This window comes from Streptomyces sp. NPDC008137 (assembly GCF_042957035.1).
Lineage (GTDB): Bacteria > Actinomycetota > Actinomycetes > Streptomycetales > Streptomycetaceae > Streptomyces.
Map to the genome: position 1 here is coordinate 57,444 of NZ_JBIBHN010000003.1, position 114,052 is coordinate 171,495.

The following is a 114,052-nucleotide window of genomic DNA, read 5'->3' on the forward strand; positions in this document are numbered from 1 at the left end:
CCTAGGTGCGCTAAGTGCGCTAGGTGCGCTTTACGGTGCGCAGGGGGTTGCCGGGCGTCCAGACCTGGACGACGAGGTACGTCTGGTCCTCGACGTAGGTCCGCACGACCTCCGTCAGCTCGGTGCGGAAGAGGTGGAACGGCTCCGGCGGTTCCACCTCTTCGACGTATCCGGCCTTGGTCTCCGCGTCGTCGACCTCGACCGCCCGGCCGCTGATCCGGATGTCGCCGCCGCCCATGCCCGTGCCCTCCCCGGGGTTCGCCTGGAGCGCGAAGCGCGGGTCGCGGCGCAGGTCGAGCGCCTTGACCGAGCCCGGCATCATGCCGAGCCACAGCTCGCCGTTCAGGAACCGCACCTCCAGGCCGCTGGTGCGGGGCGAACCGTCCTTGCGAAGGGTGGCGAGGACGTGGTGGGTATAGGCGCCGAAGCGCTTCTCGACCGTGTCGGCCAGGTCCGGTTCGGCGGTGGCGAAAGCCGCCCAGTTCGCTGTCATGGGGAGAGTGTGGCGCCGAAATCCGACATCTTCTGTCGGCTATTCGTGGGGTGGGGGAGACCGGGGGCACAAGGGTGCGCACAGGGTGCTCGCAGGGGCGCTCGCCGCATCTTTACGAATCGGTTCTGTTCTTCCCGGCCTCACCGACGGTAACTTCCGCCTCGTACGAGGAAACAGCGCTGGAGGACCTATGCACGGGCCCACCCCGCCCCTGCCGCTGCCCACCGACCGGCTGCGGTTCGCGATGCCGCCCATGCACGAGTCGGTCGAGGACGAACGGCTGCACCGCAAGGAACGCCTCGCGGGCGCCCTGAGGATCTTCGGGCGGCTCGGCTTCGAGGACGGTGTGTCGGGGCACATCACCGCGCGCGACCCGGAGTACACCGACTGCTTCTGGGTCAACCCGTTCGGGCTGCCCTTCCGGCACGTCACCGTGAGCGATCTGGTGCTCGCCAACCAGGACGGCCAGGTCGTCGAGGGCCGCTACCACGTCAACCAGGCCGCGTTCACCGTGCACGCCCAGGTGCACGCCGCCCGCCCCGACGTGGTCGCCGTCGCCCATTGCCACTCGGTGCACGGCCGGGCGCTCGCCGCCCTCGGCGAGCTGCTGGAGCCCATCACCCAGGAGAGCTGCGCCTTCTACGAGGACCACGTCCTCTACGACGCCTACACGGGTGTCTCCGTCGACGCCGAGGAGGGACGGCGCATCGCGGACGCGCTCGGCTCACGCAAGGCACTCGTGCTGCGCAACCACGGCCTGCTGACCGTCGGCGACTCGGTGGACGCGGCGGCCTGGTGGTTCGTGTCCATGGAGCGGTCCTGTCAGGTGCAGCTGACGGCGCAGGCCGCCGGGCGGCCGGTCCGCATCGACCACCGGATGGCGGTGGCGACACGGGAGCAGCTGGGCGGCGACCTGGTGGCGTGGATCAACTACCAGCCGATGTGGCAGGACGTCAGCCGGAGCGAGCCGGATCTGCTGAGCTAGTCATCAGCAGCCGCTGAGCACCACCGTTCGCGTCACGCGGCGGGGGTGATGAGCCGCGGGCCGGTGGCGCGTTTGACCCGCTCGGAGGTGTCGGCCCCGAATTCCCCCCGCCAGGTCAACACGGCACGCCTGAATTCACCCGTGTTGACCAGACCGAGCGGACGTGAACCGGCTGGTGTAGGGGACAATTCGCTGTCGTCGCAGGGGAGTTGTACAGCGGTGCTTCCGGTGTCCGGAAGGCCGACGGTGGTTGGGTCGCGGGAAGGCGGGCGTCGGACGTGGCGGTGCGCGAGACGGGGCAGGGCGGCGTGGACGCGGGTGGGTACGCGGACGCGGGAGCGTATGCGGGCCGGTACTCCGGTGGGCCCGTGAGCGGGTACGCGGGCGGCCACGGCCGTGCTCAGGGTAGTGATTATGGGATTGCTCATGGCGGCGCTCAGGGCACTGCCCACGGCGCCGCCCATGAAGGCGGGTGCGCCTGCGGGGACTGTCCGCACGGGGCGCGTGAGGGGCACCGGAGGGCCGTAGCCGCGTTCCTGCGCAGGCGCGACGAGTTCGCGGCCGGGCAGGGGCTGCCGGCGGCGGTGGCCCACTCCGCCTCGGCGTCCCGGCAGTGGGTCTCGGAAGAACTGGCGCAGTCCGCGGAACTCGTCGCCGAGCGCGGCAGGGCCGAGGGCCAGGCCTGGCTGACGGGCCTGTGGCGCCGCACGGCGGGGGTGGTGTGGGCGGCCGTCGTGCTGTTGCTGCTCGGCCAGTGCCTCACCGCGGTCGGCGCGGGCTGGACGACGGCGCGCACGGCCGGGCTGGCCGCGGCGCTGGTGGTGGCCGGCGCGATGACCGCGGCGTCGTGGTTCCACCGGTCGAAAGGTGGTGCGCTGGCCCCCGTGATCGGCGAGGACAACCGTCTGTCCACTTCCCGTACGGTCGCCGCGGCGTGGGTCCTCTTCGTCGCCTACGCGGTGCTCGTCCTGGCGGGGCAGTTGGCGGCCGCCTCCCGGCACCGGGAGCGGGACGCGCTGATCTCCGGGCTGGAACTCGCCCGCGGCGCCGGGGTCGTGACCGTGCTCGCCGTGGTGTGCGGGATCGCCGTGCTCGTGCGGCGGGTGGTCGGGCTGCGGGTACTGGGGCAACGGCTGCAGAAGGTCCGCGCCGACCGTCCACGCGCCGCCGACCTGCTGACCGACGACGCGGGCCGGGGCACCTTCGCCGACATCCAGTACGTCGTCATCAGCGGTGTCGCCCTGGTCTTCGCGGCGGTGCGGCTCGCCAGGCGCCCGGATCAGTTGCCGGACCTGCCGTGGGGGCTGGCGGTGGTGGCCCTGGTGTCGGCCGCGACCTATCTGGCCGGCAAGTACGCGGAGGGCGGCCGGCCGGTCATCCTCTCCGTGGTCCGGGCCCGGGAGGCGGGCGACCTCGACGGGCCGATCCGCACGGGCGACGACATCGAGATCCGGGGCGCCGGGTTCGTGCCGCCGGGTGCGCAGGGGGCCGACCGGCTGGCCCGGATGGTCGTCCGGGTGGGTGCCGTGCACGTCCACGTTCCGCTGGTACCGGTACCCGGCGGCTTCAGCAACCCGGCGGACACGCTGCTGACGGTGCCGGTGCCGGCCGATGTCGAACCGGGGCGGGTGGACGTGCAGGTGGTCACGGCGGCGGGGGTGGAGACGAATCGGTACGCGGTTGAGGTGACGGAGTGACGGCTGTCTGCGGACTCCGGCGGTCGGGCAACAACGGGCAACAATTGGGGACAGACAGGGTTGAGCGCGGTTTGTTTGTCGTACGTATGGTCTGTTGAGGGGGTCTCGGCACCGGCGGCGAGAGGCGGCTTGCAGCGATGACTCACAGTATGCGAACGGACACGGGTTCCCCCCACTTCCGCGGCGACGGAGGCCGGCGGGACACCCTCGGCCGCTACGCCCTTCTTCCTCTGCGCATCTTCCTCGGCGTCACCTTCATCTACGCCGGCCTGGACAAACTCACCGACAGCGCCTTCATGAAGGACTCGGGCGCCGGGTCGATCGGCGACATGATGCGCGCCGTCCGCGACTCCTCCGCCATCCCCGCCCTGGTCGACCTCTCCCTGAAGAGCCCGGTCGGCTTCGGCTACGCCATCGCCTTCGGAGAACTGGCCGTCGGCATCGGCACCCTGCTCGGTGTGCTCGCCCGTCTGGCGGCACTCGGCGGCGCGCTGATCTCCCTCAGCCTGTGGCTGACCGTGAGCTGGGCCTCCGATCCCTACTACTACGGCAACGACCTCGCCTACCTCATGGCCTGGACCCCCCTCGTCCTGGCGGGAGCGCCCCTGCTGTCCGTGGACGCCGCGCTGAGGTCGCGACGACGACAGAGGCGGGAGTACCGGTAGCCCGGGAGCCCGGGAGCCCGGGAGCCCGGGAGCCCGGGAGCCCGGGAGCATGGGTGGCTGACTGGCTGACTGGCTGGCTGGTGGCTAGTGGGTGGCGGTACGGCCCGCCGTGCGGCGTCGGTGCAGGCGGCCCGTCAGGAACGCCACCGCGCCGGCCAGGCACAGTCCGCCCGTGACGAGCGGGATCGCCACGAACCAGGGGATCTCCCAGGCGCCGCCCGCGTCACCGGCGTAGAGGACGCCCGTCAGGACGAGGACCACACCGGCGACCAGCTTTCCTGGCCGGGGCTCATGACGCAGCACGGGTCACCTCCGCCTGTCCCATGCCGACCTGGAGGTCCAGGTCGATGGTGCCGGACCTCTCGACGCCCCTGGCGGGAGAGAGGGTGATCTCCTTCTGCTGTCCCGGTTTCACATCCACGTCCTTCGTGTCGTCGCCCGGCAGCTGGAGATCGCCCAGCCCCACGTCGACGCTCAGCCGCACGGTCACGTCCTCGGGCACGAGCACCTTCACCCGGCCGATGCCCACGTCGGCGCTTGTCGTCACGGTCTGTCTCCCGGCCACGTCCAGCCCGGTCAGGTCGAGGGTGCCGACGCCGGCGCCCAGTTCGTACCGCTCCCGTACATCCGCCACGGTGGCGGGCCGCCAGGTGGTGCGGGCCCACTGGGTGCCGATGTCCTTGGGCAGTGCCGCCGAGGCGGCGAGCAGCCCGGCCGTGATGATCGCCAGGAGGATCGAGCCCGCCCCGGTCCGTCCCAGGAAGGCGCTGACGGCTATGCCCAGGCCCAGGACGGCGAGCGCGCAGGACAGACCCGTCTGCAGGCTGGTGCCCAGCGGGTGCTCGTCCCAGGTCAGGTCGGTGCCCAGGGCACCGGCGAGCAGGGCCAGCAGGAAGACCCAGCCGCCGATCCACCGGGGGCCGCGCGGCTCGGGCGGCCGGTTGCGTGGCACGGGTATGTGCTCGCGGCCGCCGCCCCGGGTGCCGAGCCCGATGTTGACGGCTGCCGCGACGTCCGGGTCGCGGGCGTCGCGGGGGCCCCACAGGTAGCCCGTGCCGCCGATGTGGGTGCCGTCCTTGACGATGGGGTCGCGCCACCAGGAGGGGGAGGTGGCGAGGACCGGCGGCGCCTGGGGTTCGGGCGGGGCGTCGGCGGCGGCATGGGCGGCCAGGGGGTCGGGGCTGGGGGCGCCGCGCTGGCGTGACCAGTAACCGGCGCCGGCCAGCAGTATGGAGAGGACGAAGGCGAAGGTCAGCACTCCGCCGTTGTTCAGCAAAGTCAGGAACACTCCGCAGCCGACCAGCGCGAACAGCACGGCCGTCAGGGCCTGGCCGTCGACGCGTCCGGTCAGCAGCTTGCGCACCTCGTTCTCGTCCTCGTCCTCGTACGGGACGAGGAGCCAGACGAAGCCGTAGAAGAGCAGACCGATGCCGCCGGTGACGGAGAGCACCGCGAGCGTGATCCGGAAGATCACCGGGTCCAGGTCGCACTGCCGCCCGAGCCCGGAGCAGACGCCGGCCAGGGTCTTGTGGCGGCGGTCCCGGCGGAACGCGCGGGGTGGGCCGGGCGCGTCGCGTGCGCCGGGTGTTTCGGGAGCGCCGGGCCGGCCGGGAGGGGCTGCTTCCCCTGCCGGGTCGGCCGCCTCGGCCGCGGCGGGGGCTCCTCCCTGTTCTCCCGGTTCTCCCGCGCCCGCACGCCCGTGCGCGGGGGAGTCGGCGGGCGCGGCGTCGTGCGGCCCGGCGCCCGGTGCGGGGCGCGGGCCGGAGCCGGGTCCCGGACCCGTCGCGGCGTGCTCGTGATCGGTCATGGCTCCATGGTGACGGGCGCGGCGCCGCGGCGGCAGTCGGAACGACCCTGGCCGGACCCTGATATCGGCCCCGAGGAACGGCTCGGGATGCGTTCGACGGGCCGGCTCCGGAGATCAGGGGAGTCTCCGGGGTCGACCCTGATGCTCCGGCCTTCCGGCCGTGTGACCATCAATGGCATGTCGGAAGCCGCAGCAGCGCCACTCGCCGAACCGCGGCCGCCGCGCAAGCTCTACCGCAGCAGTGACGGACGCTGGCTCGGTGGCGTGGCGCGAGGCCTCGCCGGGCACCTCGGGCTGCCCGTCGTGTGGGTGCGGCTCGTGTTCGTCGGCCTGTTCATGGCCGACGGCCTCGGTGCGCTGCTGTACGCCGCGTTCTGGTTCTTCGTCCCGCTCGGCGTCGGCGGAGTCGACGCGCAGAAGCCGCCCGCCGCCTCGGAGACCTCGCCCGACGGCCGCCGCAGGCTCGTCGCCCGCAAACCCGACAAGGGCCAGATAGTGGCCCTGCTGCTCATGGTCGCCGTGGCCCTGGTGTTCGTGGGCAATGTGAACCTCAGCGGCGGGGCCCGGGTGTATCTCTGGCCGGCGGTGCTCGTGGGCGCGGGCGTCGCCCTGGTCTGGCGGCAGGCGGACAACGCCCGCCGGGCCCGCTGGGTCGAGGTCGGCCGCCGCCGGCGCACGGTCACGCTGCTGCGCGCGGTCGGCGGGGTGCTGCTGGTGACGGCCGGTGTCTCCGGCATCTTCGTCCTCCAGGGCTCCGCCGCCCATCTGGGGTCCGTCCTGCAAGCGGCCCTCGCGGTCCTCGTCGGGATAACGCTCCTCGCCGGGCCGTATCTGGTGCGGATGACGCAGGACCTCTCCGAGGAGCGCCTGATGCGCATCCGTGCCCAGGAGCGCGCGGAGGTCGCCGCCCATGTGCACGACTCGGTGCTGCACACCCTCACCCTGATCCAGCGCAACGCGGAGAACGCGAACGAGGTGCGCCGCCTCGCCCGCGCCCAGGAGCGCGACCTGCGCACCTGGCTCTACAGGCCCGAGGGCACCGGCAAGGAGGAGGCCGACGAACCCGCCACGCTCGCCGACGCCGTGCGGCGCAGCGCGGCCGAGGTGGAGGACAAGCACGGAGTGCCCATCGAGGTCGTGGTGGTGGGGGACTGCCCGCTCGACGAGGGGACCGGCGCACAGATGCAGGCCGCACGGGAAGCGATGGTGAACGCCGCCAAGTACGGTGGCGAGGGCGGAGCCGTACAGGTCTACGCCGAGGTCGAGGGGAAGACGGTCTTCGTGTCCGTCCGGGATCGCGGCCCCGGCTTCGACCTCGACTCGATACCCGCCGACCGCATGGGTGTCAGAGAATCGATCATCGGCCGCATGGAGCGCCACGGCGGCACGGCGCGGCTGCGCGCGGTGCCGGACGGTGGCACGGAGGTCGAGCTGGAGATGGAGAGGGCGGAGAAGACGTCATGAGCGACCCGACCGAGGCGAACGGTACGGCGGGAGCGGCGGAGGCGGCCGGGCCCACGGAGTCGGGCGGCGGCACCGGAGGGCGCCGGGTGCGCGTGGTCCTCGTCGACGACCATCGCATGTTCCGTACGGGGGTCCAGGCCGAGATCGGGCAGACCGAGCAGACCGGTGTCGAGGTCGTCGGCGAGGCCGCGGACGTCGACCAGGCGGTCACGGTCATCACCGCGACCCGGCCCGAGGTGGTCCTCCTCGACGTGCATCTCCCGGGCGGGGGCGGGGTGGAAGTGCTGCGCCGCTGTGCCCCCTTGATGGCCGACCCAGAGCAGCCGGTCCGCTTCCTGGCGCTGTCCGTGTCGGACGCGGCGGAGGACGTGATCGGCGTGATCCGCGGCGGGGCCCGCGGGTACGTCACCAAGACGATCACCGGTACGGACCTCGTCGACTCCGTCTTCCGCGTCCAGGAGGGCGACGCGGTGTTCTCCCCGCGCTTGGCCGGGTTCGTCCTCGATGCCTTCGCCTCCACCGACGCGCCTCCGGTCGACGAGGACCTGGACCGGCTGACCCAGCGCGAGCGCGAGGTGCTGCGGCTCATCGCCCGGGGATACGCGTACAAGGAGATAGCCAAGCAGCTGTTCATCTCCGTGAAGACGGTCGAGTCGCATGTCTCGGCGGTGCTCCGCAAGCTCCAGCTCTCGAACCGGCACGAGCTGACGCGGTGGGCCACGGCTCGACGGCTGGTGTGACGCGGCGGCCGGTCCGGCTCGCCCCGTCGGACCACCGAACCACCGGACCACCTGACCGCTTGTCAGCCACCCGTCAGACCACCCGTGTCGCCCCCGCGTACGGCATCTCGTCCAGCGGTGCGACCCGTACCGGGGCCGATGAGTTCGGGGCGTGGATCATCTGCCCGTTGCCCACGTAGATGCCGACGTGACTGATACCGGCGTAGTAGAAGACCAGGTCACCGGGGAGGAGTTCGGAGCGGGAGACGCGGCGGCCGGCGGCGATCTGGGAGTACGTCGTGCGGGGCAGCGAGACGCCCGCGGAGCGGTACGCGGCCTGCACGAGGCCCGAGCAGTCGAAGGCGTTCGGGCCGGTCGCGCCCCAGACGTAGGGACTGCCGAGCTTCTGATAGGCGTAGGAGACGGCGGCGGCCGCGCGGGCGTTGGGCGCTTGGGAGGCGGCGGAACCGGGGGCCGTCAGGGTGTCCCGGAGGCCCGTCGAGGAGCGTGAGGCGCGGTCCGCGCCCGGCCCTTGCCCCAGGGCGGCACGTTCCTGCGCGCTGAGCCGGGACAGCAGCTGACGAGCGGAGCCCAGCTTGCCGGTGATCGTCTTCTTGTGCCGCTTCAGCTCCGTCTGCCGTGACTTCAGGGACGTCAGCTCGATGTGGGCGGCACCACGCAGCTGCTCGATCTCCCGGAGCTGCTTGCGCACGCCCGCGACGGCGGACTTCTGCCGGTTGCCGGCCCGCTCCACGAACTCGGCGTTCTCGAGGTACCGGTCGGGGTCGTCGGACAGGGCGAGCCGGAGGGCGGGGTCGATGCCGCCGTCCCGGTACTGCGCGGCGGCGACCGAGCCCAGGGCGTCGCGGGCCGAGGCGAGCCGTTCCTCCTTGCGAGCCGCCTGGTCCTGGAGCTTCCTGAACCGCTCTCCGGCGGCGTCGGCCTTCTCCTTCGCGCCGTTGTACTTCTCGGTGGCGACCTCCGCTTCCTGGTACAGCTCGTCCACCTTGGCCTTGACCTGGCCGGGGGTGAGCTGCGGTTCGGCGTGCCCGGTTCCGTCGAAACCCGTCGCGGTCGCCGCGCCGGCGAGCGCGATCGTGGCGGCCGTACGGGCCGTGTTGCCGCTCGCGGTGCGCTGTCGGGGCTTGCGGTGCGCTGCCACCTGGGGAGCCACGTCCTTTCCTGCGGCCGCCAGGGCGTGCGACGGCCGCCGTGGGGAGCGGACGGGCGGCCTGCGCGTCCGGCGACGGCCCGCACAGGGGAAGCGGGCCGCCGCCGGACCTTCTGGCGGTGGTGCCCGACTGCCGCCCCTGGCCCGGGCGGCGGTGGGGAGCCGGTCACCTGGAGCAGGACGCTAAACCTCGCCCTGGCGGGCCCGTGGCCGGTGCGCGGAACTGTCCCGAGAGGACCGACGGTGACCGTATGCGACCGCGATCCCGTCCTGGCGCCGTCGCCTTAACTCAGCGTGATGACCGATGTGTCGATTTCCTGGGCGAGTGTCGGTGATCAGGTGCTATGGGGCGCATATATGCATCGGTGGGCCGGTGCCGGGCGGATCGGACCCCCTGATTAGGCTCCGGCCTCATGGACGTTCTCATCCACCTCTTCGTCGGCCTCCACATCATCGGCATCGCCTCGCTCCTGGGCGGCTTCCTCACCCAGATGAAGGCGATGGGCGAGGGCACCGCCCGCTACACCCCGGCGATGCTGCACGGCGCGCTGACGATGCTGGTCACCGGTGTGATCCTGGTCGGCCTCAACCAGGCCGACGACCAGTCCGTGAACAACATCAAGATCGGCGTGAAGCTGGCCCTGCTGATCGTGATCCTCGGCCTGGTCTACGTGAAACGGGACGACGAGAAGGTGGACAAGGGCCTGTTCGGCCTGGTGGGGCTGCTGACCACGGCGAACATCTTCATCGCCGTGCTCTGGACCTGACCCGTCGCCCGGGCCGGGCACCGGACCCGGCACCGGACCAGGCCGAGGCCGCCGTCCACACGGCGGCCACGAGCCACGCGGCCACCGCGATCCACAACAGCGCCTCCCCGAACCCGTCGAGCCAGGAGACGTCGAGGGCGACGGCCACGGCCAGCGCCGCCGTCCCCGTCTTGGCCCAGGTGAACACGGTCGCCCAGCGGCGGACGTCATGGCGGGGCCGGGGCCACAGGAACTCGGCGGCGAGCAGAACGGCGTAGCAGACCAGCGCGAGCACGAGCAGCGCGACGGTCACGGTGCGCAGGACGTCCCGGTCGTCCTCGTTCCACAGGTACAGACGCGCGCTGTCGGCGCTGATCAGCCGCGCCCCGGCGAGCGCCGAAAGGGCGAGCGCCCCGCCCGCGAGCCAGTGATCGCCGACCCCCTCGGCCACCTGGCGCACATCGAAACGGACCAGGGCGAGGACGTACAGCACCAGCCCCAGCCAGAACAGCACCAGCGCCGCGTGCGCGAGCCACGCCTCCGACTCGGCCGCGGCCAGCGTGGCACCCAGCACGGCGAGCCCCTGCGTGGCCATGCAGCGCGCGAACACCGTCCCGGGCCCGCGCGGCTCCCCGCCCTGCGGGACGAGGACCAGCGGCACCGGCCAGAGCAGTACGGCGAGCACCAGCAGCGTCACGGCCAGAGCCTCTGAGCCGGCCGCCGACAAGGCGGTGCCCAGGACAGCCGTCGCCGCCACGGTGGTGAGGGCGGTCGTCGTCACGCTCTCGAGGACGCCCGGCCTGCGCGTGTACGCCCGCCACCTGGTCCCGGCCCGCAGCAGCCGCACTGTGAAGTCCGCGGCGAACAGCAGCCAGACCGCGCAGGCCAGACCCAGGGTGATGCGTGAGAGGACCTCGTACCCCGCCAGATCAAGACCGACCGACAGGGTGCCGGTCGCCAGCACGGCAGCGCTGGCCGCCGGAGCACGCTGCGCCCACCAGGCGACGGAGGGGGAGGGGCCGGGCATGGGGCCGATGCTAGGAGGCCCCGCGCGCGTTACGGGCAGGCCACGCGCGCGGGGTCCCAAAAACCTGCGAGACCCGTCAGGCCGGCCGCACCACGCTGTGGATCGACGACTCGCCGTCGTAGTAGATCGACTCCTCGCGCACGTACGTGCCGGGCTTCGGAGCGTGGATCATCATGCCGTTGCCGATGTAGATGCCGACGTGGGTGACATCGTCGTAGAAGAAGACCAGGTCACCGGGCCGGGCGTCGGCCAGCGGGACCGTGGTGCCGGCGTTGACCTGGTCGTACGTCGTGCGTGGCAGGGTCACCCCGGCGGCCTTCCAGGCGGCCTGGGTGATGCCGGAGCAGTCGTAGGAGCCGGGGCCGGTGGCGCCCCAGACATACGGCTTGCCGATCTGGGCGCGGGCGAAGGCGAGCGCCTTGTCGGCCTTGGTGGCGTACGAGGAGTCGGGCGCGGTGGACGACGAACCCGCGGACGAGGAGGAGCCGCTGTCGTGCTGCTGGGCGGCCTCCTGCTGGGCGGCTTCCTGCTCCTTCTGCTGCTCGGCCTGCTGCCGGGCCAGCTCGGCGGCCTTGCGGGCGGCCTCCTGCTGCTTCTCCTTCTCGATCGCCGCGAGCCGTGCCTTCTCCTCGGCGGTCAGCTTCGACAGCAGCTCGCGCGCGTCAGCGAGCTTCCTCTGGACGGTCGCCTTGGCCGTCTTCAGGTCGCCCTGCGACTCGGTGAGCGTCTCGAGGCTCTGGGCGGCCTCCTGACGCTTCTCCATCGTCTCTGACTGCTGAGTGATGTAGTCGTCGACGGCCACCTTCTGACGGCCGGTCATCCGGTCCATCAGCTGGGTCTGGTCGAAGTAGTCCTGCGGGGTGTCCGCGAGCAGGAACGTCGCCGTGTCCGGGGTGGAGGCGCCGGTGCGGTACTGGGCTGCGGCGAAGGTGCCCAGCTCCTCCCGCGCCTCGTTGAGCTTCTGGGTGCGCTGGGCGACGTCGTCGAGGAGGGTGTCGACGCGCTTGCGCTGCTTCGCGGTCTTCTCCTTGGCCCCGTTGTACTTCTCGGTCGCGGACCCGGCCTGACGGTAGAGGTCGTCGACCTTCTTCTCGACTTCCTCCAGGCTGGGCTTGTCGTCGGCCTCGGGGGCGGCGTTGGCCGACTGGGACAGCAGGGCCACGGAGGTGAGGGCCGCCGTCGCGAGGGCGGGGGTCCGTATGCCTGCAACGCGCGAACCCGTAGGACGCGACTTGCGGTGCGACGCCAAGGGAGGCGACTCCTTCCATGCTCCGCCTACCGGGTTAGCTGTCGGGTTCGGGCGGGTGCTTCGGAAGGGTTGCCCTACGGCCTTCTCCGGAAAAGGAGTCGGGCCGATTCACCCCGGGGTCTCGGTTGGGTCCCCGGCTCTGGCTGCCGTGCGGCACGCCTGACTCGGCGGAGGCCACGCGGCCCGGCGACGTTCGCCGGTGGGGGTCGTGTGACCTCCTCGCACGGTAGCCAACTCGTGTGGCCCTTGTGAAGGTTGATGGGTGATATGCCCGATACATTTCCGTGACCTTGCTCATGAGCGTCGCCGAGAGTGATCGTTCGAGGGGGGTTGGGCACTGTTCATACGCAATTGTGAAGCCGTAGCGGCCTGTGGTCACGTGCTCCTGGAGGGTGACAGGGGGGTCCTTTCGGCGATGTTCTCAGGGCGGGGGCGGGCTGTCAGTGGGGCGCCCTAGACTCGGAGAGCGATGAGCAGCCTCTTTGACGACAGCTTCCTGGCGGACCTCCAGGCCCAGCGGGGCCCCGCGGACGAGCCCCCGCCGCCGCCCGAGGACGATCATGTGCCGGAGTCCGTTCCGGACGATCTGTTCGGCGGGAAGTTCGACGCGCCGCCGGACCGCGACGCCTACTACCGGGACGGCGCCGCGCGCCCGCCGGTGGACGCCGCCGCGCTCCTGGAGGGTCTGAACGACAACCAGCGCGCCGCCGTCACGCACTCCGGCTCCCCGCTGCTCATCGTGGCCGGCGCCGGCTCCGGCAAGACCCGCGTGCTCACACACCGCATCGCCCACCTGCTCGCCGAGCGGGACGTCCACCCGGGCCAGATCCTCGCCATCACCTTCACCAACAAGGCCGCCGGCGAGATGAAGGAGCGCGTCGAGCAGCTCGTCGGCCCGCGCGTGAACGCCATGTGGGTGATGACGTTCCACAGCGCCTGCGTGCGCATCCTGCGCCGGGAGAGCAAGAAGCTCGGCTTCACATCCAGCTTCTCGATCTACGACGCCGCCGACTCCAAGCGCCTGATGGCCCTGGTCTGCCGCGACCTGGACCTCGACCCCAAGCGCTTCCCGCCGAAGTCCTTCAGCGCCAAGATCAGCAATCTGAAGAACGAGCTGATCGACGAGGAGGACTTCGCCGCCCAGGCAGGCGACGGCTTCGAGAAGACCCTCGCCCAGGCCTACGCGATGTACCAGTCACGGCTGCGCGAGGCGAACGCCCTCGACTTCGACGACCTGATCATGACGACGGTCAACCTGCTGCGCGCCTTCCCGGACGTCGCCGAGCACTACCGCCGCCGCTTCCGCCACGTCCTCGTGGACGAGTACCAGGACACCAACCACGCCCAGTACGCCCTCGTCCGGGAGCTCGTGGGCACCTCCGAGCACCCCGTCGACGTACCGCCCAGCGCGGACGACCTGCCGCCCGCCGAGCTGTGCGTGGTGGGTGACGCCGACCAGTCGATCTACGCCTTCCGCGGCGCGACGATCCGCAACATCCTCCAGTTCGAGGAGGACTACCCGGACGCGACGACGATCCTGCTGGAGCAGAACTACCGCTCCACGCAGACGATCCTGAGCGCGGCCAACGCGGTCATCGAGCGCAACGAGTCCCGCCGCCCCAAGAACCTGTGGACCAACGCGGGCACGGGCGCGCAGATCACCGGCTATGTCGCCGACACCGAGCACGACGAGGCGCAGTTCGTCGCCGACGAGATAGACCGTCTCACCGACGCGGGCGAGGCGAAGGCGGGCGACGTCGCCGTCTTCTACCGCACCAACGCCCAGTCCCGTGTCTTCGAAGAGATCTTCATCCGCGTCGGCCTGCCCTACAAGGTCGTCGGCGGCGTCCGCTTCTACGAGCGCAAGGAGGTCCGGGACGTCCTGGCCTACCTGCGCGTGCTGGCCAACCCGGAGGACTCGGTGCCGCTGCGCCGGATCCTCAACGTGCCCAAGCGGGGCATCGGCGACCGCGCCGAGGCGATGATCGACGCCCTCTCCCAGCGCGAGAAGATCAGCTTCCCGCAGGCGCTGAAGCGCGTCGACGAGGCGTACGGCATGGCCGCGCGCTCCACCAACGCCGTCAAGCGGTTCAACACGCTGATGGAGGACCTCCGTACGGTCGTCGAGTCCGGCGCCGGCCCCGCCACCGTGCTGGAGGCGATCCTGGACCGCACCGGGTACCTCGCCGAACTGCAGGCCTCCACCGACCCGCAGGACGAGACCCGGATCGAGAACCTCCAGGAACTCGCCGCCGTCGCCATGGAGTTCGAGCAGGAGCGCGGCGAGGACGAGCAGGGAACGCTTGCCGACTTCCTGGAGAAGGTCGCGCTGGTCGCCGACTCCGACCAGATCCCCGACGAGGAGGACGGCGACGGCGTCATCACGCTGATGACCCTGCACACCGCCAAGGGCCTGGAGTTCCCGGTCGTCTTCCTGACCGGCATGGAGGACGGCGTCTTCCCGCACATGCGCGCCCTCGGCCAGACCAAGGAGCTGGAGGAGGAGCGGCGCCTGGCGTACGTGGGCATCACGCGCGCGAGGGAACGGCTCTATCTGACCCGCTCCACCCTGCGCAGCGCCTGGGGCCAGCCGTCGTACAACCCGCCCTCCCGCTTCCTGGAGGAGATCCCGCCGACCCACCTGGAGTGGAAGCGGACCGGTGCGACCGCGCCCGTGTCCTCCGGGCCGGTCTCCGCCGTGGCGGCCTCGCTGTCGTCGTCCCGTTCGCGTTCGTCGGCGTCGGGCGCGTCCGGTTTCGCCACGCGCCGGACCGCCGAGAAGCCGGTCGTGTCACTGGCGGTCGGGGACCGGGTCACACACGACCAGTTCGGCCTCGGAACCGTCGTGGCGGTCAAGGGAACGGGCGCGAACGCCGAGGCGACGATCGACTTCGGGGACAAGCCGAAGCGGCTGCTGCTGCGGTACGCACCGGTGGAGAAGCTGTAGCCCTGTAAGGCTGTAGCCCTGTGAGGTGAGCCCCGCCGGACAGACCGGCTGGGGCTGCCGGGACGTTACGTCGGGTCGACGCCGTGGCTGCGCAGCCACGGGAGCGGGTCGATCGGCGAGCCGCCGCCCGGACGCACCTCGAAGTGCAGATGCGGGCCGGTCGAGTTGCCGGAGTTGCCCGAGCGCGCGATCGAATCGCCGGCCTTCACGGTCGTACCGGAGGGGACCGTGTAGGTGGAGAGGTGGCAGTACCACGTCTCCGTGCCGTCCTTCGCGGTCAGGATCAGCATGTTGCCGTAGGCGCTGTTCCACTGGGTGCGGACGGTGCCGTCGGTCGCGGCCATCACGGTCGTGCCGTACGAGACGGGGAAGTCGATGCCGGTGTGCAGGGACATCCAGTTGATGCCGGACTGGCCGTACTGGGCGCTGAGTCCGTGGCGGGCGACCGGCATGGCGAACTTCGGGCGCAGCCGCTCCTTTCGGGCCGCCTCTTCCGCCGCCCGCTTCCGCTCGGCCGCCTGCTGAGCCTTGAGGTCGATACGTTCCTGCGTACGGCTGGCCCGGTCGGCGAAGTCGTCCGCGCCGGCGGAGAGACTCTGCAACTGCGTGTCCAGCTTGTTGTTGGCGGCGGCCGGCTTCACCGGCTGCGCGTCCGCCGCGGTGGTCTGCGCCTCCGCGGCGCTGTCCTCGGTGAGGCTGCCGACGGACGCGGCGGCGATCCCCGCGACACCCATCACACACGCCGAGGGCACCGCGATGGTCATCAGCGCCGAGCGCTTGGGGGGCGTACGGCGGCGGGAGCGGGACCCGGCGCGCGAGGCCGCCCGTGCGGCGGTGCGCGGGCCGACCTCTTCCTGGCCGTCCAGGAGCGGGCCGACGGTGGGCAGTTCGCCGGTGGCGGCCGGCTCATCGCCGTCCGCGGCGGGGTCCTCGTAGGCGGCCCCGGTGACGTCGTCGTAGCCGGTCTCCAGCTGCTCGAACGTCGCCGTCTCGTGCTGGTGGAAGGCGTCCGTGTGCTGCTCGTACCCGTCGGGGGACGGCGCGGCGGAGCCGTCGGAGTTCCACTGCGTGGCGTCGTAGGTGCCGGTGTCGAAGGCCTGCGTGCCCCATTCCCACTGCTGGGTCTGGTCGGCCGGATTGCCGGACTGGTCGGGCTGGAGCCAGGCGCCGGAGTCCCACTGTCCGGTGGCGTCCGGGGACCCGGCCTGCGACGGGACGACCGACAGCGGCTGCTGCTGGGCCGGCCAGGAGGTCGTGTCGTAGACACCGGTGTCGTAGGCGGCGTGATGCTGGGCCGCGTACATGTCGTAGTGCGGGTTCTCGTGCGTGCCCGTGGGCCAGTGACCGGTGTCGTAGGCGCCCGTGTCGGGGCCGCTGCCCGGCAGGTTGCCGAAGAGGGGGTCGCTGGCGAAGCTCGCAGTGGCGTGCCCGGTGGCGTCGAAACCGGCGCCGTCCGTACCGGCGGGGTGGGCGCCGGCGGCGTCAAAACCAGTGGCCGCGTAGTCGCCGTACGTGGTGAAGTCGCCGTACTGGGCTTCCTGGGTGCCGTACGACGCGTAATGCGCCGAGGCGGCCTCGGAAGCCGGAGCCGGGGTCATGGTCCCCGACGGGTGACGGTCGTTCACCAACTTCTCTTTCGCCTCGACAACAGGGGCTGCCAGAGCAGTGCGGCGACTGTACCCGGCGGTACGCGGGCACGACAATCTTCGGCAGGTTTCGCGCGCGCATGAAACGGGCATTCGGCCGTGTTTTGGCGGACGGCGGGCGCGGGTTTGGCTTTGTGTTCGAAGTTTGTTCGACGTTTCGATGCGAGGCGCGCATCGGTCGGGTCCGCCTTCAGGCCACCGTGAGGCCGCCGGTGTGATCTGCGGACGCTTCACCCGGGTGGGCCGTGTCGAGGACCTGCCGTATTCCGTTGGCGACTGCGGGGTGCACGGGCAGGGCGAGGTGGCCGATGCCGGTCACCCGCACGTTCTGCACCGTCAGATCGGGATGGTCGATGCGGGCCGTCTCCAGTGGGTCCATCACATGGTCCAGGTCGCTCCAGTAGCTGACGAAGTGCGTACGGCAGTCAGGGGCGGGCCGAGTGAGCTCCTCGAGCACCGGTGAGCCGGGGCGCATCTGGCGCACGATGGGGTGCGCGTCCGCCAGAGGCGCGACCCGGGTTCCGGAATGCGGCGTGCCGAGGGTGACGAGGGTCCGGACGCGGGCGTCACCGCCGAGCCGCTGCACGTAGTAACGCGCTATCAGGCCACCGAGGCTGTGCCCGACGACATCGATCCGCCGGGCCCCGGTGCGCTCGCAGATCTCCTCTACGCGCCGGCCGAGCAGCTCGGCCGCGGCACGTATGTCGCAGGTCAGCGGCGAGTAGTTGAGGGACTCGATCTGCTGCCTGCCGTGCTGGGCGAGGCTGCGGCGCAGCAGGACGAAGACCGAGCGGTTGTCGATGAAGCCGTGCAGCAGGAGGACCGGGGGCTTGGCCTCCGTGGGCAGTTGGGCGGCACCGTCCGTCGTGGGCGGCGCCGGGGCGGGGCCGCGTCGCTCCTGGGTGATGCCGGAGGGATAGAGGAGGAGATGCCCCGCCAGGATCGCGATCTCCAGGGCGGTGGCCTTCAGAAGGGCCACGGAGAGTCCTGTCAGCCGGCTCGGCAGCAGGTGCCGGCACAACGGGAGAAAGGGCAGAGCAGCCCCGGTGACCTTCATGGCCGACCTCCTGTCGGCACGCGGAAGGACGGCTCCGCCCCCCGTGTGCCCTCGTGGAAAGCTGCTGCGAAGACGGCCGGCGATGACCACGTGAGCGGCCCGAGCCGCGTGTGCCGTGGGGCCTGAGTGAAGCGTGTGGCGTGTGTGGCGCCAGTGGTCCCCTGGGTGCGGTACGTGCCGTGCGTGCGGTTCTTGCCCTGCGTGTCTTCGCCGAAGTGCCGTACCGCCGCTGTGTGTGGTGGGTGGAGCGGCGGTACGGCGACTTCGTCGCGGCTCCCCTTGCGCTTGTCCCACCGTGTGATTTCCCCCTCGCTCCGCAGCGCGAAACTGCCGGTTGCGGGATCCTGGAGATAACGTTCGTTTACTTGCCCGGCTGATGCGGGGCGGGGTGTCCGTGCGGTGCGGCGTGTACGGCGTGCCCGATGTGTGCGGTACTTGTCGGTACGGATGGATGTATTCGCTTCATGGAGGCAGTGATGGGTGTGGCAGCCGGTCCGATCCGCGTAGTGGTGGCCAAGCCGGGGCTCGACGGCCACGATCGCGGGGCCAAGGTGATCGCCCGGGCCCTGCGTGACGCCGGTATGGAGGTCATCTACACCGGGCTCCACCAGACTCCCGAGCAGATCGTCGACACGGCGATCCAGGAGGACGCGGACGCGATCGGGCTGTCGATCCTCTCCGGCGCGCACAACACGCTCTTCGCGGCGGTGATCGAACTGCTCAAGGAGCGGGACGCGGCCGACATCCTGGTCTTCGGCGGCGGGATCATCCCCGAGGCGGACATCCCCCTGCTGAAGGAGAAGGGCGTCGCGGAGATCTTCACGCCCGGCGCGACGACGACGTCGATCGTGGAGTGGGTCCGGACGAACGTACGTCAGCCGGCCGGGACGTAGGCCTTCGGCGGTTCGGCCGGGGCGTAGGCTTCCGTCGGTTCGGCCGGGGCGGCTTCGCCTGGCCGGGACCGGGCGCGATGCTGGTTCCGTTTCCGGTTTCGGTGCCGTGGCTGGTGGGCCCGTTGTCGCCCGGGACCGGGTCCTCGAGCGGTCGTCGAGGGATCGCGGATCTACGGCGCGCCCAGTTCCTCCGCCATCGCCGCGCGCAGCCGCAGGGTCGTGACCAGGCGCTGGAAGGCCTCCGCCCAGTAGCCGCCGGCTCCCGGTGAGGCGTTCTCCGGGTCGTCCGGTACGGCCAGCAGGAGGTCGAGGCGACCGGCCTCGGACGGGTCGAGGCAGCGCTCGGCCAGGCCCATGACCCCGCTGAAACTCCATGGATAACTCCCCGCGTCCCGAGCGATGTTGAGCGCGTCCACGACCGCCCGGCCGAGCGGCCCGGACCATGGCACCGCGCACACTCCGAGCAGCTGAAAAGCCTCGGAGAGGCCGTGCGTCGCGATGAAGCCGGCCACCCATTCGGCCCGTTCGGCGGCGCCCAGCGTGCCGAGCAGCTTGGCGCGTTCGGCCAGGGACACCGCGCCCGGGCCGCCCGCCTCCGGGGCCGAGGGCTCGCCGAGCAGCGCGCGCGACCACTCGGCGTCCCGCTGGCGCACCGCCGCCCGGCACCATGCCGCGTGCAGTTCGCCCTGCCAGTCGTCCGCCACCGGCAGCGCCACGATCTCCCGGGGTGTCCGCCCGCCCAGCCGCCGCGACCAGGTTCCGAGCGGTGCGGCCTCGACCAACTGGCCGAACCACCACGACCGTTCTCCCCGTCCCGCCGGGGCCTTCGCCACGACGCCGTCGCGCTCCATGGCCGGGTCGCACTCGTGCGGTGCCTCGACGGCGATCACCGGGGTGAACTGAGTGGTGGGTGTGGCTGGTGTGGCCTGTGCGGTCGCGGTCTGCGTGTGGTCGACGGCCACGCATGCCTCCGCCCTGACCGCCATCCGCGCGGCGAGCGCCGAACCGGGCAGCGCCGACAGCAGCTCCGCCGCCGTCGCCCGGACGTTGCGGCTGCGGTCGGCCAGGGCTTGTTCAAGGAACGGCTCGTCGTCCGGGCCCAGGCCCGCGCGCAGGGAGTCGAGGAACATCAGCCGGTCCTCGGCCCGTTCCGTCGCCCAGGTCGTCGCGAGCAGTTCGCGCGCGGCCGCCGGTTCGCGGGAGCGCAGGGCCGAGAGGAGGGCGACCCGTTCGGCGAACAGGCCCTCCTGCCACAGCCGCTGAATCCGGTCGTCGTCATCGACGTGCGGCAACGCCGCTCCACCGCCCGGTGCCGAGCGCAGGGCGAACCGCCAGTCCTGGTTCAGCCGCGCCAGCCACAGGGCCCGCGGCCCCGCGAACTCCAGCACCGCCGGACGCAGGTCGGTACGCCCCCGGGCCGCGTCCAGCAGTGCGGGAAGCGTGTGCGGAGGCGGTGCGAAACCGCGGGCGTTGGCCCCCGCGAGCCACTGGGGCAGCAACTCCGTCAGGTCGGGCGCGGCGCCCCGGCGGCCGCCGCCGGAGGGGCCGGGGCGGTCGGCCAGCAGCAGTGCGAGTCTGCGGGCCGCCGCGGGCGGCAGGGGCGGACGAGGGTCCTCCGGGGCCGCCTGCGGGCGCTCCGCGGCCCGCGCCGGACGCAGACCGGCCCGACGCCGTACGGTCTCCGTCGCCGCCGCGTCCAGCAGGGCCACCGGTGCCGCCGGGCCGGGCCCGGAGCCCGGCGGGGTGCGCCGGTCCGTGCCCAGCAGAGCCGTGGTGACGAGCCCCTCCCAGTCGCCCGCGACGGGCGCGTCCACAGGAGCGGAGGTCCTTGTCATGAGCGTCCTTTCCGTGGGGCGCCCGTGAGTGGTTGAAGTCTCACCCTCATCGGTTGTCCCGTGATGACTGAAAGATGCGTTGATGTGGCTGATTCATGGGAAGAGAGGGGCGGACCGGAACGGCCGGCCCGCCGCCGTCGGTTCAGCACAACGCCACCGCGTCGCCCGGCCCCTCGGGCCAGGCCGTCAGCGGGGTGAAGCCCTGGTGGCCGCATTCGCCGAAGACCGTGACCGGGGCACCACCCGACAGGGCGACCAGCCGCCACAGGCCCGGCCGGGAACGCGCGGCGGGAGTGAGCGGCAGCGCCGCGTCCTCGTCGGCGTCCGCCAACTGCCAGGAGCCGCCGTCCGGGGTGGGGACGACCCGGTCCAGCGTCACCGGGACGGACTCCAGCCACGGATCGTCGCGCAGGGCGTCGCCGTAGCGGGCCGCCGCCTGCGATGTCGTCATCCCTGGCGGGCGTATGTCCGTGGGCGTGGGCGGTGCGAACCGCTCTCCCAGGGCTGCCCGCAGCTGCCCGGCGCCCGGATAGGCGGACATCTCGGCTTCCAGGGTCAGCCCCACCGGCAGCGCCAGCTCCGGGGCGCGGCCGGCGGCGCCGTAGGAGAGGAGCAGCGCGGTGCGGTGCGAGCCGGCGCCGTGCAGCCAGATCCGGCGGGTCGTCAGGCGTGGGTCCGTCGTGTCGTACTGGGCGAGCACCAGCCAGCGGTCCCGCACCGGCGGGCCCTCCGCGGAGGCCGGCAGGCCGAGCCGGGAACGGACCGTGGCGGCGAGGCCGTCCGGCAGTCGCTCGCGGCGCAGCCAGCCCTGGCCGAGAAGATGCAGCAGCGCGCACTCCTCCAGCAGCCGCACCGGCCAGCCCGGACCGGTGGACGGGATCGCCCCCAGCTCCCGCACTCGCGCGGCGAGGCCCTGCGCCTGGGCGTCGACCATGCGGGCCGCCGTCTCCTCCCAGAGGCCGTAGCCGGACTGCTCCGCTGTCGCCAGGCCGCCGCGCAACAGGTCCGCCAGACGCTGCTCCAGCTCCACCGCACCCGCCGTGACCCGCTCGGCCCGCCGCTCCGCCCGGCGCCGCGCCGCCTCCGGATCAGCGGACCCGGAAGTCGAAGCCGGGCTCTCTCCCGAGCTCTCCTCCTCCGCGCGCTTGCGCCGCCCCGCTATCCACTGCCCGGCCCACTCCGGTGCCTGCCCCGACGGGACCGCTCCCTCGCCGCCCGCCCAGAGCAGCAGCAGCCCGAGCGCGTGCTTGCACGGGAACTTGCGGCTCGGGCAACTGCACTTGTACGCGGGCCCCGAGGCGTCCGCGATGTCCACGATCGTCTGATACGGCTTGCTCCCGCTGCCCTTGCACAGCCCCCACACCGTCCCCTCGTCGGAACTCCCCGCCTCGGACCACGGCCCCGCCGCGCCGAGTTTGCTTCCCGCTTTGCGTGACGCGGTGTCAGGCGCCAGTGCCAGCACCTGGTCCGCCGTCCAGCGCACCCCCTGCTGTGTCATGCCAACGAAGGTAGATCCCCCCACTGACAATCGGGTCCGTGAGCGACTCCGGCGAGGCATTTCCGCAGGTCAGAACGGATTGTCAGTGGTGTGGTGCAACGTGGTCACCAGATCCGAACCGGCCGAGCTGGAGGGGGACTCAGCCATGCCTGTGTCCGTTGAACCGACGTCGCAGACCGACGGTGCCGAGGCGCTGCGGCCGCACGCCGAGGACGCTTTCGCCGGCGAACTCGCCGCACTCGCCGCGCAGGACGACCGCCCGCGCCCGGCCCGCTGGAAGCTGTCGCCGTGGGCCGTCGCGACCTACCTGCTCGGCGGCACACTGCCGGACGGCACGCTGATCACGCCGAAGTACGTGGGCCCGCGCCGCATCGTCGAGGTCGCGGTCACCACGCTCGCCACCGACCGCGCCCTGCTCCTGCTCGGCGTGCCCGGCACGGCGAAGACCTGGGTGTCCGAGCACCTGGCCGCGGCGGTCAGCGGCGATTCCACGCTGCTGGTGCAGGGCACCGCCGGCACACCGGAGGAGGCCATCCGGTACGGCTGGAACTACGCGCGGCTGCTCGCCCACGGCCCGAGCCGCGAGGCCCTCGTGCCCAGCCCGGTCATGCGGGCGATGTCCGAAGGCATGACCGCCCGCGTCGAGGAACTGACGCGTATCCCCGCCGATGTGCAGGACACGCTCATCACGATCCTGTCGGAGAAGACGCTGCCGATACCGGAGCTGGGCCAGGAGGTCCAGGCGGTCCGGGGCTTCAATCTGATCGCCACGGCCAACGACCGCGACCGCGGGGTCAACGACCTGTCCAGCGCCCTGCGCCGCCGCTTCAACACCGTGGTGCTGCCCTTGCCGGAGAGCCCCGACGCCGAGGTCGACATCGTCTCGCGCCGCGTCGACCAGATCGGCCGCTCCCTCGACCTGCCGGCCGCGCCCGACGGCCTCGACGAGATCCGCCGGGTCGTCACGGTCTTCCGGGAGCTGCGCGACGGGGTCACGGCCGACGGCCGGACGAAGCTGAAGTCGCCCAGCGGCACGCTGTCCACGGCCGAGGCGATCTCCGTCGTCACCAACGGACTCGCCCTGGCGGCCCACTTCGGCGACGGCGTGCTGCGGCCGGGCGACGTCGCCGCGGGCATCCTCGGCGCGGTCGTCCGCGACCCCGCGGCCGACCGCGTCATCTGGCAGGAGTACCTGGAGACCGTTGTCCGCGAGCGCGACGACTGGAAGGACTTCTACCGGGCCTGCCGTGAGGTGAGCGTGTGAGCGGTACGGGGCGGGGCCGTCAGAGGTGCGCGTGGAGGGGAGGGGGTCGGCGTGACAGTCGTGGAGAGGGCTGAGGGCCGGGGGGCGGGTACCGCCGGTACCGGGCCGCTGCTGCTCGGGGTGCGGCACCACGGGCCGGGCTCGGCCCGGGCGGTGCGGGCGGCGCTCGAGGAGGCCCGGCCGCGGGTCGTGCTGATCGAGGGGCCGCCCGAGGCCGATGTCCTGATCCCGCTCGCCGCCGACGAGGAGATGCGGCCCCCGGTCGCCCTGCTCGCCCACGCCGTGGACGAACCCGGCCGCTCGTCGTTCTGGCCGATGGCCGAGTTCTCCCCGGAGTGGGTCGCCATCCGCTGGGCCCTGGCACACGACGTCCCGGCCCGCTTCATCGATCTGCCGGCCACGCACACGCTGGCCTGGGGGAGGCAGGAGGACGCGACGGGGACCGACGGAGACGGATACGGCGAGGGCGAGGGCGACAGCGCCGGTGAATCGGTCCCCGGCCCCGCCGATCTGCGGATCGATCCCCTCGGCGTGCTCGCCGAGACCGCCGGCTACGACGATCCCGAGCGGTGGTGGGAGGACGTCGTGGAACACCGGGGCGCCGGGAAGGGAGACGCGCTCGCGCCGTTCACCGTGCTCGAGGAGGCGATGGGGGCGCTCCGGGAGACCTACGGCGTCGGCGGGCACGACCGGGACCTGGTGCGGGAGGCCTACATGCGGCTCCAGGTGCGGGCCGCGCAGCGGGAGTTCGAGGACGGCGTGGCCGTCGTCTGCGGAGCGTGGCACGTGCCCGCCCTGCGGCAGAAGACGACCGTCGCCGCCGACAAGGCGCTGCTGAAGGGCCTGCCCAAGGTCAAGACGGACATGACGTGGGTGCCGTGGACCCACCGCAGGCTGTCCCGGATCAGCGGCTACGGGGCCGGCATCGAGTCGCCGGGCTGGTACGGGCATCTGTTCGGCGCCCCGGACCGGCCGGTCGAGCGGTGGCTGACCAAGGTGGCCGGGCTGCTGCGCGCCGAGGACCGGATCGTCTCCTCCGCGCATGTCATCGAGGCGGTGCGGCTGGCCGAGACGCTCGCCGCGATGCGCGGCCGTCCGCTGCCCGGCCTGAGCGAGACGACCGACGCGGTGCGGGCGGTGCTGTGCGAGGGCTCGGACGTACCGCTGGCGCTGGTGCACGACCGGCTGGTCGTCGGGGATGTGCTGGGGGAGGTGCCGCCGACGGCGCCGGCGGTTCCGTTGCAGCGGGACCTCGCCCGGCTCCAGCGCCGGCTGCGGCTGAAGCCGGAGGCGCTGGAGCGGGAGTTGGAGCTCGACCTGCGCAAGGAGACCGACGCCGGCCGCAGCAGGCTGCTGCACCGGCTGCGGCTGCTCGGAGTCGCCTGGGGCGAACCGGCCGCCTCGCGGGGCAGCACGGGCACGTTCCGGGAGACCTGGCGGCTGCGCTGGGAGCCCGAGCTGTCGGTGCGGGTCGCCGAGGCCGGCGTGTGGGGGACGACCGTACTGTCCGCCGCGACCGCGAAGGCCGAGGCGGACGGGGCCGCCGCGCAGAACCTGGCCGATGTCACCGCCCTCGCCGAGCGCTGCCTGCTGGCCGAACTGCCCGACGCCCTGCCCACGGTGATGCGGATCCTCGCCGACCGGGCGGCCCTCGACACGGACGTCGGCCATCTCGCCCAGGCGCTGCCGGCCCTGGTCCGCTCCCTGCGCTACGGAGATGTGCGGGGGACGCACACCGGGGCCCTGGGAGAGGTCGCCGCTGGCCTGGCCGAGCGGGTCTTCGTCGGCCTGCCCCCGGCCTGCGCCGCGCTCGACGCGGACGCCGCCGAGGAGATGCGGCGCCATGTGGACGCGGTGCACGGGGCCGTGGGGCTTCTGGGCGACGCGCCCGCGCCGGGACACGGTGATCTGAGAGGCCGCTGGCAGTCGGTGCTGCGGATGCTGTGCGGGCGGGACACCGTGCCCGGGGTGATCCGGGGGCGGGCCGTGCGGCTCCTGCTCGACGACGGGGAGCTGGCGCAGGACGAGGCGGCGCTGCTCATGGGCCTCGTCCTGTCACCGGGCACACCGCCCGCGGACGCGGCCGCGTGGATTGAGGGCTTCGTCGGAGGAGGCTCCGGCGGCGGGATGCTCCTGGTGCACGACGAGCGGCTGCTCGGGCTGGTCGACGCCTGGCTCACCGGGGTGCCGGCGGAGGCCTTCACGGATGTGCTGCCCCTGCTGCGGCGGACGTTCTCGGCGTACGAGCCCGGGGTGCGCCGGACCCTCGGCGAACTGGTCCGGCGCGGGCCGGGGACAGGGGGCGGCGGCGGTGCGGCGGCGGCCGGCTCCGGCATACCCGGCTTCGCGGCCGAACTCGACACGGCGCGCGCGGACGCCGTGCTGCCGGTCGTGCGGCTGCTGCTCGGGCTGGACGACACGGAAGAGAAGACCGGTAACGACCTGGCGGGGGTGACGGGATGACGACCGACGACCTGAGGGAGCCGGCTCCGAGGACGGAAGCCGCGGAAACCATCGGCAACCGGCCCCGGGCGGAGGGCCGCCCCACGACGACCGTGCCGGTGATCCCCCTGTGGGAACGGCTTAGCGGGGGAGGACGCGGATGACGACCGAGGCGAGGGACCCGGCGCAGGAGCGGTTGCGGCGGTGGCGGCTGGTACTCGGGGGCGACGCGGCGGACGGCACCGGATGCGCGCTCTCCGGGCGGGACGCGGCAGTGGACGGGGCGCTCACCGCGCTCTACGGAAAGGGGGACAAGCCGCAGGGGGGCCGGGACCGTTCGGCGGGGCTCGGGGCGTCGGCGCCGTCGGTGGCGCGCTGGCTCGGCGACATCAGGACGTACTTCCCGTCCTCCGTCGTGCAGGTCATGCAGCGCGACGCCATCGACCGGCTCGGTCTCGCCACGCTGCTGCTGGAGCCGGAGATGCTGGAGGCGGTGGAGGCCGACGTGCATCTCGTCGGCACGCTGCTGTCGCTCAACAAGGCCATGCCGGAGACGACGAAGGAGACGGCACGGGCCGTCGTGCGCAAGGTCGTCGAGGACCTGGAGAAGCGGCTCGCCACCCGCACCCGGGCCACTCTCACCGGTGCCCTCGACCGCAGCGCCCGCGTCAACCGGCCGCGCCATCACGACATCGACTGGAACCGCACGATCGCGGCCAACCTCAAGCACTACCTGCCCGAGTACCGAACGATCGTGCCGGAGCGGCTCATCGGGTTCGGGCGGGCGTCCCAGTCCACCAAGAAGGAGGTCATCCTCTGTATCGACCAGTCGGGATCCATGGCGGCATCGGTTGTCTACGCGTCGGTGTTCGGAGCGGTGCTCGCCTCGATGCGGACGATCTCCACGCGACTCGTCGTCTTCGACACGGCGGTCGTCGACCTCACCGACCAGCTCGACGACCCGGTGGACGTGCTCTTCGGCACGCAACTGGGAGGCGGTACGGACATCAACCGGGCGCTGGCGTACTGCCAGTCGCAGATCACCCGGCCCGCCGAGACGGTGGTGGTGCTGATCAGCGACCTCTACGAAGGGGGCATCCGGAACGAGATGCTCAAGCGGGTCTCGGCGATGAAGGCGTCGGGGGTGCAGTTCGTGACGCTGCTGGCGCTCTCGGACGAGGGGGCACCGGCCTACGACCGGGAGCACGCGGCCGCGCTCGCCGCGCTGGGGGCACCGGCGTTCGCCTGCACGCCCGATCTGTTCCCGGAGGTGATGGCGGCGGCGATCGAGAAGCGGCCGCTGCCGATACCGGACGCGGTGTGACGATTTGTCGACGCGTTGTCGTCCGATTCGGTCCGGCGAAACGGATATGACTGGCCATCAATAGATAGGGGGCTTGCGCGACCTCCGCACTCCCGTGCGAGGATCAGCGCCTGCTCGGCAGGGTGTCGCGCCGCTCCGGGCAGAACCGTGTTGTGCCGACTCGTTGCCCGTGACGCGTGATGCGTTCCGCCGTTGCTCCGTCGCACGGGAGGAAGCTCCCCCTCTTGACCTCGTCAGCAGCCCCGTCCGGTGCCGTTGCGCGCGCACTGCGCGCAGCGGCCGGGCGGCGCGCGCTCCAAGTGGCGCTGCTGGTGGGCGGGGTGCTCGTCCTCGGGCTCCTGTGCGGTGAGCGGGCGTATGCGGCGGACGGTGTGCGGGTGTCGGCGGACAGTGCGGCCGGGCGGTTGGTCGGCGGGCAGACGCTGCCGGCCCGACCTGACGCGCACGCTTCGGCCGACCGCGTCGTACGAGTGGTGGATGACGCGAGGAAGTCGGTCGGCGGGCAGCTGGTGAAGGCGCAGGCGAAGCTGCCGGCACCTCCGAAGGCTCCCCCGCTGACGAACCTGCCGGACCTGCCGGACCTGCCGGACTCGCCCGTACCGCCGAAGGCACCGTCCGTGCCCGTGCTGCCCGGCTTGCCCTCCCTGCCCGACCTCCCGGCTGTGCCCGACTCGCCGGCGCTGCCGGACCTGCCCGGGCTGCCGGCGCCGACAGCTCCGCCAGCTCCGCCTGATGACGACCTCACGGTCCCGGGAGTGCCCGCACAGCCCGGGCTACCCGGCTGTCCGGCGTCTCCGGGTCACCCCCTGCCCGCGACCGGGCCCGTCACGGCCGACCCGCCGCCGGGCGACACCCCTGCGACCCCTGCCCCTGTCCCGGCCCCGGCCGGGAAGGCGGCCCCCGTGGCGCACGGCCCGCACGGCGACCAGGCCCACGCCCCATACACCGACCGAGCAGCCCACGACCACGCAGCCCACGACCACGCGCACCACCTCAGACGCGCGGCTCACGCCGGAGCGTCCGCAAGCGTCGGAGGCGCCGGCCCGGTCGGTCACGTGCCCGGAGGGCGTCCGGACGGCACGCTCTGCAACCGTTCCATGGCCGACCACGGCTCACCGCGTCACGGCGACGCGCATGCCGTCACACCGAGCAGCCCGGCTCCGCTGAGCCTCCTGCGCGGCGCGGCTGTCCGCACCTGCCCGGCCGGTATCCGCGACAGTCACCGGGACATCCCCGTCTTTCCCGGCTAGCAGCGGCAGACCACCGCTCCTCCGCCGTACGGACCTGTCGCGCGGGAGCGGATCCCTCCCCCTGAGACTCCGCGAGCCCTCACGCCCGGACGGTCGAAAGCCGTCGGCGGTCCGAGGCCGAAACCTCGTGGATGAGGTCGGCCAGGTCCCCATTGGGGTGGGGGCCGACCGACCCGCCCCCGGAGAGCAGAGCCCTGAACTGGGCGTTTGTGCTCCCTCGGGGGTGTTCGGCGGGCCTCACCGGGTTTACCCCGGCCCGGTGAGGCCCCTCACGCTCGGCACGCTGTGCCAGAGAGCGCGGCATCATGTGACAGGTATCACCGCTCAGGTGTGACCCTCGATTTAGGGGCCTCCTGCAAGCAGCGATAACCTGCGAGACGGACATGCCGCGCGCTCGGACACCGTGTGCGCCTCCCTTGTGACAGACAGCGGACGTCACGTTGCCCTCGCGGCACGCCCACGCAGACAACGAACCGCGAGATCACTGATAGGGACGGAAGCGCGTGGACCTGTTCGAGTACCAGGCGAGGGACCTCTTCGCCAAGCACGATGTACCGGTGCTGGCCGGTGAAGTCATCGACACGCCTGAGGCGGCCCGCGCAGCCACCGAGCGCCTCGGTGGCAAGTCCGTCGTCAAGGCCCAGGTGAAGGTCGGCGGCCGTGGCAAGGCCGGCGGCGTGAAGCTGGCGGCGACCACCGACGAGGCGGTCGAGCACGCGACCAACATCCTCGGCATGGACATCAAGGGCCACACGGTCCACAAGGTGATGATCGCCGAGACGGCTCCGGAGATCCTGGAGGAGTACTACGTCTCCTTCCTCCTGGACCGTGCCAACCGCACCTTCCTCTCCATCGCCTCCGTCGAGGGCGGCGTGGAGATCGAGGAGGTGGCGGAGACCCGCCCCGAGGCCGTCGCCAAGACGCCGATCGACGCCAACGTGGGTGTGACCCCCGAGGTCGCCCGCCAGATCGTCGAGGCCGCGAACTTCCCGGCCGAGGTCGCCGACAAGGTCGCGGACATCCTGGTCACCCTGTGGAAGACCTTCGTCGAGGAGGACGCCCTCCTGGTCGAGGTCAACCCGCTGGCCAAGGTCGCCTCCGGTGACGTCATCGCCCTGGACGGCAAGGTCTCCCTCGACGAGAACGCCGAGTTCCGTCAGCCGGAGCACGAGGCCCTCCAGGACAAGGACGCGGCCAACCCGCTCGAGGCCGCCGCCAAGGAGAAGAACCTCAACTACGTCAAGCTCGACGGTGAGGTCGGCATCATCGGCAACGGCGCGGGTCTCGTCATGAGCACCCTGGACGTCGTCGCGTACGCCGGTGAGGCCCACGGCGGCGTGAAGCCGGCCAACTTCCTCGACATCGGTGGTGGCGCCTCCGCCGCCGTCATGGCGAACGGCCTGGAGATCATCCTCGGCGACCCGGACGTCAAGTCCGTCTTCGTCAACGTCTTCGGTGGCATCACCGCCTGCGACGAGGTCGCCAACGGCATCGTCCAGGCGCTGCAGCTGCTCAAGGACAAGGGCGAGGAAGTCACCAAGCCCCTGGTCGTCCGTCTGGACGGCAACAACGCGGAGCTGGGCCGCAAGATCCTCTCCGATGCCAACCACCCGCTGGTGCAGCGCGTGGACACCATGGACGGAGCGGCCGACAAGGCCGCCGAGCTCGCGGCTGCGAAGTAAGGGACGAGGGACTAAACAGCCATGGCTATCTTCCTCAACAAGGACAGCAAGGTCATCGTCCAGGGCATGACCGGTGCCACGGGCATGAAGCACACCAAGCTCATGCTGGCCGACGGCACGAACATCGTCGGTGGCGTGAACCCCCGCAAGGCGGGCACGTCCGTCGACATCGACGGCAACGACATCCCGGTGTTCGGCTCGGTCGCCGAGGCGATGGAGAAGACGGGCGCCAACGTATCCGTCCTCTTCGTCCCGCCGGCCTTCGCCAAGGCCGCCGTCGTCGAGGCCATCGACGCCGAGATCCCGCTCGCGGTCGTCATCACCGAGGGCATCGCCGTCCACGACTCGGCCGCGTTCTACGCCTACGCCGTGTCGCAGGGCAACAAGACCCGCATCATCGGCCCGAACTGCCCCGGCCTCATCACGCCGGGCCAGTCGAACGCCGGCATCATCCCGGGCGACATCACCAAGCCGGGCCGCATCGGCCTGGTCTCGAAGTCCGGCACGCTGACGTACCAGATGATGTACGAGCTGCGTGACATCGGCTTCTCCTCGGCCGTCGGCATCGGTGGCGACCCGGTCATCGGCACGACCCACATCGACGCGCTCGCCGCGTTCGAGGCCGACCCCGACACCGACCTGATCGTGATGATCGGTGAGATCGGCGGCGACGCCGAGGAGCGGGCCGCGGCCTTCATCAAGGAGAACGTGAAGAAGCCGGTCGTCGGCTACGTCGCGGGCTTCACCGCGCCCGAGGGCAAGACCATGGGCCACGCCGGCGCCATCGTCTCCGGCTCCTCCGGCACGGCCGCCGCGAAGAAGGAGGCCCTCGAGGCCGCCGGCGTCAAGGTCGGCAAGACCCCGACCGAGACCGCGAAGCTGGCCCGCGCCATCCTCGCCGGCTGAGCATCGCCTCACGGCTCACAGGTGGGCCCGCTCCCCGCAGGGGGGCGGGCCCACCGTCGTTTCAGGCCCGCCCCCGCCCTCGCCCCCGCCGCCGGCAGCCGAAGCCGGCCTCACCGAGGCTGCGGCCGCAGCCGCTCGGGCCCCTTCTGCTCCTCCTCCCGCAGCTTCGACCGCAGTTCCCGCTCCTTCTCCGACAGCGGTCCGGGGGCGACCGGTGGCGGTACGCCCTGGACGGTCTCGCCCGCCGGCACGGGCGCCTCGTAGCGCGTCGGGGCCGTACGCACGGTGAGCACCGTGGTCCCGATCAGCAGGGCCGTGAAGGCGATGGCGGCCCGGGTCCAGAGGCGGGCCCGGCGCTCCCCGGCCTGCCGCACCACCAGTGGCTTGGCGGCCCGCAGCCGTTCGGTGGAGGCGAGTTCGACCAGCCGCCAGTGCAGGACCTCCGGGTCCGCCAGCTCCGGCAGCCGTTCGGCGACCGCCTCGCGGGCGTGCGTCAGCCGGTTCACGGCGGCGCGGGTGCTCGCCTCCGTCTCCGCCGCCGTCTCGGGCAGGCCGAGGCCGACGCCGTCGTACAGCAGCAGCGTGCGGCGGTACGAGGGCGGGAGCCCCAGCAGGGTGCCCATCAGCGCGCGGTCGAACGCGTCGGGCGGCGGCGGCTCCGGGTGCCGGTAGCGGGGCCGGAGCCGGTGCCACGGGGAGAGCGCGCACTCGTACGACAGCGCGCGCACCCAGCCCGCCGGGTCCCGGTCGCGGGCCACCTCGGGCCAGCGCTGCCAGGCGATCTGAAACGCCCGCTCGACGGACTCCCGGGCCAGCTCACGGCGCCCGGTCAGCAGATAGGTCTGCCGGACCAGCGCGGGGGCGCAGAAGGAATACAGCGCGTCGAAGGCCTGTTCGGGGGCGAGCGCGGAGGTCGCGTCGTCCGGTCGGTGCGGGGTCTTCGTACGGTCGGGGGTCCGGCCGCGGTCGCCGAGCGTGACGCGGGCGGCGGTACGGCCGCGGTCGAGGAGGTGGGAGCGGCCCCGGTCGGTGACATGGCCCCGGTCCCGGTCCCGGTCCCGGTCCCTGTCCCTGGCGGGCGGGCGGCTCCTGGCGCCCCTGCCCGGGGCGGCGGACCTGCCCCGGTCGGTCGTGGTGACGCTCCTGTGAGGCTCCGTCATCTCCCGTGCCTCACCCAGCGAGTTCAGCAGCCTCGCGTACTTCTCCCCCTTCCGGCCGCGTGGCGTGGCGCGGCCGGTCTCCCATCCGCGCACCGTCTCGCTGGTGACGCCCACCCGGGAAGCCAGCTGAGCCCGCGTCAGCGAGGCGGCCTCGCGCAGGCGTCGGCGTTCCTTGGGGGGAGGGAGGGGGAGGGCAGGGCTCTGTGTCACAGGGCGCCCCTCCATACGGAAAAGTACATAAAACGTATATTGAGCGACACAACGGTGGTTCGCCTGTTACGACGGTAAAGCGCGTGTCGTTGGGAGCATGACGGGCGTGATCAAGATGACCGCAACCGCTCGCCGCCGTCTGCCGACGCTCCTGCTCGCCCGGGTGCGCGACCGTTCGCCCGGACTGGGCGACGCCCTCGTGAGTGGTGCGGTGGCGGCGGGCCTGGGGCTCGCGTGGTGCGCCGTGCTGGTGATGATGCTGTGGATCACCTCGCCGTACCCCGACAGCGGGCCCAGCGGCGTGCTGCACGTCACGGCGGCGCTGTGGCTGCTGGCCCACGGAGCCGAGCTGATCCGCGTCGACACGCTGTCCGGCGTCCCCGCCCCCGTGGGCGTCCCGCCGCTGCTCCTGCTCGCCCTGCCCGTGTGGCTGCTGCTCCGGGCGGCACGCGACGCCACGGACGGCGGGGCGGGGGGCGACGACCCCGCCGGCGGCTTCAGGGCCATCGCGACCATCGAGGACCTCGAGGACGGTAAAGGCCGCAGGGACGCCGAGCGCATGGAGGCCATCAAGAGTGCGGGACCGCCGCTGGTCGCCGCCCGCACGGCGTGGACGGGCGTCGTCCTCGGCTACCTGGCCGTCGCGCTGTCCGCCGCGCTGTTCGCCGCCGGCGGTGTGCTGCGGCCGTCGTGGCTGTGGACGGGGGTGTACGTGCCGCTGGTCGCCGTCGTGGTGGCGGGGGTGGGTGTGTGGTCGGCGTACGGCCGTCCCGGCGGGCCGCTGCGGCGGCTGCTGCGGGTCCTGCCGAAGGGGCTGCGGCCTCTGGTGTACGGGTCCGACGGGCGCCCGGGTGTCGCCGCCCGGGCCGCGGCCGCCGGGGTGGCGGTGTTGCTCGGGGGCGGTGCGCTGCTGGTGACGGTGTCGCTGGTGGCGCACGGTGCGGAGGCCCAGGCGTCGTGGCTCCGGCTGACCGAGGGGTGGTCGGGACGGTGCGCGGTGCTGCTGCTGAGTGTGGCCCTGATGCCGAACGCGGCGGTGTGGGGTGCCGCGTACGCACTCGGTCCCGGCTTCGCTCTGGGCGCGGGTCATGTCGTCGGCCCGTTGTCCTCCGCGCCGCCGCCGTTCCTGCCGTCGTTTCCGCTGCTGGCGGCGGTGCCGGAGGCGGGGCAGGGGGCGTTGGTGCACTGGGCGGCCGGGGCCGTGCCGGTCGTCGCCGGGGTGGTGATGGGCCGGACCGTGGCGAAGGGCGCGGCTGCCGGGGAGCGCGGCGGCACGAAGCCGGGCGGCGGACGGGGTGGCGGCTGGTCGCCGTGGCGCGGTGCCGTCGCCGCCGCGCTGGCGGCACTCCTGTGCGCGGCCGTACTCGCGGGCCTCGCCGCCCTGGCGGGCGGCCCGCTCGGGGTCGCCGTACTGGCTCGTTTCGGCCCGGAGTGGTGGCAGGTGGGCGCGGCGGCCCTGTGCTGGCTGACGCTGGTGGCGGTCCCGACGGCGGTGGGGGTGGGGCTGTGGCGCCGCCGCTCACCTCGAGCGGAGGAACCGGCGATCGGCAGACAGCGCGAGGAGCCGGCCAAGGGCGCCAGGGGGGCCGGGAGGCCGCGTCACCGCGGCGGTTGGTTCGCGCGCGGAGGGGCCACCCGGGCCCCCGGGTCCGCCGCACGCACCGGACGGGCCGGACGCGGCGCGGGCGCCGGGGGCACGGGGACCGCAGGGGAAGGCGGGGAAGTGGGAACGGTCTGGGGCGCCGACGGCGCCGGAGTCGCCTGGCCCGCCGAGGGGACCGGGGGCACCGGGGATGCCGGAGCGGCGCGGCGTGCCGGGAGCGCCGGAATCACCGAGGGTGCCGGAGCCGGGTGGGGCGCCGAGGGTGCCATGGGCACCGGCGGCGATGCCGGAGCCGTGCAGCGTGCCGGGAGCGCCGGAGTCGCCTGGCCCGCCGAGGGGACCGGGGATGCCGGAGCGGCGCGGCGTGCCAGGAGTGCCGGAATCACCGAGGGTGCCGTGGGCACCGGCGATGCCGGAGCCGTGCAGCGTGCCGGGAGCGCCGGAGTCGCCTGGCCCGCCGAGGGGGCCGGGGATGCCGGAGCGGCTCGGCGTGCCAGGAGTGCCGGAATCACCGAGGGTGCCGTGGGCACCGGCGATGCCGGAGCCGTGCGGCGTGCCGGGAGCGCCGGAGTCGCCTGGCCCGCCGAGGGTCCCGTGGGCACCGGGGATGCCGGAGCGGCGCGGCGTGCCGGGAGCGCCAGGGGAGCCGGAGCCGCCGAGGGCGACGCCGGAGCCGGAGCCTTCTGGGGCGCCGAGGGGACCGGAGTCGCCGGGGATGCCGGTGCCCTCTGGGGTGCCAACCATGCCAAGAGTGCCGGAATCGCCGGGGGAGCCGGAGCCGCCCGGGCTGCCGAGAACCCCGAGGGCTCTCCAGGCGCCGGGCGCGACACCTCGTCGTCGGACCGGACCGGAACCACGGCGTCCCGCACCCCGGACCTGCCCTACGTCGCCTACGAGCACGACGCCCTCTACGGCCTGCGGGACCAGGACGACGACGCCGGATACCAGCCCTACGACTTCCCGCCGGCCGACCCCGACCGCACCTGACGGGGGCCGGACCGCCGCCTCAGCCCTTCGTCCCCAGCAGCCCCCGCAGCTCCTCCGGCAGGAGCTTCGCGCAGGACTTCTCGGCCTTGTTCGTGAGGGCGTCGTTCGTGCAGGTGTAGTAGTCGCGGTAGACCAGCTGCGCCGTGAAGGACGCGGCGACCAGGGCGATCGCCAGGGACGCCGTGACCAAACCGCTGACCGCGGCGGTCGTCTGGGGACGGCCCGGCTGCTCGGCGGGGGCCGGGGAGTCCGGGTCGGAGCGGCGGGGCTTGGCGCGCAGCGCGCTGATGCCCCAGTAGAGGGCGAGCGCGCCGAGCAGCAGCGCCACGTACGGCCAGCTGAACAGGGCGAAGAAGAAGGCCCACATGCCCGACAGCAGGGCGTAGCGCGCACGGCGCTGGGAGGGGTCCGTCGGGTCCCAGCGGAGGTTCGGGCCGCCGCTCTGAGGGCCTTGGCCCTCGGGGCCGCCGCGGGGGCGCTCGCCGAAGCCGTCGGGGGAGCGGCCGGGCTGCCGGTCGCTCCACTGACTGCCCCACGGCGCACGGTCGCCGTCGTTGCCGTCCTGGGAGTCGTCGCCCGAGGGGCGGCGCGGCTGCCAAGGCCGGTCCGGGGCGCCCTCGGGCGGCGGGGCGAAGGGGTTGTCCTCCTGGGAGCCGCGCCCTCGCCCGTCCCCGCCCGAGCCGTCCGACGGCGCGTCGGGCGGTGAGCTGGGGCGCTCCCGCAGCAGCACGGCGCCGCGCTCCCCTCCCTGTGCCGACGGCGGGGGGAACGTGAGGAGTCGCAGGCTGCGGTCCGGCATCAAGTGAGCGTCTTCCCGTTGGTGAGTGGGGCGGTGTGGAGGAGAGCGGGATCTGGACTGGACGAACAGAGGTCGGTGCGGCGTCGGGACCGGTTCCGTCACCCTCCTGAACGCACCACGCCCGGACGGCGTTCCCGAACCGGCTCCGCCCAGACGCTACCTTCCGGCCACGCCCCCGTCCCGTGGGGGCTGTCCGGTGTGCCGGTATCGTTGCTGACGGTCGGCCGGTTCGTAGGCTTCCCCGTATCCGGGAGCCCGAAGCATTCGTATGAATGTACAAACGCCGCGTCCGGCCGCCCGGACAGAAGCTTCCCCGAGAAAGGCCCCCACCGTGGCCGCCAAGCCCGTGGCCCCGCGCGCCAAGCGCCTCGTCGTGCTGGTCTCCGGATCCGGCACCAATCTGCAGGCGCTCCTCGACGAGATCGCCACCACCGGCGCGCAGGCCTACGGGGCCGAGATCGTGGCCGTCGGCGCCGACCGCGAGGGCATCGAGGGGCTGGCGCGCGCCGAGCGCGCCGGGCTGCCGACCTTCGTCCGCAAGGTCAAGGACTACGGGAGCCGCGAGGAGTGGGACACCGCCCTCGCCGAGGCCGTCGCCGCCTTCGAGCCCGACCTCGTCGTCTCCGCCGGCTTCATGAAGATCGTCGGCAAGGAGTTCCTCGCGCGGTTCGGCGGGCGGTTCGTCAACACGCACCCCGCCCTGCTGCCCAGTTTCCCGGGAGCCCACGGCGTGCGGGACGCGCTCGCGTACGGCGCCAAGGTCACCGGCTGCACCGTCCACTTCGTCGACGACGGCGTCGACACCGGGCCGATCATCGCGCAGGGCGTGGTGGAGATCCGGGACGAGGACGACGAGAGCGCTCTGCACGAGCGCATCAAGGACGTCGAGCGAAGGCTGCTCGTCGAGGTCGTGGGGCGGCTCGCCCGCAACGGCCATCGCATTGAGGGACGAAAGGTAGTTATCCAGTGACCGCCGAGAGCAACAAGCGGCCCCTTCGCCGGGCGCTCGTCAGCGTCTACGACAAGACCGGGCTCGAGGAGCTCGCGCGCGGGCTCCACGAGGCCGGGGTCGAACTCGTCTCCACCGGCTCCACGGCCGCGAAGATCGCCGCTGCCGGCGTCCCCGTCACCAAGGTCGAGGAGCTGACCGGCTTCCCCGAGTGCCTGGACGGCCGCGTCAAGACGCTGCACCCGCGCGTGCACGCGGGCATCCTCGCCGACCTGCGCCTGGACAGCCACCGCGAGCAGCTCGCCGAGCTGGGTGTCGAGCCGTTCGACCTCGTCGTCGTGAACCTCTACCCGTTCCGCGAGACCGTCGCCTCCGGTGCCTCGCCCGACGAGTGCGTCGAGCAGATCGACATCGGCGGTCCCTCGATGGTCCGCGCCGCCGCCAAGAACCACCCCTCCGTCGCGGTCGTCACCAGCCCCGCCCGCTACGCCGACGTGCTCAAGGCCGTCCAGGGCGGCGGCTTCGACCTCGCCACCCGCAAGCGGCTCGCCGCCGAGGCCTTCCAGCACACGGCCGCCTACGACGTGGCCGTCGCCTCCTGGTTCGCCTCCTCCTACGCGCCCGTGGACGAGTCGCGGTTCCCCGACTTCCTCGGCGCCACCTGGGAGCGCGAGCACACCCTGCGCTACGGCGAGAACCCGCACCAGCCGGCGGCCCTCTACGTCTCCGGCACCGGCGGCCTCGCCCAGGCCGAGCAGCTGCACGGCAAGGAGATGTCGTACAACAACTACACGGACACGGACGCCGCCCGCCGTGCCGCGTACGACCACGCCGAGCCGTGTGTCGCGATCATCAAGCACGCCAACCCCTGCGGCATCGCCGTCGGCGCGGACGTCGCCGAGGCGCACCGCAAGGCGCACGCCTGTGACCCGCTGTCGGCGTTCGGCGGCGTGATCGCGGTCAACCGCCCGGTCAGCAAGGAGATGGCGGAGCAGGTCGCGGAGATCTTCACCGAGGTCATCGTCGCGCCCGGCTACGAGGACGGGGCCCTGGAGGCCCTCACCAAGAAGAAGAACATCCGCGTGCTGCGCTGCGCCGACGGCCCCTCCGCCCCGGTCGAGGTCAAGCCGATCGACGGCGGCGCGCTGCTCCAGGTCACCGACCGCCTCCAGGCCGACGGCGACGACCCGGCCAACTGGACGCTGGCGACCGGCGAGGCGCTGAGCGCCGCGGAGCTGGCCGAGCTGGCGTTCGCCTGGAAGGCCTGCCGCGCGGTGAAGTCCAACGCGATCCTGCTCGCCAAGGACGGTGCCTCGGTGGGCGTCGGTATGGGGCAGGTCAACCGGGTGGACTCCTGCAAGCTCGCGGTGGAGCGGGCCGGCGAGGAGCGGGCCCGGGGCTCGTACGTCGCCTCCGACGCGTTCTTCCCGTTCCCCGACAACATCGACGTCCTGGGCGCCGCGGGCGTCAAGGCCATCGTGCAGCCCGGCGGTTCGGTCCGTGACGAGCTGGTCGTGGAGGCCGCGCAGAAGGCCGGCGTCACGATGTACTTCACGGGGACGCGGCACTTCTTCCACTGAGCCCGATGACGGAGCGGGCCGTCGGAACCCCGCCGGCCCGCTCCGGCCATGTCAGGCGTCGACCTCGTACCGCCCGGTCTCCAGGAAGTACCGCAGCTCCTCCGGAGTGCCGTCGATGGCGTCCTCGGCGGCCGCGCGCAGTGCCGGACTGATCTTCGGATCGGCCAGGATGCGGGCGATGGCGACGCGGTCGTCCTCGGCCTGGGCGAGTCGGTAGCCGGTCTCGAGGAAGGCGCGCAGGGCTTCCGGGGTGTTGGTGTCGAGGGCCTTGCCGGCTTCTCGTTTGACGCCCCGTCCGGAGTCCGGGTCGCCGATGATGCGGGCGATGGCGACGCGGTCGTCCTCGGCCTGGGCGAGTCGGTAGCCCGTCTTGAGGAAGGCGCGCATGTCCTCCACGGTGCCGTCGAGGGCCTTGTTCGCCTCCCTCGTGACGCCCCGTCCGCTGTCCTCGTCGGCCATGATGCGCAGGATCGCCATCCGGAGCTCTTCCTCCGACATCTCGTCCACCGGCGTGCCGTCCGCCGGCGCCGCGGCCGTCACGGCGGCTGCCGCAGGAGCCGGGCCGGCGGCCACGGCCGGGGTGGCGAGCAGGAGGACAGGGGTCAGGGCGGCGGCGAGGGCCAGGGCACCGCGGGTGCGTCTCATACGTGAACCTGCTTTCGAAGCAGAGGAGTTCGGAGCAGCCATCCTCACATCCCCCGACGCGCGGAGCAGAGTGTCTCCGGGCGCTACCTGACAACTCCCAGGGTCACTTCTTCCCCGGCGGGCTGTACTCCTTGAGGTAGTGCGCGACGCGGTCGGCGTAGGCACGGGTGTCCGGGGGAACGCCGCCCGCGTCGTTCACCGTCTTGTACGACGTCCGGTACGAGGCGGCGACCAGTACTCGCCTCTCGCCGCGCAGTTCGGGCTCCAGGCGCGGGGCGATCCAGCACAGGTAGCGGCCCATCGCCGGGATGGACTCGGCGGGCGGGAACGGGGGTTGGGGGACGGCCTCGCCGGGGGTGCCGTCCTCGTTCATCCACCAGCGCAGCACGCGCGGGGTCCAGCGGGCGATGCCGTACTCGTCGTTGGCGGGGTCGGAGAGATCCGGGTCGAAGTCGCTCTCCACCTTCAGCATGGCGGCGATCAGGACCGGGGTGACGTCCCTCTGGTCGCAGTCGTGCGCCGTCTCCACGATCAGCAGCCGGTAGGCGGGCGGGATGCCCCGGTCGGTGCGCAGGTCGGAGGCGCCGTACGTGGCGGCCGAGACGTTCGCGGTGGCGCCGGAGCCACGGCCGCCGGGGCCGCCGTCGGCCCAGACACCGACGCCGTACGCAAGGGCGGCGAGGGAGCCGGCGGCCACCGCCGCCGCGACGGACGTACGGAGCACCCGACGGCGGGCCGGACGCGGCCGGGGCAGCCGGAAGGGACGGTGGGAGGTCCCGGCGGCAGCCGCCCGGGCGCGGCGCAGCAGCGCCTCGCCGGTGATGCGGTCCCGGTGCGACCGGGTCAGACAGGCGCGTACGATCTCCCGCCAGTCGTCGGCCAGTTCGGGCGACAGGCGCAGCTCGTCGGTACCGCGGGCGTAGGCCGCCGCCGCGTCGCGGCGGGCTGTCGGGGTGGCGCCGGGCAGCGGGAAGGAGCCGGTGAGGACGAGGTGGGCGAGGACTCCGAAGGCCCACACGTCGGCCGACGGGCGGATCCGGCGGCCCCGTTCGCCGATCTCGGTCCACAGCAGCTCGGGCGGCGTGTAGTCGGGCGTGGAGAAGGCCGGGGTGTAGGCGTGGGTGCCCTCCAGCTCGGCCGCCATGTTGAAGTCGGCCAGCCGGACCGAACCGTCCTCCATCAGCAGCACGTTGGCCGGCTTCAGGTCGCCGTGCACCCAGCCGGCGTCGTGCAACTGGGCCAGCCCCTCGCAGATCTGCGCGAGCAGAGCGGGACCCGCCTCGGGCCGGGGCACCGCCGTGAGCAGGGCGGACAGGGAGCCCTTGGCCCGCTCCAGGACGAGGACGGTGGCGCCGTCCAGCTCCGGGCGGCCCGGGTCGTCGACGGTGAGCGTCTCGTACATCCGCACCAGCCGCGGGTGTTTCAGCCGCCGGTACAGCGCGACCTCCCGCTCGATCAGCTCGCGCAGGTGGGTGAGCCGGCGGGGCGTGGCCGTACCGGTGGGCAGGAACTTCAGGGCGGCGGTCCGGGGCAGCTCCGCGCTCTCACCGACGCGCCGGGCCGCGTACACACTGCCGAAGGCGCCGGTCGCGATCGGCTCGCGCACCTCCCAGACGCCGACCCGGTACCCCTTGGGCACCGGCACGGCGTAGGGCTCGTTCACCGCGTCACCCGGCCCGACGGGGCGGCCAGGACGACCAGGTCGTCCTCCCGGACCAGGTCGAAGCGGAGCGCCAGGGAGACCAGGGACTCCTTCTTGCCGTTGAGCCGCGGGCCCGTGTCCGCGCTCTCCGGGCCCGGTTTGAGGCGCAGCTTCACGGCGAGGTAGTCGATGTTCCACTGCACGGCCGTGCGGGACGCGGCGGGCCAGATGGGGCGCAGGCGCTCGGCGACCTGGTCGACGGTGGGCAGCGGGGCGTGCGGGGCGCCGCGCAGGCGCGGTTCGCACAGGGCCGCCAGGACCGCGAAGTAGCGCTTGGAGCGGTCGACCGAGAAGGCCGGCGCGGTCGTGGCGCCGTCGAGGCCGCCCGTGCCGCTGAGGTAGTCGTGGCGCGGCGCCCACACCTCCAGCGTCAGCAGATCGCCGGCGGCGGGCAGCACGATCCGCGAGAACTCGAAGGGGATCGGCGCGTCCAGCCGCCCCGGCGCCACTTTGACGTGTTCGCCCGCGCCCTCCGGGTTCTCCACCACGTAGGTCTGTTCGCGGCTGAGGTTGCTCAGGATCCAGAAGGCGCCCTGCGCGGTGATCTCACCGGCCCGGCGGGAGACCCCGTCGTGGGCGATGGGCAGGTCGTTGTCGTGCGCGGACCGGCCGAAGGTGAGGCGTTCGCCGGGCGCGAGTCTGCGCTGGGTGCGGTTTCGCTCGTCCTCCGTGGTCGGCGGAGGTACCACGATGATGCTGAACAAGGTGCTCTCCCCGTGCCTGCACAGCTACCACCGTCAGACTAGGGCGACGCACCAGGGCCGTGTCCCCCTCGTACGGGTGAGACACGGCCCTTGGGTGTGATTGGCGTGAACTGGTCCGCTCGCCGGGGACGGTTCAGTAACGGGGGCGGTTGAACCAGGCCTTGCCGTTGGCGTTGCCGACGAACACCGCGACCAGGACGGCCAGGATGGTGTGCACCAGGCCCATGATGACGAACGGGTAGATGCCGAGAACGGCCGTGATGATGGCGAAGACCAGGATGGTGATCCGGGCGCCGTTGCCGCCGTTCTTGAACTTCGTGGCCAGGACGGCGGCGAACACCAGCCAGGCCAGGCCGAACACCACGTAGCCCCAGATCAGGCCGGTCGACTGGCCGACCAGGTCCTGGAAGGCGGTGTTGTCCTGGAGGGACTCGTCGTCCTTCGCGGCGTTGATGGCGGCGGCGGCGAAGGCGAGGAGCGCCACGGCGACGACCTGCAGGCCGACGATCACCCACACCATCACGCGGGCGGCGCTCACCGAGCCCGGCATCGTGGTCGGCGCGGCGGGGCCGGCGCCGTAGGGGGAGACCGGAGGGGCCTGCGGGTAGCCGTAGCCGGGGGCCTGGCCCTGCTGCTGCGGGTAGCCGTAGCCCGGCTGCTGCGGCTGCTGCCCCTGGGGAGCGCCGTAGGGGTTGTTCGGGTCGCCGTAGCTCATGGCTGACTTTCCTCCGTTGGTGTTTCGAGTGCGGGGACGACGCGGGTCATCCGCACGGAGGAGAAGTACTTCGTATTGCGACCGTCCCCCCGTTGAACTGCCCGCGGCACTTGTCATGTCATCGTTCTGCACCGGTGACGGGCTTGTCCAGCCGCATTCCCGATGTGTTGTGCAAGTGCAACATCACTGATCATGGGCGGATACGGGAGGAGCGGCCCCCGGTGCCCGGATTGTGGCCGGATTGGAACCGTGGGCGGGTCATCCGCGAGGATGGGGTCATGACCGCCCAGATTCTCGATGGCAAGGCCACCGCAGCCGCGATCAAGTCCGATCTGACCGCCCGCGTGGCGGCGCTGAAGGAGAAGGGCGTCACGCCCGGCCTCGGCACGATCCTGGTCGGGGACGACCCCGGCAGCCAGAAGTACGTCGCCGGCAAGCACCGTGACTGTGCGCAGGTCGGTATCGCCTCGATCCAGCGCGAGCTGCCCGCGACGGCGACGCAGGAGGAGATCGAGGCCGCCGTCCGCGAACTGAACGAGGACCCGGCCTGCACCGGGTACATCGTGCAACTGCCGCTCCCCAAGGGCATCGACGAGAACCGCATCCTCGAACTGATGGACCCGGACAAGGACGCGGACGGACTCCACCCGATGAACCTCGGCCGCCTGGTCCTGAACGAGCCGGCCCCGCTGCCCTGCACCCCGAACGGCGTGCTGACCCTGCTGCGCCGCTACGGCGTGGAGATCAAGGGCGCGGAGGTCGTGGTGGTCGGCCGGGGCGTGACCATCGGCCGGCCGATGCCGCTGCTGCTGACGCGGCGCAGCGAGAACGCGACGGTGACCCAGTGCCACACCGGCACGCGTGATCTGTCGGCGCACCTCAAGCGCGCGGACATCATCGTCGCCGCGGCCGGTTCCGCTCATCTGATCCGCGCCGAGGACGTCAAGCCGGGCGCGGCCGTCCTGGACGTCGGCGTCTCCCGCAGCGCCGAGGGCAAGATCGTGGGCGACGTCCACCCCGACGTGGCCGAGGTCGCCGGCTTCATCTCCCCGAACCCTGGCGGAGTCGGCCCGATGACCCGCGCCCAGCTGCTCGTCAACGTGGTCGAGGCGGCGGAGCGCAGTGTCGGCTGAGCGGAGCGCGCGCAGCGCGGCGGCGGGCGGCGGGAGCGTGGAAGGCACCCGGGCCGGGCGGAGCGGCCTGAGCACGGAGGGCGCTCCGGGCGGCCCGAGCGCCTCGGACGAGCCGGATGCGCAGGCCGGCCCGAGCGCCCCGGCCGAACGAGCCGAGTCGGATGAAGGGGACGAACCGGAAGACGGTGAGGACGACCTCACCGTCCGGGACCCGGTCAGCGCGCCCGACGCCGAGGGGCGGCCGCGGCGGGTGACCCGGCGGTTTCCGCTGTTCACCAGGGACACCGCGCGACCCGAGGGCGGTGGCCGGGCCGTGTCCGGGGACGCGCCCGCGCCGGTGCGGCAGTGGCCCGTGCTCGCCGTGCTGGGGCTCGTGGGACTCGGGCTGCTGGTGACCGCCTTCGACCAGTTCCGCATCGGGACGCTGCTGATCGGCGCCGCCCTGCTGGGCGCTGGGGTGATGCGCTGGCTGCTGCCGGACGTCGGCATGCTCGCCGTCCGCTCCCGCTTCACGGACATCGTCACGTACGGCGTGCTGGGCTTGACGATCGTCCTGCTGGCGCTGATGGCGCAGCCGAAACCGTGGCTGCAGCTCCCGTTCCTCAAGGACACGCTGCACTTCACGGTCACCAGCGAATGACCCGACGGCGGTCCGTCCTCTCCCCCGAGGAAGGACGGGCCGCCGCCGCGCACCAACCTTCCTGCACGGCGAACGGCCTGTTCAACGGCTGTCAGAACGCTGTGGCACGGAAGTGACGGTTCCGGTACTTCCTCTGGCGGATTCCGCACGAAGTGGTGCGACAACGGGGTTGGCGTGGACAATCGGGACGGTCCAGGGTGTATCGCGCGCGGTCTGCACGCTTCTGTGCGCCCCCAGTCGGGGAACTGAGATCCTGAGTGTGCGCATCCCTGTGGGTAACCACACGGGGGACTCGGCCAAGGCCGCCAACGCGCGGGGCGAACAGCGCGGGAAATATCAGCACGACCGGGGGGAAGAGGGGGAAGCAATGCCTCGTTGGAAGGCCTTGCCGGATGAGCTCGATCCACAGATCAGGGAGTTCACCAGCCAGCTGCGCAGACTCGTGGACCGCAGTGGTCTGAGCATCGCGTCGGTGGCGGACCGCACGGGCTACAGCAAGACGTCCTGGGAGCGATATCTGAACGGCCGGCTGCTCGCGCCCAAGGGCGCGATCGTGGCGCTGGCCGAGGTGACCGGGACCAATCCGCTGCACCTGACCACCATGTGGGAGCTCGCCGAGCGCGCCTGGAGCCGCTCGGAGATGCGGCACGACATGACGATGGAGGCCATCCGGATCTCCCAGGCGCGCGCCGCGCTCGGGGAGTTCGGCGGGCAGGACTTCGGCGACCCGTCGGCCGGCTCCAAGACCGGCGGTACGAGGGCCTCCGGCGGCAAGTCCGCTTCGGGCGAGTCGGCGTCCGGGGGGGACGACAAGCCCGCCCGCAGGAGCGGCAGTGCCACGGTCACGCCGGGTATCGCGGGGCCGGCCGGAGTGGCCCCGACCGTGCCGCCGCAGCCGACGGCGCCCGAGGTCCAGGACTCCTCCACCAGCGGTGGTGTGCGGGAGGAGGGCGGCCGGGGCGGTGCGAGCGGGGTCAACTCGTGGGGCATCGCCGGGTACCAGGGGCCGTCGCCGTCGGGCGGACGCTCCGCCGGCACCGGTGCCGGCGCGGGCAGTGGCATCGGGTCCCGGCCCGGTGCGGGGGGCGGCACTTCCGCAGGGGCGCCCGACGGGCCCGCGCGGACGCCGGGTGCGGGCGCGGGCTCGCAGCACCGGCCGCCGCAGGGCGCCGCGCCGGGCGGTACGAAGGGCCCCGGCGGGGGCAAGCGGCGGACCGTGACGTTCCTCGCGGGTGTCGTGGGCGTGCTCGTGGTGATCGCCGGCGCGTTCTATCTCACCGGTGGCGGTGGCGACGACGAGGCCAAGGGCGGTGCCAAGTCGCCCAAGCCGAGCGCCACCACGAACCCGGAGCTGCCGCCCGGTGTGAAGTGCAGCGGCGACAGCTGCACCGGCAAGGACGCGGAGAGCATGGGGTGCAGTGGTGACCTGGTGACCACGGCACAGACCGCGACCGTCGGCACCACCGTCGTGGAGGTCCGCTACAGCGAGACCTGCAAGGCTGCCTGGGGCCGTGTCACCCAGGCGACCCAGGGCGACGAGGTCCAGATCAGCGCGGGCAAGGCGAAGCAGACCGGCAGCATCACCGTCGCCGGCGACGCGATCGCGTACACCCCGATGGTGGCGGTGAAGAACGCCGCCGACGCCAAGGCCTGCGCGACCTTGGCGTCGGGGCAGCAGGGCTGCACGGAGTAGGCCGCCGGGCGGCGTGGCGGACGGCTGGGGTCGGCCGGTGGGGAGCGTTCGCGCAGTTCCTGGCGTCCCTTTCAGGGGCTCGATGGGGTTTGTCGGGGTGCGCGTCGCGGGCGGCGGGTGCGGGGCGGTGGGGGTTGTTCGCGCAGTTCCCCGCGCCCCTGGAGGGCGCTGCCGACAGGTCCCTTCCAGGGGCGCGGGGAACTGCGCGACCAGCCACGATGGTGCCGCGGTCGGCCTGGTGTCCGGCTCTGGTGGACCGGGCCGAAAGAATTCCGGAGACGGAGGCATGGCCGGGGGAATCGGGGGCACGCGAACCGTACCCCCACGGGAGTCCGGCAGAGTCGGTTCCCCCCGGCGGCCGCCCCAGTCCACCTCTCCCGGACGGGCGGCCGCCTTTTGCGTGGGCTCCGGGAGGGTTGTGGGGTGGGCCACACCGACCCGGCCGTGCGAGATACCGGATGCGCGATAGCCTGACCGCTGGTGGATCTCTTGATACCAAGAGATCGATCAGACGTCCGGGGCAGGGACCGCCCCACCGCCAGCTGTCATACGGAGAACGCCATGACCCGCACTCCCGTGAACGTCACCGTCACCGGCGCGGCCGGCCAGATCGGTTACGCCCTGCTCTTCCGCATCGCCTCCGGTCAGCTCCTCGGCCCGGACGTGCCGGTCAAGCTGCGCCTCCTGGAGATCACCCCGGCGCTCAAGGCCGCCGAGGGCACCGCCATGGAGCTTGACGACTGCGCGTTCCCGCTCCTCCAGGGCATCGAGATCTCGGACGACCCGAACGTCGCCTTCGACGGCGCCAACGTCGCGCTGCTCGTCGGCGCCCGCCCCCGTACCAAGGGCATGGAGCGCGGTGACCTCCTGGAGGCCAACGGCGGCATCTTCAAGCCGCAGGGCCAGGCCATCAACGCCCACGCCGCGGACGACATCAAGGTCCTGGTCGTCGGCAACCCGGCCAACACCAACGCCCTGATCGCCCAGGCCGCCGCGCCGGACGTACCGGCCGAGCGCTTCACCGCGATGACCCGCCTCGACCACAACCGCGCGCTGACCCAGCTCGCGAAGAAGACGGGCTCGACGGTCGCCGACATCAAGCGTCTGACGATCTGGGGCAACCACTCCGCCACCCAGTACCCGGACATCTTCCACGCCACGGTCGCCGGCAAGAACGCCGCCGAGGTCGTGAACGACGAGAAGTGGCTGGCCGAGGACTTCATCCCGACCGTCGCCAAGCGCGGCGCCGCCATCATCGAGGCCCGTGGCGCCTCGTCGGCCGCCTCCGCCGCGAACGCCGCCATCGACCACGTCTACTCGTGGGTCAACGGCACCGCCGACGGCGACTGGGTCTCCATGGGCATCCCGTCGGACGGTTCGTACGGCGTGCCGGAGGGTCTCATCTCCTCCTTCCCCGTCACCACCAAGGACGGCAAGTACGACATCGTCCAGGGCCTGGACATCAACGAGTTCTCCCGCGCCCGGATCGACGCCTCCGTCAAGGAGCTCGAGGAGGAGCGCGAGGCGGTCCGCGGCCTCGGCCTCATCTGACCCGAGCCGCATCCCACGTGCGCTCACCCACCGATCCCCGGGCCGCCGTAGCGGCCCGGGGATCGGTGCGTCGGCACTCTTGACATTCCGCTTCTGTGCCGCGCCGCGGTCCCCTATGCTGATGGCCCTTCAGTTGGATTGTCACAGAAGGTTCTTTCGCGCACAGGGGGAGTGGCGTGAGCACCGCACACGTGCCGCAGCAACCAGAACAGACGCAGCCGGGGACTCCTCCGGAGCCCCCACCCACTCCGCCCCACGCGAGCGAGGCCACCCGGCTGCTGTGTGCGGGCACCTACCTGGATTCCGGTTACCGCGACCGCGTCATCGAGGAGCTGTACCTCAACGAGCAGCGGATCGCGGCGCCCTCGCTCGGCTACGACGCGGCTCGCGTCCTCGCTCACGCGCTGCGCGCCCGGCGGCAGGAACTGCTCTGGTCCGCCGCCGTCATCGGGCTGTGGGTGGTGGGGATTCCGCTCAGCGGCGGGCTGCTGGCCGGCTTCCTGTGGCCCAGCGTGCTGCTCGCGCTGGCGCCCTGGATCAGGGGCCGCGGGAACCAGCCGCCCCTGTACCGGCGGATCGCCGCCTTCCTGTTCCGCTGGTGGGGCCGACTCGTCTTCGCGGCGCTGTCGGTCCTCATGGTCGTCGTCGCGTTCGGAGGCGGCTCGGACGACGACTCCCCGTACGGGTCCTCGTACGGCTCGTACGACCCCTACGGCTCCGGCGGCTCCGACACGCCGGACTTCACCGACCTCGTGGTCCCGAGCACCGACGGTGCCGACCTGGTCGAGGCGTGGCAGGCCTGGTTCGGGATCGGTGTGCTCGTGCTCATCGCGCTGTGCGTCGCCGCCCAGCGCAACCAGTTCGCCCGCGCGCTGGCCGCCGAGCTCTCCCGGGCCCGCTTCCCGGATGCCGCCGGCGACCCCGCGGAGAACGCCGAGGGCGAGCGCTTCAAGCGGCTGATGCGGCGGATCCGGCTGGAACAGCACGCGCCGCTGGTCATGTACAACGAGGCGAATCCGTTCCGCGGAGCGGGAGCGGCGTACGACACCTGGGTGCTCGCCGTCGAACTCCGGCCCGATCAGGCCAAGGAGCAGCACCCCCTCAGCAACCGGGTGATCCTGAACCGGATCCTGCCGCTGCTCGAACAACTGCGTACGCCCTCGGAACACGCCGGGGCCGCGGTACGCGACCGGCTGCGCCGGCTGGAGATCGACGAGTGTGTCTTCCTGCCCGCCGAAGGCCTTCACCAGCGTGACCAGGCTCCCTACAGTCCGCAGGACTTCGAGCAGCACCGGGCGCGCGCGGTGGAGGAGGGCGCCGAGAAGCGGCGCCACTTCCTGCGCATCCGGGTCGGCGGCTGGGAGGAGGAACTGGTCGTCACGGTCTTCGTGCGCATCCACACGCAGGGCCGCATGCTCATGCTGGAGATCGCCCCGCATGTGCTGACCCCGGTACGCGCGGACTTCAAGGACGCCGACCGCGCCTCCCACCGGTTCCGCAACAACAACGTGGTCGGCAAGGCGGCCGGGGCCGTCGTGCTGGTGCCCCGCTCCGCGGGCAGTGCCCTGGCCACACTCGGCCGGGGCCTGGTGTACGGCTGGCGGCTGCTGACCGGCGGTTACGCGGGAGCGCTGCCCGACGGGCCCGCCGTCTCCGTCCGGGAACTGGCCTCGGTGGCCGAGGGGTCCACTTTCCAGGAGATGGACGTAGCCCGCTACCTGCGCAGCGTCCAGGACCGCATCGCGAACGGCGTGCGGCTGGCCCTGGCCGAAGCCGGTTACCAGACCGGCGAGTTCGTGCAGAAGATCGTGAACATCAGCAACGGCGCCGTGCACATCGGGCGCGCGGACAACTCCTCCTTCGCGTTCGGCGAGCACGGCAGCGCCACCACCACGAACAGCGGCCCGGCGCCGCAGAAGGGATCCGACTAGCGATGGCATCCGACGAACCGTCCGTCAGCATCAACCGGGCGGACAACTCCGCTTTCGCGTTCGGCCGGCACGGCAACGCCACCACCAACAACGTCGTCCAGGGGTCGCGCGACGAGTCCGCCGAGGAACTGCTGCAGGCGGTACGCGAGGTGCGGGGCGACCTGCAGCGGATGCGGGAGAGCGAGCAGCGCGCGCGACTGGACGAGGCCCTCGCGGAGACCGAGGACGAGATCAACCGCACCGGTTCGGCCGGTGCGGGCCGTCTGCAGCGGCTGCGGGAGGTGCTCGGGGACACCGAGACCGTCCTGTCGGCGTTCGCGTCGGCCGGAGCCCTGGCCGTTCTGCTGGGGATGTGACGTACGGGAGGAGAGGGACGCGATGAGCGGGGGACAGCGGTACTGGAACGAGGAGACCCAGCGCTGGGTGGACGGCACCGAAGGGGCGGCCCCGGCCACCCCGCCGCCCCCACCCCGCCCGGATGCCGCGCCGCCCGCGCAGCCCGGGCCGGGCGCGCCGGGTGACGATCGGCCGGAGGGTGTCACACCCCCGGATCCGCACCGGACGAGTCCCGGCATACCGGGCCCGCACCAGCCGGGCCTCGACCAGTCGAGCCCCGGGCAGCCTGGCTTCGGGCAATCGGGGGTCGACCAGCCTGGCCTCGGGCAGCCAGGTCCCGACCAGTCGGGCCCGCACCAGCCGGGCCTCGACCAGCCGCGCCTCGGGCAGCCAGGTCCCGAGCAGTCGGGCCCGCACCAGCCGGGCCTCGACCAGCCTGGCCTCGGGCAGCCGGGCCTCGACCAGCCTGGCCTCGGGCAGCCGGGCCTCGACCAGCCTGGCCTCGGGCAGCCAGGTCCCGACCAGTCGGGCCTCGGGCAGCCGAGCCCCGGGCAGCCCGGCCCGCCGTGGCCGGTCGCCGGCGCCTGGTCCGTTCCCGAGCCGCCGCAGGCGCCGCCGCACGCCGGTTTCCGGCCGCTCCAGGGCCCGACGGTGCCCGTCCCGGTCGCCACCCGCGGACCTGGCCGCCGGCTGGTGTGGTCCGTGCTGGGCGGCGCCGCCGCGGTCGGTGTCGCCGCAGCCCTGGTGCTGACGTCCCTGGCCGGAGGTGACGACGGCGGGGACGACCGCGCCGACGGCAACGCCCCGAGCGTGCCCTCCACGGCCGAACCCTCCACGGCCGAGCCCTCGACGTTGGCCACCGAGGGCGCTGAGCCGTCCGCCGACGAGACCGCCTCGCCGTCCTCCCCGGCCACCGAGCCCCCCGCCGGCTACGAGCTCTACGACGACGCCGAGGGCTTCGCCATCGCCCGGCCCGCGGGCTGGACGCGCTCCTCGGTGGCCTCCCAGCACGGCATGGACGTCGTCAGCTACCGCAGCTCCGACGGCGAACGGCGGATGCAGGTGTTCGAGGTGGCGGAAGCCACCCCCGACGAGTCCTTCGAGCTGTTCCTCTCCGACCGGACCCCGAAGGCCGACGGCTTCCAGCGGCTCACCCTGGAGAACCTGGACGACGGTGACTTCACCGGCACGCGGCTCGAATACCTCGCCGACTCCCTCAAGGGCGCGCCGGACGTCGGCACCTGGCACGTCGTGGACGAGCGGTTCCTGGCCGCGGACGGCAAGGTGTACGCGATCGCCGCCTACGGTCCCGACGCCGACGGCCGCGACGACGAGCGCGAGCTGTTGCGGACCGCGCTCGGCCACTTCTGCCCGCCCCGCACGACCTGCGGGAACACCGGCTCCGACTGAGCCTTCGCCGCACCGTCCGCCCCATCTTTCCTGGGTGTTTCGCCCCTGTTTGCCCCCATCTTCAGTGACACAGCGCACTTTCGGCCATGGATCGTGCATGCATCCGGAGGGTGGGGGCAGGCGCACTCGGTCTCTTAGTGACACGTGTGTGACACAAGGGCGCTGATCAGGAACGGAAGGCGAAAGCGGTCATGGCGGAAAGCAACGTACTTCAGGCGCGAAGCACCATCCACGCGGGAGGGGAGTGGCGTGCCGCCGTCTCCGGTGCCACCCGCGAGATCCTCGACCCCGCGGACGCCCTTCCGTTCGCCGTTGTCGCGGAGGGTGACGAGAAAGACACCGACCTGGCGATCGCCGCCGCCCGGCGCGCCTTCGACGAGGGCGACTGGCCCCGCACGCCCGTCGCCGAGCGCGCCGCGCTGCTGAGGCGCGTCGCCGACCTGCTGGTGCGCGACCGCGAGGAGCTGGGGCGGCTGGAGGCCCAGGACGCGGGCAAGACCGTCGAGGAGGGCCGCGTCGACATCGACTGCGTCGCCGACGCCTTCCGCTACTTCGCCGACCTGGTCGCGGGCGAGGCCCCCGGCCGGGTCGTGGACGCGGGCTCGCCCGACATCCACAGCGTCGTCGTGCACGAGCCCATCGGCGTCTGCGCGATGATCACGCCCTGGAACTACCCGCTGCTGCAGGCCAGCTGGAAGATCGCCCCGGCGCTCGCGGCGGGCAACACCTTCGTCATCAAGCCGAGCGAGATCACGCCGATGACGACCATCGCGGTCATCGAGCTGCTGGTCGAGGCCGGGCTGCCCGCCGGCGTCGCCAACATCGTCACCGGGCCCGGCCACTCGGTCGGCGCGCGCCTGTCCGAGCACCCCGATGTCGACCTGGTCTCCTTCACCGGCGGTCTGGTCAGCGGCACCAAGGTCGCCCAGGCCGCCGCGCCCGGCGTCAAGAAGGTCGCCCTCGAACTCGGCGGCAAGAACCCCAACGTGGTCTTCGCCGACGCCTGCGCCACCGAGGAGGGCTTCGACACCGCCGTCGACCAGGCCCTCAACGCCGCCTTCATCCACAGCGGCCAGGTCTGCTCGGCCGGCGCCCGCCTCATCATCGAGGAGTCGGTCCGGGACCGCTTCGTCGCCGAACTCGCCCGCCGCGCCGGGAAGATCCGGCTCGGCCGCGGCACCGAGGACGGCGTCGAGTGCGGCCCGCTCGTCTCCGAGCAGCAGCGCGCCAAGGTCGAGATGTACGTCGAGTCCGCCCTCAAGGAGGGCGCGGTGCTGCGCTCCGGCGGCAAGCGCCCCGAGCCGTCCCCGCAGCGCCCCGAGAACGGCTACTTCTACGAGCCGACCGTCCTCGACCACTGCCACCGCGAGATGCGGGTCATCCGGGAGGAGGTCTTCGGACCGGTCCTCACCGTCGAGACCTTCCGCACCGAGGACGAGGCCGTGACCCTCGCCAACGACACCGAGTACGGCCTCGCGGGCGGCGTCTGGACCTCTGACGCGGGCCGCGCCCGGCGGGTGGCCGGCCGGCTGCGGCACGGCACGATCTGGATCAACGACTTCCACCCCTACCTGCCGCAGGCGGAGTGGGGCGGCTTCGGCAAGAGCGGAGTGGGCCGGGAGCTCGGCCCGGCCGGACTCGCCGAGTACCGAGAGACCAAGCACGTCTACCAGAACCTCGCCCCGAAGCCGGTGCGCTGGTTCGCGGGCTGACCTCCCTCACCCTTCGAGCCCGACCTCTTCGTCCCCGCTGGTTCATCCCCTCTGGAGCAAGTACGCCATGTCCCACACCAGTCACGAGTACGACTATGTCGTGATAGGCGGCGGAACCGCAGGTTCCGTCATTGCCTCCCGTCTGACCGAGAACCCCGACGTCACCGTCGCCGTCATCGAGGGCGGCCCCAGCGACGTCGGCCGCGACGACGTGCTGACCCTGCGCCGCTGGATGGGCCTGCTGGGCGGCGAGCTCGACTACGACTACCCGACCACCGAGCAGCCACGCGGAAACTCGCATATCCGGCACAGCCGCGCCCGGGTCCTCGGCGGCTGCTCCTCGCACAACACCCTGATCGCCTTCAAGCCGCTGCCGGCCGACTGGGACGAGTGGGAGGCCGCCGGCGCCAAGGGCTGGGGCGCGGTGCAGATGGAGGCGTACTTCGCGCGCCTGCTCAACAACGTCGTCCCGGTCGACGAGAAGGACCGGAACGCCATCGCCCGCGACTTCGTCGACGCGGCCCAGGAAGCCCTGGGCGTGCCGCGCGTGGAGGGCTTCAACAAGAAGCCGTTCACCGAGGGCGTCGGCTTCTTCGACCTCGCCTACCACCCCGAGAACAACAAGCGCTCCTCGGCGTCGGTGGCGTACCTCCACCCGGTGATGGACGAGCGTCCCAACCTGACGATCATGCTGGAGACCTGGGCGTACAAGCTGCAGCTCGACGGCAACCGCGCCGAGGGCGTCCACGTGCGCACCAAGGACGGCGAGGAGATCCTCGTCAAGGCCCGGGGCGAGGTCCTGCTCTGCGCCGGCGCGGTCGACTCGCCCCGGCTGCTGATGCACTCCGGCATCGGCCCGAAGGCGGACCTGGAGAAGCTCGGCATACCCGTCACGCACGACCTGCCGGGCATCGGCGAGAACCTGCTCGACCACCCCGAGTCGGTCATCGTGTGGGAGACCAACGGCCCCATCCCGGAGAACTCCGCGATGGACTCCGACGCGGGCCTCTTCGTGCGACGCGACCCCGAACAGCCGTACCCCGACCTGATGTTCCACTTCTACCAGATCCCCTTCACGGACAACCCGGAGCGCCTCGGCTACCAGCGGCCGGAGTTCGGCGTCTCGATGACCCCGAACATCCCCAAGCCCAAGAGCCGCGGCCGGCTCTACCTGACCAGCGCCGACCCCGAGGTCAAGCCGGCCCTGGACTTCCGCTACTTCACCGACGAGGACGACTACGACGGTCAGACCCTCGTCGACGGCATCAAGATCGCCCGTGAGATCGCGAAGACCGAGCCGCTGGCCGGCTGGCTCAAGCGCGAGGTGGCGCCCGGCCCGCACGTGACCGACGACGCGGAGATCAGCGAGTACGCCCGCAAGGTCGCGCACACCGTCTACCACCCCGCGGGCACCTGCAAGATGGGCGACCCCGACGACCGGCTCGCGGTCGTCGACCCCGAGTTGCGCGTCCGCGGGCTTGAGGGCATCCGCATCGCGGACGCCTCCGTGTTCCCCACCATGACCACCGTGAACCCGATGATCGGCGTGCTCATGGTCGGGGAGAAGGCCGCCGAGCTGATCGGTGGTGGTGACCGGTGACCGAGATACCGACCCTCGAACCCCCCACAGAGGAGCAGAGCATGGACACCACCCCCGTCTTCTCGGTGGAGGGCCTGTGGAAGGTGTTCGGCCCCAAGGCCGAGCGCGTCCCCGCCGACCCCGAGCTGACCGCCCTCGACCCCGCCGAGCTGCGCTCCCGCACCGGCTGCACGGCCGCCGTCCGCGACGTCAGCTTCGATGTCCGCAAGGGCGAGGTCTTCGTCGTCATGGGCCTGTCCGGCTCCGGCAAGTCCACGCTGGTGCGCTGTCTGACCCGGCTGATCGAGCCGACGGCCGGCACCATCGCCATCGACGGCGAGGACGTCCGCGCCATGGACCGCTCCCGGCTGCGCGAACTGCGCCGCCACCGCGCCGCCATGGTCTTCCAGCACTTCGGCCTGCTGCCGCACCGCACCGTCCTCGACAACGTCGCCTACGGCCTGGAGATCCAGGGCATGGGCAAGGCCGAGCGGCGGGAGCGCGCCGCCGAGGTCGTCGCCAAGGTCGGCCTGGAGGGCATGGAACACCGCCGCCCCAGCCAGCTCTCCGGCGGCCAGCGGCAGCGCGTCGGCCTGGCCCGCGCGCTCGCCGTCGACCCCGCGGTCCTGCTCTTCGACGAGCCGTTCAGCGCCCTCGACCCCCTCATCCGGCGCGAGATGCAGGAGGAGGTCGTCCGGCTGCACCGCGAGGAGGGCCGCACGATGGTCTTCATCACCCACGACCTCCAGGAGGCCCTCAAGCTGGGCGACCGCATCGCCTTGATGCGCGACGGCAAGGTCGTGCAGCTCGGCACGCCCGAGGAGATCGTGGGCTCGCCCGCCGACGACTACGTCCGCGAGTTCGTCCGGGACGTCCCGCGCGAGCAGGTCCTCACCGTCCGCACCGCCATGCGCACCCCCTCGGCGGACCTGGACGGCAGCGGACCGGCGATCCCGCCCGAGGCGACGGTCTCCGAGGCGATCGAGGCCGTCGCCCGCGCAGGCGCGCCGGCCCGGGTCGTGGATGAGGGCCGGTGCGTGGGCGTGGTCGACTCCGACACGCTGCTCGGTGTCGTCGCCGGCACGGAGCAGCCCGCTCCGCCCGGGACGGAGCGGTCCAAGGAGGCGGTGTGATGGCGACCATCACCGCGAACCCGCCCCGGGTCGGACTGCCCGGCCTCCTCAAGCACCGGGCCGTGCACAAGCTGCTGCTCCTCGCCCTGGCCGCCGCGGTCCTCGTGCCGCTGGCCAACGCCCGCTGGGCGAGCGGAAGCTGGCCCACCGCACTGACCGTCGACTTCTCCGAGCCGCTCGCCAAGGCCAGCGACTGGATCATCGACAACCGCGACAGCCACCCGCTGTTCCTGTACTTCTTCGGCCACGTCAGCAATGTTGTCGTCATCGCCGTACGAGCCGTCTACCTCGGCCTGCTGGCCGTCGGCTGGGCGGGCGTCACGGCCCTGGGCGCGCTGGTCGCCTGGCGCGTCGCGGGCCTCCGGCTCGCGCTCGGCACGGGCGTCGCGTTCCTCGCCTGCGGCCTGCTCGGCATGTGGGTGCCGACCATGCAGACGCTCGCCCTGATGGTCGTCGCGGTCCTCGCGTCGGTCGTGGTGGGCGCGCTGCTCGGGCTCGCCGCCGGGCTGTCCGACCGGATGGACCGCATCCTGCGCCCCGTCCTGGACACCATGCAGGTCCTCCCGGCCTTCGCCTATCTGCTGCCGGTCGTGCTGGTCTTCGGCATCGGCGTCCCGGCGGCGGTCCTGGCCACCGTCATCTACGCTGCCCCGCCCATGGCCCGGCTGACCTCGCTCGGTCTGCGCGGCGCCGACAAGGAGGTGCTGGAGGCGGTCGAGTCGCTCGGCTCCACCGCGCGCCAGCGGCTGCTGACGGCCCGTATCCCGCTGGCCCGCAAGGAACTCCTGCTCGGCCTCAACCAGACGATCATGATGGCGCTGTCGATGGCCGTCATCGCGGCCGTCATCGGTGCGGGCGGTCTCGGGGACCGTGTCTACCAGGCGCTGGCCTCGGTCGACGTCGGTGCCGCGCTCGCCGCCGGTATCCCGATCGTGCTGCTGGCCGTCGTCCTGGACCGCGTCACGGGCGCGGCGGGGGAGAAGCTCGGCGCCGAACCCGAGCCCCGCAGCGGCCTCGGCTGGCTGTACGCACTGGTCGCCTTCGCCGCCGTGGCGGTCGCCGGGCGGCTCGTCGGCCGGCTCGACTGGCCCGAGTCGTGGGTCGTCGGCATCGCCGAGCCCGTCAACCGCGCGGTCGACTGGATGACCGCGCACCTCTACTCCGGCGTCCCCGTCATCGGCGGCACCGCGGACTGGGCGGGCCACTTCACCACCTGGGTGCTCGACCCGATGCGCGACGGCCTGCAGGGGCTGCCCTGGTGGTCGGTGCTGCTGATCGTTGCCGCCCTGGCCTGGGTCATCGGCACCTGGCGCACCGCGCTCACCGCCGTCCTCGCCATGGCCGCGATCGGCGTCCTCGGCGTATGGAAGCCTTCCCTCGACACCCTCTCGCAGGTCCTCGCCGCCGTCGCCGTCACCCTCGTCCTCGGCTTCGCCGTCGGCATCGCGGCCGCCCGCAGCGACCGTCTGGAGCGGCTGCTGCGCCCGGTCCTGGACGTCTTCCAGACGATGCCGCAGTTCGTGTACCTGATCCCGGTCGTCGCCCTGTTCGGCGTCGGCCGCGCCCCGGCCGTCGCGGCCGCGATCGTGTACGCGCTGCCCGCCGTCGTCCGCATCACCACCCAGGGCCTGCGCCAGGTCGACCCGGCCGCGCTGGAGGCCGCCGGCTCGCTCGGCGCGACCAGTTGGCAGCAGCTGAAGCAGGTGCAGCTCCCGCTGGCCCGCCCGGCCCTGCTGCTCGCCGTCAACCAGGGCCTCGTCCTGGTCCTCGCCGTCGTCGTCATCGGCGGCCTGGTCGGCGGTGGCGCACTCGGCTACGACGTGGTCTTCGGCCTCGCCCAGGGCGACCTGGCGACCGGTCTGGTGGCCGGCGCGGCCATCGTCTGCCTCGGCCTGATGCTCGACCGGGTGACCCAGCCCACCGAACGGCGCGCGAAGAAGGGAGCCTGACATGCGAGTCCGTACGACGGCCATAGCCGCCACCGTCAGTTCCCTGGCGCTGCTCACCGGCTGCGGCGCGGCCGACATGACCAAGCAGGCCTCGCCCTTCGCCAACGCGCAGGGCGCCAAGTCCGTCACCCTGTCCGTGCAGTCCTGGGTGGGCGCGCAGTCCAACGTGGCCGTCGCCCAGTACCTCCTGGAGAACGAGCTGGGCTACCGCGTCGACACCGTCCAGGTCGACGAGGTGCCCGCCTGGGACGCGCTCAGCCAGGGCCGCGTCGACGCGCTCCTTGAGGACTGGGGCCACCCCGAGCAGGAGCAGCGGTACGTCAAGGACAAGAAGACGATCGCGCCCGGCGGCGGCCTCGGTGTCACCGGGCACATCGGCTGGTTCGTCCCGACGTACTTCGCCAAGAAGCACCCGGACATCACGAACTGGAAGAACCTCAACAAGTACGCCGACCAGTTCCGTACCCCGGAGAGCGGCAGCAAGGGCCAGCTGATGGACGGTTCGCCGTCCTACGTCACCAACGACAAGGCGCTGGTGAAGAACCTGAAGCTGGACTACCAGGTGGTGTTCGCCGGGTCCGAGGCGGCGCAGATCACCCAGATGAGGCAGTTCGCCAAGGAGAAGAAGCCCTTCCTCACCTACTGGTACTCCCCGCAGTGGCTGTTCGAGAAGGTCCCGATGACCGAGGTGAAGCTGCCGCCGTACAAGGAGGGCTGCGACGCCGACCTGGAGAAGGTCGCCTGCGCCTACCCGCACACGCCGCTGCAGAAGTACCTCAACGCGGACTTCGCGAAGAACGGCGGCAAGGCGGCGGCGTTCCTGAAGAAGTTCAAGTGGACGACCGAGGACCAGAACGAGGTCTCCCTGATGATCGCCGACAAGAAGATGACGCCGGAGGAGGCGGCAAAGAAGTGGGTGGACAGCCACAAGTCCACGTGGAAGAAGTGGCTGCCCTGACGCCCCCTCACGTCAACTGAGCGGCGATCTCCCGCAGGGCCCCGGTGGCCCACCGCTGGAGTCGTGGCCCGAAGGTGATCCGGGTGGCCCCTCGCGCGCCGAGTTCGGCGGGCGAGGGGCCTTCGCCGATCAGGGCTCCCACGTTGACGGGCCCCTGGATCCCGGCCCGCAGCAGCGGCAGCACCTCCGCCGGGGCCCCGATCGGGTAGACGCAGTCGGCGCCCGCGGCGACGTACAGCGCGGCCCGCTCGATGGTCCGTCCCGGATCGGTGACTCCGCGGGCGAAGGTGTCCACGCGCGCGTTCACGAAGAGCCGCTCACCGGCTGCCTCCCGCACCTCGGCCAGCCAGTCGGCGTGCGCGCGGGGGTCCTTGAGCACCCCGTCCTCGGAGTCCTCCAGATTGCAGCCCACCGCCCCCGTCTCCAGCAGCCGCTCGACCAGCTCTTTCGGGGCGAGCCCGTAGCCGCCCTCGACGTCCGCCGACACCGGCACGTCGACGGCCCGGACGATCCGGGCGACCGCGGCGAACATCTCGTCGGCCGGGGTCCGCCCGTCCTCGTACCCCAGAGACGCGGCGACTCCGGCGCTGGGCGTGGCGAGAGCCGGGAAGCCCGCCTCCACGAACACCCGGGCACTGGCCGCGTCCCAGGGGCCGGGCAGGACCAGTGGATCGTCGGGCACTCGGTGGTGGTGCAGGGCGCGGAACGCGTCCACCTTGCTCACGGCGTGTACCCCCCTGGCGGAATCCGGCGGCTCACCATCACCCGGTTCCAGTTGTTGATGGCGACGACCAGCCCGATCAGATGCGCCAGCCGGGCCTCGTCGAAGTGCTTGGCGGCCCGCTCGTACACCTCGTCCGGCACGAATCCCGCCGTCAGCAGGGTCACCGCCTCCGTCAGCGCCAGCGCGGACCGCTCCCGCTCGTCGAAGACCTCCTCGGCCTCCTCCCACGCGGCCAGCATGTCGAGCTTCCGCTCACTCACGCCGTACTCGCGGGCGAGCGCGAGATGCATGTCGAGGCAGAACGCGCACTGGTTGAGCTGCGAGGCGCGGAGCACGACGAGTTCGGCCAGGGCCGGATCGCCGAGGCCCTTCTTCGCCACCGCGCTGAGCGTGGACATGGCCCGGCCCACCGCAGGGTCGAGCAGCCGGGTCCGTGCCGTCACTTGTACTGGCCCGGCTGGTAGTGCCCGGGCGCCATCCGGCAGGTCACGCCGAACCGGTTCCAGGCGTTGATCACCGTGATCGCGGCGATCAGCTGCGCCAGCTCCGCCTCCTCGAAGTGCCGCGCGGCCCGCTCGTACACCTCGTCCGGGACGAACCCGTCCGTCAGGACCGTCACGGCCTCCGTCAGCTCCAGCGCCGCCAGCTCCTTCTCGGTGTAGAAGTGCCGCGACTCGTCCCAGGCGCTGAGCTGCACGATCCGCTCGACGCTCTCGCCCGCCGCGAGGGCGTCCTTGGTGTGCATGTCGACGCAGAAGGCGCAGTGGTTGATCTGGGAGGCGCGGATCTTCACCAGCTCGTACAGCGTGTGGTCGAGGCCCTGCCGGGCGGCGGTGTCGAGCCGGACCATCGCCTTGTAGACGTCGGGTGCGTGCTTGGCCCACTCCAGGCGGGCGGGCCGCTCGGGGGCGTACTCCACCTTCGTGGCGTTCTCGGTGTGCGTCGTCATGCCCTCGACCCTAGGAAGGAGGCAGCCCAGGAGTATGGTCCATTTCCATGGCGGAACCATGGGCCACTTTCGGCGTCGACCTGCACGTGGAGCCGACCGGCCCGGGCCTGCGCCGGGGGCTGACCGACGCCCTGCGCGAGGCGGTGCGCTCCGGCCGACTGGCCCCCGGCACCCGGCTGCCCTCCTCCCGCGCGCTCGCAGCCGACCTGGGCATCGCCCGCAACACGGTCGCCGACGCCTACGCCGACCTCGCCGCCGAGGGCTGGCTCACCGCCCGGCAGGGCTCGGGGACCCGGGTCGCCGCCAGGACGGTCGTCCCGCCGGCCGGTACGGCGCCCCACCCCCGCGCACCCGCACGCCCGGCCTACGACCTGCGCCCCGGCAGCCCCGACCTCGCGTCCTTCCCGCGCACCGAGTGGCTCAAGGCCGCCCGCCGCGCCCTCACCGCCGCCCCGTACGACGCGCTGGACTACGGAGACCCCCGGGGCCGCGCGGAGCTGCGGGCCGCGCTCGCCGGCTACCTCTCACGGGCCCGGGGCGTACGCGCCGACCCCGAACGCATCGTGGTGTGCGCCGGGTTCGCGCACGGCCTGAAGCTGCTCGGCACGGCCCTGCGGGCACGCGGGGCACGGACCGTCGCGGTCGAGTCGTACGGGCTCGACGCGCACCGCAGGCTCCTCGCCGCGGCCGGCCTGGACACCACCCCGCTGCCCTTCGACCAACTGGGCACGGACCCGGGCGAGTTGTCCTGGGCCGACGCGATCCTCCTCACCCCCGCCCACCAGTTCCCCATGGGCGTGCCCCTGCACCGCGACCGCCGCGCCGCCGTGGTGGACTGGGCGCGCCGCACCGGCGGGCTGGTGCTGGAGGACGACTACGACGGCGAGTTCCGCTACGACCGTCAGCCCGTCGGCGCGCTCCAGGGCCTGGACCCCGACCGGGCGGTCTATCTGGGCACCGCCAGCAAGTCCCTCGCCCCCGGGTTGCGACTGGCCTGGATGGTGCTGCCACCGGGCCTCGCCGAGGAGGTCGCGGCGGCGAAGGGCCGCGTGGACACCTGCGGGGTGCTGGACCAGCTGACGCTGGCCGAGTTCCTCGCCTCCGGGGCCTACGACCGCCATGTGCGCGCGACCCGCCTGCGCTACCGCCGCCGCCGGGACGCCCTGGTCGCCGCCGTCGCGGCCCGTGCTCCCGGGGCCCGGGTCACCGGCATCGCGGCCGGTCTGCACGTCCTGCTGCGGCTGCCGCCCGGCACCGAGCAGTCCGTGGTCCAGGCCGCCCACTGGAGGGGGCTCGCGCTCCACGGACTCGCCCGCTACACCAACCCCGCCGCGCAGGCCGCGCCGGTCGACGCCCTGGTCGTCGGATACGGGACCCCGCCGGACCACGCCTGGTCCGGGGCGCTGGACGCGCTGTGCGCGGTACTGCCCGGATAAATCACATCCGGACCATTGCGGGAATTCCCCTCCGGGAATGCGGTTCCGGGGATATGGTCACCCCATGAACGAAAGCCCTCCCATATCCCGTGTGGCCCTGAAGAAAATCACCCCGGACGTCTCCGCCGCCATGGGTTCCCTGCACTCCGCCGCCGTTTCCGCGGCGCAGGACGCCAAGGTCGAACCGGAACTGCTCGAACTGGTCAGGATCCGCGCCTCACAGATCAACGGCTGCGCGTTCTGCCTCGACATGCACACCAAGGACGCCCGCTCCCAGGGCGAGACCGAGCAGCGCCTGTATACCCTGAACGCCTGGCGGGAGACGCCGTTCTTCACCGAGCGGGAGCGCGCAGCGCTGGCGCTGACCGAGGCCGTGACCCTGGTCCACGACGGTCGTGTCCCGGACGCCGTGTACGCCGAGGCGGCCGAGGTCTTCGACGAGAACCAGATCGCCGCGCTGATCTGGGCGGCCACCGTCATCAATGCCTACAACCGCATCGCGATAGCCACGCGTATGGTGCCGAAGAACTGACGCATGGTGCCGAAAATCTGAAAAAGAACAGCGGACATCACGCCGGGTCGAATTCTTTCGGCCCGGCGTCGTAGTGCCCGAATTCATCTTTCGGGCAGCGGCTCCATAAGGCCGTCCAGCCACGTCCGCCATTCCCCGGCCCGCTCCGCCGGTGGCACCCGCATCGGGCGTCCCGTCCAGCCCGTCACGGGCCGGATCCCGTGCAGCGCGTTCACGAGCCACACCTCACGGCCGTCCAGTTCGGCCACGGTCCGCTCGCGGTGCGCGATCCGGATCCCGGACCGCAGCGCCCGCTCCTGGATCAGCCCGGCCGTCACCCCCGGCAGCACGGGCAGCTGGGGCGGGGGCAGGCACAGGGTGTCGTCCTCCCACCACAGCACGCTCGCGGTGGCCGACTCCAGCACCGTGCCCGAGGGCGTGATCAGCACCGCCTCCTCCGCGCCCTCGGCGGCGGCCAGGCGGCGCACCCGGGCCAGGGCCTCCAGGTCCGGACCCTTGCGGCGGGGCAGGGCCCGCGGGTCGGACTGGCCCGCCGCCCACAGCCGGATCTCCGTGCCGAGCGGCGGGGCGGGTCGCACCAGGAGCCGCAACTCCAGGGACTCCGCCGCGAGTTCCACGCGCGGGAACCACTCACCCGTGCGCGGCAGCGCGGCGGTCACGGCCTGCCAGAACGCGACGAGCCGGCGCGGCTCCGGCCCGCCGCTCTCGACACAGGACCGCGAGAACCGCTCCCGGTGACGGGCATGGGCCCGCACCCGGCCCTCGCGCAGCAGCCACGAGTCCGCGACGAGCAGTCGCCCCCCGGCCTTTTGGTCCGGGGCGGGGGCCAGGCCGCGGCCGGGCGTCCACGCCCACAGTCCTTCGGCCACCGCCGGTCGTGTCACCACCCGCTCCTCCTCAGTACTTGCGGCCCGCGACGGCCGGCGCCCCGTGCCGAGGCCCGTACGGCGCGTGCTCCAGCCATGATCCGCACCACGGCAGCACCGGCGCCAGGGCCGCCGCCGCCCGCTGCCTGACCCGGACGGTACGGCGGTGCGGCCGCAGATGGTCCAGGGCCGTACCGGCGGCGGCGCTGTTGAACAGGCCCGCCGCCCGCCGCACCTCGGCGAAGCGCGCGACCGCCTCGCCGGTCCCGGCGGCGATCGCCTCCGCGGCGGCCGCCGCGTCCGCGATCCCGCTGTTCATGCCGCGTGCCCCGAACGGCGGGAAGAGATGCGCCGCCTCCCCGGCCAGCAGCACCCGCCCGTGCGGATCGGTGAACGAGGCCGCCACCTTGCGCAGGAAGCGGTACGTCGACACCCACATGATCCGGTCGCCGTAGCCGTCCCCGACGATCGCGGGCAGCCAGCGCCGTACGGCCTCCTCGGTGCCGTACTCCTCCTGCGCGTCGTCGTCCCGGCACTGCAGGTCGACCTGGAAGCCGCCGGTGAACGGAACCCGCATCACACTGCGCCCGCCGACCCCGGGATGCTCGTAGTGGAAGACCCGCTCCAGCGGCAGTTCCGCGCCCGGCACGTCGGCGACGTCCACCACGACATGGAAGCCCTCGCCGTGTGTGCCCTCCATGGCGATGCCCAGCTCGCGCCGGACCGCCGAGCGGGCGCCGTCGGCGGCCACGGCGTACGCGCCGGTCCACACCCGCCCGTCCTCGCCCGTCAGCCGGACCTCCGTCGCCGAGGTGCTCACGCCCGCCACGCGCGCCCCCCACACGAACTCGACTCCGGCGCCCTCGCAGGCCGCGCGCAGGAACCGTTCGGTGTCCGTCTGGCGCAGGCTGGTGAAGGGCGGCGGACCCGACGGCGGCGGGAACGTGCGGGCGTAGACCTCGCGCCCCCGGTAGAGGGTGCGCCGGGTGTGCCAGGTCCGCCCGTACGAGGTGACCTCGGCGGCGAGGCCGGGCAGCATCGCGTCCAGCAGGCCCAGGGTCTCCCGGTGCACGAACAGGGCCCGGCTGCCGGGCCGTTCCCGGTCCTCCGCGTCGGCCTCCAGCAGCACCACAGGCAGCCCGTGCGAGCGCAGGGCCAGGGCCGCCGACAGGCCCACGGGCCCGGCGCCCACGACCAGCGTCATGCGCGGGCGCCTTCGGCCCTGGTCCCCGCCAGCATCCGCGCGATCTCCACGCGCTTCACCTTCCACGTCGCGGTCATCGGCAGATCCTCGAACCGCCACTGCCGCGGCTCGGCCATCGCCGGCAGCCCCGCCGTGGCGTTCCGCCAGCGCTCCGGGTCCAGGGGCCGCTCGCCGCGCACGCACACCACCGGCACCGGCTCGCGGTCCGCGCCCGGCACGATGACGACCTCGCGCAGCTCCTCCAGGCGGGACATCAGCGCGTCCTCGACCTCCAGATTGCTGTGCACGGCGTCGATCCGGTCCACCTCACGGTCGATCAGGTACAGCGCGCCCAGGCGGCTCCGGTAGCCCATGTCGCCCATCTCCCACCAGCCGTCGGTGAGCTGACGGTCGTAGCGCTCCGGCATGCCCAGGTAGGTGAGGATCCGGCCCCGGGTGCGGGCCTCGATCCGGCCGGGCGTGCCGGGCGCGACCCGCCTGCCCTCGGCGTCGGTGACCCGGACCCGGGTGAAGCCGGGTATCCCGATCCCGACCCGGCGCCCGTCCACCCGGGCGGCACCGCGCCGCGTCACCACCTGGAACGCCACCGGGCCCGTCTCGCTCTGCCCGTACAGCTGGATCAGCCAGGGCGTACGGCGCCGGGAGGCGCCCAGCAGCCGCCGTACGGTGCGCGGATGGATGGCGTCGAACGTGGAGCCGTACGACCGGACCCGGGACAGCGGGGCCCCGGGGGCATCGGCCAGCTCCTCCCACAGCACGAACGTGTTGGGGTGCGTCTCCACGATGCCGGGCCGGTGCCGGGCCAGCAGCGGCCCCACGGCGGCCGGATCCGGGTCGGTGATCAGCACCAGCGGGCTGCCGAAGTGCAGCAGCACGCCGAGCAGATGGTAGAAGCGCGAGTGCACGAAGGACATGTGCAGCGCGGCCGGTTCGCCCCGGGTGGGCCAGCCCATCGCCTGCTGCGGCACGAGCCGGTTCCACATGGTCTGCGCGCAGTGCACGGCCAGCTTCGGGACGCCGGTGGTGCCCGAGCTGTGGGTGATCAGGGCGGGTTCGCGGGGGTGGAGCCGGACCGGCGGGGGCGGCTCGGCGCCGGCGTACTTCGCCAGGGGCTCCGCCCCGGACGCGTCGTCCACGCAGAGCGTCCGCCGCACGAGCCCGGACAGGGCGAGGTCCTTCAGCCCGTCCAGGGTGGCGCTGTCGGTGATCAGCCAGGGGCGGCGCAGCCGTGCGAGGAGCTGCCCGGCGACCTGGGGCGCCAGCGCGGGCGACAGCAGCACGGGCACGGCGCCGATTCTGGAGGCGGCGCAGGTCAGCAGCATGATGTCGACGTTGTCGGCCTTGTGCACGACGACCTGCTCGGAGGGCCGCACCCCGGCCTCCCACAGCCGGCCGGACAGTTCCTCCACCACGTCGGCGAGCACGGTGTAGCTCAGGTCGACCCCGAGGGAGGGGTTGACGTCCAGCGGCCGGTCCAGGGTGACGAAGACGGCCCCGTGCCGGTCGGCGGCCCGCCGGAAGACCGGTCCCAGATAGAAGCCGCGATCGGCGAGCAGGGGCCGGGACCGGTCCTGGGACTGTCGCATGAGGCCGTTCCTTTCCGAGGTGTTCACCAGGCACCCCGGCGCACCAGATGGCGGCGGAGCTTCCCGGTCGGGGTGCGCGGCAGCGAGGGGACGAAGCTGACGCTGCGGGGGACCTTGAAGGCGGCGAGGCTCTCCCGCGCCAGGCCGATCAGCTCGTCCGACAGACCGTCACGCGCGGACGCGACCGGCACCACGAAGGCCCGCAGCCGGCTCGCGCCCCGCCCGTCGGGCACCGCCGCGACCGCCACCTCCCGCACCGCCGGATGGCCGCGCAGCACGGCCTCCACCTCCAACGGGGAGACGGTGATGCCGCCGACCATCTCCATGTCGTCGGCGCGGCCCAGATGCCGGTAGGAGCCGTCCGGTTCGCGGCATGCCCGGTCGCGGGTGGCCAGCCATCCGCCGACCAGGCTCCGCGCCGTCTCCTCGGGCCGGTTCAGGTAGCCCGGGGTGACCGTCGGCCCGCGCACCCACATCTCGCCCTCCTCGCCGTCCGGCACCGGGCGCCCGTCACGGTCGCGCAGCTCCACCTCGAAACCGGGCACGGGTCGGCCGACGGTGCCGGGATGGTCGTGGGCGAAGCCGTTGGCGCAGAACGCGTGACCCGCCTCGGTGGAGCCGATCTGCTCCAGCACCGGCGCCCCGAGCAGCGCGGTCAGCTGCCGTGCGAGCCCGTCCGGCAGCCCCTCGCCGGCCGACACCGCGGCCCGCACCGAGGCGAAGCAGCCCTCGTGCCCGTGGCCCCGCTCGGCGACCAGGGCGGCGAACGCGGACGGCACCGAGTAGAGCAGCGTCACCCGGTGCCGGGCGACCAGCTCGTCGATGCCGGCCGGGGTCGGACGCCGGTCCACCAGCACCGCGGACGAACCGGAGAACAGCGGGAAGACGAAGGCGTTGCCGAAGCCGTAGGCGAAGTACAGCTTCGACACCGACAGCGTGACGTCGTCCGCGGTGATCCGCAGCACCCGCCGGCCGACCAGGTCGTGGTACGTCCGCGGATCGCCGTGTGTGTGCACGACGCCCTTGGGACGGCCCGTAGTACCGGAGGTGTACTGGACGTACAGCGGGGCGTGCGCGTCGACCTGGTGCGCGGGCGCGGGCTCGGCGGCCGGGGCGAGCGCCATCAGCTGATCCGCTCCCAGACAGGCCCGGCGGGCGAACCGCTCCTCCAGGCCCGGCCCCGTCACGCACAGCAGCGCTCCGGTGTCCTCGGCCAGGAACACATGGTCGGCCGCGGGGAGTTCGGGGTTGACCAGGACCGCGACGGCGCCGAGCCGGGCGGTGGCGAGGAAGGCCGTCACCCAGGCGAGCGAGTCGGGAAGCGCCAGCAGTACCCGGTCCCCGGGGCGCACTCCGCACTCGGCGAGCACGGTGGCCGCCCGGGCCGCGAGGTCGTGCACCTCCCCATGGGTCCAGGCCCGGTGGCCCTGGTGAAACGCGGTCCGCCCGTTCCACCCGCGCCGCTCGGCGAGCTCCGCGAGCTGGGCCGCCATGTTCCCGGGCGTTCCGGCCTGGGCCGGGATCGACTCGGGCTGAGGCGTGGGCGTCTCGGTCCGCGGCCTGATGGCCTCGGCCTGCGGCCTGGGCGCCTTGGCCTCTGCACCGGTCATGTCGGTTGCACCGGTCATGTCGGTCAGCGGCCTGGTGACCTCGGCCTGTGGCCTGGTGATCGTGGCCTGAGCGCCGGTCATGTCGGTCTGGGGCCTGGTGACCTCGGCCGGTTGGCTGGTGATCGCGGCCTGAGTGCCGGTCATGTCGGTCTGGGGCCTGGTGACCTCGGCCGGTTGGCTGGTGACCTCGGCCTGAGTGCCGGTCATGTCGGTCTGGGGCCTGGTGACCTCGGCCGGTTGGCTGGTGACCTCGGCCTGAGCGCCGGTCATGTCGGCCCGGGGCCTGGTGACCTCGGCCTGCGGCCCGGTGACCTCGGCCTGCGGCCGGTTCGTCTCGGCGTGAGGCCTGGACATGCCGGCCCGGAGCCTGGGCGCCTCAGCCTTCGCACTGGTCATCTCGACCTGAGGACTGGTCATCGCCGGGCCTCCCCGCCCGCCCCGGCTCTGTCCCCCGGCGGTGCCTGCCGCCGTATCCGGTCGGCCGTGTGCTGGTGCAGGGCCCGCATCGGTGCGGCGGTCTTCAGCAGCATCTCGTCGTACTCCGCCTCCGGGTCGGAGCCGAGCACGATCGCGCCGCCCGCGCCCAGATGCGTCTGGCCGTCGGCGAACACGGCGGTACGGATGACGATGCTGAGATCCGCGCCGCCGCCGCACCCGAAGTAGCCGAGGGCGCCGGAATACACGCCCCGGGCCTCGGTCTCCAGCGAGTCGATGATCTCCAGCGTGCGCAGCTTCGGCGCGCCGGTCATCGACCCGCCGGGGAAGCAGGCCCGGACACAGTCCACCGCGTCCGTGCCCGGCCGCAGCCGGCCCACCACGGTCGAGACGAGCTGATGCACCGTGGCGTACGTCTCCGTGGCCATGAGCTTCGACACCCGCACCGACCCCGTCCGGCAGACCTGCCCGAGGTCGTTTCGGAGCAGATCGACGATCATCAGGTTCTCGGCCCGGGTCTTGTCGTCCGACGAGAGCGCGTCCCGCAGCCGGGCGTCCTCCTCCGGTCCGTCGCCCCGGGCCGCGGTCCCCTTGATGGGCCGGGCCTCGGCGGTACCGTCCCGGTCGATCTTCAGAAACCGCTCGGGCGAGGAACCGGCCACCTCCAGTTCCCCGAAACTCAGGAACGCCGCGTACGGGGCCGGGTTGTCGCGGCGCAGCGTCCGGTAGAAGTCCAGCGCGTCGGGCGGAGCGGGTAAACGGGCGGCGTTCGTGAGGCACACCTCGTAGCTGGTGCCGGCCCGCAACTGCTGTTGGCACGCCTCGATGTCCGCGAGATACGTCGCCCGGTCCCGGACGAGCCACGGCTCGGCGGCGCCGGAGTCCGCCAGGGCCGACGGCACGGGCAGCGGCGCCCGCTCCGTCGCCACGCAGCTGAGGTCCGCCAGCGCGCTCTCCAGCCAGTCGGCGGCCTCCCGGGCCGCCTGCGGGGTGTCCTCCGCCAGGCACACGGCGTAGGTGAAGCCCTCCTCGTGGTCCACCGCGATCACCCGGTCGGCGAACAGCCAGGCGGCGTCCGGGGAGGGGGAGCGGTGCCGGTTGGGCGAGCCGCAGTCGGCCTTCACCTCGTAGCCGAGGTAGCCGACGTACCCTCCGGTGAAGTCGAACGGCAGCCCGGTCGCGTCCACCCGCCGATTCGTCAACTGCCGCTTCAGATAATCGAAGACACTCGCCGTGACCTTCCGCACCGGCCGCCCGGCCCGCTCGATCTCACAGCGCCCTGCGGCGACGTCGTACCGCACGAACTCCGCGAGCGGCCCACTGTCGTCCCCCAGGAACGAGAACCGCGACCGCCCGGCCTCGACCAGGGAGCTGTCCAGCCAGAACGACCGGGGCGACCCGGCGAACATCCGGGTGAAGACCGCCTCGGTGTCGACGGCACCGGCGACCCGACGGGTGTGCAGCCGGTAGCCGACACGGCCGGGGCGGCGGGGGCGGGGAATGGCGACGGCGGGCGGCGCGGGCGGCGAGGGCTGCGGGGGAGCGTCGGAGGCCGCGCCGGCACCGCCGACCGCAGTCCCGCCAGAGACGTTCACCGCCGCCCGGGACATCGCCGAGACGGGAAAGACGGCCGCAGCCCGGGAAACCCCGGCCCGCGGCGAGCCCGCCACAGGCCCGGACCGAAGGCCGGCCTCGGCCCGCGCCGGCCTCCGGACCCCCGCGTCGCACTCCGGCACCGATGCCCGGCGTCGGGCCGGTGCCTCGGGGAACGGGACCGCCGTGTTCTTCGTGCGCAGCTTGCCGGCCCGCGCGGCGGTCAGGTTGCGGAAGTTCACGAGCATGCGGTGGCCGTACTCCGTGAGGACGGACTCCGGGTGGAACTGCACGCCCCACAGCGGCCGGCCGCGGTGCCGCAGCCCCATCAGGACGCCGTCCTCCGACCAGGCCGTGGCCTCCAGCGCCGGTGGCAACGGCTCGCGCACGGCCAGCGAGTGATAGCGGACGGCGGTGAAATGCTGCGGCAGGCCCTGGAACAGATCCTGTTCGTCGTGCCGGATCGTGGAGAGGTGCCCGTGCCGCGGTTCCGGAGCCGGCCCCACCAGACCCCGCTCCCCGAGCGCGATGCCCTGATGGCCGAGGCACACGCCGAGCACGGGAACCGGGGAGGTCGCGAGCAGCCTGGTCCCGATGCCGAAGTCACGCGCGTCGCCCGGGTGCCCGGGGCCCGGGGACACCACCAGATTGTCGAACTCCCGGAGATCCGGAACCCCGTCGACGGGCGCGTCGTTACGGACCACCACCGGCTCCTCGCCATTGACCTCGGCGATCAGCTGGAACAGGTTGTACGTGTACGAGTCGTAATTGTCGATGAGCAGGGTCTTCACCCGCCCACCTCCCTCTGTTCGTTCGCGGACCTACGTGGTCCGGCGTTTGTGCCGCCCACGAAGTGCCTGGAGCGACGGGTAGAGCCATTTCCTGAAGAAACGCTGGAGGCGCGGCATGAGAATCCAGGTGACAAGGGCGGTCACACACAGGCATAACAGCAGCGTGCGTATCAGCGCGTTGAAGTCACCGAGATAAGGAAGAACCGTCAGATTGAACAGGAGCACCGGCGGGAAAACCGCGCTCATATTCACGAACCACAGTTTCCATTTCTTCGGCGGTGCCGGTGGCGCGGGTGTCAGAGTCTGCGCTTCGAACCAGGCCCGGGCGCCCGGCACCCTTCGGCGCTCCGCCTCCCGGGCGACCCCCTCCAGCCGGGCGTCCCACTGTGTCCGGGAGAGCGATTGCTCCCAGGCCAGGGCCGAACCCTCGCTGGCGAAGCGATAGACGACATGCCACTCCGCCCCTCCGTCGACAAGTACCCCACCCCCCAGAAATCCCGGCTGCCGCGCGGTCGCGCCCAGCATGGCCCACCCCCAGGAGTGGAAGTCGGCCGCACGGCCCGGCGTCACGCGATAGGCCACGGTGACCGTGACGGGATTACTGGTCACGCCGTACCGTACGGAAAGCGGTTCCCGCGCGTTCAAGTTTCAACAAACAATTTTCCGGCCGCCCGGAAGCTGTCGGGAACGTGAAGCCTTACGGCGCGGGCACTCCTGCGTAAAAGCCCAGCTCACTTCGGCGTGACCGCGGCGTCCTCCCCGGTTTCCCCGGCCGCCCCGCCCCCGGACTCCACCGGCGCCTCCCCGAACCGCGACAAAGCCAGCGCCCCGGCCACCGCCACCGCGAAACCGGCCACCGCCAGCCAGCCCAGCCCCTCCCGCGTGCGGTCCCCGAGCCAGATCACGCCGATCAGCGCGGGCGCGACCGTCTCCCCGAGCACCAGGCCCGCGGTCGCCGTGGTCACAGAGCCGCGCTGCAGGGCCGAGGTCAGCAGCAGGAACGCGGCCCCGCCCCCGAGCACCAGCGCGTAGGCCGCCGGGTTCGTGAAGAGCTCCCCGGGCGACAGCCCGTCGATCAGCCGGACCGCCACCTCCACCACCCCGAACCCGCAGCCGGCCCCCAGACCGAGCGCGAGCGCCCGCCCCCGCTCCGGCAGCCGCCCGCCCACCGCCCCGAGCAGCAGCACCCCGGCCGCCGCCCCGAGCATCGCCCACTTCAGCCAGCTCGGCCCGGACTCGTCGCCCTCCGCTCCGGACGCCAGTCCCAGCAGCGCGAGCCCGGCGCACACCACCCCCACCGACCCCCACTCCATCCGGCTCAGCCGCACCTTGAGCAGCCGCGCCGCGACCACGGCCGTCACCGCGAGGCTCGCGGCCAGCGCCGCCCCCACGGCATAGATCGGCACCGACCGCAACGCGATGATCTGGAGCAGGAATCCGAGCCCGTCCAGCGCGAGCCCCAGCAGATACCGCCATTGCCGCAGCGCCCGCCACAGCAGCGCCATGTCCCCGACCGGTCCGGTCGCCGCGGCCGACCGCGCGGCCATCGCCTGCAACACCGTCGCCGTACCGAAGCAGACGGCCGCACCAAGGGCGCACACCATTCCAAAGATCACAAAACGACAGTAGGGGAGGGGGTGCGGGCAGGGGGGCATGCGCGCCCGCTCCCGCCCCTCTCTAGGCTGACCGCTCGGCAGGTACACGACGGGGAACACGGGGAGAGACGAAGATGGCCGAAACACGGCGGCGACTGCGCTCCAGCACGGTGGTGCTGGGCGGCATGGGTGTCCTCGCGGCGGCCCTGTCCGCCTGCGGCTCGGAACCGGACCGCCGCTGCGTGGACCGGGACAGCCACGACTACATCAACGGCTACAAGATCGTCGCCGACAAGAACTGCAAGTCCGGATCGTCCTCAGGCTCCTCCTACGGCAAGGGCAAGGGCGGCAAGAAGACCGGCAAGAGCGGGACCGCGGACGCCGACTGGTACTACGACGCCGACGTCAGCGCCGGCTACGCCGACAACGGCACCTTCAGCCGCAGCGAGGCCGTCGACCGGGGCGGCTTCGGCTGCTCCGGCTCCGGCAGCGGCGGCGGCTGACCGGGCCCGCGCCGATGGAACGCCACACGATGGAGCCCCGCCCCGGCTGGCAGCAGACCGTCGAGGAACAGGGCCTGATCTACCCCCTGACCCGCTACCCCGACGACTCCCTGCGCCCCTACTGGGACGAAAGCGCGTACTACGTCTTCACCCTTCCGGAGATAGAGGCCCTGGAAGAGGTCGTCGAGGAACTCCACGGCATGTGCCTGGCGGCGGCCGCCCACATCGTCGCCGAGGACCGCTTCGCCGACCTGGGCATCACCGACCCCCGCGTGGCCGAGGCGGTCGCCGAGTCCTGGCACCGCCGCGCCGAACTCCCCTCCCTCTACGGCCGTTTCGACCTCCGTTACGACGGCACCGGCCCGGCCAAGCTCCTGGAGTACAACGCCGACACCCCCACCTCACTGGTGGAGGCCGCGTCACCCCAGTGGTTCTGGATGGAGGAGCGCTTCCCCGGCGCCGACCAGTGGAACTCCCTCCACGAACGCCTCATCGACGCCTGGAAGAAGCAGGCCGCCCTCCTCCCGCCCGGCAGCCCCCTGTACTTCGCGTACTCCTCCGCCGACGAACTCGGCGAGGACATGATGACGGTCGCCTACCTCAAGGAGACGGCCGAGCAGGCGGGCCTGGCCACCGACTGGATCGCCATGGAGGAGATCGGCTGGGACCGCCTCTCCGGCCGCTTCGTCGACAACCGCCTGCGCTTCATCCGCAGTGCCTTCAAGCTCTACCCCTGGGAGTGGCTCACCACCGACCGCTTCGCCGGACACGTCCTGGACACCCTCGACAACGGCGGCGGCACGGGCTCCACCCTGTGGATCGAACCGGCCTGGAAGATGCTCCTCAGCAACAAGGCCCTGCTCGCGATCCTCTGGGAGCTGAACCCCGGCCACCCGAACCTCCTCCCCGCGTACCTGGACGGCCCCCGCGACCTGTCGTCCACCACGGGCTGGGTCGCCAAGCCCCTCCTCGGCCGAGAGGGCGCGGGCGTCACGATCCACGCCCCCGGCACCGACCCCTTCGTCCGGGACGAACCCTGCGTCTACCAGCAGCTCGCCCCCCTGCCCGACTTCGACGGCAACCGCGTGGTCCTGGGCGCCTGGGTGGTGGAGAACGAGTCGGCGGGCCTCGGCATCCGCGAGTCGTCGGGCCTGATCACGGACGAGTACGCGAGGTTCCTCCCCCACGTGATCCTTTGAACGAGGTGGAGGGCTGACACCCTCAGGGGCGCGGGGCTGTATCGATGTGCGGCTACCGCCGCGTGGGCGCGACCAGCCACAACGCACCCGCACCCGGCAACGCAGAGCAACCCGGCAGCCGCTCCCCCGCCCCAGCCGGTAGGCTGATCGCCGGGCCGTGACTGGCGCGCTTGGGATGGACAAACCATCGGGGAGCGGCCCGAACGACAAGAGCCGTGCGCCTGGGCCGTACCGTGAACGCCGAACGCAACGTCCGGAGGTCCCCCATGCCCGAGCAGCTCACCCCCGCTTCCACCGCCTACCGCGCCGCCCTCGACGTGATCCGCTCCGTCGAACCCCGCGTGGCGGACGCCATCGGCCAGGAGGTCGCCGACCAGCGCGAGATGCTCAAGCTGATCGCCTCCGAGAACTACGCCTCCCCGGCCACCCTCCTGACCATGGGCAACTGGTTCAGCGACAAGTACGCCGAGGGCACCATCGGCCGCCGCTTCTACGCCGGCTGCCGCAACGTCGACACCGTCGAGTCGCTGGCCGCCGAGCACGCCAAGGAGCTCTTCGGCGCCCGCCACGCCTACGTCCAGCCGCACTCCGGCATCGACGCCAACCTCGTCGCCTTCTGGGCCGTCCTCGGCGCCCGCGTCGAGCTGCCCTTCCTGGAGAAGACCGGCGTCCGCCAGATCAACGACCTCACGGACGCCGACTGGTCCGAGCTGCGCCAGGCCTTCGGCAACCAGCGCATGATCGGCATGTCCCTGGACGCCGGCGGCCACCTCACCCACGGCTTCCGTCCGAACATCTCCGGCAAGATGTTCGACCAGCGCGCCTACGGCACGGACCCGGCCACGGGCCTGCTGGACTACGAGGCCGTGCGCGCCACCGCCCGCGAGTTCAAGCCGCTGATCATCGTCGCGGGCTACTCGGCCTACCCCCGCCTGGTGAACTTCCGGATCATGCGCGAGATCGCCGACGAGGTCGGCGCGACGCTGATGGTCGACATGGCGCATTTCGCCGGCCTGGTCGCGGGCAAGGTCCTGACCGGCGACTTCGACCCGGTCCCGCACGCCCAGATCGTGACGACGACCACCCACAAGTCGCTGCGCGGCCCCCGCGGCGGCATGGTGCTGTGCGACGACTCCCTGAAGGACCAGGTCGACCGCGGCTGCCCGATGGTCCTCGGCGGCCCGCTCCCGCACGTCATGGCCGCCAAGGCCGTCGCCCTCGCGGAGGCCCGCCAGGAGTCCTTCCGCGACTACGCCCAGCGCATCGTCGACAACTCGCGCGCCCTCGCCGAGGGCCTGATGCGGCGCGGCGCCACGCTGGTCACGGGCGGCACGGACAACCACCTCAACCTGATCGACGTCGCCTCCTCCTACGGCCTCACCGGCCGCCAGGCCGAGGCCGCCCTGCTCGACTCGGGCATCGTCACCAACCGCAACGCGATCCCCGCCGACCCGAACGGCGCCTGGTACACCTCCGGCATCCGCGTCGGCACCCCGGCCCTGACCACCCGCGGCCTGGGCACGACCGAGATGGACGAGGTCGCCGGCCTCATCGACCGCGTCCTCACCACCACGGAAGCGGGCACGACCAAGTCGGGCGCCCCCTCCAAGGCCCAGCACGTCCTCGACCCGAAGGTGGCGGACGAGATCTCCCAGAGGGCGACGGACCTGGTGGCGGGCTTCCCGCTCTACCCGGAGATCGACCTCGGCTGAAAGCCCCCGAAAGGGGCGCGGGGCCGCATCTCTGTGCGGCTCCGCCGCCGCGGGGCGCGACCAGCCACAACGGTCCCGCGGTTCCCCACCCGCCGAAACCACCCACACCCCTCTGAGACAATAAGAAACATGGCCTCTGACCGACCCCGCGTGCTCTCCGGCATCCAGCCCACCGCCGGCTCGTTCCACCTCGGCAACTACCTCGGCGCCGTCCGCCAGTGGGTGGCCCTCCAGGAGACCCACGACGCGTTCTACATGGTCGTCGACCTGCACGCGATCACCATCCCGCAGGACCCGAAGGACCTGCGCGCGAACACGCGCCTGGCAGCCGCCCAGCTCCTCGCCGCCGGTCTCGACCCGGACCGCTGCACGCTCTTCGTCCAGAGCCACGTCCCCGAGCACGCCCAGCTCGCCTGGATCATGAACTGCCTCACCGGCTTCGGCGAGGCCGGCCGGATGACCCAGTTCAAGGACAAGTCCGCCAAGCAGGGCGCCGAGCGCGCGTCCGTCGGCCTCTTCACGTACCCGATCCTCCAGGTCGCGGACATCCTGCTCTACCAGGCCAACGAGGTCCCGGTCGGCGAGGACCAGCGCCAGCACATCGAGCTCACCCGTGACCTGGCCACGCGCTTCAACGGCCGCTTCGGCGAGACCTTCACGCTCCCCAAGCCGTACATCCTCAAGGAGACGGCGAAGATCTACGATCTTCAGGACCCGTCGATCAAGATGAGCAAGTCGGCGTCCACGCCGAAGGGCCTCATCAACCTCCTCGACGAGCCGAAGGCCACCGCGAAGAAGGTCAAGAGCGCGGTCACGGACACCGACACCGTGATCCGCTACGACGCGGCGGAGAAGCCCGGCATCAGCAACCTCCTCGGCATCTACTCGACCCTCACCGGCGAGACGATCGCCGAGCTGGAGGCCAAGTACGAGGGCAAGGGCTACGGCGCGCTCAAGACGGACCTCGCGGAGGTCATGGTCGACTTCGTGACGCCGTTCCGGGAGCGCACCCAGCAGTACCTGGACGACCCCGAGACGCTCGACTCGATCCTCGCCAAGGGCGCCGAGAAGGCGCGCGCGGTCGCCGCGGAAACGCTGTCCCAGGCGTACGACAAGGTCGGTTTCCTGCCCGCCAAGCACTGAACCCGCCCCCGCGCACAGCCGTACCACCCGACAGCGCTGTACATCACTCCGGTTGCGCCTGCCCGTAACCCTCCCGTGGCCGTACAGTCGATAACCGGGTGGTCGTATCAGCGACCCGCCAACTGAACGACAGGAGACGACGTGGGGACCGTAACGATCGGTGTCTCGATCGCGGTCCCGGAGCCTCACGGCAGCGAGCTCCAGCAGCTGCGCGCGGGCTTCGGCGACGCCTCGGCTCACGGCATCCCCACGCACGTCACCCTGCTGCCGCCGACGGAGATCGACGAGGACGACCTGCCGGCCGTCGACGCGCATCTCACCGAGGTCGCCGCCGCCGGCCGGCCGTTCCCCATGCGGCTGTCCGGCACGGGCACGTTCCGGCCCGTCTCGCCGGTCGTGTTCGTCCAGATCGCCTCGGGAGCGGAGGCCTGCACGGGGCTCCAGCAGCAGGTCCGCGACCCCTCCGGGCCGGTCCCGCGCGAACTGCAGTTCCCGTACCACCCGCACGTCACGGTGGCGCACGGCATCGACGAGGCGGCGATGGACCGCGCCTTCGAGGAACTCTCCGGCTACGAGGCCGAGTGGCCCTGCACCGGCTTCGCCCTCTACGAGCAGGGCGCCGACGGCGTCTGGCGCAAGCTCCGCGAGTTCCCCTTCGGCGGCCCGGTCGTACCGACCCAGGCCGGCCCCGCGGAACGCGGCTCGGTCCCCACGCGCTGATCCGGCGTCAGACAGGCGGCCGCGTCAGACAGGCGGTCGCGTCAGATCGGCAGCCGCCGGAACACCCCGCGCGGCAGGTGGCGCAGCGCCGCCATCACCACGCGCAGGGCGCCCGGTACCCACACCGTCTCCGAGCGGCGGCGCAGACCCAGCTCCACGGCCGTCGCGACCGCCTCGGGCGTGGTCGCCAGGGGCGCCTCCGGCAGGCCGGCGGTCATCCGCGTACGGACGAAGCCGGGGCGTACGACCATGACGTGCACGCCCGTGCCGTGCAGCGCGTCGCCCAGGCCCTGCGCGAACGCGTCGAGGCCGGCCTTGCTGGAGCCGTAGATGAAGTTCGCGCGGCGGGCCCGCTCGCCCGCGACGGAGGACATGACGACCAGGGAGCCGTGCCCCTGGGACTGGAGCGCGCGGGCGCACACCAGGCTCGCCGAGACCGCGCCGGTGTAGTTGGTCTGCGCGACCCGCACCGCCGCCTCCGGCTCCCGTTCGTCACGGGCCTGGTCGCCGAGCAGGCCGAAGGCGAGCAGCACCATGTCGATGTCGCCCTCGGCGAAGACCTTGCCGAGCACCGCCTCGTGGGAGCCCGGGTCGAGCGCGTCGAAGGCGATGGTGTGCACGTCGGCTCCGAGCCCGCGCAGCCGCCCGGCGGCCTCCTCCAGGGCGGCCGAGGGGCGGCCGGCCAGCCAGACCGTGCGGGTGCGGCGGGCGATCAGCCGGCGGGCGGTCGCCAGCGCGATCTCCGACGTACCGCCGAGGACGAGCAGGGACTGGGGGAGACCGAAGGCGTCCTTCATGACAGCTCCTAGATGCCTAGATGCCTAGAGGTGGAGGCGGCGGGCCAGGTCGGACACGAACACCCCGTGCGGGTCCAGTTCGGCGCGCAGTGCGCGGAAGTCGTCCAGGCGCGGGTACATGGCCGCGAGCAGTTCCGGGCGCAGCCGGGCGTCCTTGGCGAGGTAGACGCGCCCGCCCGCGGCGGCGACCTCCTCGTCGAGTTCGTCGAGGAAGGCCCCGAGGCCGGGCAGCCCCGCCGGGATGTCCAGCGCCAGCGTCCAGCCCGGCACGGGGAACGACAGCCAGCCCGGGTCGGACTCCCCGAACCGCTTGAGGACGGCCAGGAAGGACGGGCAGCGGCGCTGCGAGATACGGCGGACGATGCCGCGCAGGGCGTCCTCCCGGCCGTGGCCGACGACGAACTGGTACTGCACGAAGCCGCCCCGGCCGTAGACCCGGTTCCAGTGGGGCACGCCGTCCAGGGGGTGGAAGAAGGCGGAGATCCGCTGGAGCCGGCCGACCCGTGCGCGGGGGGACTTGCGGTACCAGAGCTCGTTGAAGAGTCCCACGGTGGTCCGGCTGAGCAGGCCCTCGGGGACGAAGCCCGGGGCGGCCGGGAGGCGGGCGGTGCGGAAGGGCAGCGGGTCCGTGCGCAGCCGGGCGGGCAGCGCGTCCAGGGGCGCGTGGTCGCCGCGGGTGAGGACCGCCCGGCCGGTGGCGGCGCCCCGGGCCAGCAGGTCGATCCAGGCGACCGAGTAGCGGTAGCGGTGGTCGGTGGCCGCCAGCCGGGCCATCAGATCGTCGAGATCGGCGGCCCGTTCGGTGTCGACCGACATCAGCGAGGTCTCGACCGGCTGGAGGCGGAGCGTCGCGGTGAGGATCACGCCGGTCAGCCCCATGCCGCCCGCGGTGGCGTCGAACAGGGGCGTGCCGGGGACCACCGTACGGATCTCGCCGTCGGCGGTGAGCAGTTCGAAGGACAGCACGTGTCGCGCGAACGAGCCCGAGACATGGTGGTTCTTGCCGTGGATGTCGGCGCCGATCGCCCCGCCCACGGTGACGTAGCGCGTTCCGGGGGTGACCGGCACGAACCAGCCGAGCGGCAGCAGCACCCGCATCAGCCGGTGCAGGGAGACGCCCGCGTCGCACAGCACGGTGCCGCCGGCCGCGTCGATCGCGTGGACGCGGTCCAGGCCCGTCATGTCGAGCACGGCACCGCCCGCGTTCTGCGCCGCGTCCCCGTACGCCCGTCCCAGGCCCCGGGGGATCCCGCCCCGGGCCCCGCACTCCCGGACCGCCGCCGCGGCCTCCTCGTACGTCCTCGGGCGGATCAGCCGGCCCGCGGTGGGAGCGGTGCGGCCCCAGCCGGTGACGGTGGTGTGGTCCAGGCCCATGACGTCCGGGTCGGAATCGGTGTCGGCAGACATGTCCGTGACCGTATCGCCCTCTTGTAGGCGATTAGTTAGGGAACATGGCATATCTCCCCGAAATGGGTGATTAATGGGATGTCGCTCAATATTGCCGGAGTTCGGGCCGCGCGGGCGTGAACAGTGAGTCCGCATGGACGACCTCGACGACCTGCACGACATGGACCATCGGATCGTTTCGGCGCTTAGGGCGTGCGGCACCGACCCACGCGTGGCGGGCGCCGCGCGTGCCCTGTCCTGGGCCGGGGAGCACGCGGCGCTGTGGCTGGCGGCGGGGCTCGCGGGAGCCGCTGTGGACGGCGGACGGCGCGGCGCCTGGCTGCGCGGCACGGCGCTGACCGCCGGGGCGCATCTCGTCAGCATGGGCGTGAAACGAGTCGTGCGCCGCCCGCGCCCCGCGCATGTCGAGCCCCTGGTGCGCACCGCCGGCCGGCACTCCTTCCCCAGCTCGCACGCCGCCTCCGCCACGGCCGCCGCCGTCGCCTTCGGCGCCCTGGGAGCGCGCGCGGTACCGCCGCTGGCCGCCGCCGTGTGCGTCTCGCGGCTGGTGGCCGGCGTCCACTACCCCTCGGACGTCGCGGCCGGCGCCGCCCTCGGCGCGCTCACCGCCCGGCTCGGCGCCCGCTGGGTGAAGGGAGGCGCCCGACATGACTGAGGCGCCCGACATGACTGAGGCGCCCGACATGACCGAGGCGCCCGCCATGACCGAGACGGCCGTCCTGCGGCAGCGCGTCGGCGAGCAACGGCCCGCGCCACCCCGCGGGGGCGGTCTCCTGGCCGGTCTCCTCAGGACCGCGCGCCCCCGGCAGTGGATCAAGAACATCCTCGTCGTCGCCGCCCCGGCCGCCGCCGGCGAGCTCTTCTCCCGGCACGCCGTCGTGCAACTCGCCCTGGTCTTCGTCCTCTTCACCGCCTGCGCCGCCGCCGTCTACCTCGTCAACGACGCCCGTGACGCCGAGGCCGACCGTGCCCACCCCACCAAGCGGCACCGGCCGGTCGCCGCCGGGCAGGTCCCCGTGCCGGTCGCCTACGCCGTCGGCGGCGTCCTCGCCGTCCTCGCGCCCGCCGCCGCGGCCCGGCTCTGCTCCCCGGCCGTCGCCGCCCTGCTGGCCGCCTACCTCGGCATGCAACTGGCCTACTGCGTCAGCCTCAAGCACGTCCTCGTCGTCGACCTCGCCGTCGTCACGACCGGCTTCCTGATGCGGGCGATGGTCGGCGGACTCGCCCTCGGCATCCCGCTGTCGCGCTGGTTCCTGATCACCACCGGCTTCGGCGCGCTGTTCATGGTGTCGGCCAAGCGCTACTCCGAGGCCGTGCAGATGGCCGGAAAGGCGGGTGCCACGCGCGCGTTGCTCACCGAGTACACCGCCGACTACCTCCGCTTCGTCTGGCAGCTCGCCGCCGGGGCCGCCGTCCTCGCCTACTGCCTGTGGGCCATGGAGGAGGGCGGCGTCCCGCACACCAGCGTGCTGCCCTGGCGGCAGCTGTCCATGGTCGCCTTCATCCTGGCCGTCCTCAGATACGCCGTCTTCGCCGACCGCGGCACGGCCGGCGAACCCGAGGACGTCGTCCTGCGCGACCGCGCGCTCGCCCTCATCGGACTGGTGTGGATGGCGATGTACGGCCTGGCGGTGGCCAATTGGTGACCACGCGCGCGTGGCGGCACCGGCCGGCTCGCCCGTGCCGCCGGGAACTGGCCGGGTTCGCCGCCGTCGGTCTCCTCGCCTACGCCGTCGACCTGGCCCTGTTCACCTGCCTGCGCGGCCCCGCCGCACTCGACCCGCTCACCGCCAAGACCCTGTCCTTCGTGGCCGCCTGCTCGGTGGCCTACGCGGGCAACGCCCTCGGCACCTACCGGACCACCCGGGCCCCGGGCTGGCGCCCCTACGCCGTGTTCTTCGCGGTGAACCTCGCCGGTGCCGCCGTCCAGCTGCTCTGTCTCACCGTCAGCCACTATGGCCTCGGACTCACCTCCCAGCGTGCGGACACCGTCTCCGGCGCTGTCGTCGGCATGGCCCTGGCCACGATTCTGCGGTTCTGGGGTACCCGTACATGGGTGTTCCGGGCGGAGGGCAGAAGCGGATCATGGACTGGCTGAAAAAGCTCCCGATGATCGGGCCGTGGGTGGAGCGGCTGATGATCACCCACGCGTGGCGGTCGTACGAGCGGCTGGACCGCGTGGCGTGGACGCGGCTGGCCGCCGCGATGACCTTCACGAGTTTCGTCGCGCTGTTCCCGCTGCTGACGGTCTCCGCGGCGATCACCGCCGCCACGCTCAGCAAGGACCAGCAGGACAAGCTCCAGGACAAGATCGCCGAGCAGGTACCCGGCATCTCCGACCAGCTGGACATCTCAGGGCTGGTCGACAACGCCGGCGCCATCGGCCTCATCGCGGGCGCGCTGCTGCTCTTCACCGGCATCAGCTGGGCCGGTTCCATGCGCGAGTGTCTGCGCGCGGTGTGGGAGCTGCCCGAGGAGGAGGAGAACCCGGTCCTGCGCAAGGCCAAGGACGCGGGCGTCCTGGTCGGCCTCGGCGGCGCGATCCTCGTCACCCTCGCCGCGTCCGCCGTCGCCTCCGCGATGGTCGGCTGGATCATCCGGCAGCTGGGCATCGACGAGGGCGGCTGGGGCGGGGTCCTGCTCCGGATCGCCGCGTTCCTGGTAGCCGTCCTCGCCGACTTCCTGCTCCTGCTCTACGTCCTGACCCTGCTGCCAGGCGTGGAGCCGACCCGCCACCGCCTGGTCGTCGCCGCGCTGACCGGCGCGGTCGGCTTCGAACTCCTCAAGCTGCTCCTCAGCGGTTACCTCCAGGGCGTCGCCGCGAAGAGCATGTACGGCGCGTTCGGCGTCCCCGTCGCCCTGCTGCTGTGGATCAACTTCACCTCGAAGCTGGTGCTGTTCTGCGCGTCCTGGACGGCGACACAGAGCAAGCAGGACGAACTCCCGGCCGCGAGCCAGGGCCGGCCGGAGGGCCCGGGCGGGGCGGCCGATGCGGCGGTGGCGGGCGGCGGCTGACCGGGAAGACACCGACAGCGCAGCGGCGCTGCCGGTACCGGGACGTCAGCCGTCGTCGCCCGAACGGGCCCTGCGGCGTACCAGGTCCGGCAGGGGCCAGCGGCGGTTGATCAGGAAGGCGCCGGCCGCGAGCAGTACCAGGACGCCGCCGGTGATGCCGAGCGCCGTTCCGATGCCGCTGGAGCCGTCCGCGGCCGAGGCGCTCGCCACCGGCTTCGAACCGGTCCCGGCGTCGCCGGAGCCACCGGCCTCGCCGGAGGGGTTCGAGCCGGGCCGGTCGGCGCCCTGCGCGGCGCTCTTCGGCGGCACCAGCTCACCCACCGGCTGCACCTTCCCGGCCGCCTTGAAGCCCCAGTCGAACAGCCGGGCGGTCTCCTTGTAGACCTCGTTGTGCTCGTCCCTCTCCGGGTTCATCACCGTGACCAGCAGCACCTTGCCGTTGCGCTCGGCGACGCCGGTGAACGTGGCCCCCGCGTTGGTGGTGTTGCCGTTCTTCACGCCCGCGATGCCCTGGTAGACGGGCACGTCCGCGTCGCCGCTCAGCAGCCGGTTCGTGTTCTGGATCTCGAAGGGCTTGCGGACGGTCTTGCCCTTCTTGTCCTTCTTCGTCTCGCCGGGGAACTTCGCGCTCACCGTCGAGGCGTACTCGCGGAAGTCCTTCTTCTGGAGCCCGGAACGGGCGATCAGCGTCAGGTCGTACGCCGACGACACCTGGCCCTCCGCGTCGTAGCCGTCCGGGCTGACGACGTGCGTGTCGAGGGCCTGCAGCTCCTCGGCGTGCGCGTTCATCTCCTTGACGGTGTTCTCGACGCCCTTGTTCATCGCGGACAGCACATGCACCGCGTCGTTGCCGGAGCGCAGGAAGACGCCGAGCCACAGGTCGTGGACGGTATAGGTCTCGTCCTCCTTTATCCCGACCATGCTGGAGCCGGAGCCGATGCCCGCGAGGTCGGAGGGCACGACCTTGTGCTCGGTCGTGCTCGGGAACTTCGGCAGCAGCGTGTCCGCGAACAGCATCTTCAGCGTGCTCGCCGGGGCCAGCCGCCAGTGCGCGTTGTGCGCCGCGAGCACGTCACCGGTCTCGGCGTCGGAGACGATCCAGGAGCGGGCGCTCACGTCCTTCGGCAGCACCGGCACACCGCTCGCCAGGTTCACCTGCGTGCCCGGCCGCCCGAGCCGGGCGCCGCCCACGGTCGACATCGACGCCGGGGGAGTGGCCGAGGGGCTCGCCGACGGACTGCCCGAGGGCTTCGGGGCCGCGACGGCGACGGGCGCGGCCAGGGCGAGGGACGACAGGACGGCGGCGGTGACCAGCAGAGATCCCCTGGTGGTCTTCTTCGGTGCGGGCACGGTCGGAAACGTACATGCCATACGCAGGGAAGTCCCGCTTCCACCCCCACCCCGGGAACGGAACAGGACACGCTCTGGCGATACTGGACTCATGCCGTGCTCATCCGGGGGACAACCCCCGGACCCCCGGCCGGTCCCGGAAGCACGGCGTCGTGAGGAAAGGTCTGTCGTTGTGAAGCTCAGCCGCCCCGTCTCCTGGTTCCTGCTCGCCTTCGGGGTGTGGAGCTGGGTCATCTGGATCACTTTCGTCAAAAACCTTGTCAAGGACGGCAGCGGGCTCGCCTTCGACGACGGTCAACCCACGGCGTACTTCTGGGTGCACCTGCTGCTCGCCGTCGTGTCCTTCGTATTGGGGACGGTCGTCGGGGCCATCGGGTTGCGTGGTCTGCGCGCACTGCGCCGGACGTCATAACGGCAATCGGGAGACACGACACCGTGGCCATCGTCTTCGTACTCGTCGCACTGCTGGTCCTGGCCGTCATCGTGACGGCCAACTGGTACGTGTGGCGCCGCCTGTTCCGCGACACGACCCGCGGCCCGGGCCTCACCCGCCGCGCGGGCGGGGTCCTGATCGCCGGCGGCTGGGTCCTGGCGATCGCGGCCCTGGTCGCCGAACGCTCCGGCGCCCCCTTCTGGCTCCAGCAGACCCTCGCCTGGCCGGGCTTCCTGTGGCTGGCCCTGTCGATATACCTGCTGCTGGCGGTGGTGGCGGGCGAGGTCGTACGCCCCCTGCTGCGGCGGTTCCTGGAACACCGGGACCGAGCGAGAGCCGAAGCCGGGCCGGGGCCGACGGCGTCGCCCGCGGACCGGCCGCACACCCCTGACGCACCCGGCGGAGCGACGGGCTCCGCGCCGGCGGCCGCCGCCCAGGCCGGCCCCCATGGCGGATCGGCCGCTGCCGCGCCGGCGGCCGATCCGCAGGGCGGCGTCGGCGCTGCCGCGCCCGGCATGGCCGCCGCTGCCGCCGCACAGGCCGGTCTCCGCGGCGGAGCGAGCGGAGCGACCGCCCCCGCCACCGAGCCCCACCCGCTCACGGACCCCACCCCCGACGCCCCAGAGGCCACCCCACAGCCACTCGCCCCCACCGGCACCACACCCGCCGCCCCCACCGGCCCCTCCCGCCGCCTCTTCGTCTCCCGGATCGTCGCCGGGGCCGCCGCGGCCGCCGCCGTCGGGACGGTCGGGTACGGGACGTACGGCGTGCTGCGGGGGCCGAAGGTCAAGCGGGTCACCGTCCCCCTGGCCAAGCTGCCGCGCGCGGCGCACGGGTTCCGGATCGCGGTGGTCAGCGACGTGCACCTCGGCCCGGTCCTGGGCCGCGGCTTCGCCCAGACGGTCGTCGACACGATCAACGCGACCCAGCCCGACCTGATCGCGGTCGTGGGCGACCTGGTCGACGGCAGCGTCAAGGACCTCGGCCCCGCCGCGGCCCCGCTGGCCGGGCTGAGGGCCCGTCACGGGTCGTACTTCGTCACCGGCAACCACGAGTACTTCTCCGGCGCCGAACAGTGGGTCGAGGAGGTCCGCAGCCTCGGCATCAACCCCCTGGAGAACGCCCGCCGGGAACTCCCGTACTTCGACCTGGCCGGAGTCAACGACCTCGCCGGCGAGGAGGAGGGCCAGGGCCCCGACTTCGCCCGGGCGCTCGGCGACCGGGACACCGCTCGCGCGTGCGTGCTGCTCGCCCACCAGCCCGTGCAGATCCACGACGCCGTCGAGCACGGCGTGGATCTCCAGCTCTCCGGCCACACCCACGGCGGCCAGCTCTGGCCCGGCAACCTCATTGCCTCCGCCGCCAACCCGACCCTCGCGGGCCTGGAGCGCTACGGCGACACCCAGCTCTACGTCTCGCGCGGCGCCGGCGCCTGGGGCCCGCCCACCCGGGTCGGCGCGCCGTCGGACATCACGCTGATCGAGCTGGCGTCGAAGCGGGCCTGACCGCCCGTCACCCTGTGAGACCGCTGTGAAAACGGTCCGATTCGCCCATCGGTAAGTTCTTTCCCAAGTCGGCAGATCTCCCTTCCCCGGGGTCAAAAGCCTGTGATTGTGTGAGGCCGCCACGAAGGGGTGTGGCACACGCACAAGGGCCGCAACGGGCCCGAAGGGCCTGGGGAGGGCAAGGCCGATGCGATCGGTTCGCATGCGGATACTCGCGGGGCTGCTCGTCCTGGCCGCCGCGGGCGTGGGCGCCTGGCAGTTCCTGCCGTCGAGGAGCGAGCGCGGGACCATCACGGTGGGCACGACGGACGCCGTCACCTCGCTCGACCCGGCCGGCGCCTACGACGCCGGCTCCTGGGCGCTTTTCAGCAACGTCTTCCAGTCGCTGCTCACCTTCACGCCGGGCGGCACCGCCCCCGTACCGGACGCGGCGAAGAGCTGCGCGTTCGCGGGCGGCGACCTGACGACGTACCGCTGCGAACTGCGCTCCGGCCTCACCTTCCCGAGCGGCCGGACGATGACCGCCGAGGACGTGAAGTACTCCTTCGACCGGATACTGAGGATCAAGTCGCCCGTCGGCCCGGCGCCCCTGCTCGACACCCTGCGTTCCGTGGACGCCGACCGGCTGACCGTCACCTTCCACCTGTCCTCGCCCGACGCGACCTTCCCGTTCAAGGTGGCCACCGGCGCCGGCTCCATCGTCGACCGCACCGCGTACCCGGCCGGCGAGCTGCGCACCGGCAACGGTGTCGACGGCACCGGCCCGTACACCCTCACCTCGTACACGAAGAACGCCGAGGCGGTCCTCGCGCCCAACACCGGCTACCAGGGCGCCGTCCAGGGCGGCGCGAACCGCTCCGTCGAGCTGCGCTACTACGACACCCCCGCCGCCCTCGACACCGCCTGGCAGGACAGGCAGGTCGAGGTCGCGACCCGTCAGCTGCCGCCCCAGGTCCTCGCGAGCCTCAACCCGAGCGACCCGGCGCAGCGCGTCTTCGAGGCGGACGGCTCCGAGACCCGCAACCTGTACTTCAACACCCGCGCGGGCAAGCCCCTGCACAAGCCCGAGGTCCGCCGGGCCATGGCCTGGCTGATCGACCGCGAACGGCTGGCCGCCACCGTCTACGACGGCACCGTGGACCCCCTGTACTCCCTCATCCCGGCGGGCATCACCGGCCACACCGCCTCGTTCTTCGACGACTACCCGAAGCAGGACCCGCGGCAGGCCCGCCGCCTGCTCACCAAGGCCGGAGTGACCCTGCCCGTCCGCATCACCTACGGCTACGCCAAGGGGCGCGGCGCCGGTGCGCAGGAGGCCGCCGAGATCAAGAAGGAACTGGAGGCGAGCGGACTCTTCAAGGTCACTCTCCAGGGCTACGAGTGGACCGACTTCCAGAAGCGGTGGGCGGACGGCGAGCTCGACGCGTACGCCGTCGGCTGGGTCGCCGACTTCCCCGACCCGGACACCTTCGGCGCCGCGCTCGTCGGCACCGGCAGCGCCATGAAGACCGGCTACAGCAGCAAGACCGTGGACCGGCTCATCAAGGACAGCCAGCGCTACGCCGACCGCGGCGAGGCCGACCGGGACTTCCGCGAGGTGCAGCAGACCGTGGCGCAGGACGTGCCGGTGCTCCCGCTGTGGCAGGCGAAGGAGTACGTCGTCACCACCGAGGACATCGGCGGCGGCCAGTACCTCTCCGACGGCACGGGCGTCTTCCGCCTCTGGAGCCTCACGCGGCTCTGAGGTGCCCCGCGCGGCCCTAGGAGTCGGTGCGACGCGCCGCAGGGTCCGGGATCGCCCGGGTCATCCCCGGCAGGAAGTCCGTGAACAGCTCGTGCACCTCCCGCACCAGGGGCCGCAGCACCCGGAAACGGGCCAGGGCGACGCCCCGCGAGGTGAGCCGGGCACCGCGCTCGGCCAGTCGGTAACTGCGCTCCCGACCCTCGGTCCGGTCGAAGATCCAGTACAGGACGAGCCCCATCTGGGACAGCCACATCAACTCGGGAAGGATGTCCCGCAGTTCCTCGGCCACCTTCGTCTTCGTCGCCCCGGCCAGCACCTCCTGGTGGACGCTGATGGCCTCCACGCGCGCGTGCTCCGACTCGGGGGAGAAGGGGCTGAGCGGGCTGTCCGGGTCGGCGGCGTTCTTGAAGAACTGCACCGCGAACTCGTGGTAGGGCGCGGCGATGTCCAGCCAGGTCCGCAGGACACCCGCGAGCCGGGCCTCCAGATCGGTCTCCCGGTCCAGGATCTCCCGGACCGCCACCTGGTGCTCGGCGGCGATCCGGTCGTAGAAGCCCTGGATCAGGTGCTCCTTGCCCGCGAAGTAGTAGTACGCGTTGCCGACGGAGACCCCGGCCTCCTGGGCGATGGCCCGCATCGTCGTCTTGTCGTAGCCGCGCTCCTGGAACAGCCGCATGGCCGTCTCCAGGATCAGGGCGCGGGTCTGCTCGGACTTCGTGGGGGTGGCGCCGTCGTCGGGGCCGTCGTTCTTCGCGGACACGGGAAGAGAGCCTAACGTCAGCACCGGCGCGGCTATCGAGGGGCGCAGGTGCCGTCGGCGCAGCCCGGCGCGGTGTAGGTCCAGCCGGTGTCCGGGGCGTACGCCCACCCGTCCGCGCCCCGGTACACCCGGCCGCCCCACCCCGTCCCGCCCCACTGCGACCCGCGCCACTTCGCGGCAGCCAGCACCGCGCCCTTGGCGAGCAGGGCGCCGGCCGGGGTGCTCAGCCGGTGGGCGAGCCGCCGGTGCGCGCGCAGCGCCCACAGGGTGACCACCCAGGCGGCGGGCCCCCGGTAGACCTGCCCGGCGTCTCCGACGACGGTGATCTCGTCGAGGGTGGCGCCGTGGTCGAGTCCGGGAAAGCGCCGCCGGGCCTCCTCCGAGGCGGCCGGGACCAGCTCCAGCGGCACCAGCTGAGGCTGCCGCGCGAGCCAGTCGCGTACGAAGGAGCACAGGGAGCACTCGGCGTCGTACAGGACGGTGAGCCGGCGGACCGGTGCGGTGGCGTTCATGCCCGTCTCCGCTCAGGCCCGCGCCTGCGGGGCCACCCAGCCCTGCGGCGGCACGGGCGGCATCTGCTCGCGCTCCATCACACCCCGCCGCCGGATCCGGTTCAGCACATAGACGTTGGCCAGGTGCATCACACCGAGCACCAGCAGCACCACACCGAGCTTCGTCGACAGCGCCTCGAAGACCCCGCGCGTGTCGGTGATGGTCTCGTCCCCGCTCAGATACAGCGCCACGAACCCGAGGTTGACCAGATAGAAGCCGACCACCAGAAGGTGGTTGACGGCGTCGGCGAGCTTCTCGTTGCCGTGCAGCACATCGGCGAGGAACACCTTCCCGTTCCGGCTGAGCGTACGAGCCACCCAGACCGTCAAGGCGACGCTGACCAGCAGGTAGATGACATAGGCGATGACCGTGCGGTCCATTGCCCCACCCTTCTTGAACACGTTCAAAACGCTGTCGAGGGAAACTGTAGACCCTTTTTTGAACGTGTTCAACACGCGAAACCGGGGCCGTCTTCGACGAAGACGGCCCCGGTTCGCACAACTCGACAGCGGGTCACCCGATGGCGATGCGGGTCCTCCAGTAGTCGGCCCGGCCGATGACCTCAGCCCCTGAGCCGGTGAGGGAGGTCTTGCTGCCCGCGTGGAAGCGAACCGATCCGTCGGCGAGGACGGCCCAGATGTCGGGAACCGTGTCGCCGTTGGCGCTCGGCGTGCCCATCAGATGAGGCTTGTCCCTGCTCGACCAGCCCGACGAGCCGTACTCGTTGTCCGCCCCGCCTGAGGAGTTCGCCGCGGTGGCCAGCGAGCTCAGGTCGACCCCATCGCCGGAAGCGGGGGTGCCCTTGCGCAGCCACGGTTTCCCGGACACGTCGGACCGGTAGACCATGTCGGTCACACCGTCGCCCGAGACGTCCTGGGTGACGACAAGGTCGCGCTCCTTCCAAGCGGTGGCGTTCAGACGGACACTCTGGTCGACCGTGGCGCCGTGATGGCCGGTGAGGGCCCACAGCTCGTCGTCGGCGCCGGCGGAGTTCCTCACCGTGGCGAAGAAGTCGGCGCGGCCGTCCCCGGTGGCGTCTCCCGCGCTGAGGATCTGGGTGAAGTCGGCCGGACTCGGCGCCCCGTCGGGCAGGAGGATCTCCTGGCGCTTGTCGACGTTGACGGCGCCGTAACCGTCTCCGGGGTAGACCCAGAGCTTGCCGCCGAGGCGGACGACGAGGTCCTGAAGGCCGTCGCCGCCGTAGATGTCACCGTTGTGGGTGATCAGGGCCCCCTTGAAGTGCCCTGACGGGGCGGGGGCGTACGGGGGCAGGTCGTCCCCGTTGGGGTCTTTCTCGGGGTTGGTCCGATAGGCGCCGGCCATCGAGTAGTCCAGGTCGCCGGTGCCCTTGGCCAGGTCGTCCTTGTCGGCCTGGGACGGGTACATGGCCAGGTTGCCGCCCTCGGTGACGACCATGAGGTCGGGCAGCTTGTCGCCGGTGAAGTCGCCGGGGCTGTCGGCCTGGTCCCGGGCGAGACGCAGAAGAAGTACTTCGTGGGATCCGAGGGGTTGCCCGCAGCGTCCACGGCACGGACGTAGAGCACGTTGGGTCCGGCCGTCGGAAGGGGGTGTGCGTTCAGATTTTCTCTACGAGGTTCAAGGCAGGCCCCGCCCGCCGGAGCTGGCCGCCGTCGCCGACAAGTCCGCCGTTCGCTCGGAAGGTCAGCGGCGCCGCAGGCGGCGAGCCGCCCCGGCAGCCGAGGTATGACCCAGGGCTGCGGGAGCGGCAACCAGCCAGCTTGTCGGGCTGACCGGAGTCGGGCTCCTGGCAGAGCAAGTTGTCGCCAACGACCGTCCTACGGCCGGATCGCAGGCGAGGGCCGACCAGGGGGCCGATCCTTCACGTGCGTCGCGCAGGCTCACCGAGGGCGGTGGCCGGCACCGCCTCCAGCGGGGAGCGATACCCCCCTCTGGGCGGACCCCTCCCCACCCAGCCTCCGCGCCGCCGCACTGGCGGAGGCACCGGCACCGCCCCGACGTCTGAGGGCCGCACTCCCCGGCAACGGGCCGCCAGGGGAAGTACCAGACAGGACGCACGCGGGGACATCGACCAAGTTCCTGGCATTTCTCGGGCGACTGCCCGCACGCCGGCGGGGATGAACCTCTGCCGATCCAGCTGTCCGAGGCCGCGAGGCCGTCCTACACTGCTGGCGTGACCGCTGCATTCGACTACGAGGACATGCACCACCTGGTGGACCGGCTCACCCCGACCCAGGTGCGACGCCTGCGCCTGCTCGTCACCCAGGATGAGGAACTGTCCCAGGTTGCCCAGTCGCTGCCGGCAGTCGACGCGAACGAGGCCGAGGAGTCGGTCCCGGCCGGGCTGCTGGCCCTGATCGGCAGCGTGAACGGCCCAGAGGATCTGGCTGAACGGCACGACGACTACATCCGCGAGCGGATGCGCGAGCGCTTCGGCGACTCGGCGTGATTGCCACGGTCCTGGACACCGGACCCCTGGCTGCGGCGTTCAACGCGGCTGACCGGCGTCACCCGGAGTGCGCCTCCCTGCTGACGTCGCTGACCGGCCGCCGTCTGCTGCCCAGCCCGGTCATGACCGAGGTCTGCTGGCTGCTGGAGCGCTGGCCCCAGGTCGAAGCAGCGTTCCTCGCCGAGGTCGCACGGGGAACATTCGAGCTGGTCCACCTCACTCCCACGGACCTGACGCGCATGGGTGAGCTGGTCCTCCAGTACGCCGACTTCCCGCTCGGCGGGGTCGACGCCTCGGTCATCGCGGTGGCCGAGCGCTTCGGCGTGGACCGGGTAGCCACCCTCGACCGGCGGCACTTCAGCGTCGTCAAGCCCGCTCACGTCCCCGCGCTGACACTCCTGCCATAGCCCGACCAGCGGTCTATACCCCTGACGGCAGCCCTGACGACAACAAGCACAAGGGCTCCCGTGACCGGGCCGAGGGGGAGGCGGTCGAAGGTCTTCCATGCGAGGACGGGGGAGGAGCGCGGCGGCTGCGGCGGCCGTGGCCAAGAGCGCGACGACGGCTTTCCTCAGGGGCGTCAAAGGCGACAGTCTGGTGACACCCGGCCACACCAGTCACAGGAGCCGTGAGACAGGTGGCCGGACCCGCCCGAATCTGGCCGGTCCCGGGCCCTGCGACTCAGTCGCTCGTCTTCGGCTGGCCGGCCTTGAGGATTTCCGCCGCGTCGAGGGTCACCTTGGCACCGATGGAGTCGGGGAGAGTGACGAGCTCGCCCGGCGCGTGCGGACGATGGTTCTCGTAAGTGCTTCCGGCCGGGTCGGTCAGGACGTGGAGGCGTTGGTGCTTGCGGTCGACGATGACGTAGACCGGCACCTTGGCCTCGGCATATGCGGCGACCTTGGTCTTGAGGTCGTCCTTCCAGTTGCCGGAGGTGACCTCCAGGACGAGACGGAAGCATGCCGGGTCGTACGCGTTGTTCTCGACGAAGTGGTCGTCGATGTCGGCGTCCACCACGACGAGGTCAGGGATGGCGTAGTCCTCGGCGCCGGTGGGGAGCCAGAGTCCGACGTTCTGCAGGACTTCGGTTTCCCCGTCATCCAGACCTGCTGCGATGAACGGGCGCATGAGTTTGGTCAGGGCGCGGGCATGAGGAGCATCCGGGGACGGGGTCACGAGGAGATGGCCTCCGATGATCTCGACGCGGTAGCCCGGATGGCGCTCCATGATTTCGTCGGCGATGGTCGTCAGGGTGACCGGCTCTTCCTCGTGGAAGGGCTGCTCGACGGAAGCTGCGGACATCAGGTGCCTCCTGGGGGGCTGGTGTCGAGAGCATCATCGTAGGTCCGAGGCCGCCCGCGCGTCCGTCCCGGAGGCCTTCACTCGATGGTGTGGCATATGCCAGAGGACCCCGTTCCCAGCGGAAACGGGGCCCTCGAAGCCGTACGGCGAACGACCTCAGAAGCGGCGCGTGATCAGCGCACGCTTCACCTCGGCGATCGCCTTCGTGACCTCGATGCCGCGCGGGCACGCGTCCGTGCAGTTGAAGGTCGTGCGGCAGCGCCAGACGCCGTCGCGGTCGTTGAGGACCTCCAGGCGCTGCTCTCCGGCCTCGTCGCGCGAGTCGAAGATGAAGCGGTGCGCGTTGACGATGGCCGCCGGGCCGAAGTACTGGCCGTCGTTCCAGAAGACCGGGCACGACGTGGTGCAGGCCGCGCAGAGGATGCACTTCGTGGTGTCGTCGAAGCGCTCGCGGTCCTCGGCCGACTGGAGACGCTCACGCGTCGGCTCGTTCGTGTCCTTCGTGATGAGGAAGGGCATGACGTCGCGGTACGCCTGGAAGAACGGCTCCATGTCGACCACGAGGTCCTTCAGGACCGTGAGGCCCTTTATCGGCTCGACCGTGATCGGCTTCTCGGGGTTGATGTCCTTGATCAGCGTCTTGCACGCGAGGCGGTTCTTGCCGTTGATCCGCATGGCGTCGGAGCCGCAGATGCCGTGCGCGCAGGAACGGCGGAAGGTGAGGGTGCCGTCGACGTCCCACTTGATCTTGTGGAGGCCGTCGAGGACACGCTCCTTGGGGTCGATCTCCAGCTGGAAGTCTTCCCAGGTCGCCTCGGCCGAGACCTCCGGGTTGAAGCGGCGGACCCGGAAGGTGACGGTGATGTAGGGGGAGTCGGCGAAGCCGGGCTCGGGCTGGCCGGCCGCTTCCGCCTTGTCCACAACAGGGGTAGCCATCAGTACTTACGCTCCATCGGCTGGTAGCGGGTCTGGACGACCGGCTTGTAGTCGAGACGGACGGTTTCGGAACCGTCGGCGCCGACCTCGCGGTACGCCATGGTGTGCCGCATGAAGTTGACGTCGTCGCGGTTCGGGTAGTCCTCGCGGTAGTGACCGCCTCGGGACTCCTTGCGGGCGAGCGCGGAGACCGCCATGACCTCGGCGAGGTCCAGCAGGTTGCCCAGCTCGATGGCCTCCAGCAGGTCCGTGTTGAACCGCTTGCCCTTGTCCTGGATCGACACGTTCTTGAACCGCTCGCGCAGCTCCGCGATCTTCTCGACCGCCGTCTTGATCGTCTGCTCGGTGCGGAACACCATGACGTTGGCGTCCATGGTGTCCTGCAGTTCGCGGCGGATCGCCGTCACACGCTCGGTGCCGGTGGAGTCGCGCAGTCGCTCCACCTGCTCGATCACGAGCTCCGCCGGGTTCTCCGGCAGCTCGACGAACTCCGCCGTCTGCGCGTACTCCGCGGCGGCGATGCCCGCGCGCTTGCCGAACACGTTGATGTCCAGCAGCGAGTTGGTGCCGAGGCGGTTCGCGCCGTGGACGGAGACGCAGGCGACCTCGCCCGCGGCGTACAGGCCGGGGACGACGGTGGTGTTGTCCGCGAGGACCTCACCCTCGACGTTCGTGGGGATGCCGCCCATGACGTAGTGGGCCGTGGGCTGGATCGGGATCGGGTCCGTGTAGGGCTCGATGCCGAGGTAGGTGCGCGCGAACTCGGTGATGTCCGGGAGCTTGGCGTCCAGCTGCTCCGGCGGGAGGTGCGTGAGGTCGAGGTAGACGTGGTCGCCCTCGGGGCCGCAGCCGCGGCCTTCGCGGATCTCCGTGTAGATGGAGCGGGACACGACGTCACGGGACGCGAGGTCCTTCATGACCGGCGCGTACTTCTCCATGAAGCGCTCGCCGTCCTTGTTGCGGAGGATGCCGCCCTCACCGCGGGCGCCCTCCGTCAGCAGGATGCCCATGCGCCAGATGCCGGTCGGGTGGAACTGGAAGAACTCCATGTCCTCCAGCGGCAGACCGCGGCGGTAGACCGCCGCCTGGCCGTCACCCGTCAGCGTGTGCGCGTTGGACGTCACCTTGAAGAACTTGCCGCAGCCGCCGGACGCGTAGACCACGGACTTCGCCTGGAAGACGTGGATCTCGCCGGTCGCCAGCTCGTAGGCCACCACACCGGCGGACTTCTTGACGCCGTCGACCTCGGTGATGAGCTGGTCCAGGACGTAGAACTCGTTGAAGAACTCCACGCCCTCCTTGACGCAGTTCTGGTACAGCGTCTGGAGGATCATGTGGCCGGTGCGGTCGGCCGCGTAGCAGGAGCGGCGGACCGGGGCCTCGCCGTGGTTGCGGCTGTGACCGCCGAAGCGGCGCTGGTCGATGGTGCCGTTCGGCGTGCGGTTGAACGGCAGGCCCATCTTCTCCAGGTCGAGGACGGAGTCGATGGCCTCCTTCGCCAGGATCTCGGCGGCGTCCTGGTCGACCAGGTAGTCACCGCCCTTGACCGTGTCGAAGGTGTGCCACTCCCAGTTGTCCTCCTCCACGTTGGCCAGCGCGGCGGCCATGCCGCCCTGCGCGGCGCCCGTGTGGGAGCGGGTGGGGTACAGCTTGGTCAGGACCGCGGTGCGGCTGCGCTTCGTCGACTCGATGGCGGCGCGCATGCCCGCGCCACCGGCGCCGACGATGACGGTGTCGTACTTGTGGATCTTCATGATTCTCGCAGCCCCGTGCCTAGCGGATGTTCGGGTCGAAGGTGAAGATCACCAGCGTGCCCAGCAGGATGGTGAACACCGTGGCGGTGTAGAGCAGGCCCTTGAGCCACAGCCGGGTGTTCGCGCGCTCCGCGTAGTCGTTGATGACCGTGCGCAGGCCGTTGGCGCCGTGCAGCATCGCGAGCCACAGCATCAGCAGGTCCCAGACCTGCCAGAAGGGGCTCGCCCAGCGGCCCGCCACGAAGGCGAAGCCGATCTTCGACACGCCGCCGTCCAGCACGAGCTGGATCAGCAGGTGGCCGAGGACCAGCACGACCAGCACCACGCCGGACAGGCGCATGAACAGCCAGGCGGCCATCTCGAAGTTGCCCCGGGTCGACTTCGGGGACTTCTTGGTGCGCTTGCGCGGGGCCTCGATGAAGGGGGCCGGGTTGTCGACGGTGTAGACGGCGTCGCCCTCGACGGGGCCGACGCCCGCGGTGGTCTTCTCAGTCGTGGACATTGGCGTCAGCTCCCGAACAGTTCACGAGCGGCGTGGCCGAGGACGGGGTAGATCGCCCCGAGCATCAGCACGGCCCACAGGGCTACGACGGTCCAGAGCATCTGCTTCTGGTAGCGGGCGCCCTTGATCCAGAAGTCGACGGCGATGACACGCAGGCCGTTGAGCGCGTGGAAGAGGATGGCGGCGACGAGGCCGTACTCCAGCAGCGCGACGATCGGCGTCTTGTACGTGGCCACGACGGTGTCGTAGGCCTCAGGGGACACGCGGACGAGAGCGGTGTCCAGCACGTGAACGAACAGGAAGAAGAAGATGAGGACGCCGGTGACTCGGTGAGCCACCCAGGACCACATTCCTTCCCGGCCGCGGTACAGCGTTCCAGCCGGCACGGAAGTTTCCTCCGGGAGCGGGGATTGGGGCCGCGCCGGCTTGGTGTGTCGGTCGGGCCCGGCCGGGTACGGTCCACCGGCCCCCAGCATCGTAGCGATGCGCTGCCGCTGGGCTGCGCCGGGGTCCCAGGGTGTGATCAAACTGGCATGCAAAGGGGTACAGGTGGGCTAGCGCGGGCCAGGGGGTGGGGGGGCGCCAGAGAGGGCCGGGGTGCGGGGCGTCAGTGGTTGCTCGCGCAGTTCCCCGCGCCCCTGAGGAGGGCGTCGATCAGTCGTTCCTTTGCCAGGTGCCGGAGTTCGTCGGCCACCACCGCTCGCTCTTCCTCCGGATCGTTGGTCAATCGTGACCGGATGGCTTCCAGGAGGTGGTCCAGGACCTCGTCCGGTGCCAGACCGTCCAGGCAGATGACGAACACATGGCCGAAGCGGGCCTCGTAGGCGGCATAGGCCGCGCTGAGGGCCGTGTGGGCCGCGGCGTAGGTGTCCGGGGGGAGGGCCGGCAGGGGCTCGGCCGCCAGGGCTTCCGTGAGGTCGCTCCAGGCCAGGTCGTACGCGGCCTCGTCGGAGGCGGCGAGCAGGGAGGCGAGGTCCGGATAGGGGCGGTGTTCCGCGACCCGCCGGGACCAGGGGTGGCTGTGCAAGCAGGTGAGGAGAGCCTGCTCCAGTTCCTGCGCGGAGGCTGCGTTGAAGTGCTCCACCGGTATGGCGGCTCGGCCGGGGAGGTCTGGGAGACGGTGCGCGGGCAGCGTGGGTCCTCGTGGGCGTCACGTGTGTCGGCAGGACAAGGTGTGAGAGATGTGACGTCACGCTATCGAGTGCGACCGAGACGTGTCCGACGGATGCCCGAATTTCACCCGGGGGAGAGAGTTTCGGAACGTGTGGTGGACGCGCGCCGGGCGGCCATGGGTTTTAGGTTGGCCGTGTGAGTCAGCACAGGCGCCGGGATACGGCGAAGCAGGTGAAACAGCGGCCAGTACTGGTCGTGGCCATGGCCGTCGCACTGGTCATGGTCGCGGCCGGGGTGAGTCTGGGGCTCTGGGCGGCCTCGGACGGCGACGGCGGGTCCACAGGGGCCGAGGCCAGACCCTCCGACGGCCGGACCGCCGCCGCCCCGCGCGGCACCTCGCCGGAGAGCAGCCCGAGCCCGACCCGCTCGTACGCCCTGTCCAAGGCGCCGCAGACGATCCCCGCCGTACGCGACCACGAGCCGGCGCGCGGCCCGGGCTGGCAGCCCGGGAGCGGCAACCGCGTGGTCGTGGCCGACGCGGCGCTGGCCGACGAGGGACGCCTGGTCGCCGGCGAGCTGGGGATGACGTACGCGGGCGAGAAGGACGACCGGCGCGCCGGGGATCTGCGGCTGGCGCTCGGCGGCGACAAGAAGGCGAACCCGGAGTCGTACGTCATGACCGTGCGCGACGGGCGCGCGGAGATCACCGGGCCCGCCGAGGCGGGCGTCTTCTACGGCACCCGCACGCTCAAGCAGGAGACGCACCACGGCGGGACGGCGCCCGAGGGCGTGGTGCGGGACGAGCCGGCCAAGCCGGTGCGCGGGTTCATGCTGGACATCGCGCGCAAGAACTTCACGGCCGGCTGGATCGAGGACCGGATCCGGGAGCTGGGCGATCTGAAGTACAACCAGCTGGGCCTGCACTTCTCCGACGACCAGGGGTTCCGGATCGAGTCCGACTCGCATCCGGAGATCGTGTCCCAGGAGCATCTGACGAAGGCGCAGGTGCGGAAGATCGTCGACCTCGCGGAGAGCCGGCACATCACCGTCGTGCCGGAGATCGACTCGCCCGGGCACCTGGGCGCGGTCATCGACGCCCACCCCGACCTCCAGCTGCGCACCGCGCAGGGGTCGGCGGTGCAGGGGGCCATCGACATCTCCAAGGCCGAGAGCGCCGACATCGTCGACGACCTGCTGAACGAGTACGCCGATCTCTTCCCCGGCAAGCCGTGGCACCTCGGGGCCGACGAGTACCAGGCGCTGGTCCGCTCCGACCCGGAGGCCGCGTTCCCGCAGCTGGCCGCAGCGGCGCGGGAGAAGTACGGCTCCGGCGCCACGGTCGCCGACCTCACCACCGGCTGGCTCAACGACCGGGCCGCCACCGTCCGCGAGCACCAGCGCGTCCCGCGCGCCTGGAACGACGGGTTCTTCCGCGGCGGGTCGGTCCAGGCCGACAAGGACATCCAGGTCGCCTACTGGACCGGCAAGGAGATCGGCGCCCGGGAGCCTCTGGAGTACCTGGAGGCGGGCCGGAAGGTGATCAACTACAACGACGAGTTCCTGTACTACGTGCTCGGCGAGCCGCAGACCTTCGTCTATCCGACGGGGCAGCGGATCTACGAGCAGTGGACACCGCTCGTGCTGCGCGGCACCACGGCCGTACCCGAGCGCTACAACGCGCAGATCCTCGGCGGGTCCTTCGCCGTCTGGTGCGACCTGGCGAACGCGCAGACGGAGGGGCAGGTGGCGGCCGGGATCCGGATGCCGCTGCGGGCGATGGTCCAGAAGCTGTGGGACCCGGACAAGCCCGCGCTGTCCTGGGCGGAGTTCCGGGCACTGGCGGACAGGCTCGGCTGACTCCGCACGAATTGGCCCATACGGCTGCGAACTCCCGTACGACTGTGGTGGTCTTCTGACGGCAGTCGGACCGAATATGCCGGGGGGAACCGGAACATGGGCTACTGGGGTTACTTCGTCGTGGGGAGAGCGGAGCAGCCGCTGGCGGAGCTGGCCGCGCTGCCGGGGGCCGAGGGCGGTATGACGCCGCACGCCTCGGCGCCCGGCGGGTGGCAGTTGTGGGAGTACCCGAGCGGCGAGGGCGACATCGGGAACATGAACGACCTCGCCCGGGAGACCGGGGCGCCCGCGCTCTTCGGGTACGTCATGAACAGCGAGTGCGTGGTGCTGGAGGCCGCGGCGCCGGAGAGCGGGGCGTGGACGACCTGCCTCGCGCGGACCGCGATGGCCGGCTACCTGGGCGCGGACCGGGAGGGCCTCACGCTGGAGGACTACTTCCTCGAACCCGGCGACGCCGCCGAGCGCGCGGTGCGCTGGGCGGCCGAGGCCGGGCACGAAGTGAACGCCGACGCGCTGACGGACGTACTGACTTCAGACCCTGATCCTCTGGCCGAAAACCTCTTCTTCCGCTTCCTCGACCGACTGGGCGTGGTACCCCTGTGACACTCCGGGGCTGTTGCGCGCAGTAAGGGGAAGTGCGGGTTCCGTGAGGGGTGAGGGCTGGTAGCGGCCTGATAGGGCCCTGGAGAAGGCCCGCGGAGGGAGGCGTGGATGAGCCTGGTGGAGTTGATCGCACAGGCCGACGAACGCGGGTTGGCCGCGAGCGGGCTGGCTTGTTTGGATCGGTGCGTGCCCCTGCTGGGCGGCGACGACGAGATCCTGCGGCCGCTGTGGGCGAGCCTCACCGACGACGCCGGTGCCGGCGCCTGGGGTGACGGCCTTGAGCAGGCGCGCGGCAAGCTGGACGCCGCGGCCGACGGGGACGAGGCCGTCGCGCTCGCCCACCGGATGCTCGAGGCCGCGCCCGCTCAGCGGTCCGCCGCCGAGGTGCGGGTGTGGGCCGACGCCTGCTCCGTCGCCTCCCTCCAGATCCACCGCCTCCTCGACACCGCCCCGGACGAGGCCTCCTCGGTCGACACCCGACGCCAGGGCGGTACGGAGGGCATGTCGCCGCTCGTCGCCGCCGAACTGCGCCGGCAGGTCGTCGTCCTGGAGGTCCTGGCCGGGCACGGGCCGGCCGGGCTGCGGCGGGCGTTGGAGGTGTCGACGGAGGGACGCCGGGTGTTGCGCGCGGTGGTCTCCCGCCGGATCCGGCAGCGGGGCTAAACCTCGTTCCTGAAAGAGTCCTGTGACTGTCGTAGGGCCGAGGTGGGGTGGTCCTGCGCCACTTCCGGGAAGTCGCCGATTTCGCGTGACGAAACGCCGCCCGGCGGCGCATTGAAGAGGTGTGACGACTCAGCAGGAGACCAGGCCATCGGCGGCTGCGAAGCCGCTGCGGTGGGCGGCGGACACGGTGGCGACGATGCGCGAGGGAGCACGACTGCGCCTCGACTACTCGGCACAGAGTCTGTGGAGCATCGACCGCATGATCGACGGGATACGGCGGGAAGGAGCGCCGTACGCGGCCGTGGAGGAGGTGCTGCGCGGATTCGGGGCCTATGCCGGTGAGGTGATGGCACGGCAGACCGGGGCCGAGTGGTGGGCCACCGGCGGCGACCACTGGATACGCACCCCCGACGGGCGCCTCTGGGACCCGATCGACGAGGCCCGCCGCTGCTACGGCGGTCATGGATCGCTGCGGCTGCTGTGCCGGGACGCGGTGGGCACGACGCCCCGGCCGTAGTGTCAGCGGGCGAGCACGCCCTCGATCCCCAGCTCGGCGAGTTCCTGCTCCCGGTCCGGCCCTGATTCCGGATCAGGCTCCGGTTCCGTCTGTGCTTCCGTCTGTGGTTCCGTCTGTGGTGCCGGATTCGGTTGCGGCGCGACGAGCGTGCCGGCCTTGGCGGCGAGGGCGCGGATCTCGGGCAGGTCGTCGTAGAGGTTCTGTCCGGGACACTCCGTCGGGGAGCCGTCGCGGTGCCCCGAGATGCGGTTGAGCGTGACCTTCTGGCCCGCCTGGTACTTGCCGTTGTCGACGCCGGAGGTCAGGACCACGGTCCCGGCCGGGTCGAGGCCGTACAGGCCGAGCTTCCAGGCCGCCACCTTGGCGACCGACGCGCGTACCGCCGCGTTGGTGGCCGCCGTGGAGTAGTCGCCGAGCACCGACACGCTGCTGGTGGCGGTGTTGAAGCCGTAGGTGTGCGCGCCGAGGACGGGTTTGTCGATGCCGCCCGCACGGCCCTCGAAGACGGTTCCGCACTTGTCGACGAGGAAGTGGTACCCGATGTCGTTCCAGCCGTTGCTCTGCACGTGGTAGAGGAACACACCGCGCACGACCGACGCCGACTGGGCGCAGGTGTAGTCGTTGGTGCCCGCCGTGTGGTGGACGAACATCGCCTGGGTGCCGGTGGTGTAGGTGGGCGGGTCCTTCACCAGGGACTCGTCGGCGCCCCAGGCGGAGCGGGACGTCACGGTGGGGCGGTCGGCCAGGGGCGGCGCTCCGGGGGCCGGTTCGGGGACGCCTGGTTCGACGACGCCGGGCTCGGGGGCGCCGGGTTCGACGACCGAGGTCCGCACGGCGTCCGAGCCGCCGTCGGGGTCGACCAGTTCGACGCGCAGTCCCTTGGGCAGCCGCCCGCCCGAGACGCGCACCTGGACACCGTCCGAGGGGCCGGTCCACAGCGGCTGGGTGCCGCCGCGCACCCCGGCGTGGTCGCGGTCGGGGCCGCTCTCGGGCGTGCGCACATCGGTGTCCAGCGCCCGCCACGCGCTCCACTCGCCGCTCGCGCGGGAGCGGGTGCGCACATACGCGGTGCCGTCCAGGGCGGCGTCCGGGTCCGCCCAGGTGACACCGACCATGCTGAACGGCTCGGTGGTGCGCGGGGCGAGGGATCGCTTGTGCGGATCACCGTCCGGCACCCGGACGGTGTACACGCCGTCCGTGGACGACGCCCGGGCGGGCTGGGCCAGACCGAGGGCACCGAGGGCCAGAGCGGTGGCGACGGCGGTGCGCAGGAGGGGAGACGGCATACGGCGCTCGCCTTTCGTCGGGCGGTTGCATCGCGTGACAGAGCTCCCCGGTACGTCACTTGGCCCAAACCTCCGCGGGCCCGCGCTCCCGAGGACGGCGGGTCGGTTTGACCCGAACGGTGGTCGGCGCCCGGGCATCTGACGCGCTGTGACACTTCCGCGCGCACCGGCGCTGATCACCGTGAGGGCGTGGTACGGGAGGGCGCGCACTCGGTACGGACGGGGACGGTACGTGGGTCAGGGAGCGGCACCCCGGCGCATGCGGGAGTACGACGGGGAACTGGGCGCGGCCGTCGCGCGGGCCCAGCAGGGAGACGAGGCGGCCTTCGCGGTCGCCTACCGGTTCGTGCAGCCCGGCCTGCTCGGCTATCTGCGCGGCCTGGTCGGGGACGACGCGGAGGACGTGGCGTCCGACGCCTGGCTGGAGATCGCCCGGGACCTGGGGCGGTTCCAGGGCGACGGGGCCGGCTTCCGCGGCTGGACGGCGACCATCGCCCGGCACCGGGCCCTGGACCATCTGCGCCGGCAGCGGGTACGGCCCCGGCCGGCCGCGCTGGAACAGGACGTCCTGGACCTGCCCGGCCCGCACAGCACGCACGACCAGGCGCTGGAGGCCCTCTCCACCGAGCGTGCCCTGGAACTGGTCCGCGGGCTGCCCCGCGACCAGGCCGAGGCCGTGCTGCTGCGCGTCGTGGTCGGCCTCGACGGCCCGGCCGCCGCGCGCGTCCTGGGCAAGCGGCCGGGCGCGGTACGCACGGCCGCGCACCGCGGGATCAGACGCCTGGCCCGGCAGCTGGGCGTGGAGGGTGTGACGGATGAGGCTCCCCGGACGCTGGGGGAGTCGACGTGAACGAAGCTCAGCTTCTCCGGCGGGCCGGGCGGCGCCGGCGGGGCCGCGCTGTCGCTCCGTCCTGAACGGGCCGGACGAGCGGGACGTACTGGTGGCCCGGCGGGCGTGCGGACCTGCGGCCGTGCCGGCGTGTGGACCTGCGGCCGTGCCGGCGTGCGGCCCTGCGGCCGTGCCGGCGTGCGGACCGAGCGGGAACCGGGCAGGACTGAGCAGGAACGGAATCGGACATGGGCGAACGGCAGCGCGGCGGCGGGCTTCCTCCCGGCCGCCGTTCCCGTCCCGCCCTGCCCGACGCCGAAGTCGAGGCGCTGATCGTCGCCTGCCTCGTCCGGGACGGTGTCGACGCCGAGGCCGAGCAGCGGGCCGTGGCCGCGTTCCGGGCCGCCCGGGACGCCGGGCACGCCGGGGACCACCCGACCCGCGCCCGCCGCCGGGACGCCTGGGAGCCCCGGGGGCGGCGGTCCGCGGTGCCGTCCCCGCGGACGACGCTCTCCGTGCTGTTCGCCGGACTCATGCTGGTCGGCGTCGCCATGGGCGTGATCGGCGCGGCGGGATTCCCGGCGGACGACGGCCGCGAGAACCCCGCCCCGGCCCCGGCCACCGAGGACGACTGCCGCGCCTACCAGGAGATCGGGGGAAACGGCGAGGGCGTGGACGCGACGGTGTGGCAGCGTCTCGTGGCGGCGGCGGGCGGTGAGAAGAACGTCACGGCGTACTGCAAGGCACAGCTGGCCGAGCCGAAGCCGGACGGGAACGACGGCCACGCCACACCCTAGAAGTGCCCTGAAGGCTTCCGGCCCCCCTTCAGTTCAGTCGCACAGGCTCGCCACCACGAGGCTGTCGAAGGCCAGTCGGCCGGACTGCCACGCGGTGACCCGGAGCGCGGCGTCCTCACTCGCGTCCTGCGCGGGGAGCCTGGTCGCGGAGACGCGGCAGGGAAGGCCCAGGGCCAGGGGGAAGTGGAAGGCGCTGCGCAGTTCCACGGGGAGTACGCGGTACGGGGCGCAGGCCGCCTGTGCGGCCTGGCGGGCGGCCTCCAGGAGCACCATGCCGGGGATCTCGTGGGTGGGGTGGTCGAAGAGCACCGGGTGGCCGGGGTCGATCCGCAGGTCCCAGTTCAGGCCCCGGCGGGCGGCGGCGGAGCGGGGGACGCCGAGGACGACGTCGCGTTCGTCGAGGCGCCCCACGATCGCGGGAGGCACGGGGTCGGGCAGGGAGGGGTACCCGCCGCCCTCCCCTGCGGAGGGGTCCCGGGGGGCGGACGCGCGCAGGGTCAGCCGTCCCGCGCCGGCGAAGTCGTCGCCGCGCAGCAGGTCCGCCTCCAGGGTGAGCGCGGTCGGGGGGCCCGCGCCCCGGACGTCCGTGGCCGCGGCCTCCAGGCGCATCTCGGCGGGGCGGGTGCCGAGCAGGATGACACCCGGTACGACCTCGAACTCCAGTTCGGCGATGGTGAAGTGATGGTCCGCCGGGACCCCGTAGTACGTCTGCCCGACCAGGACGGAGGCCTGCCGTAGCGACTCCGCTGTGAGCAGGGGGTCGTACCAGGCGCCCGCGATGGGCGCGTAGAAGTGGTGCCCGCGCGGCCACTGCGCGCCCAGCCGGAACGTGTCGGGTCCCAGCCGCCGCCAGTCGGTGATCAGCACCTCGGCCACGGCGCTGCGGTCGACGAGGTGACGCGGGGCGGTCCGGACGAAGCGGAGGTCGGCCTCCGGCCCGGCATCCGGCGCCAGGGGGAGGGTGGCCGTCTTGGGTATCGGATCGGTGTGGGACACGCGGGTTGCCTTTCTCATGGGCGTCGACGCGACGAACGCGTCCCGGGGCGGGTCCCGGGCGGGGCCGGCCCCTCCGAGCCGGGCTGGTCCGCCGGGCGGGCGGGGCCGGGTCCGGGGCGAGGGGAGCGGGGAACCGGGTCCCGGGCTGGGCGGGCGCCCCTGGCCGGCTGGATCCCCGGGGGTGGCGGGGCCAGGCCCGGGGCGGGCCCTCGCAAGCCGGGCCGGGCCCTGTCGGGCGGAGTCGGGTCCCGGGCTGGGCGGGGTCGGGTCCCGGGCTGGGCGGGGTCGGGTCCCGGGCTGGGCAGAGTTCGGAGTCGGGTCCGGGGCCGGGCGGAGTTCGGAGTCGGGTCCGGGGCTGGGCGGAGTCGGGTCCCGGGCTCAGCGGGCCGTCCAGCCGGACCGGAGCCCCATCCGGAGCCCCACGCCGGGCCGAGGACGCCGGTGGCCTCGGATCGGCGGGTGGCGGGCGGGAGGGTAGGTGCGGGTGCGGGTGCGGGTGCGGATTCGGGTGCTGGTGCTGGTGCTGGTGCTGGTTCGGGTGGCGGGTGGCGAGTGGTGAACGACGGAGTGCCGCGTCTTGCCTGGCGGCCTGGCCTGTACAACGGCCGGGCCCGGTGCGGGAACTGAAGCCGTGGCCACGGCCTGGGCCTGTGCGGGATCCCCTGCCCGTGCCGGGCCTGTGCGGGAGCGGGAGCGGGAGCGGGACCGTAGCCACGGCCAGGGTCGTGCCCGCGGCTGGACCTGGTGTTCGTCCGGACGGGTGCCTGAGGCCGGTTCGGTGCCTGTGCGGGACTCGGCCCCTGTGGAGGGACCGGTGCCCATGCGGGACTTGGTGCCCGTGCGGGACTTGGTGCCCGTGCGGGACTTGGTGCCCGTGCGGGACTTGGTGCCCGTGCGGGACTTGGTGCCCGTGCGGGATCCGGTACCCGTGCCGGCCGGCATGAGGCATGGGCGCCCGGGGGCCCGGCGGTCGTGTCCGGAGGGCCCGTCAGGCCGCTGCCAGGGCCGTGAAGCGGCCGGCGTGGAAGACCAGGGGGCCCTCCTCGGCCGTCAGGGCGCCTTCCAGGGCCTCGGCGATGACCAGTTCGTGGTCGCCCGCCGGATGGACCGTGGTGATGCGGCAGTCCAGCCAGCCGAGACCGTCGGCGGGGATGGGGTGCCCGGCCCGGGTCGTGGTCCAGGCGCCCGCGGCGAAACGGTCGGCGCCCTTCGTGCTGAACAGGCGGCACAGCTCGGCATGCCGGTCGCCGAGGATCGTGACCGCGAAGGAGCCGGCCTCGCGGATCGCCGGCCAGGTCGAGGAGGTGTCCGCGGCGCACAGGGCGACCAGCGGCGGGGTGAGGGAGACGGAGGTGAAGGAGTTGACCGCCATGCCCTTGGGGCCTTCGGCCGTGTCGGCGGTGACCAGTACCACTCCCGTGGTGAACCGGCCGAGTATGTCGCGGAACGAGCGTTGCTCCAGCATGAGTTCTTTCCGATCGGGTGGGACGCACGGCCGGGCCGACGCAGCGGCCCGGCCTCGCGTGACATGACGTGACATACGGCGGGCTCGGCGAGGACGCTTCCTCGCACCAGGTGCTACAGCGCGCTACTTCTTCCGGCTGGCGATCGCGAAGTCCACCGCCTCCTGCGGCCGGGCCGCCGAGCCGTTGATGCGGGGGGCGACATGACGGGCCAGCAGTTCCATGCTGCGGTTGGTCTTCTCCCAGGAGGTCCAGTCGGCGACGTAGACGAGCAGCGTGCCGAAGCCGCCGGTGATCTCGTGCAGCCGCTCGATGCCGGCGACCACGTCGTCCACCGAGCCGACGAGCGCGCCGCCCGCCTCGACCCGGGCCTCCAGCGCCTTCTCGCGCGGCACGTCGGGGCTGAGGACCTCACGGCCCGCCGCCTTGCCGAAGTACTCGAACAGCCAGCGGTCGTAGCCCTCGCGGACGTCCGCGAACGCCTCCTCGCGGGTCTCGGCCACGTGCACCGGCAGCGCGATACGCCACTTGTCGCGGTCCAGGGTCTGCCCGTGCTCGGCGGCGGCCTCCTCCGCGTACTTCCACTGGTGGGCCAGGTTGATGTGCGCGGGGGCGCCCGGCGTGAGGAGGGCGAAGGGCAGGGCGAACGAGGTCATGCTCAGCCCGTACTGGCCGATCAGGCGCGGGCTGGACTGCGAGGTGCCGGACGTCGCGACCGCGACCTCGATGCCCTGCGGGCTGAAGCGCGGAAGCTGGAGCTTGGCGTCGCGCAGGTCGAACCAGTCCGTCTGCTGCGTGATCCGCTCCTCGCCGTTGACCAGCTCCAGGACCGTCGGCAGGGCCTCCTCCAGGCGGCGGCGCTGCACCGGCTGCTCCAGGCCGAACATCTTCGCGTCGAAGGGCACGCCCGGGCCGACGCCCAGGATGTACCGGCCGCGGGTGAGGTGGTCGAGGTGGACCGCCCGGCTCGCCACGTGGAAGGGGTGGTGGCCGGAGAGCGGTACGACGCCGTGGGCCAGCTTGATCTGGGTGGTGCGCTGCGAGGCGGCGGCTATCAGCGTCTCGGGCGCACCGACCAGGCCCCAGCCCAGCGTGTGGTGCTCGCCGAACCACGCCTCGTCGAAGTTGAGGTCGTCGACGTACTCGACGAGGTCCAGGTTGCGGCGGATCGCGAGGTGCGGGTCCTGGCCGGTCTCGTGGACGGGGGACAGGAAGAGACCGATACGGCTGTGCATGACAGACCTCCGGGAAGCAATTCGTGGAAGAAGCGAAGAGAGAAGAACGGGAGGGGCAGGGAGCGGGTGGGGGTCAGACGACCCGGTACACGGCGTCCTTGAGCGCGCGGACCTTCTCGTAGCCGGCCGTCAGGGCCGTCTCGTCCGGGGCCGTGAGGAACACCCGCATCGAGCTGGTCAGCAGGTCGACCGTGGGCCTGATCCGGGCGCCGGGCGCGTACTTGACCGTCGCGAGGAAGACGCTCTCCAGGCCGCGGATCTCCGCCACGGCCGTCTCGTCGACCGAGTCCACGACACCGTCGAGCGCGGTCGGGGTGTTGTAGACGACGGCGGGCCGCAGCCTCCGGTACGTCCGTCCGGCGTGCTCCGCGAGGAACTCCTCGGGCCGGGTGTACGCCTGCGCGGTGAGCGCCGCCTGGTTGTGGCCGAGGCACACGTCGTGGAAGGGGGCGTTGATGTTGCCGTTGAGGCGGGTGCCGATCTCGACCAGGACGGGGCCCTCGTCGGTGACGATGACCTCGGCGTGGGCCGGCCCCCAGGCGACGCCGAGGGCGGCGAGGACCTCGTCGACGTACGAGGTGAGCTCGGCGACCACCGGGTTGTCGTCCGGGTCGGCGAGCAGGTCGCGGTTGTAGATGTTCTTGCCGGACGGCAGCAGCGTCTTCTCGTACTCCCAGACCCCGCAGACGTACCGCTCGCCGCCGCGGCTGACGGTGTCGACGATGTACTCGGTGCCCTTGAGGTAGGACTGCACGAGGATCTCGGTGTTGGCGAGGCCGAACATGTTCGGGGCGTCGAGGACGCTCCGGGCGGCGGCGCGGACCGCGTCGGGGCCGTCGCAGACGAAGACACCGTCGGAGGCCGCCGAGCTCAGCGGTTTGACGACCACCGGGTAACTGCCGTGCTCCTCGGCCCAGTCGACCGCCGCGTCCGGGTCGTCGGTCTTGAGCTGCCGCGCGCAGCGCACCCCGGCGCGGCGCAGCGCCTCGATCATCTCGTACTTGTCGCGGCGGGCCGGTGACAGCGCCGAGCCGTTGGAGGGGACGCCGACGGCTTCGCTCAGCCGGTCGGCGAGCGGCACGGACGATTCCTGCCCGGCGATCACGCACACGGGGTCGAGGGCGCGCAGCCGCTCGACGAGGGCGCTCTCGTCGCCGTGTCCGGGGATGTTCTCCCGGTAGGCGGTGAGGTCCGGCGGAGCCATCGCCGGGATCAGCTCCGGGGTGGACTGGACGTGGACGACGTCCGTGCCGTACGCGGCGAAGGCGGCGGGGTAGAAGTTGCCGGCGGAGTAGCCGTCGACGATCACCGCCACGGGGCGCGTGGGCGTGCTGCTCATGAGGTGGCCTCCGGTTCGGATGTGGACTCGGCCTCGATGAAGCGGGCCAGGCGGGCGATGCCCTCGCGGATCGCGGCGGGCGTGAGGTTGCTGAAGCCGAGGCGCAGGGCGCGTTCGCCACTGCCGTCGAGGTGGAACATGCGCATCGGCGCCCAGCTGACCGCGTAGTCGCGGGCCGACCGTTCCATGGCGACGAGGTCGGCCTCGAAGGGCACCTCGACGACCAGGAAGAATCCGCCGCGCGGCCGGTTCCAGCGCACGCCGTGCTCGGCGTACCGCTCGGGCGGGAAGTGCTCGGCGAGGGCGTCGAGGGTGGCGGCGAGCCGCTCCTGGTAGACGGCGGCCAGGTCGCGGGTGGCGGAGCGCAGGTCGTAGCCGGCGTCGACGAGGATGCCGCCGATCGCGGCCTGGGAGAGCGAGGACGAGCCGACCGTGAACATCGCCTTGGCCTTGGAGAGTTCCTGGGCGAGGGTGCGCCGGGTGCCGTCCTCGCCGACGACCTCCCGGTCACCGACCAGATAACCGAGGCGGGCGCCCGGGAACGCGGACTTGGCGAAGGAGCCGAGGTAGACGACGTCACCGCGGGTGTCCAGCGCCTTGAGCGTCGGCAGCCGCTCCTCGTCGTTCGCGAAGAGCCCGTACGGGTTGTCCTCAAGGATGGTGAACCCCTCCTCGGCGGCCAGCTCGAGCAGCCGCCGCCGGGCCTCCAGGGGGACGACCGTGCCGGACGGGTTGGAGAAGTCGGGGACCAGGTAGAGCGCGGCGGGCCGCTTGCCCTCGGCGCGCACGGCACGTACGGCGGCGGCCACGGCCTCCGGTTCGAGTCCGTTGGGCCCCTCGGTGATGCCCTTGACCGGAATATCCAGCATGCGGGCGGCGCCGCGGATGCCGACGTACGCCGGGGACACGGACAGCAGCACGTCGTCCGGCGAGCGGAACAGCCCCCGCAGGGCGACGAGTGCCGCCTCCTGGAAGCCGTGCGTGATCATGATCGCGTCGGGCGCGACATCGATGTCCTCGTCCTTGGCGAGCATGCGGGCGACCTCTTCCCGGATGAACCCGTTGACGGGTCCGTACTGGAAGTGCAGCCGGGTGACGCGCTGCTCGGGCACCCCCTGCTCCCGCAGGTGCGCGATGTACCGGTCGACGTAGTACGAGAGCTTCGTGAGGTCGTGCGTACCGTCGTGGGGCGCCCCCGACGAGAACGACAGCGCCTCGGGGAACCTCATCGCCGTCTCGCTGAGCAGCCGCATCGAGTCCATGCCCGGGTCGACGATCCCGGCGTGCAGGGCTTCCCGGCGCAGCGGGGCGGGGGTTTGCTGAACTGGCGTCACGAGCACGTCAGTCGGTCCTTTCGGGGAGGCTTGCTTCATTACGGGGAGGGGCGGGGGTGAAGCCCCGGGCTCAGGCCGCGGTCTTCTCCGACGCCGCGGCGGCCCACGCGCCCTTGCCCGGCGCCCACTGCCGGATACGGACCCGGCGGACGATGCCGCCCTTGACGTAGGGCTCGGCGTCCAGGACCTCCTGGAGGCGGTCGCGGTCCTCGGCCTCGTAGACCAGCAGGCCGCCGTTGGTGTCCTGGAGCGGCCCGGCGAGCAGCAGGACGCCGCTGTCGGTGAGGGACCGCAGATAGTCGGTGTGGGCGCGGTGCAGATGCTCCCGGCCCGCACGGTCGACGTTGTACTCGAACTCGACGACGAACTTCGCCATGGAAACCTCCGGTGTCACTGGGCGTGGGACGGTGTGCGGGCGGGACTCACATGTAGATGCCGCCGTTGATGTCGATGACGGAGCCGGTCGAGTAGCCGGCGCTCTCGGAGCAGAGGTGCAGCACACTGCCGACGGCCTCGGCGACGGTGCCGTAGCGGCCCATCGGCAGCTTGGCCAGGACGGCCTGCCGCTGCTCCGGGTCACGACGCTCGAACGCCCCGGCGACCCGCTCGGTGGCGATGGGCCCGTGGGCGACGACGTTGACGACGACCCCGGTCGGTGCCAGCTCGAACGCCAGCTGCTTGGTCATGCCGATGACGGCGGCCTTGGCGGCGACGTACGCGGCGTTGTTGAAGCGGCTGTACGTACGGCCGCCCGCCGAGGCGAAGTTGACGATGCGGCCGTAGCCGTCGGCGGCCATGCGCGGGGCGCACACCTTGACCGCGATCCAGCTGCTGACCACGTTCTCCAGGAAGGACTCGTCGAAGTGGTCGGTGGTGAGGTCGGCGTAGCCGATCACGCGGGTGTCGCCGCCGACGCCGTTGACGAGGATGGACGGGGCGAACCGGTCGACGATGTCGGTCAACTGGCGTTCCGCCGCCGGGATGTCGGTGATGTCACCGACGACGGTCTCGACCTTGGTGATCCGTCCCAGCTCCTCGGCGAGCTTGCCGACGGCCTCGGCGTCCCGGTCGAACAGGACCAGCGTGTGGCCCTCCTCGGCGAGTTCGCGGGAGACCTCCCTGAGGATGCCGCCGGCGGCGCCGACGAGGAGTGCGGTGCGGGGGGTGGGTGCGGGCATGGTGGGTCACCTTGTCTCTCGGGTCAGGGTTTCCGGGGTGGTCGCCCGGGCGGTGGCCACGGACTCGGCGTCGAGGTCCGTGCCGAGGCGGGAGCCGGGGTCGAGGTCGGCGTCGGGGTCGGGGTCGGCGTCGGGCTTGGTCACGAACCCGGCCAGCCGGGGCAGCAGGGCGAAGCCGGCCGCCACCGCGAGCCCCAGGCCGAGGACGGACATCCACAGCGCCTCGTAGCCGTGGGCGTGGGCGAGGGCGAGTCCGGCGGGGCTGCCCACCATGAACGCCGCGTTCCAGGCGAAGAAGTACGAGCCCTGGTAGGTGCCGCTGCGTCCGGCCGGGGCCCGGTCGGCGATGAAGGTGGCGGACATCGGGGCCCACAGCACCTCGCCGAGCGTCCATACGACGGTGGCGATCGTGAAGGAGACCATGCCGCCGGCGAAGACGTTGCCGCCGAAGCCGAGCGCCATGAACGAGGCCGCCAGGATCAGCGGGACGTGGGCCCGCAGTCCGCCCACCAGGCGGGGCACGAGCGGGAGCAGCAGCACGGACAGCACGGCGTTGACGGCGAGGACGAAGCCGATGTCCCCGGTGGTCAGCCCGCTGGCCCGCATGTCGAGCGGCAGCGCGGAGTTGACCTGGAGGTAGATGCAGGCCAGCAGGAAGGTCAGCAGGAGGAAGGCGACCAGGACGGGAGTCCGGAAGGGTTCGGCGATCCCGCGTGCGGCCGCCTTGAGGGCCGCCGCGGCTCCGTCGGGCCGGTCGGTGTCCCGCACGGGCGCCGGATCGGCGGGCACCGCGAAGACGAGGGCCGCGTAGACGAGGCTGGAGGCCGCCCAGACCACGAAGAGGGCACCCGGGCTGACTTCGAGCAGGAAGCCGGAGAGGACCGGGCTCAGCGACATGCCGATGTTGAAGCCGACGAGGAAGAGGCTGTACGCCTTCGCGAACTGCTCCTGCGGCACGATCGCGGCGATCAGCCCGGCCCCGGCCGGCCGGTCGACGGCCGACAGGAACCCGGTGATCAGCGACAGCACGCACAGGGCGACGACGTTCTCGGCGACGGCGAAGAGCAGAGCCATCGCGGCGGAGACCGGCTGGGCGGCGACGATGGTGCGACGCGGCCCGATCAGATCGGCGACCGCCCCTCCCACCAGCCCCGACGACACGACACCGGCACCGAAGAGCCCGACGACCAGCGGGGTCGTACCCGGGGCGACGAGCCCGTCCTGCTCCATGTAGAGCACGAGAAAGGCAGGGGCGAGCGTCCCGAGCCGGCTGACGGTCTGCCCGAACCACAACAACCAGAACGCTTTGGGAAGGGCCATCAGGATTCCGTTCGTATCGGGGTGGGGAGGGAGTGCGAGGCGGGTGCGCCGGGCCGCGCGCGTCTCGCGGACGCCGGTATCGGTCCCGGGGGCCCGGAGGGCCGGGCCGGTGCCGAGGGCGGCTGCGCCGATGCCGCGAGGGGGCGCGGCACGCTCGTGGAGCTCCGCGCCGGTGCCGCCGGAGTCCGCGGCGGAGCTACGAGGGGCCGCGGCCGGGCAACGGGGGTCCGCTCCGATGCCCCGGCGGCCCTTGCCATCGGCTCGGGAGTCCGCGCCGAGGCCGTGTCGGTTTGGGCGGGAGGTTCTGGGGCCTGGACGGTGCCGTCGGCAACTGGCCCTCGTTTCCCGGCAGTTCGCGCCCCGGCCCCGGCACCGGCATCCCGCGCGAGAGCCCGCGGTGTCCGCGTCAGTGCCCCGGCGGCCCTTGCCATCGGCTCGGGAGTCCGCGCCGAGGCCGTGTCGGTTTGCGCGGGAGGCTCCGGAGCCCGGAGGGGACCCGCAGCGACTGGCCCTCGCTTCATGGCAGTTCGTGCCCCGGTCCCGGCACCGGCATCCCGCGCGAGAGGTCGCGGTGTGCGCGTCAGTGCCCCGGCGGCCCTTGCCATCGGCTCGGGAGTCCGCGCCGAGGCCGTGTCGGTTTGGGCGGGAGGCTCCGGAGCCCGGAGGGGACCCGCAGCGACTGGCCCTCGCTTCATGGCAGTTCGCGCCCCGGCCTCGGCATCCCGCCCGAGAGCCCGCCGAGCCCGCGCCGGCGCCCCGGCGGCGTGCGCCGAAGGCGCCGGTACCTCCGCGCCCCGCTCAGGAGCTCCGACAGTGCCGCCCGCGACGACTTCGGCGCGCGCCGCATCCGCGAGTGCCGGTGCCGGACCCGCCGTGGTCCAGGGCGGCGCCCCGTCGGCCCGCCGTCGAGTCCCGGCGGTCCGCGTCGGTGGCTCAGCCGTGCGCGTCGGAGCCGGCAGGGATCGCCCGGGTGCCGTGAACGGCCGGGCCGGAACCCCGGGGGCGCGCCCCGGTGCCGTGCCGGCGGGTCCGCCGGTCGTCGAAGTCCGGGTCCGGTGCGGCGGGCGGGTGGTGCGTGGGCGGTGCGGTGTGGTGTGGGCGGGGGCGGGGGCGGGGGCGGTGGAGCCGAGCGTGCTGTAGGCGAAGGCGGCGGAGACCAGCGTCTTGTGGTGGTGCCAGCCGGCGTACGAGCGCCCTTCGAAGGCGCGCAGACCGAAGTCGTCGGCCAGCCGCTCCACCGTGTCGACGGCACCCGCCTGCAGCCGGGCCAGCGCCAGCACCTCGCGCGGTGACCTGTCGGCGAGGTTCGTGAGCCAGATCCGTCCGTCTCCGGGCTCGCCGATCAATCGGAGGGCGACGGGGATGCCGGGGAGGCGGACCACCCCCGTCGCCACTCGCGCCGGGTGGTCTGCGAGGAGGCTCCGCGCGGTCACACCACCGGCGTCCGCACCGGCCCCGGCACGAGGACCGGGCCCGGGGAGAGCCGCGCGGTCCGGGTGCACCACGAAGTCATCGGGTACGGCGACGACGAACCGCCGTCCCCGGCCGGCGAGCCCGCCCGCCAGCGCGGCGGTGTCCGCGAACCCGAGCAGGTCGGCGACGACCGGCACCCCGTCCGGGCCGACGCTGTCCACCAGGTCCAGCGCCAGGGCGTCAGCCGACCCCGCGGCCGGAGCCGAACCGGTCCGCCCACGCGCCTCCGCGTCCTCGGCCCACCGCCCGGGCAGCAGCAACCGCCAGTCGACCGGCACCGTCCCCCGCTCCAGCGCGAGGAACGCCCCGACGCCGAGCTGGCAGTTGACCGTACGGCCGTCCCGCTGGACGAAGCGGCGGTGCACTCCGCAGGAGCGGTCACCCCGCTTGGGCAGCACCGCCGTACCGATGACCAGGGCACCCGGCCGGGACCGCCGTACGACCCAGTCGGCCAGCCGGGCGCGGACCGGCTCCCAGTCCCAGGGGCTGGCGTTGACGAACTGGTGCAGGCCCTGGGCCGCCGTGGCGGAGTCCGAGACGGACGCCGCGAGCCGCCGGACCGTCTTGCGACCCGGCGTCACCAGCAGGCCACGTGTGTAGACATGGGCCCATCCGCGCTGGTCGGCACGGGGCAGCCGTTCGAAGATCTCCGCGATGAAGGCATCGAAGGCGCCGGTGGGGGAGGGGGAAGAGGAGCGGGATGAGGAGCGGCGTGCGGAGGTCGCGCCCCCTGTGCCGGGAGTCACTCTGGAAGACGTCCTCACCATGACGCGTTCCCTTCCTCTGGACCTGGTCGTACCGGACGGGTCGCACTGGGCGGGCCCCGCCGGTTCGAAGCCCGCCCCTAAAAAATAGAGAACGAACTCTTTGTTTTCAATCGAGGGGACCACCTCCAGCTACGACTTTGAGGAGTCCGCGCTCCCGCAGGGCTCTCACCTGCGGTCGAGCGGCAGCATGGCGTCACTCAACTCCCGCTCGGCCACCGCCGCCCAAGGCCCTCCGACGGCCAGCCCCACCGTCAACGCCCCCTTGAACGACGACAGATGCAGCGCGCCGTCGAGCGCCCCGTCACCCCGGGCCACCACGGTCCGGAACCCCGTGACCCGCCCCGCGTGCGGTC

98 protein-coding genes, 3 pseudogenes and 2 riboswitches (1 of these 103 running past the window's edge) are annotated in these 114,052 nt (G+C 72.3%); of the genes and pseudogenes, 50 read left to right on the forward strand and 51 right to left on the reverse strand.

Translation table 11 applies throughout. The annotated features are described in order from the left end of the window. Positions 1-19: 19 nt before the first annotated feature. Positions 20-493 carry a pyridoxamine 5'-phosphate oxidase family protein gene (locus ACFZBT_RS06255; protein WP_391099040.1) on the reverse strand — a complete coding sequence of 158 codons (474 nt, stop codon included), beginning with the start codon at positions 491-493 and terminating at the stop codon, positions 20-22. Between the two features lie 190 nt (positions 494-683). On the opposite strand from ACFZBT_RS06255, the gene ACFZBT_RS06260 reads away from it, so the two are divergent. The 3 genes from ACFZBT_RS06260 (at position 684) to ACFZBT_RS06270 (ending at position 3,840) form a co-directional block, all read left to right on the forward strand. Beyond that, positions 684-1,478, forward strand: coding sequence for a class II aldolase/adducin family protein (locus ACFZBT_RS06260; protein WP_391099042.1), 795 nt, complete (start codon positions 684-686; stop codon positions 1,476-1,478). Positions 1,479-1,897: 419 nt separating this feature from the next. Continuing rightward, complete coding sequence (locus tag ACFZBT_RS06265) at positions 1,898-3,175, forward strand: hypothetical protein (RefSeq protein WP_391099847.1); 1,278 nt, start codon at positions 1,898-1,900, stop codon at positions 3,173-3,175. A 137-nt stretch (positions 3,176-3,312) separates the two neighbouring features. Then, positions 3,313-3,840, forward strand: a complete 528-nt coding sequence (locus tag ACFZBT_RS06270) for a DoxX family membrane protein (RefSeq protein ID WP_391099044.1) — start codon at positions 3,313-3,315, stop codon at positions 3,838-3,840. 84 nt (positions 3,841-3,924) lie between these two features. On the opposite strand, the gene ACFZBT_RS06275 is transcribed toward ACFZBT_RS06270, so the two are convergent. After that, entirely contained in the window at positions 3,925-4,143 is a 219-nt protein-coding gene (locus tag ACFZBT_RS06275; RefSeq protein WP_391099046.1) for a hypothetical protein, read from the reverse strand. Then, on the reverse strand, positions 4,130-5,647 hold the full coding sequence (locus ACFZBT_RS06280; protein WP_391099048.1) for a PspC domain-containing protein: 1,518 nt from the start codon (positions 5,645-5,647) through the stop codon (positions 4,130-4,132). Before ACFZBT_RS06280 ends, ACFZBT_RS06275 begins: the two co-directional genes overlap by 14 nt. A 177-nt stretch (positions 5,648-5,824) precedes the next feature. Here ACFZBT_RS06280 and ACFZBT_RS06285 point away from each other — a divergent pair, with 177 nt between their 5' ends. Together ACFZBT_RS06285 and ACFZBT_RS06290 are read left to right on the forward strand one after the other, a co-directional pair. Then, a complete protein-coding gene (locus tag ACFZBT_RS06285; protein ID WP_391099051.1) occupies positions 5,825-7,111 on the forward strand; it encodes a PspC domain-containing protein in 1,287 nt (428 codons plus the stop codon). After that, positions 7,108-7,851, forward strand: a complete 744-nt coding sequence (locus ACFZBT_RS06290) for a LuxR C-terminal-related transcriptional regulator (protein WP_391099053.1) — start codon at positions 7,108-7,110, stop codon at positions 7,849-7,851. Before ACFZBT_RS06285 ends, ACFZBT_RS06290 begins: the two co-directional genes overlap by 4 nt. Before the next feature lie 73 nt (positions 7,852-7,924). On the opposite strand, the gene ACFZBT_RS06295 is transcribed toward ACFZBT_RS06290, so the two are convergent. Next, a complete protein-coding gene (locus ACFZBT_RS06295) occupies positions 7,925-8,992 on the reverse strand; it encodes an NlpC/P60 family protein (RefSeq protein ID WP_391099850.1) in 1,068 nt (355 codons plus the stop codon). Between the two features lie 422 nt (positions 8,993-9,414). Here ACFZBT_RS06295 and ACFZBT_RS06300 point away from each other — a divergent pair, with 422 nt between their 5' ends. Beyond that, positions 9,415-9,768, forward strand: a complete 354-nt coding sequence (locus ACFZBT_RS06300; protein ID WP_033311513.1) for a hypothetical protein — start codon at positions 9,415-9,417, stop codon at positions 9,766-9,768. Here the strand turns inward: ACFZBT_RS06300 and ACFZBT_RS06305 are convergent. Both ACFZBT_RS06305 and ACFZBT_RS06310 read right to left on the reverse strand, forming a co-directional pair. Beyond that, complete coding sequence (locus tag ACFZBT_RS06305) at positions 9,746-10,774, reverse strand: hypothetical protein (protein ID WP_391099057.1); 1,029 nt, start codon at positions 10,772-10,774, stop codon at positions 9,746-9,748. The genes ACFZBT_RS06300 and ACFZBT_RS06305 overlap by 23 nt on opposite strands. Positions 10,775-10,850: 76 nt before the next feature. Next, the gene (locus ACFZBT_RS06310) at positions 10,851-12,023 is read right to left on the reverse strand and encodes an NlpC/P60 family protein (protein WP_391099060.1); all 1,173 of its coding nucleotides are present in this window, start codon (positions 12,021-12,023) and stop codon (positions 10,851-10,853) included. A gap of 8 nt (positions 12,024-12,031) precedes the next feature. Next, positions 12,032-12,203: riboswitch (cyclic di-AMP (ydaO/yuaA leader) on the reverse strand. Positions 12,204-12,492: 289 nt separating this feature from the next. Between ACFZBT_RS06310 and pcrA the strand changes: the two genes are divergently transcribed. Next, positions 12,493-14,970 carry a DNA helicase PcrA gene (pcrA, locus tag ACFZBT_RS06315; protein ID WP_391099062.1) on the forward strand — a complete coding sequence of 826 codons (2,478 nt, stop codon included), beginning with the start codon at positions 12,493-12,495 and terminating at the stop codon, positions 14,968-14,970. A 65-nt stretch (positions 14,971-15,035) separates the two neighbouring features. On the opposite strand, the gene ACFZBT_RS06320 is transcribed toward pcrA, so the two are convergent. Then, on the reverse strand, positions 15,036-16,709 hold the full coding sequence (locus tag ACFZBT_RS06320) for a peptidoglycan DD-metalloendopeptidase family protein (protein ID WP_391099065.1): 1,674 nt from the start codon (positions 16,707-16,709) through the stop codon (positions 15,036-15,038). A gap of 97 nt (positions 16,710-16,806) precedes the next feature. Next, on the reverse strand, positions 16,807-17,673 hold the full coding sequence (locus tag ACFZBT_RS06325; RefSeq protein WP_391099067.1) for an alpha/beta fold hydrolase: 867 nt from the start codon (positions 17,671-17,673) through the stop codon (positions 16,807-16,809). A gap of 476 nt (positions 17,674-18,149) precedes the next feature. Between ACFZBT_RS06325 and ACFZBT_RS06330 the strand changes: the two genes are divergently transcribed. Continuing rightward, a complete protein-coding gene (locus ACFZBT_RS06330) occupies positions 18,150-18,566 on the forward strand; it encodes a cobalamin-dependent protein (protein WP_391099069.1) in 417 nt (138 codons plus the stop codon). A gap of 170 nt (positions 18,567-18,736) precedes the next feature. Here the strand turns inward: ACFZBT_RS06330 and ACFZBT_RS06335 are convergent, their stop codons facing one another. Beyond that, positions 18,737-20,401 (reverse strand): DUF5691 domain-containing protein, encoded by a 1,665-nt coding sequence (locus ACFZBT_RS06335; protein WP_391099072.1) that lies wholly within the window; start codon positions 20,399-20,401, stop codon positions 18,737-18,739. A 142-nt stretch (positions 20,402-20,543) separates the two neighbouring features. Next, the gene (locus tag ACFZBT_RS06340; RefSeq protein WP_391099074.1) at positions 20,544-21,899 is read right to left on the reverse strand and encodes an SWIM zinc finger family protein; all 1,356 of its coding nucleotides are present in this window, start codon (positions 21,897-21,899) and stop codon (positions 20,544-20,546) included. 145 nt (positions 21,900-22,044) lie between these two features. Between ACFZBT_RS06340 and ACFZBT_RS06345 the strand changes: the two genes are divergently transcribed. The 6 genes from ACFZBT_RS06345 to sucD all read left to right on the forward strand — a co-directional run bounded on the left by ACFZBT_RS06345 (position 22,045) and on the right by sucD (position 30,767). Beyond that, entirely contained in the window at positions 22,045-23,163 is a 1,119-nt protein-coding gene (locus ACFZBT_RS06345; RefSeq protein WP_391099077.1) for an AAA family ATPase, read from the forward strand. Positions 23,164-23,214: 51 nt separating this feature from the next. Next, positions 23,215-25,626 carry a DUF5682 family protein gene (locus ACFZBT_RS06350; RefSeq protein ID WP_391099079.1) on the forward strand — a complete coding sequence of 804 codons (2,412 nt, stop codon included), beginning with the start codon at positions 23,215-23,217 and terminating at the stop codon, positions 25,624-25,626. A 139-nt stretch (positions 25,627-25,765) separates the two neighbouring features. Further along, entirely contained in the window at positions 25,766-26,929 is a 1,164-nt protein-coding gene (locus tag ACFZBT_RS06355; RefSeq protein WP_391099081.1) for a VWA domain-containing protein, read from the forward strand. A 224-nt stretch (positions 26,930-27,153) separates the two neighbouring features. Next, the gene (locus ACFZBT_RS06360) at positions 27,154-28,179 is read left to right on the forward strand and encodes a hypothetical protein (RefSeq protein ID WP_391099083.1); all 1,026 of its coding nucleotides are present in this window, start codon (positions 27,154-27,156) and stop codon (positions 28,177-28,179) included. Positions 28,180-28,682: 503 nt separating this feature from the next. Next, complete coding sequence (sucC, locus tag ACFZBT_RS06365) at positions 28,683-29,861, forward strand: ADP-forming succinate--CoA ligase subunit beta (RefSeq protein ID WP_391099085.1); 1,179 nt, start codon at positions 28,683-28,685, stop codon at positions 29,859-29,861. Between the two features lie 21 nt (positions 29,862-29,882). Beyond that, positions 29,883-30,767, forward strand: coding sequence for a succinate--CoA ligase subunit alpha (sucD, locus tag ACFZBT_RS06370; RefSeq protein WP_215119281.1), 885 nt, complete (start codon positions 29,883-29,885; stop codon positions 30,765-30,767). 110 nt (positions 30,768-30,877) lie between these two features. Here the strand turns inward: sucD and ACFZBT_RS06375 are convergent, their stop codons facing one another. Then, on the reverse strand, positions 30,878-32,137 hold the full coding sequence (locus ACFZBT_RS06375; RefSeq protein ID WP_391099087.1) for a helix-turn-helix domain-containing protein: 1,260 nt from the start codon (positions 32,135-32,137) through the stop codon (positions 30,878-30,880). 97 nt (positions 32,138-32,234) lie between these two features. Here ACFZBT_RS06375 and ACFZBT_RS06380 point away from each other — a divergent pair. Further along, positions 32,235-33,821 (forward strand): annotated as a pseudogene (locus ACFZBT_RS06380) (DUF6350 family protein); the annotation flags it as partial. A gap of 925 nt (positions 33,822-34,746) precedes the next feature. Here the strand turns inward: ACFZBT_RS06380 and ACFZBT_RS06385 are convergent. Further along, a complete protein-coding gene (locus ACFZBT_RS06385; protein WP_391099090.1) occupies positions 34,747-35,526 on the reverse strand; it encodes a hypothetical protein in 780 nt (259 codons plus the stop codon). Positions 35,527-35,857: 331 nt separating this feature from the next. Between ACFZBT_RS06385 and purN the strand changes: the two genes are divergently transcribed. Together purN and purH are read left to right on the forward strand one after the other, a co-directional pair. Beyond that, entirely contained in the window at positions 35,858-36,496 is a 639-nt protein-coding gene (gene purN, locus ACFZBT_RS06390; RefSeq protein ID WP_391099092.1) for a phosphoribosylglycinamide formyltransferase, read from the forward strand. Then, entirely contained in the window at positions 36,493-38,055 is a 1,563-nt protein-coding gene (purH, locus tag ACFZBT_RS06395; protein WP_391099094.1) for a bifunctional phosphoribosylaminoimidazolecarboxamide formyltransferase/IMP cyclohydrolase, read from the forward strand. The genes purN and purH overlap by 4 nt, the downstream gene beginning before the upstream one ends. A gap of 51 nt (positions 38,056-38,106) precedes the next feature. Here the strand turns inward: purH and ACFZBT_RS06400 are convergent, their stop codons facing one another. The 4 genes from ACFZBT_RS06400 to ACFZBT_RS06415 form a co-directional block, all read right to left on the reverse strand. Further along, positions 38,107-38,700, reverse strand: coding sequence for an ALF repeat-containing protein (locus tag ACFZBT_RS06400; RefSeq protein ID WP_391099096.1), 594 nt, complete (start codon positions 38,698-38,700; stop codon positions 38,107-38,109). 103 nt (positions 38,701-38,803) lie between these two features. After that, a complete protein-coding gene (locus ACFZBT_RS06405) occupies positions 38,804-40,363 on the reverse strand; it encodes a protein kinase (RefSeq protein WP_391099098.1) in 1,560 nt (519 codons plus the stop codon). Continuing rightward, complete coding sequence (locus ACFZBT_RS06410; protein WP_391099100.1) at positions 40,360-41,106, reverse strand: FHA domain-containing protein; 747 nt, start codon at positions 41,104-41,106, stop codon at positions 40,360-40,362. The genes ACFZBT_RS06405 and ACFZBT_RS06410 overlap by 4 nt, the downstream gene beginning before the upstream one ends. Before the next feature lie 133 nt (positions 41,107-41,239). Continuing rightward, entirely contained in the window at positions 41,240-41,821 is a 582-nt protein-coding gene (locus tag ACFZBT_RS06415; protein WP_391099102.1) for a hypothetical protein, read from the reverse strand. 278 nt (positions 41,822-42,099) lie between these two features. Between ACFZBT_RS06415 and ACFZBT_RS06420 the strand changes: the two genes are divergently transcribed. The 6 genes from ACFZBT_RS06420 to ACFZBT_RS06445 all read left to right on the forward strand — a co-directional run bounded on the left by ACFZBT_RS06420 (position 42,100) and on the right by ACFZBT_RS06445 (position 49,125). Beyond that, a complete protein-coding gene (locus tag ACFZBT_RS06420; protein ID WP_059423424.1) occupies positions 42,100-42,954 on the forward strand; it encodes a bifunctional methylenetetrahydrofolate dehydrogenase/methenyltetrahydrofolate cyclohydrolase in 855 nt (284 codons plus the stop codon). Positions 42,955-43,021: 67 nt separating this feature from the next. After that, on the forward strand, positions 43,022-43,594 hold the full coding sequence (locus tag ACFZBT_RS06425) for a DUF3017 domain-containing protein (protein ID WP_391099853.1): 573 nt from the start codon (positions 43,022-43,024) through the stop codon (positions 43,592-43,594). A 367-nt stretch (positions 43,595-43,961) separates the two neighbouring features. Beyond that, the gene (locus tag ACFZBT_RS06430; protein WP_391099104.1) at positions 43,962-45,287 is read left to right on the forward strand and encodes a DUF2690 domain-containing protein; all 1,326 of its coding nucleotides are present in this window, start codon (positions 43,962-43,964) and stop codon (positions 45,285-45,287) included. A 561-nt stretch (positions 45,288-45,848) separates the two neighbouring features. Next, positions 45,849-46,838, forward strand: a complete 990-nt coding sequence (locus ACFZBT_RS06435; protein WP_189722787.1) for a malate dehydrogenase — start codon at positions 45,849-45,851, stop codon at positions 46,836-46,838. A 176-nt stretch (positions 46,839-47,014) separates the two neighbouring features. Beyond that, on the forward strand, positions 47,015-48,769 hold the full coding sequence (locus ACFZBT_RS06440; protein WP_391099106.1) for a hypothetical protein: 1,755 nt from the start codon (positions 47,015-47,017) through the stop codon (positions 48,767-48,769). Positions 48,770-48,771: 2 nt separating this feature from the next. After that, the gene (locus tag ACFZBT_RS06445) at positions 48,772-49,125 is read left to right on the forward strand and encodes a hypothetical protein (protein ID WP_391099108.1); all 354 of its coding nucleotides are present in this window, start codon (positions 48,772-48,774) and stop codon (positions 49,123-49,125) included. Between the two features lie 346 nt (positions 49,126-49,471). Here ACFZBT_RS06445 and ACFZBT_RS06450 read toward each other — a convergent pair. Continuing rightward, positions 49,472-50,614: pseudogene (locus ACFZBT_RS06450) on the reverse strand (pentapeptide repeat-containing protein); the annotation flags it as partial. A 92-nt stretch (positions 50,615-50,706) separates the two neighbouring features. On the opposite strand from ACFZBT_RS06450, the gene ACFZBT_RS06455 reads away from it, so the two are divergent. From ACFZBT_RS06455 to ACFZBT_RS06475, 5 genes are all read left to right on the forward strand, one after another. Further along, entirely contained in the window at positions 50,707-52,227 is a 1,521-nt protein-coding gene (locus ACFZBT_RS06455) for an aldehyde dehydrogenase family protein (RefSeq protein WP_391099110.1), read from the forward strand. 67 nt (positions 52,228-52,294) lie between these two features. Continuing rightward, positions 52,295-53,827, forward strand: a complete 1,533-nt coding sequence (locus ACFZBT_RS06460; protein WP_391099113.1) for a GMC oxidoreductase — start codon at positions 52,295-52,297, stop codon at positions 53,825-53,827. A 41-nt stretch (positions 53,828-53,868) separates the two neighbouring features. Next, complete coding sequence (locus ACFZBT_RS06465; RefSeq protein WP_391099116.1) at positions 53,869-54,939, forward strand: betaine/proline/choline family ABC transporter ATP-binding protein; 1,071 nt, start codon at positions 53,869-53,871, stop codon at positions 54,937-54,939. Then, positions 54,939-56,888 (forward strand): ABC transporter permease subunit, encoded by a 1,950-nt coding sequence (locus tag ACFZBT_RS06470; RefSeq protein WP_391099118.1) that lies wholly within the window; start codon positions 54,939-54,941, stop codon positions 56,886-56,888. Before ACFZBT_RS06465 ends, ACFZBT_RS06470 begins: the two co-directional genes overlap by 1 nt. Before the next feature lies 1 nt (position 56,889). Beyond that, a complete protein-coding gene (locus tag ACFZBT_RS06475) occupies positions 56,890-57,846 on the forward strand; it encodes a glycine betaine ABC transporter substrate-binding protein (protein WP_391099120.1) in 957 nt (318 codons plus the stop codon). A gap of 7 nt (positions 57,847-57,853) precedes the next feature. On the opposite strand, the gene ACFZBT_RS06480 is transcribed toward ACFZBT_RS06475, so the two are convergent. Genes ACFZBT_RS06480 through ACFZBT_RS06490 form a run of 3 tightly spaced genes read right to left on the reverse strand, consistent with a single transcriptional unit; the run spans position 57,854 to position 59,519 of the window. Then, entirely contained in the window at positions 57,854-58,570 is a 717-nt protein-coding gene (locus ACFZBT_RS06480) for an isocitrate lyase/phosphoenolpyruvate mutase family protein (RefSeq protein WP_391099123.1), read from the reverse strand. Beyond that, a complete protein-coding gene (locus ACFZBT_RS06485; protein WP_391099127.1) occupies positions 58,567-59,013 on the reverse strand; it encodes a carboxymuconolactone decarboxylase family protein in 447 nt (148 codons plus the stop codon). Before ACFZBT_RS06485 ends, ACFZBT_RS06480 begins: the two co-directional genes overlap by 4 nt. Continuing rightward, complete coding sequence (locus tag ACFZBT_RS06490; protein WP_391099130.1) at positions 59,010-59,519, reverse strand: carboxymuconolactone decarboxylase family protein; 510 nt, start codon at positions 59,517-59,519, stop codon at positions 59,010-59,012. Before ACFZBT_RS06490 ends, ACFZBT_RS06485 begins: the two co-directional genes overlap by 4 nt. A gap of 47 nt (positions 59,520-59,566) precedes the next feature. Here ACFZBT_RS06490 and ACFZBT_RS06495 point away from each other — a divergent pair, with 47 nt between their 5' ends. Both ACFZBT_RS06495 and ACFZBT_RS06500 read left to right on the forward strand, forming a co-directional pair. Beyond that, the gene (locus ACFZBT_RS06495; protein WP_391099132.1) at positions 59,567-60,955 is read left to right on the forward strand and encodes an aminotransferase class I/II-fold pyridoxal phosphate-dependent enzyme; all 1,389 of its coding nucleotides are present in this window, start codon (positions 59,567-59,569) and stop codon (positions 60,953-60,955) included. Between the two features lie 64 nt (positions 60,956-61,019). Further along, positions 61,020-61,487: a carboxymuconolactone decarboxylase family protein gene (locus ACFZBT_RS06500; protein ID WP_391099135.1), complete on the forward strand. Its 468-nt coding sequence runs from the start codon at positions 61,020-61,022 to the stop codon at positions 61,485-61,487. 83 nt (positions 61,488-61,570) lie between these two features. Here the strand turns inward: ACFZBT_RS06500 and ACFZBT_RS06505 are convergent, their stop codons facing one another. The 7 genes from ACFZBT_RS06505 to ACFZBT_RS06535 form a co-directional block, all read right to left on the reverse strand. Further along, the gene (locus ACFZBT_RS06505) at positions 61,571-62,371 is read right to left on the reverse strand and encodes an aminotransferase class IV (protein WP_391099137.1); all 801 of its coding nucleotides are present in this window, start codon (positions 62,369-62,371) and stop codon (positions 61,571-61,573) included. 13 nt (positions 62,372-62,384) lie between these two features. Next, on the reverse strand, positions 62,385-63,557 hold the full coding sequence (locus ACFZBT_RS06510; protein ID WP_391099140.1) for an FAD-dependent monooxygenase: 1,173 nt from the start codon (positions 63,555-63,557) through the stop codon (positions 62,385-62,387). Next, positions 63,554-65,143, reverse strand: a complete 1,590-nt coding sequence (locus tag ACFZBT_RS06515; protein WP_391099142.1) for an AMP-binding protein — start codon at positions 65,141-65,143, stop codon at positions 63,554-63,556. Before ACFZBT_RS06515 ends, ACFZBT_RS06510 begins: the two co-directional genes overlap by 4 nt. Before the next feature lie 23 nt (positions 65,144-65,166). Beyond that, on the reverse strand, positions 65,167-66,636 hold the full coding sequence (locus ACFZBT_RS06520; RefSeq protein ID WP_391099856.1) for an AMP-binding protein: 1,470 nt from the start codon (positions 66,634-66,636) through the stop codon (positions 65,167-65,169). A 530-nt stretch (positions 66,637-67,166) separates the two neighbouring features. Then, positions 67,167-69,572, reverse strand: a complete 2,406-nt coding sequence (gene pabB / locus ACFZBT_RS06525; protein WP_391099145.1) for an aminodeoxychorismate synthase component I — start codon at positions 69,570-69,572, stop codon at positions 67,167-67,169. A gap of 30 nt (positions 69,573-69,602) precedes the next feature. Next, positions 69,603-70,181, reverse strand: coding sequence for an antibiotic biosynthesis monooxygenase (locus ACFZBT_RS06530; RefSeq protein WP_391099148.1), 579 nt, complete (start codon positions 70,179-70,181; stop codon positions 69,603-69,605). Between the two features lie 122 nt (positions 70,182-70,303). After that, positions 70,304-71,176 (reverse strand): DMT family transporter, encoded by an 873-nt coding sequence (locus tag ACFZBT_RS06535; protein ID WP_391099859.1) that lies wholly within the window; start codon positions 71,174-71,176, stop codon positions 70,304-70,306. 125 nt (positions 71,177-71,301) lie between these two features. Here ACFZBT_RS06535 and ACFZBT_RS06540 point away from each other — a divergent pair, with 125 nt between their 5' ends. The 5 genes from ACFZBT_RS06540 to ACFZBT_RS06560 all read left to right on the forward strand — a co-directional run bounded on the left by ACFZBT_RS06540 (position 71,302) and on the right by ACFZBT_RS06560 (position 76,444). Further along, the gene (locus ACFZBT_RS06540; RefSeq protein WP_391099150.1) at positions 71,302-71,670 is read left to right on the forward strand and encodes a hypothetical protein; all 369 of its coding nucleotides are present in this window, start codon (positions 71,302-71,304) and stop codon (positions 71,668-71,670) included. Positions 71,671-71,684: 14 nt separating this feature from the next. After that, a complete protein-coding gene (locus ACFZBT_RS06545) occupies positions 71,685-72,869 on the forward strand; it encodes a glutathionylspermidine synthase family protein (protein ID WP_391099152.1) in 1,185 nt (394 codons plus the stop codon). Positions 72,870-73,016: 147 nt separating this feature from the next. Next, positions 73,017-73,103: riboswitch (ZMP/ZTP riboswitch) on the forward strand. Beyond that, positions 73,103-74,581, forward strand: coding sequence for a glycine hydroxymethyltransferase (locus ACFZBT_RS06550; RefSeq protein WP_391099862.1), 1,479 nt, complete (start codon positions 73,103-73,105; stop codon positions 74,579-74,581). Its footprint overlaps the riboswitch before it by 1 nt. A 129-nt stretch (positions 74,582-74,710) precedes the next feature. Continuing rightward, positions 74,711-75,724, forward strand: a complete 1,014-nt coding sequence (gene trpS / locus ACFZBT_RS06555) for a tryptophan--tRNA ligase (protein ID WP_391099155.1) — start codon at positions 74,711-74,713, stop codon at positions 75,722-75,724. A 141-nt stretch (positions 75,725-75,865) separates the two neighbouring features. Further along, positions 75,866-76,444, forward strand: coding sequence for a 2'-5' RNA ligase family protein (locus ACFZBT_RS06560; RefSeq protein ID WP_391099157.1), 579 nt, complete (start codon positions 75,866-75,868; stop codon positions 76,442-76,444). A gap of 41 nt (positions 76,445-76,485) precedes the next feature. Here the strand turns inward: ACFZBT_RS06560 and ACFZBT_RS06565 are convergent, their stop codons facing one another. Together ACFZBT_RS06565 and ACFZBT_RS06570 are read right to left on the reverse strand one after the other, a co-directional pair. Beyond that, the gene (locus tag ACFZBT_RS06565) at positions 76,486-77,241 is read right to left on the reverse strand and encodes a decaprenylphospho-beta-D-erythro-pentofuranosid-2-ulose 2-reductase (protein WP_391099160.1); all 756 of its coding nucleotides are present in this window, start codon (positions 77,239-77,241) and stop codon (positions 76,486-76,488) included. A gap of 24 nt (positions 77,242-77,265) precedes the next feature. After that, the gene (locus ACFZBT_RS06570; protein ID WP_391099162.1) at positions 77,266-78,648 is read right to left on the reverse strand and encodes an FAD-binding protein; all 1,383 of its coding nucleotides are present in this window, start codon (positions 78,646-78,648) and stop codon (positions 77,266-77,268) included. A 133-nt stretch (positions 78,649-78,781) separates the two neighbouring features. Between ACFZBT_RS06570 and ACFZBT_RS06575 the strand changes: the two genes are divergently transcribed. Genes ACFZBT_RS06575 through ACFZBT_RS06590 form a run of 4 tightly spaced genes read left to right on the forward strand, consistent with a single transcriptional unit; the run spans position 78,782 to position 81,663 of the window. Next, positions 78,782-79,303 (forward strand): phosphatase PAP2 family protein, encoded by a 522-nt coding sequence (locus tag ACFZBT_RS06575; RefSeq protein ID WP_391099165.1) that lies wholly within the window; start codon positions 78,782-78,784, stop codon positions 79,301-79,303. Positions 79,304-79,349: 46 nt separating this feature from the next. Then, complete coding sequence (locus ACFZBT_RS06580; protein ID WP_391099865.1) at positions 79,350-80,294, forward strand: decaprenyl-phosphate phosphoribosyltransferase; 945 nt, start codon at positions 79,350-79,352, stop codon at positions 80,292-80,294. Next, on the forward strand, positions 80,291-80,746 hold the full coding sequence (locus tag ACFZBT_RS06585; protein ID WP_391099168.1) for a GtrA family protein: 456 nt from the start codon (positions 80,291-80,293) through the stop codon (positions 80,744-80,746). Before ACFZBT_RS06580 ends, ACFZBT_RS06585 begins: the two co-directional genes overlap by 4 nt. Further along, positions 80,734-81,663, forward strand: coding sequence for a YhjD/YihY/BrkB family envelope integrity protein (locus ACFZBT_RS06590; RefSeq protein ID WP_391099170.1), 930 nt, complete (start codon positions 80,734-80,736; stop codon positions 81,661-81,663). The genes ACFZBT_RS06585 and ACFZBT_RS06590 overlap by 13 nt, the downstream gene beginning before the upstream one ends. 45 nt (positions 81,664-81,708) lie before the next feature. Here the strand turns inward: ACFZBT_RS06590 and ACFZBT_RS06595 are convergent, their stop codons facing one another. Then, entirely contained in the window at positions 81,709-83,013 is a 1,305-nt protein-coding gene (locus ACFZBT_RS06595) for a D-alanyl-D-alanine carboxypeptidase family protein (RefSeq protein WP_391099172.1), read from the reverse strand. 172 nt (positions 83,014-83,185) lie between these two features. On the opposite strand from ACFZBT_RS06595, the gene ACFZBT_RS06600 reads away from it, so the two are divergent. The 3 genes from ACFZBT_RS06600 (at position 83,186) to ACFZBT_RS06610 (ending at position 86,695) form a co-directional block, all read left to right on the forward strand. After that, positions 83,186-83,425: an SCO4848 family membrane protein gene (locus ACFZBT_RS06600; protein ID WP_391099174.1), complete on the forward strand. Its 240-nt coding sequence runs from the start codon at positions 83,186-83,188 to the stop codon at positions 83,423-83,425. Between the two features lie 23 nt (positions 83,426-83,448). Further along, on the forward strand, positions 83,449-84,951 hold the full coding sequence (locus tag ACFZBT_RS06605; protein ID WP_391099176.1) for a metallophosphoesterase: 1,503 nt from the start codon (positions 83,449-83,451) through the stop codon (positions 84,949-84,951). 202 nt (positions 84,952-85,153) lie between these two features. After that, positions 85,154-86,695, forward strand: a complete 1,542-nt coding sequence (locus ACFZBT_RS06610) for an ABC transporter substrate-binding protein (protein ID WP_391099179.1) — start codon at positions 85,154-85,156, stop codon at positions 86,693-86,695. Between the two features lie 16 nt (positions 86,696-86,711). Here ACFZBT_RS06610 and ACFZBT_RS06615 read toward each other — a convergent pair whose 3' ends face one another. The 4 genes and pseudogenes from ACFZBT_RS06615 to ACFZBT_RS06630 all read right to left on the reverse strand — a co-directional run. After that, positions 86,712-87,455 carry a TetR family transcriptional regulator gene (locus ACFZBT_RS06615; RefSeq protein WP_391099182.1) on the reverse strand — a complete coding sequence of 248 codons (744 nt, stop codon included), beginning with the start codon at positions 87,453-87,455 and terminating at the stop codon, positions 86,712-86,714. Between the two features lie 32 nt (positions 87,456-87,487). After that, on the reverse strand, positions 87,488-87,967 hold the full coding sequence (locus tag ACFZBT_RS06620) for a DCC1-like thiol-disulfide oxidoreductase family protein (RefSeq protein WP_391099184.1): 480 nt from the start codon (positions 87,965-87,967) through the stop codon (positions 87,488-87,490). 12 nt (positions 87,968-87,979) lie between these two features. Continuing rightward, on the reverse strand, positions 87,980-88,387 hold the full coding sequence (locus tag ACFZBT_RS06625) for a hypothetical protein (protein WP_391099187.1): 408 nt from the start codon (positions 88,385-88,387) through the stop codon (positions 87,980-87,982). A 133-nt stretch (positions 88,388-88,520) separates the two neighbouring features. Further along, positions 88,521-89,584 (reverse strand): annotated as a pseudogene (locus ACFZBT_RS06630) (hypothetical protein); the annotation flags it as partial. Positions 89,585-90,159: 575 nt separating this feature from the next. On the opposite strand from ACFZBT_RS06630, the gene ACFZBT_RS06635 reads away from it, so the two are divergent. Together ACFZBT_RS06635 and ACFZBT_RS06640 are read left to right on the forward strand one after the other, a co-directional pair. Then, positions 90,160-90,435 carry a hypothetical protein gene (locus ACFZBT_RS06635; protein ID WP_391099190.1) on the forward strand — a complete coding sequence of 92 codons (276 nt, stop codon included), beginning with the start codon at positions 90,160-90,162 and terminating at the stop codon, positions 90,433-90,435. Continuing rightward, the gene (locus ACFZBT_RS06640) at positions 90,432-90,842 is read left to right on the forward strand and encodes a type II toxin-antitoxin system VapC family toxin (RefSeq protein WP_189897941.1); all 411 of its coding nucleotides are present in this window, start codon (positions 90,432-90,434) and stop codon (positions 90,840-90,842) included. Before ACFZBT_RS06635 ends, ACFZBT_RS06640 begins: the two co-directional genes overlap by 4 nt. A gap of 274 nt (positions 90,843-91,116) precedes the next feature. Here the strand turns inward: ACFZBT_RS06640 and ACFZBT_RS06645 are convergent, their stop codons facing one another. From ACFZBT_RS06645 to ACFZBT_RS06670, 6 genes are all read right to left on the reverse strand, one after another. Continuing rightward, on the reverse strand, positions 91,117-91,737 hold the full coding sequence (locus ACFZBT_RS06645; RefSeq protein ID WP_391099193.1) for a Uma2 family endonuclease: 621 nt from the start codon (positions 91,735-91,737) through the stop codon (positions 91,117-91,119). A gap of 156 nt (positions 91,738-91,893) precedes the next feature. Continuing rightward, positions 91,894-92,673 (reverse strand): succinate dehydrogenase iron-sulfur subunit, encoded by a 780-nt coding sequence (locus ACFZBT_RS06650; RefSeq protein ID WP_391099195.1) that lies wholly within the window; start codon positions 92,671-92,673, stop codon positions 91,894-91,896. Continuing rightward, positions 92,673-94,427, reverse strand: a complete 1,755-nt coding sequence (gene sdhA, locus ACFZBT_RS06655; RefSeq protein WP_391099198.1) for a succinate dehydrogenase flavoprotein subunit — start codon at positions 94,425-94,427, stop codon at positions 92,673-92,675. Before sdhA ends, ACFZBT_RS06650 begins: the two co-directional genes overlap by 1 nt. 19 nt (positions 94,428-94,446) lie before the next feature. After that, positions 94,447-94,929: a succinate dehydrogenase hydrophobic membrane anchor subunit gene (locus ACFZBT_RS06660; RefSeq protein WP_391099200.1), complete on the reverse strand. Its 483-nt coding sequence runs from the start codon at positions 94,927-94,929 to the stop codon at positions 94,447-94,449. Positions 94,930-94,934: 5 nt separating this feature from the next. After that, positions 94,935-95,315: a succinate dehydrogenase, cytochrome b556 subunit gene (gene sdhC, locus ACFZBT_RS06665; protein WP_184987403.1), complete on the reverse strand. Its 381-nt coding sequence runs from the start codon at positions 95,313-95,315 to the stop codon at positions 94,935-94,937. Positions 95,316-95,536: 221 nt separating this feature from the next. Next, positions 95,537-96,013, reverse strand: coding sequence for a 2-oxo-4-hydroxy-4-carboxy-5-ureidoimidazoline decarboxylase (locus tag ACFZBT_RS06670; protein ID WP_391099203.1), 477 nt, complete (start codon positions 96,011-96,013; stop codon positions 95,537-95,539). Positions 96,014-96,303: 290 nt separating this feature from the next. Between ACFZBT_RS06670 and ACFZBT_RS06675 the strand changes: the two genes are divergently transcribed. From ACFZBT_RS06675 to ACFZBT_RS06690, 4 genes are all read left to right on the forward strand, one after another. Continuing rightward, positions 96,304-97,899 (forward strand): family 20 glycosylhydrolase, encoded by a 1,596-nt coding sequence (locus tag ACFZBT_RS06675; RefSeq protein ID WP_391099868.1) that lies wholly within the window; start codon positions 96,304-96,306, stop codon positions 97,897-97,899. A gap of 96 nt (positions 97,900-97,995) precedes the next feature. Next, positions 97,996-98,502, forward strand: coding sequence for a hypothetical protein (locus ACFZBT_RS06680; protein ID WP_391099205.1), 507 nt, complete (start codon positions 97,996-97,998; stop codon positions 98,500-98,502). A gap of 108 nt (positions 98,503-98,610) precedes the next feature. Continuing rightward, the gene (locus tag ACFZBT_RS06685; protein WP_391099207.1) at positions 98,611-99,165 is read left to right on the forward strand and encodes a hypothetical protein; all 555 of its coding nucleotides are present in this window, start codon (positions 98,611-98,613) and stop codon (positions 99,163-99,165) included. 121 nt (positions 99,166-99,286) lie between these two features. Continuing rightward, complete coding sequence (locus ACFZBT_RS06690; RefSeq protein WP_391099209.1) at positions 99,287-99,682, forward strand: hypothetical protein; 396 nt, start codon at positions 99,287-99,289, stop codon at positions 99,680-99,682. A gap of 2 nt (positions 99,683-99,684) precedes the next feature. On the opposite strand, the gene ACFZBT_RS06695 is transcribed toward ACFZBT_RS06690, so the two are convergent. Next, positions 99,685-100,968: an N-acetylmuramoyl-L-alanine amidase gene (locus ACFZBT_RS06695; protein ID WP_391099211.1), complete on the reverse strand. Its 1,284-nt coding sequence runs from the start codon at positions 100,966-100,968 to the stop codon at positions 99,685-99,687. 232 nt (positions 100,969-101,200) lie between these two features. Here ACFZBT_RS06695 and ACFZBT_RS06700 point away from each other — a divergent pair, with 232 nt between their 5' ends. Continuing rightward, positions 101,201-101,818: a sigma-70 family RNA polymerase sigma factor gene (locus tag ACFZBT_RS06700; protein ID WP_391099213.1), complete on the forward strand. Its 618-nt coding sequence runs from the start codon at positions 101,201-101,203 to the stop codon at positions 101,816-101,818. A gap of 227 nt (positions 101,819-102,045) precedes the next feature. Beyond that, the gene (locus ACFZBT_RS06705; RefSeq protein WP_391099215.1) at positions 102,046-102,594 is read left to right on the forward strand and encodes a hypothetical protein; all 549 of its coding nucleotides are present in this window, start codon (positions 102,046-102,048) and stop codon (positions 102,592-102,594) included. A gap of 33 nt (positions 102,595-102,627) precedes the next feature. Here the strand turns inward: ACFZBT_RS06705 and ACFZBT_RS06710 are convergent, their stop codons facing one another. The 10 genes from ACFZBT_RS06710 to ACFZBT_RS06755 all read right to left on the reverse strand — a co-directional run. Further along, complete coding sequence (locus ACFZBT_RS06710) at positions 102,628-103,590, reverse strand: ScbA/BarX family gamma-butyrolactone biosynthesis protein (RefSeq protein WP_391099218.1); 963 nt, start codon at positions 103,588-103,590, stop codon at positions 102,628-102,630. A 988-nt stretch (positions 103,591-104,578) separates the two neighbouring features. After that, the gene (locus ACFZBT_RS06715) at positions 104,579-105,055 is read right to left on the reverse strand and encodes a flavin reductase (protein ID WP_391099220.1); all 477 of its coding nucleotides are present in this window, start codon (positions 105,053-105,055) and stop codon (positions 104,579-104,581) included. A gap of 123 nt (positions 105,056-105,178) precedes the next feature. After that, complete coding sequence (locus ACFZBT_RS06720; protein WP_391099222.1) at positions 105,179-106,288, reverse strand: LLM class flavin-dependent oxidoreductase; 1,110 nt, start codon at positions 106,286-106,288, stop codon at positions 105,179-105,181. 73 nt (positions 106,289-106,361) lie between these two features. Next, positions 106,362-107,627, reverse strand: a complete 1,266-nt coding sequence (locus tag ACFZBT_RS06725; RefSeq protein WP_391099224.1) for an ATP-grasp domain-containing protein — start codon at positions 107,625-107,627, stop codon at positions 106,362-106,364. After that, on the reverse strand, positions 107,624-108,967 hold the full coding sequence (locus ACFZBT_RS06730) for an aminotransferase class I/II-fold pyridoxal phosphate-dependent enzyme (RefSeq protein WP_391099227.1): 1,344 nt from the start codon (positions 108,965-108,967) through the stop codon (positions 107,624-107,626). Before ACFZBT_RS06730 ends, ACFZBT_RS06725 begins: the two co-directional genes overlap by 4 nt. Before the next feature lie 64 nt (positions 108,968-109,031). Beyond that, a complete protein-coding gene (locus ACFZBT_RS06735; RefSeq protein WP_391099229.1) occupies positions 109,032-109,337 on the reverse strand; it encodes a YciI family protein in 306 nt (101 codons plus the stop codon). A 46-nt stretch (positions 109,338-109,383) separates the two neighbouring features. Next, positions 109,384-110,139 (reverse strand): SDR family oxidoreductase, encoded by a 756-nt coding sequence (locus ACFZBT_RS06740; RefSeq protein WP_391099232.1) that lies wholly within the window; start codon positions 110,137-110,139, stop codon positions 109,384-109,386. Between the two features lie 6 nt (positions 110,140-110,145). Beyond that, on the reverse strand, positions 110,146-111,459 hold the full coding sequence (locus ACFZBT_RS06745; RefSeq protein ID WP_391099234.1) for an MFS transporter: 1,314 nt from the start codon (positions 111,457-111,459) through the stop codon (positions 110,146-110,148). Beyond that, positions 111,459-113,678 carry a transposase gene (locus tag ACFZBT_RS06750; protein ID WP_391099237.1) on the reverse strand — a complete coding sequence of 740 codons (2,220 nt, stop codon included), beginning with the start codon at positions 113,676-113,678 and terminating at the stop codon, positions 111,459-111,461. Before ACFZBT_RS06750 ends, ACFZBT_RS06745 begins: the two co-directional genes overlap by 1 nt. A 186-nt stretch (positions 113,679-113,864) precedes the next feature. Beyond that, positions 113,865-114,052, reverse strand: the final stretch of a protein-coding gene (locus ACFZBT_RS06755) for a hypothetical protein (RefSeq protein ID WP_391099239.1). The gene runs 1,045 nt beyond the window's last position; the window shows 188 of its 1,233 coding nt (coding positions 1,046-1,233); its start codon lies beyond the right edge, outside the window — the gene reads right to left on this strand; the stop codon is at positions 113,865-113,867.

Coding starts and splice junctions, on each gene's coding strand:
- ACFZBT_RS06255 (WP_391099040.1), bottom strand. CDS start 493: ATGACAGCGAACTGGGCGGCTTTCGCCACCGCCGAACCGGACCTGGCC.
- ACFZBT_RS06260 (WP_391099042.1), top strand. CDS start 684: ATGCACGGGCCCACCCCGCCCCTGCCGCTGCCCACCGACCGGCTGCGG.
- ACFZBT_RS06270 (WP_391099044.1), top strand. CDS start 3,313: ATGACTCACAGTATGCGAACGGACACGGGTTCCCCCCACTTCCGCGGC.
- ACFZBT_RS06280 (WP_391099048.1), bottom strand. CDS start 5,647: ATGACCGATCACGAGCACGCCGCGACGGGTCCGGGACCCGGCTCCGGC.
- ACFZBT_RS06285 (WP_391099051.1), top strand. CDS start 5,825: ATGTCGGAAGCCGCAGCAGCGCCACTCGCCGAACCGCGGCCGCCGCGC.
- ACFZBT_RS06290 (WP_391099053.1), top strand. CDS start 7,108: ATGAGCGACCCGACCGAGGCGAACGGTACGGCGGGAGCGGCGGAGGCG.
- ACFZBT_RS06300 (WP_033311513.1), top strand. CDS start 9,415: ATGGACGTTCTCATCCACCTCTTCGTCGGCCTCCACATCATCGGCATC.
- ACFZBT_RS06305 (WP_391099057.1), bottom strand. CDS start 10,774: ATGCCCGGCCCCTCCCCCTCCGTCGCCTGGTGGGCGCAGCGTGCTCCG.
- pcrA (WP_391099062.1), top strand. CDS start 12,493: ATGAGCAGCCTCTTTGACGACAGCTTCCTGGCGGACCTCCAGGCCCAG.
- ACFZBT_RS06320 (WP_391099065.1), bottom strand. CDS start 16,709: ATGCCCGTTTCATGCGCGCGCGAAACCTGCCGAAGATTGTCGTGCCCG.
- ACFZBT_RS06325 (WP_391099067.1), bottom strand. CDS start 17,673: ATGAAGGTCACCGGGGCTGCTCTGCCCTTTCTCCCGTTGTGCCGGCAC.
- ACFZBT_RS06330 (WP_391099069.1), top strand. CDS start 18,150: ATGGGTGTGGCAGCCGGTCCGATCCGCGTAGTGGTGGCCAAGCCGGGG.
- ACFZBT_RS06335 (WP_391099072.1), bottom strand. CDS start 20,401: ATGACAAGGACCTCCGCTCCTGTGGACGCGCCCGTCGCGGGCGACTGG.
- ACFZBT_RS06340 (WP_391099074.1), bottom strand. CDS start 21,899: ATGACACAGCAGGGGGTGCGCTGGACGGCGGACCAGGTGCTGGCACTG.
- ACFZBT_RS06345 (WP_391099077.1), top strand. CDS start 22,045: ATGCCTGTGTCCGTTGAACCGACGTCGCAGACCGACGGTGCCGAGGCG.
- ACFZBT_RS06355 (WP_391099081.1), top strand. CDS start 25,766: ATGACGACCGAGGCGAGGGACCCGGCGCAGGAGCGGTTGCGGCGGTGG.
- sucD (WP_215119281.1), top strand. CDS start 29,883: ATGGCTATCTTCCTCAACAAGGACAGCAAGGTCATCGTCCAGGGCATG.
- ACFZBT_RS06385 (WP_391099090.1), bottom strand. CDS start 35,526: ATGCCGGACCGCAGCCTGCGACTCCTCACGTTCCCCCCGCCGTCGGCA.
- ACFZBT_RS06400 (WP_391099096.1), bottom strand. CDS start 38,700: ATGAGACGCACCCGCGGTGCCCTGGCCCTCGCCGCCGCCCTGACCCCT.
- ACFZBT_RS06415 (WP_391099102.1), bottom strand. CDS start 41,821: ATGAGCTACGGCGACCCGAACAACCCCTACGGCGCTCCCCAGGGGCAG.
- ACFZBT_RS06420 (WP_059423424.1), top strand. CDS start 42,100: ATGACCGCCCAGATTCTCGATGGCAAGGCCACCGCAGCCGCGATCAAG.
- ACFZBT_RS06430 (WP_391099104.1), top strand. CDS start 43,962: ATGCCTCGTTGGAAGGCCTTGCCGGATGAGCTCGATCCACAGATCAGG.
- ACFZBT_RS06435 (WP_189722787.1), top strand. CDS start 45,849: ATGACCCGCACTCCCGTGAACGTCACCGTCACCGGCGCGGCCGGCCAG.
- ACFZBT_RS06445 (WP_391099108.1), top strand. CDS start 48,772: ATGGCATCCGACGAACCGTCCGTCAGCATCAACCGGGCGGACAACTCC.
- ACFZBT_RS06455 (WP_391099110.1), top strand. CDS start 50,707: ATGGCGGAAAGCAACGTACTTCAGGCGCGAAGCACCATCCACGCGGGA.
- ACFZBT_RS06460 (WP_391099113.1), top strand. CDS start 52,295: ATGTCCCACACCAGTCACGAGTACGACTATGTCGTGATAGGCGGCGGA.
- ACFZBT_RS06465 (WP_391099116.1), top strand. CDS start 53,869: ATGGACACCACCCCCGTCTTCTCGGTGGAGGGCCTGTGGAAGGTGTTC.
- ACFZBT_RS06470 (WP_391099118.1), top strand. CDS start 54,939: ATGGCGACCATCACCGCGAACCCGCCCCGGGTCGGACTGCCCGGCCTC.
- ACFZBT_RS06475 (WP_391099120.1), top strand. CDS start 56,890: ATGCGAGTCCGTACGACGGCCATAGCCGCCACCGTCAGTTCCCTGGCG.
- ACFZBT_RS06490 (WP_391099130.1), bottom strand. CDS start 59,519: ATGACGACGCACACCGAGAACGCCACGAAGGTGGAGTACGCCCCCGAG.
- ACFZBT_RS06495 (WP_391099132.1), top strand. CDS start 59,567: ATGGCGGAACCATGGGCCACTTTCGGCGTCGACCTGCACGTGGAGCCG.
- ACFZBT_RS06500 (WP_391099135.1), top strand. CDS start 61,020: ATGAACGAAAGCCCTCCCATATCCCGTGTGGCCCTGAAGAAAATCACC.
- ACFZBT_RS06510 (WP_391099140.1), bottom strand. CDS start 63,557: ATGACGCTGGTCGTGGGCGCCGGGCCCGTGGGCCTGTCGGCGGCCCTG.
- ACFZBT_RS06515 (WP_391099142.1), bottom strand. CDS start 65,143: ATGCGACAGTCCCAGGACCGGTCCCGGCCCCTGCTCGCCGATCGCGGC.
- ACFZBT_RS06520 (WP_391099856.1), bottom strand. CDS start 66,636: ATGGCGGCCCAGCTCGCGGAGCTCGCCGAGCGGCGCGGGTGGAACGGG.
- ACFZBT_RS06535 (WP_391099859.1), bottom strand. CDS start 71,176: ATGGTGTGCGCCCTTGGTGCGGCCGTCTGCTTCGGTACGGCGACGGTG.
- ACFZBT_RS06540 (WP_391099150.1), top strand. CDS start 71,302: ATGGCCGAAACACGGCGGCGACTGCGCTCCAGCACGGTGGTGCTGGGC.
- ACFZBT_RS06545 (WP_391099152.1), top strand. CDS start 71,685: ATGGAACGCCACACGATGGAGCCCCGCCCCGGCTGGCAGCAGACCGTC.
- trpS (WP_391099155.1), top strand. CDS start 74,711: ATGGCCTCTGACCGACCCCGCGTGCTCTCCGGCATCCAGCCCACCGCC.
- ACFZBT_RS06565 (WP_391099160.1), bottom strand. CDS start 77,241: ATGAAGGACGCCTTCGGTCTCCCCCAGTCCCTGCTCGTCCTCGGCGGT.
- ACFZBT_RS06570 (WP_391099162.1), bottom strand. CDS start 78,648: ATGTCTGCCGACACCGATTCCGACCCGGACGTCATGGGCCTGGACCAC.
- ACFZBT_RS06575 (WP_391099165.1), top strand. CDS start 78,782: ATGGACGACCTCGACGACCTGCACGACATGGACCATCGGATCGTTTCG.
- ACFZBT_RS06580 (WP_391099865.1), top strand. CDS start 79,350: ATGACCGAGACGGCCGTCCTGCGGCAGCGCGTCGGCGAGCAACGGCCC.
- ACFZBT_RS06590 (WP_391099170.1), top strand. CDS start 80,734: ATGGACTGGCTGAAAAAGCTCCCGATGATCGGGCCGTGGGTGGAGCGG.
- ACFZBT_RS06610 (WP_391099179.1), top strand. CDS start 85,154: ATGCGGATACTCGCGGGGCTGCTCGTCCTGGCCGCCGCGGGCGTGGGC.
- ACFZBT_RS06620 (WP_391099184.1), bottom strand. CDS start 87,967: ATGAACGCCACCGCACCGGTCCGCCGGCTCACCGTCCTGTACGACGCC.
- ACFZBT_RS06625 (WP_391099187.1), bottom strand. CDS start 88,387: ATGGACCGCACGGTCATCGCCTATGTCATCTACCTGCTGGTCAGCGTC.
- ACFZBT_RS06645 (WP_391099193.1), bottom strand. CDS start 91,737: ATGTCCGCAGCTTCCGTCGAGCAGCCCTTCCACGAGGAAGAGCCGGTC.
- ACFZBT_RS06650 (WP_391099195.1), bottom strand. CDS start 92,673: ATGGCTACCCCTGTTGTGGACAAGGCGGAAGCGGCCGGCCAGCCCGAG.
- sdhA (WP_391099198.1), bottom strand. CDS start 94,427: ATGAAGATCCACAAGTACGACACCGTCATCGTCGGCGCCGGTGGCGCG.
- ACFZBT_RS06660 (WP_391099200.1), bottom strand. CDS start 94,929: ATGTCCACGACTGAGAAGACCACCGCGGGCGTCGGCCCCGTCGAGGGC.
- ACFZBT_RS06675 (WP_391099868.1), top strand. CDS start 96,304: ATGGCCGTCGCACTGGTCATGGTCGCGGCCGGGGTGAGTCTGGGGCTC.
- ACFZBT_RS06680 (WP_391099205.1), top strand. CDS start 97,996: ATGGGCTACTGGGGTTACTTCGTCGTGGGGAGAGCGGAGCAGCCGCTG.
- ACFZBT_RS06685 (WP_391099207.1), top strand. CDS start 98,611: ATGAGCCTGGTGGAGTTGATCGCACAGGCCGACGAACGCGGGTTGGCC.
- ACFZBT_RS06695 (WP_391099211.1), bottom strand. CDS start 100,968: ATGCCGTCTCCCCTCCTGCGCACCGCCGTCGCCACCGCTCTGGCCCTC.
- ACFZBT_RS06705 (WP_391099215.1), top strand. CDS start 102,046: ATGGGCGAACGGCAGCGCGGCGGCGGGCTTCCTCCCGGCCGCCGTTCC.
- ACFZBT_RS06715 (WP_391099220.1), bottom strand. CDS start 105,055: ATGCTGGAGCAACGCTCGTTCCGCGACATACTCGGCCGGTTCACCACG.
- ACFZBT_RS06720 (WP_391099222.1), bottom strand. CDS start 106,288: ATGCACAGCCGTATCGGTCTCTTCCTGTCCCCCGTCCACGAGACCGGC.
- ACFZBT_RS06725 (WP_391099224.1), bottom strand. CDS start 107,627: ATGAGCAGCACGCCCACGCGCCCCGTGGCGGTGATCGTCGACGGCTAC.
- ACFZBT_RS06735 (WP_391099229.1), bottom strand. CDS start 109,337: ATGGCGAAGTTCGTCGTCGAGTTCGAGTACAACGTCGACCGTGCGGGC.
- ACFZBT_RS06740 (WP_391099232.1), bottom strand. CDS start 110,139: ATGCCCGCACCCACCCCCCGCACCGCACTCCTCGTCGGCGCCGCCGGC.
- ACFZBT_RS06745 (WP_391099234.1), bottom strand. CDS start 111,459: ATGGCCCTTCCCAAAGCGTTCTGGTTGTTGTGGTTCGGGCAGACCGTC.